The 115,343-nt window shown below is 36.6% G+C and carries 109 protein-coding genes and 3 riboswitches (2 of these 112 running past the window's edge); of the genes, 26 read left to right on the top strand and 83 right to left on the bottom strand.

From position 1 onward, the window contains the following. On the top strand, positions 1-759 hold the 3' portion of the coding sequence (locus tag D569_RS0111305; protein WP_051084517.1) for an ABC transporter permease. The gene continues 228 nt to the left of window position 1, outside the view; only the last 759 of its 987 coding nucleotides appear in the window; the start codon falls outside the window, past its left edge; it ends in the stop codon at positions 757-759. A 207-nt stretch (positions 760-966) separates the two neighbouring features. On the opposite strand, the gene D569_RS0111295 is transcribed toward D569_RS0111305, so the two are convergent. From D569_RS0111295 to D569_RS0111280, 4 genes are all read right to left on the bottom strand, one after another. Further along, positions 967-1,488, bottom strand: a complete 522-nt coding sequence (locus tag D569_RS0111295; protein ID WP_156822935.1) for a hypothetical protein — start codon at positions 1,486-1,488, stop codon at positions 967-969. Between the two features lie 56 nt (positions 1,489-1,544). Next, complete coding sequence (locus D569_RS0111290; RefSeq protein ID WP_342662686.1) at positions 1,545-1,841, bottom strand: immunoglobulin-like domain-containing protein; 297 nt, start codon at positions 1,839-1,841, stop codon at positions 1,545-1,547. Continuing rightward, positions 1,831-1,992, bottom strand: a complete 162-nt coding sequence (locus D569_RS24375) for a hypothetical protein (RefSeq protein WP_156822934.1) — start codon at positions 1,990-1,992, stop codon at positions 1,831-1,833. The genes D569_RS0111290 and D569_RS24375 overlap by 11 nt, the downstream gene beginning before the upstream one ends. Before the next feature lie 163 nt (positions 1,993-2,155). After that, positions 2,156-3,772 (bottom strand): RICIN domain-containing protein, encoded by a 1,617-nt coding sequence (locus D569_RS0111280; RefSeq protein ID WP_018932526.1) that lies wholly within the window; start codon positions 3,770-3,772, stop codon positions 2,156-2,158. A 377-nt stretch (positions 3,773-4,149) separates the two neighbouring features. Between D569_RS0111280 and D569_RS0111275 the strand changes: the two genes are divergently transcribed. Continuing rightward, a complete protein-coding gene (locus D569_RS0111275) occupies positions 4,150-5,031 on the top strand; it encodes a DMT family transporter (protein WP_018932525.1) in 882 nt (293 codons plus the stop codon). A gap of 26 nt (positions 5,032-5,057) precedes the next feature. Here the strand turns inward: D569_RS0111275 and D569_RS0111270 are convergent, their stop codons facing one another. Further along, positions 5,058-5,828: a TIGR01457 family HAD-type hydrolase gene (locus tag D569_RS0111270; RefSeq protein WP_018932524.1), complete on the bottom strand. Its 771-nt coding sequence runs from the start codon at positions 5,826-5,828 to the stop codon at positions 5,058-5,060. Positions 5,829-6,080: 252 nt separating this feature from the next. On the opposite strand from D569_RS0111270, the gene zwf reads away from it, so the two are divergent. From zwf to D569_RS0111250, 4 genes are all read left to right on the top strand, one after another. Next, positions 6,081-7,562 carry a glucose-6-phosphate dehydrogenase gene (zwf, locus tag D569_RS0111265; protein WP_018932523.1) on the top strand — a complete coding sequence of 494 codons (1,482 nt, stop codon included), beginning with the start codon at positions 6,081-6,083 and terminating at the stop codon, positions 7,560-7,562. A 68-nt stretch (positions 7,563-7,630) separates the two neighbouring features. Then, entirely contained in the window at positions 7,631-8,260 is a 630-nt protein-coding gene (locus D569_RS0111260; RefSeq protein WP_018932522.1) for a cyclase family protein, read from the top strand. Positions 8,261-8,555: 295 nt separating this feature from the next. Further along, on the top strand, positions 8,556-9,110 hold the full coding sequence (locus D569_RS0111255; protein WP_018932521.1) for a tyrosine-type recombinase/integrase: 555 nt from the start codon (positions 8,556-8,558) through the stop codon (positions 9,108-9,110). A 79-nt stretch (positions 9,111-9,189) separates the two neighbouring features. Continuing rightward, positions 9,190-10,653 carry a potassium/proton antiporter gene (locus D569_RS0111250; protein ID WP_018932520.1) on the top strand — a complete coding sequence of 488 codons (1,464 nt, stop codon included), beginning with the start codon at positions 9,190-9,192 and terminating at the stop codon, positions 10,651-10,653. Between the two features lie 732 nt (positions 10,654-11,385). On the opposite strand, the gene gndA is transcribed toward D569_RS0111250, so the two are convergent. Both gndA and D569_RS0111240 read right to left on the bottom strand, forming a co-directional pair. Next, a complete protein-coding gene (gene gndA, locus D569_RS0111245; protein ID WP_018932519.1) occupies positions 11,386-12,807 on the bottom strand; it encodes an NADP-dependent phosphogluconate dehydrogenase in 1,422 nt (473 codons plus the stop codon). Positions 12,808-12,977: 170 nt separating this feature from the next. After that, positions 12,978-13,709: a Cof-type HAD-IIB family hydrolase gene (locus D569_RS0111240; protein WP_018932518.1), complete on the bottom strand. Its 732-nt coding sequence runs from the start codon at positions 13,707-13,709 to the stop codon at positions 12,978-12,980. A 115-nt stretch (positions 13,710-13,824) separates the two neighbouring features. On the opposite strand from D569_RS0111240, the gene D569_RS0111235 reads away from it, so the two are divergent. The 6 genes from D569_RS0111235 to D569_RS0111210 all read left to right on the top strand — a co-directional run bounded on the left by D569_RS0111235 (position 13,825) and on the right by D569_RS0111210 (position 19,230). Next, entirely contained in the window at positions 13,825-14,097 is a 273-nt protein-coding gene (locus D569_RS0111235; RefSeq protein ID WP_018932517.1) for an ACT domain-containing protein, read from the top strand. A 13-nt stretch (positions 14,098-14,110) separates the two neighbouring features. After that, positions 14,111-15,472: a PFL family protein gene (locus D569_RS0111230; RefSeq protein WP_018932516.1), complete on the top strand. Its 1,362-nt coding sequence runs from the start codon at positions 14,111-14,113 to the stop codon at positions 15,470-15,472. 126 nt (positions 15,473-15,598) lie between these two features. Then, positions 15,599-16,267 carry an SIMPL domain-containing protein gene (locus tag D569_RS0111225; protein WP_026287301.1) on the top strand — a complete coding sequence of 223 codons (669 nt, stop codon included), beginning with the start codon at positions 15,599-15,601 and terminating at the stop codon, positions 16,265-16,267. Positions 16,268-16,424: 157 nt separating this feature from the next. Continuing rightward, positions 16,425-16,531: riboswitch (SAM riboswitch) on the top strand. 88 nt (positions 16,532-16,619) lie between these two features. Beyond that, positions 16,620-17,645, top strand: a complete 1,026-nt coding sequence (locus tag D569_RS0111220) for a methionine ABC transporter ATP-binding protein (RefSeq protein WP_018932514.1) — start codon at positions 16,620-16,622, stop codon at positions 17,643-17,645. Next, entirely contained in the window at positions 17,638-18,306 is a 669-nt protein-coding gene (locus D569_RS0111215) for a methionine ABC transporter permease (protein ID WP_018932513.1), read from the top strand. The genes D569_RS0111220 and D569_RS0111215 overlap by 8 nt, the downstream gene beginning before the upstream one ends. A 30-nt stretch (positions 18,307-18,336) precedes the next feature. Continuing rightward, complete coding sequence (locus tag D569_RS0111210; protein WP_018932512.1) at positions 18,337-19,230, top strand: MetQ/NlpA family ABC transporter substrate-binding protein; 894 nt, start codon at positions 18,337-18,339, stop codon at positions 19,228-19,230. 43 nt (positions 19,231-19,273) lie between these two features. Here D569_RS0111210 and D569_RS0111205 read toward each other — a convergent pair whose 3' ends face one another. Genes D569_RS0111205 through D569_RS24365 form a run of 3 tightly spaced genes read right to left on the bottom strand, consistent with a single transcriptional unit; the run spans position 19,274 to position 19,796 of the window. Continuing rightward, on the bottom strand, positions 19,274-19,483 hold the full coding sequence (locus tag D569_RS0111205; RefSeq protein WP_018932511.1) for a hypothetical protein: 210 nt from the start codon (positions 19,481-19,483) through the stop codon (positions 19,274-19,276). A gap of 24 nt (positions 19,484-19,507) precedes the next feature. Then, positions 19,508-19,663 carry a hypothetical protein gene (locus tag D569_RS24370; RefSeq protein ID WP_018932510.1) on the bottom strand — a complete coding sequence of 52 codons (156 nt, stop codon included), beginning with the start codon at positions 19,661-19,663 and terminating at the stop codon, positions 19,508-19,510. After that, a complete protein-coding gene (locus D569_RS24365) occupies positions 19,656-19,796 on the bottom strand; it encodes a hypothetical protein (RefSeq protein ID WP_018932509.1) in 141 nt (46 codons plus the stop codon). Before D569_RS24365 ends, D569_RS24370 begins: the two co-directional genes overlap by 8 nt. A 242-nt stretch (positions 19,797-20,038) precedes the next feature. On the opposite strand from D569_RS24365, the gene D569_RS0111185 reads away from it, so the two are divergent. Then, a complete protein-coding gene (locus D569_RS0111185; protein WP_018932508.1) occupies positions 20,039-20,413 on the top strand; it encodes an SLAP domain-containing protein in 375 nt (124 codons plus the stop codon). 10 nt (positions 20,414-20,423) lie between these two features. Here D569_RS0111185 and D569_RS0111180 read toward each other — a convergent pair whose 3' ends face one another. Further along, positions 20,424-22,019, bottom strand: coding sequence for an ABC transporter permease (locus D569_RS0111180; RefSeq protein ID WP_018932507.1), 1,596 nt, complete (start codon positions 22,017-22,019; stop codon positions 20,424-20,426). A gap of 4 nt (positions 22,020-22,023) precedes the next feature. Further along, positions 22,024-22,923: an ABC transporter ATP-binding protein gene (locus tag D569_RS0111175; protein WP_018932506.1), complete on the bottom strand. Its 900-nt coding sequence runs from the start codon at positions 22,921-22,923 to the stop codon at positions 22,024-22,026. Positions 22,924-23,067: 144 nt separating this feature from the next. Here D569_RS0111175 and D569_RS0111170 point away from each other — a divergent pair, with 144 nt between their 5' ends. Then, the gene (locus D569_RS0111170) at positions 23,068-23,652 is read left to right on the top strand and encodes a TetR/AcrR family transcriptional regulator (RefSeq protein ID WP_018932505.1); all 585 of its coding nucleotides are present in this window, start codon (positions 23,068-23,070) and stop codon (positions 23,650-23,652) included. A 24-nt stretch (positions 23,653-23,676) separates the two neighbouring features. Next, positions 23,677-26,121 (top strand): sensor domain-containing protein, encoded by a 2,445-nt coding sequence (locus D569_RS0111165; protein ID WP_018932504.1) that lies wholly within the window; start codon positions 23,677-23,679, stop codon positions 26,119-26,121. Between the two features lie 173 nt (positions 26,122-26,294). Here D569_RS0111165 and D569_RS0111160 read toward each other — a convergent pair whose 3' ends face one another. The 4 genes from D569_RS0111160 to D569_RS0111145 form a co-directional block, all read right to left on the bottom strand. After that, complete coding sequence (locus tag D569_RS0111160; RefSeq protein ID WP_018932503.1) at positions 26,295-27,149, bottom strand: aminoglycoside 6-adenylyltransferase; 855 nt, start codon at positions 27,147-27,149, stop codon at positions 26,295-26,297. 216 nt (positions 27,150-27,365) lie between these two features. After that, positions 27,366-28,031: a P-II family nitrogen regulator gene (locus D569_RS0111155; protein ID WP_018932502.1), complete on the bottom strand. Its 666-nt coding sequence runs from the start codon at positions 28,029-28,031 to the stop codon at positions 27,366-27,368. Continuing rightward, positions 28,031-29,512, bottom strand: a complete 1,482-nt coding sequence (locus D569_RS0111150) for a DUF1538 domain-containing protein (RefSeq protein ID WP_018932501.1) — start codon at positions 29,510-29,512, stop codon at positions 28,031-28,033. The genes D569_RS0111155 and D569_RS0111150 overlap by 1 nt, the downstream gene beginning before the upstream one ends. 262 nt (positions 29,513-29,774) lie before the next feature. Next, on the bottom strand, positions 29,775-30,602 hold the full coding sequence (locus tag D569_RS0111145; protein WP_018932500.1) for an ATP-grasp domain-containing protein: 828 nt from the start codon (positions 30,600-30,602) through the stop codon (positions 29,775-29,777). A gap of 157 nt (positions 30,603-30,759) precedes the next feature. Between D569_RS0111145 and D569_RS0111140 the strand changes: the two genes are divergently transcribed. Both D569_RS0111140 and D569_RS24360 read left to right on the top strand, forming a co-directional pair. Continuing rightward, a complete protein-coding gene (locus tag D569_RS0111140) occupies positions 30,760-31,839 on the top strand; it encodes a GerAB/ArcD/ProY family transporter (protein ID WP_018932499.1) in 1,080 nt (359 codons plus the stop codon). A gap of 52 nt (positions 31,840-31,891) precedes the next feature. Continuing rightward, a complete protein-coding gene (locus D569_RS24360; RefSeq protein ID WP_018932498.1) occupies positions 31,892-32,029 on the top strand; it encodes a hypothetical protein in 138 nt (45 codons plus the stop codon). Position 32,030: 1 nt separating this feature from the next. On the opposite strand, the gene D569_RS0111130 is transcribed toward D569_RS24360, so the two are convergent. The 5 genes from D569_RS0111130 to D569_RS0111110 all read right to left on the bottom strand — a co-directional run bounded on the left by D569_RS0111130 (position 32,031) and on the right by D569_RS0111110 (position 39,574). Further along, positions 32,031-33,197, bottom strand: coding sequence for a Ger(x)C family spore germination protein (locus D569_RS0111130; RefSeq protein ID WP_018932497.1), 1,167 nt, complete (start codon positions 33,195-33,197; stop codon positions 32,031-32,033). A 23-nt stretch (positions 33,198-33,220) separates the two neighbouring features. Continuing rightward, a complete protein-coding gene (locus D569_RS22810) occupies positions 33,221-34,732 on the bottom strand; it encodes a spore germination protein (protein WP_018932496.1) in 1,512 nt (503 codons plus the stop codon). Between the two features lie 99 nt (positions 34,733-34,831). Continuing rightward, a complete protein-coding gene (locus tag D569_RS0111120) occupies positions 34,832-35,713 on the bottom strand; it encodes an ATP-grasp domain-containing protein (RefSeq protein WP_018932495.1) in 882 nt (293 codons plus the stop codon). Positions 35,714-36,242: 529 nt separating this feature from the next. Beyond that, a complete protein-coding gene (locus D569_RS0111115) occupies positions 36,243-38,489 on the bottom strand; it encodes a YhgE/Pip domain-containing protein (RefSeq protein WP_018932494.1) in 2,247 nt (748 codons plus the stop codon). A 125-nt stretch (positions 38,490-38,614) separates the two neighbouring features. Next, entirely contained in the window at positions 38,615-39,574 is a 960-nt protein-coding gene (locus tag D569_RS0111110; protein WP_018932493.1) for a D-alanyl-D-alanine carboxypeptidase family protein, read from the bottom strand. 222 nt (positions 39,575-39,796) lie between these two features. Here D569_RS0111110 and D569_RS0111105 point away from each other — a divergent pair, with 222 nt between their 5' ends. Then, on the top strand, positions 39,797-42,823 hold the full coding sequence (locus D569_RS0111105; protein WP_018932492.1) for an efflux RND transporter permease subunit: 3,027 nt from the start codon (positions 39,797-39,799) through the stop codon (positions 42,821-42,823). A gap of 260 nt (positions 42,824-43,083) precedes the next feature. On the opposite strand, the gene fabI is transcribed toward D569_RS0111105, so the two are convergent. Next, positions 43,084-43,863 (bottom strand): enoyl-ACP reductase FabI, encoded by a 780-nt coding sequence (gene fabI / locus D569_RS0111100; protein ID WP_018932491.1) that lies wholly within the window; start codon positions 43,861-43,863, stop codon positions 43,084-43,086. A gap of 167 nt (positions 43,864-44,030) precedes the next feature. Here fabI and D569_RS0111095 point away from each other — a divergent pair, with 167 nt between their 5' ends. The 3 genes from D569_RS0111095 (at position 44,031) to D569_RS0111085 (ending at position 49,091) form a co-directional block, all read left to right on the top strand. Next, positions 44,031-44,264 carry a hypothetical protein gene (locus D569_RS0111095; RefSeq protein WP_156822932.1) on the top strand — a complete coding sequence of 78 codons (234 nt, stop codon included), beginning with the start codon at positions 44,031-44,033 and terminating at the stop codon, positions 44,262-44,264. Between the two features lie 101 nt (positions 44,265-44,365). Beyond that, a complete protein-coding gene (locus D569_RS0111090; protein ID WP_018932489.1) occupies positions 44,366-45,745 on the top strand; it encodes an alanine/glycine:cation symporter family protein in 1,380 nt (459 codons plus the stop codon). A 400-nt stretch (positions 45,746-46,145) separates the two neighbouring features. Beyond that, positions 46,146-49,091: a glycosyl hydrolase gene (locus D569_RS0111085; protein WP_033404882.1), complete on the top strand. Its 2,946-nt coding sequence runs from the start codon at positions 46,146-46,148 to the stop codon at positions 49,089-49,091. Between the two features lie 66 nt (positions 49,092-49,157). Here the strand turns inward: D569_RS0111085 and D569_RS0111080 are convergent, their stop codons facing one another. The 8 genes from D569_RS0111080 to D569_RS0111045 form a co-directional block, all read right to left on the bottom strand. Next, positions 49,158-50,192 (bottom strand): LacI family DNA-binding transcriptional regulator, encoded by a 1,035-nt coding sequence (locus D569_RS0111080; RefSeq protein WP_018932487.1) that lies wholly within the window; start codon positions 50,190-50,192, stop codon positions 49,158-49,160. A 79-nt stretch (positions 50,193-50,271) separates the two neighbouring features. Continuing rightward, on the bottom strand, positions 50,272-52,578 hold the full coding sequence (locus tag D569_RS0111075) for a polyprenyl synthetase family protein (RefSeq protein WP_018932486.1): 2,307 nt from the start codon (positions 52,576-52,578) through the stop codon (positions 50,272-50,274). Positions 52,579-52,651: 73 nt separating this feature from the next. Then, positions 52,652-54,163, bottom strand: coding sequence for a glycoside hydrolase family 43 protein (locus D569_RS0111070; protein ID WP_018932485.1), 1,512 nt, complete (start codon positions 54,161-54,163; stop codon positions 52,652-52,654). 188 nt (positions 54,164-54,351) lie between these two features. Next, positions 54,352-55,815: a protein adenylyltransferase SelO gene (locus D569_RS0111065; protein ID WP_018932484.1), complete on the bottom strand. Its 1,464-nt coding sequence runs from the start codon at positions 55,813-55,815 to the stop codon at positions 54,352-54,354. A 153-nt stretch (positions 55,816-55,968) separates the two neighbouring features. Then, entirely contained in the window at positions 55,969-56,634 is a 666-nt protein-coding gene (locus tag D569_RS0111060; protein WP_245548498.1) for a TetR/AcrR family transcriptional regulator, read from the bottom strand. 30 nt (positions 56,635-56,664) lie between these two features. Then, a complete protein-coding gene (locus tag D569_RS0111055; RefSeq protein ID WP_018932482.1) occupies positions 56,665-57,690 on the bottom strand; it encodes an ABC transporter permease in 1,026 nt (341 codons plus the stop codon). Beyond that, complete coding sequence (locus tag D569_RS0111050; protein WP_018932481.1) at positions 57,687-58,409, bottom strand: ABC transporter ATP-binding protein; 723 nt, start codon at positions 58,407-58,409, stop codon at positions 57,687-57,689. The genes D569_RS0111055 and D569_RS0111050 overlap by 4 nt, the downstream gene beginning before the upstream one ends. Before the next feature lie 110 nt (positions 58,410-58,519). Further along, complete coding sequence (locus D569_RS0111045; RefSeq protein WP_018932480.1) at positions 58,520-59,353, bottom strand: LysR family transcriptional regulator; 834 nt, start codon at positions 59,351-59,353, stop codon at positions 58,520-58,522. 117 nt (positions 59,354-59,470) lie between these two features. On the opposite strand from D569_RS0111045, the gene D569_RS0111040 reads away from it, so the two are divergent. After that, positions 59,471-60,049, top strand: a complete 579-nt coding sequence (locus D569_RS0111040) for an NAD(P)H oxidoreductase (protein WP_018932479.1) — start codon at positions 59,471-59,473, stop codon at positions 60,047-60,049. A 145-nt stretch (positions 60,050-60,194) separates the two neighbouring features. On the opposite strand, the gene D569_RS0111030 is transcribed toward D569_RS0111040, so the two are convergent. Further along, the gene (locus D569_RS0111030) at positions 60,195-60,728 is read right to left on the bottom strand and encodes a DUF4269 domain-containing protein (RefSeq protein ID WP_018932477.1); all 534 of its coding nucleotides are present in this window, start codon (positions 60,726-60,728) and stop codon (positions 60,195-60,197) included. A gap of 5 nt (positions 60,729-60,733) precedes the next feature. Further along, a complete protein-coding gene (locus D569_RS0111025) occupies positions 60,734-61,198 on the bottom strand; it encodes a GNAT family N-acetyltransferase (protein ID WP_018932476.1) in 465 nt (154 codons plus the stop codon). A gap of 118 nt (positions 61,199-61,316) precedes the next feature. Between D569_RS0111025 and D569_RS0111020 the strand changes: the two genes are divergently transcribed. Further along, on the top strand, positions 61,317-61,535 hold the full coding sequence (locus D569_RS0111020; RefSeq protein WP_018932475.1) for a hypothetical protein: 219 nt from the start codon (positions 61,317-61,319) through the stop codon (positions 61,533-61,535). Positions 61,536-61,574: 39 nt separating this feature from the next. On the opposite strand, the gene D569_RS0111015 is transcribed toward D569_RS0111020, so the two are convergent. From D569_RS0111015 to D569_RS0110960, 12 genes are all read right to left on the bottom strand, one after another. Continuing rightward, the gene (locus tag D569_RS0111015) at positions 61,575-62,237 is read right to left on the bottom strand and encodes a hypothetical protein (RefSeq protein WP_018932474.1); all 663 of its coding nucleotides are present in this window, start codon (positions 62,235-62,237) and stop codon (positions 61,575-61,577) included. A gap of 118 nt (positions 62,238-62,355) precedes the next feature. Next, the gene (locus D569_RS0111010; RefSeq protein WP_018932473.1) at positions 62,356-62,697 is read right to left on the bottom strand and encodes an ASCH domain-containing protein; all 342 of its coding nucleotides are present in this window, start codon (positions 62,695-62,697) and stop codon (positions 62,356-62,358) included. A 108-nt stretch (positions 62,698-62,805) separates the two neighbouring features. Then, positions 62,806-63,549 carry an ABC transporter permease gene (locus D569_RS0111005; RefSeq protein WP_018932472.1) on the bottom strand — a complete coding sequence of 248 codons (744 nt, stop codon included), beginning with the start codon at positions 63,547-63,549 and terminating at the stop codon, positions 62,806-62,808. A 13-nt stretch (positions 63,550-63,562) separates the two neighbouring features. After that, positions 63,563-64,477: an ABC transporter ATP-binding protein gene (locus tag D569_RS0111000; protein WP_018932471.1), complete on the bottom strand. Its 915-nt coding sequence runs from the start codon at positions 64,475-64,477 to the stop codon at positions 63,563-63,565. 27 nt (positions 64,478-64,504) lie between these two features. Next, positions 64,505-64,918, bottom strand: a complete 414-nt coding sequence (locus D569_RS0110995) for a DUF3021 domain-containing protein (protein ID WP_018932470.1) — start codon at positions 64,916-64,918, stop codon at positions 64,505-64,507. Further along, complete coding sequence (locus D569_RS0110990; RefSeq protein WP_018932469.1) at positions 64,915-65,370, bottom strand: LytTR family DNA-binding domain-containing protein; 456 nt, start codon at positions 65,368-65,370, stop codon at positions 64,915-64,917. The genes D569_RS0110995 and D569_RS0110990 overlap by 4 nt, the downstream gene beginning before the upstream one ends. A gap of 165 nt (positions 65,371-65,535) precedes the next feature. Beyond that, positions 65,536-66,030: an SRPBCC family protein gene (locus D569_RS0110985; RefSeq protein WP_018932468.1), complete on the bottom strand. Its 495-nt coding sequence runs from the start codon at positions 66,028-66,030 to the stop codon at positions 65,536-65,538. 744 nt (positions 66,031-66,774) lie between these two features. Next, positions 66,775-68,271, bottom strand: a complete 1,497-nt coding sequence (locus tag D569_RS0110980) for a sodium:solute symporter family protein (RefSeq protein WP_018932467.1) — start codon at positions 68,269-68,271, stop codon at positions 66,775-66,777. 102 nt (positions 68,272-68,373) lie between these two features. Next, positions 68,374-68,781, bottom strand: a complete 408-nt coding sequence (locus D569_RS0110975; RefSeq protein WP_018932466.1) for a Zn-ribbon domain-containing OB-fold protein — start codon at positions 68,779-68,781, stop codon at positions 68,374-68,376. Further along, positions 68,778-69,938 carry a thiolase family protein gene (locus D569_RS0110970; protein ID WP_018932465.1) on the bottom strand — a complete coding sequence of 387 codons (1,161 nt, stop codon included), beginning with the start codon at positions 69,936-69,938 and terminating at the stop codon, positions 68,778-68,780. The genes D569_RS0110975 and D569_RS0110970 overlap by 4 nt, the downstream gene beginning before the upstream one ends. Then, positions 69,938-71,869, bottom strand: coding sequence for an acetoacetate--CoA ligase (locus D569_RS0110965; RefSeq protein ID WP_018932464.1), 1,932 nt, complete (start codon positions 71,867-71,869; stop codon positions 69,938-69,940). The genes D569_RS0110970 and D569_RS0110965 overlap by 1 nt, the downstream gene beginning before the upstream one ends. Next, positions 71,866-73,032 carry an acetyl-CoA C-acyltransferase gene (locus D569_RS0110960; protein WP_018932463.1) on the bottom strand — a complete coding sequence of 389 codons (1,167 nt, stop codon included), beginning with the start codon at positions 73,030-73,032 and terminating at the stop codon, positions 71,866-71,868. Before D569_RS0110960 ends, D569_RS0110965 begins: the two co-directional genes overlap by 4 nt. Positions 73,033-73,340: 308 nt before the next feature. Continuing rightward, positions 73,341-73,446: riboswitch (SAM riboswitch) on the bottom strand. A gap of 81 nt (positions 73,447-73,527) precedes the next feature. Further along, a riboswitch (SAM riboswitch) is annotated at positions 73,528-73,642 on the bottom strand. A gap of 196 nt (positions 73,643-73,838) precedes the next feature. Between D569_RS0110960 and D569_RS0110955 the strand changes: the two genes are divergently transcribed. Beyond that, positions 73,839-74,444: an esterase/lipase family protein gene (locus D569_RS0110955; protein WP_018932462.1), complete on the top strand. Its 606-nt coding sequence runs from the start codon at positions 73,839-73,841 to the stop codon at positions 74,442-74,444. Between the two features lie 75 nt (positions 74,445-74,519). On the opposite strand, the gene D569_RS0110950 is transcribed toward D569_RS0110955, so the two are convergent. From D569_RS0110950 to D569_RS0110805, 26 genes are all read right to left on the bottom strand, one after another. After that, entirely contained in the window at positions 74,520-75,062 is a 543-nt protein-coding gene (locus tag D569_RS0110950; protein WP_018932461.1) for a GNAT family N-acetyltransferase, read from the bottom strand. Between the two features lie 116 nt (positions 75,063-75,178). Continuing rightward, the gene (locus D569_RS0110945) at positions 75,179-75,901 is read right to left on the bottom strand and encodes a pentapeptide repeat-containing protein (RefSeq protein WP_245548499.1); all 723 of its coding nucleotides are present in this window, start codon (positions 75,899-75,901) and stop codon (positions 75,179-75,181) included. Next, positions 75,898-76,248 (bottom strand): PadR family transcriptional regulator, encoded by a 351-nt coding sequence (locus D569_RS0110940; RefSeq protein WP_018932459.1) that lies wholly within the window; start codon positions 76,246-76,248, stop codon positions 75,898-75,900. Before D569_RS0110940 ends, D569_RS0110945 begins: the two co-directional genes overlap by 4 nt. Before the next feature lie 100 nt (positions 76,249-76,348). Beyond that, entirely contained in the window at positions 76,349-77,113 is a 765-nt protein-coding gene (locus D569_RS0110935; protein WP_018932458.1) for an ABC transporter permease, read from the bottom strand. Continuing rightward, positions 77,113-78,054, bottom strand: a complete 942-nt coding sequence (locus tag D569_RS0110930) for a daunorubicin resistance protein DrrA family ABC transporter ATP-binding protein (RefSeq protein WP_018932457.1) — start codon at positions 78,052-78,054, stop codon at positions 77,113-77,115. Before D569_RS0110930 ends, D569_RS0110935 begins: the two co-directional genes overlap by 1 nt. A gap of 578 nt (positions 78,055-78,632) precedes the next feature. Next, complete coding sequence (locus D569_RS0110925; protein ID WP_018932456.1) at positions 78,633-79,073, bottom strand: NUDIX hydrolase; 441 nt, start codon at positions 79,071-79,073, stop codon at positions 78,633-78,635. Positions 79,074-79,164: 91 nt separating this feature from the next. Beyond that, positions 79,165-79,722, bottom strand: coding sequence for a histidine phosphatase family protein (locus tag D569_RS0110920; protein ID WP_018932455.1), 558 nt, complete (start codon positions 79,720-79,722; stop codon positions 79,165-79,167). Between the two features lie 228 nt (positions 79,723-79,950). Continuing rightward, entirely contained in the window at positions 79,951-80,496 is a 546-nt protein-coding gene (locus D569_RS0110915; RefSeq protein WP_018932454.1) for a hypothetical protein, read from the bottom strand. Positions 80,497-80,501: 5 nt separating this feature from the next. After that, the gene (locus D569_RS0110910; protein WP_018932453.1) at positions 80,502-81,326 is read right to left on the bottom strand and encodes a hypothetical protein; all 825 of its coding nucleotides are present in this window, start codon (positions 81,324-81,326) and stop codon (positions 80,502-80,504) included. A 1,007-nt stretch (positions 81,327-82,333) separates the two neighbouring features. Further along, entirely contained in the window at positions 82,334-83,107 is a 774-nt protein-coding gene (locus D569_RS0110895) for a hypothetical protein (protein WP_018932450.1), read from the bottom strand. Between the two features lie 139 nt (positions 83,108-83,246). Further along, positions 83,247-84,020: a hypothetical protein gene (locus D569_RS0110890; RefSeq protein ID WP_018932449.1), complete on the bottom strand. Its 774-nt coding sequence runs from the start codon at positions 84,018-84,020 to the stop codon at positions 83,247-83,249. A gap of 172 nt (positions 84,021-84,192) precedes the next feature. Continuing rightward, positions 84,193-84,840, bottom strand: coding sequence for a DUF443 family protein (locus D569_RS0110885; RefSeq protein ID WP_018932448.1), 648 nt, complete (start codon positions 84,838-84,840; stop codon positions 84,193-84,195). Between the two features lie 170 nt (positions 84,841-85,010). Then, a complete protein-coding gene (locus D569_RS0110875; RefSeq protein WP_018932446.1) occupies positions 85,011-85,673 on the bottom strand; it encodes a hypothetical protein in 663 nt (220 codons plus the stop codon). A gap of 799 nt (positions 85,674-86,472) precedes the next feature. Next, a complete protein-coding gene (locus D569_RS0110865) occupies positions 86,473-86,781 on the bottom strand; it encodes a DUF4176 domain-containing protein (protein WP_018932444.1) in 309 nt (102 codons plus the stop codon). A gap of 45 nt (positions 86,782-86,826) precedes the next feature. Continuing rightward, positions 86,827-87,474: a DUF443 family protein gene (locus D569_RS0110860; RefSeq protein ID WP_018932443.1), complete on the bottom strand. Its 648-nt coding sequence runs from the start codon at positions 87,472-87,474 to the stop codon at positions 86,827-86,829. Positions 87,475-87,480: 6 nt separating this feature from the next. Continuing rightward, positions 87,481-89,040: a T7SS effector LXG polymorphic toxin gene (locus D569_RS0110855; RefSeq protein WP_018932442.1), complete on the bottom strand. Its 1,560-nt coding sequence runs from the start codon at positions 89,038-89,040 to the stop codon at positions 87,481-87,483. Between the two features lie 18 nt (positions 89,041-89,058). Continuing rightward, positions 89,059-89,358, bottom strand: a complete 300-nt coding sequence (locus tag D569_RS0110850; RefSeq protein ID WP_018932441.1) for a TIGR04197 family type VII secretion effector — start codon at positions 89,356-89,358, stop codon at positions 89,059-89,061. After that, entirely contained in the window at positions 89,359-89,778 is a 420-nt protein-coding gene (locus D569_RS0110845) for a YwqH-like family protein (RefSeq protein WP_018932440.1), read from the bottom strand. A gap of 13 nt (positions 89,779-89,791) precedes the next feature. Next, positions 89,792-94,237, bottom strand: coding sequence for a type VII secretion protein EssC (essC, locus tag D569_RS0110840; protein ID WP_018932439.1), 4,446 nt, complete (start codon positions 94,235-94,237; stop codon positions 89,792-89,794). 265 nt (positions 94,238-94,502) lie between these two features. Then, complete coding sequence (gene essB / locus D569_RS0110835; RefSeq protein ID WP_018932438.1) at positions 94,503-95,789, bottom strand: type VII secretion protein EssB; 1,287 nt, start codon at positions 95,787-95,789, stop codon at positions 94,503-94,505. 19 nt (positions 95,790-95,808) lie between these two features. Beyond that, positions 95,809-96,078 (bottom strand): EsaB/YukD family protein, encoded by a 270-nt coding sequence (locus D569_RS0110830; protein WP_018932437.1) that lies wholly within the window; start codon positions 96,076-96,078, stop codon positions 95,809-95,811. Positions 96,079-96,090: 12 nt separating this feature from the next. Further along, on the bottom strand, positions 96,091-96,576 hold the full coding sequence (gene essA / locus D569_RS0110825; RefSeq protein ID WP_018932436.1) for a type VII secretion protein EssA: 486 nt from the start codon (positions 96,574-96,576) through the stop codon (positions 96,091-96,093). Further along, a complete protein-coding gene (esaA, locus tag D569_RS0110820) occupies positions 96,566-100,153 on the bottom strand; it encodes a type VII secretion protein EsaA (protein WP_018932435.1) in 3,588 nt (1,195 codons plus the stop codon). Before esaA ends, essA begins: the two co-directional genes overlap by 11 nt. A 205-nt stretch (positions 100,154-100,358) precedes the next feature. Further along, on the bottom strand, positions 100,359-100,655 hold the full coding sequence (locus D569_RS0110815; protein ID WP_018932434.1) for a WXG100 family type VII secretion target: 297 nt from the start codon (positions 100,653-100,655) through the stop codon (positions 100,359-100,361). 609 nt (positions 100,656-101,264) lie between these two features. After that, on the bottom strand, positions 101,265-102,536 hold the full coding sequence (locus tag D569_RS0110810) for a hypothetical protein (RefSeq protein ID WP_018932433.1): 1,272 nt from the start codon (positions 102,534-102,536) through the stop codon (positions 101,265-101,267). Positions 102,537-102,540: 4 nt separating this feature from the next. Then, positions 102,541-103,128 carry a histidine phosphatase family protein gene (locus tag D569_RS0110805; protein WP_033404865.1) on the bottom strand — a complete coding sequence of 196 codons (588 nt, stop codon included), beginning with the start codon at positions 103,126-103,128 and terminating at the stop codon, positions 102,541-102,543. Positions 103,129-103,286: 158 nt separating this feature from the next. On the opposite strand from D569_RS0110805, the gene D569_RS0110800 reads away from it, so the two are divergent. Beyond that, positions 103,287-104,438, top strand: a complete 1,152-nt coding sequence (locus tag D569_RS0110800) for an AI-2E family transporter (protein WP_018932431.1) — start codon at positions 103,287-103,289, stop codon at positions 104,436-104,438. Positions 104,439-104,486: 48 nt separating this feature from the next. Here the strand turns inward: D569_RS0110800 and D569_RS0110795 are convergent, their stop codons facing one another. The 5 genes from D569_RS0110795 to D569_RS0110775 all read right to left on the bottom strand — a co-directional run bounded on the left by D569_RS0110795 (position 104,487) and on the right by D569_RS0110775 (position 106,709). Then, positions 104,487-105,044: an isochorismatase family protein gene (locus D569_RS0110795; RefSeq protein ID WP_018932430.1), complete on the bottom strand. Its 558-nt coding sequence runs from the start codon at positions 105,042-105,044 to the stop codon at positions 104,487-104,489. 12 nt (positions 105,045-105,056) lie between these two features. Further along, entirely contained in the window at positions 105,057-105,821 is a 765-nt protein-coding gene (locus tag D569_RS0110790) for a class I SAM-dependent methyltransferase (RefSeq protein WP_018932429.1), read from the bottom strand. A 24-nt stretch (positions 105,822-105,845) separates the two neighbouring features. Next, positions 105,846-106,058 carry a hypothetical protein gene (locus D569_RS0110785; RefSeq protein ID WP_018932428.1) on the bottom strand — a complete coding sequence of 71 codons (213 nt, stop codon included), beginning with the start codon at positions 106,056-106,058 and terminating at the stop codon, positions 105,846-105,848. Positions 106,059-106,136: 78 nt separating this feature from the next. Continuing rightward, positions 106,137-106,322 (bottom strand): hypothetical protein, encoded by a 186-nt coding sequence (locus tag D569_RS0110780; RefSeq protein WP_018932427.1) that lies wholly within the window; start codon positions 106,320-106,322, stop codon positions 106,137-106,139. Between the two features lie 33 nt (positions 106,323-106,355). Beyond that, on the bottom strand, positions 106,356-106,709 hold the full coding sequence (locus tag D569_RS0110775; RefSeq protein ID WP_425401987.1) for a hypothetical protein: 354 nt from the start codon (positions 106,707-106,709) through the stop codon (positions 106,356-106,358). Positions 106,710-106,853: 144 nt separating this feature from the next. On the opposite strand from D569_RS0110775, the gene D569_RS0110770 reads away from it, so the two are divergent. Then, positions 106,854-107,177: a MazG nucleotide pyrophosphohydrolase domain-containing protein gene (locus D569_RS0110770; protein WP_018932425.1), complete on the top strand. Its 324-nt coding sequence runs from the start codon at positions 106,854-106,856 to the stop codon at positions 107,175-107,177. A 105-nt stretch (positions 107,178-107,282) separates the two neighbouring features. Here the strand turns inward: D569_RS0110770 and D569_RS0110765 are convergent, their stop codons facing one another. From D569_RS0110765 to D569_RS0110730, 8 genes are all read right to left on the bottom strand, one after another. Next, positions 107,283-107,516 carry a hypothetical protein gene (locus tag D569_RS0110765; RefSeq protein WP_018932424.1) on the bottom strand — a complete coding sequence of 78 codons (234 nt, stop codon included), beginning with the start codon at positions 107,514-107,516 and terminating at the stop codon, positions 107,283-107,285. Positions 107,517-107,562: 46 nt separating this feature from the next. Continuing rightward, positions 107,563-108,093: a GNAT family N-acetyltransferase gene (locus D569_RS0110760; protein WP_018932423.1), complete on the bottom strand. Its 531-nt coding sequence runs from the start codon at positions 108,091-108,093 to the stop codon at positions 107,563-107,565. 97 nt (positions 108,094-108,190) lie between these two features. Next, positions 108,191-108,916 carry a DUF998 domain-containing protein gene (locus D569_RS0110755; RefSeq protein WP_018932422.1) on the bottom strand — a complete coding sequence of 242 codons (726 nt, stop codon included), beginning with the start codon at positions 108,914-108,916 and terminating at the stop codon, positions 108,191-108,193. 449 nt (positions 108,917-109,365) lie between these two features. Continuing rightward, complete coding sequence (locus tag D569_RS0110750; RefSeq protein WP_018932421.1) at positions 109,366-110,100, bottom strand: ATP-binding cassette domain-containing protein; 735 nt, start codon at positions 110,098-110,100, stop codon at positions 109,366-109,368. Further along, the gene (locus D569_RS22805) at positions 110,076-110,453 is read right to left on the bottom strand and encodes a nucleotidyltransferase family protein (RefSeq protein ID WP_018932420.1); all 378 of its coding nucleotides are present in this window, start codon (positions 110,451-110,453) and stop codon (positions 110,076-110,078) included. The genes D569_RS0110750 and D569_RS22805 overlap by 25 nt, the downstream gene beginning before the upstream one ends. A 132-nt stretch (positions 110,454-110,585) precedes the next feature. After that, positions 110,586-111,725, bottom strand: coding sequence for a mannitol-1-phosphate 5-dehydrogenase (locus D569_RS0110740; RefSeq protein ID WP_026287298.1), 1,140 nt, complete (start codon positions 111,723-111,725; stop codon positions 110,586-110,588). 5 nt (positions 111,726-111,730) lie between these two features. After that, positions 111,731-113,809, bottom strand: a complete 2,079-nt coding sequence (locus tag D569_RS0110735) for a BglG family transcription antiterminator (RefSeq protein ID WP_018932418.1) — start codon at positions 113,807-113,809, stop codon at positions 111,731-111,733. 87 nt (positions 113,810-113,896) lie between these two features. After that, on the bottom strand, positions 113,897-115,343 hold the 3' portion of the coding sequence (locus D569_RS0110730; protein WP_018932417.1) for a PTS mannitol transporter subunit IICBA. The gene runs 464 nt beyond the window's last position; 1,447 of the gene's 1,911 nt are visible here — the last part of the coding sequence; its start codon lies beyond the right edge, outside the window; it ends in the stop codon at positions 113,897-113,899.

The following is a 115,343-nucleotide window of genomic DNA, read 5'->3' as shown; positions in this document are numbered from 1 at the left end:
ATTTCTGATGGTACTTTACCATCTTTTATTACCTTTGTTTCGTTTTTAGGCCCACTTCTAGGAATTGCGCTTGGCTTTGATGCTATTAATTCTGAACGTAACAAAGGGACATTGAGTCGGCTTATGGCACAACCAATCCCGCGCGACTATGTACTAAACGCAAAGTTTACGGCAGCCTTATTGTTAAATACGGTACTTTTTGTTGCATTAGGGTTTATGGTAATGGCACTCGGGATCTTGATTCTTGGTATCCCTCCGACCGGTGAAGAATTTTTGCGGATTCTTTGCTTTCTCGTTTTATGTATTGCCTATATCGCCTTTTGGCTAAATCTGGGGATTCTTTTTTCTGTACGCTTTAAACAACCCGCAACTTCTGCCTTAGCAGCGATTGCTGTCTGGATTTTCTTTAACATTTTTTATCAGATGATTGTGGAATTGTTTTCAAAATCGATTTTGAATCCCGAAAACATTACAAGTACAGTTGATGCTATTAGTAGACAGGGGGTTGTCCTTAATCTAATGAGACTATCCCCAAACTACCTATTCACGGAATCGACGACAACACTTTTGTCACCATCTGTACGAAGCTTAGGACCATTAACCGTTGAACAAACGACTGGAGCGATTGCTGGTCCATTGCCATTAAGTCAAAGCTTAATGTTAATTTGGCCACAATTAACAGGTTTAATCGCAGCAACGTTAATCTGTTTTACGATTTCATATTTGTTATTTATGCGCCAAGAAATTCGATCAAAATAAAACAATGGATGGTTAAAACCAGTGAGCGATCATACTCACTGGTTTTTTATCGGGCATTTTTTTGAAGATATCGGGCGCTTTTTTGAAGATATCGGGCACTTTTCGTGTTATATCGGGCACTTTTTTTATTTTATCGGGCACTTTCACTAGATTCTTCTACTTTTATCTTTAATAATAAAACTAAATCACCTTGTTCTATCATTCTGTTTACTGCCTCTTCATCTTGTAGATCCATTGTGCGGAGTGTATTTCTATTAGTTTCTCATATCCGGCAAGTAGTTTGGTTTCTCCTAGTTCTAACTCTACTTCGCCATCACCAAAGGCATAATCCCATGTAGTACGAGATTTTTCTTCCTCCAATGTTATCGCTTGCTGTACGTTTGCTCCAGGTGAATAAAGATAAGCTATTGTATCTTCTGTTTCAGTATTTATCATTCCAAAACCAATATTACCTTCTTCCACTTTATTTGGACTGTCATAGTAGAATAATTCTATTAACGGTTTTTCGGCTGTTTCACCATCTTCATATTTTTCTACCCAAAGAGTTACACTTCTCTGATCTGCATCTGGTAAATAAAAGTTAAAATCGAAGATATTGCCTAAATTTAAATCAGTAAATGTCTTCTCATATTCCGAATCTGCATTCACCGAAATAGTAGGTACCTCAGATTGATCGTTAGCACAACTAGCACAAACTACAAATAATATAATAAACATCATCATTTTCAAACATTTAATAGTAACTCCTCCCACTACAAAGACGTAAATTCCATTATTTCTCTTAGTTATTCAATCTCAAATTCTGTTGCTAAAGTTATTTCCTCGCTAATTGGTTTTACTACTCGATATTTCCCGGAAGAAAGATTATGTTTTAATTGATTAGTGGAAATGTTTTGAGTATATGATTCATTTGGTTTTACCATAATACCAATCGTTTGAAATTCTGTATCATCTTTAAACGGAATTTGATACCAGGAGCCGTCTATATATCTTTCCATATAATATATAAGACCGAAATTTAAATTAGAGGCACTATTGTTCGTTATCTCTAATGTTATCTGGTCTACTTTTTTAGATTTTATCTAGTTTCAGTTCATAATTGCCTTGCTCAAGTATTTCACCATCATCAGACTTTGGCAACTCATCTGTTAAATCCTTGTTACAGCCAGCTAGTAAAATCAATACGAACGATAATATATAAACAAAACCTTGAAATTGTTTAACATTCATCATAAACTCCTTTCAGATAAGCTATTCCATCTATTATAACATCATATTTACTACTCTCTTAAACATCGAATGATTTGAACCTTACTTAACTTGCTTTTTCACAATTACCAAAATACACAAAATAGCTAACCACTTTTGAGTTAAGTGATTAGCTATTTTCCGCTTACTAGTTTACCTGTTCAATGTTCCATTGCTGATTAGCACCTTTATTATCACTCCACTGTACCACGTTCCCTCCATCTTCACTTGACTTTGCTTCTACTTCAAGTGTTTTCCCACTATTACGATTTATAAATCTTAAGTAGCCATCAGTATTTTGAATAATTGACCATTGTTGATTTATGCCATTTAAGTTCGACCACTGTACTATGTTTGCTCCGTTCGCAGTTGAGAAATCGTAGACGTCTATCGCCTTACCACTATTTTGATTTATAATATTGTAATATCCATCACCATTCCGGACAAATGACCAATTCTGGCACGAACAACCATTTGCAGTCCATTGTTGAATATTTGCTCCATCACTTGTACTTGCATTAGTCACTTCTAAAAGCTTTCCACTATTTCTATTTACTATTTGATAAAAAGAATTAGAATCAAAGGATACTGAATTAAATTCGCTATTTCCTGAAATCGTATTGTTACTTCCTGCCTCATTGCTTACTAACGCGCCATCTGTATCTATATTATTGTTAGTGATTTCGTTATAATTAGAATCACCTGTAAGGCGAATTCCTGGATTGCTGTATCCTGAATAAGTTGATATCAAATTATTTGAGATCGTATTATTACTTCCGGGAGCAAGTCGTATCATTGATTCAGGATTTAATGACGTGTTATTTTGGACAATCGTATTATTAGTAAAGGTATTGTCATTAGCCTGAATTAAAATACCATGAATTCTTGAATCAATAACTGTATTTCCTGTAATTGTATTATTGTTTGCACCTGTTAAAACAAAAATCCCTCTTGGATAACTTTGAATCACGTTATCTTCTACTATATTATATGCCCCACCATTAGGTATCCGAATCCCGCCATAGCTATCTTGCTGTTGTTGCGTATTGATTACTTGGTTGTTTCTAACAGTTGTATAAGTAGCACGAGATAAATTAATTCCACTTCCACCCGTTGAATTCGTGATTACGTTGTTAGTGATTTCTACATTAGTAAATTCACCAACCGGATAGTTTTCATCTCCGGTTGCGATCGAGTGACCACTTGTTTGGTCAAACACACTATTCGTAATAACGGAATCTCGCATTCTTCTTAATATGGCACCATTTGTAGCATCTTTAATTTCAATACCGTCTAATCTTAAATTACTAACTTCTGCATCAATGTTGATTCCACCTATTTGACTTAGTCCCTGCGAAGATCGATTCGCTCTATCAGCATCAAATGTTATATCTGAAACGCTTACATTTAAGTTAACGGAATTGGAATGTAAAATTGGATTTCCTACTACATAATTAGCACTGGTACCCATTTTTTTAATGATAGTTTGTCCTCTTCCATCACCAACTAAGTTAACTCCCTCATGGAAACGAAGTGCTTCATCTACATAATAGGTACCAGCTGGAATATAAACGGTCCCTTCTTCACCTTGGTCATAAAAATAGCGCATAGCGTCGTGAAGTGCTTCCGTTTGAGATGAATTCTCCCCTGGCGTTACACCAAAATCAGTTGCGTTTACAGTTTCTGCATGGACACTAGAGTTAACAAATCCAATTGCAAAAATGCTTAGTAACACAAAACAGCTTATCAGTTTATAAAATTTCAATTTTAAACGCTCCTTAATTAAGTTTTTTAATATGCCGCAAAGTTGTGGAAGTGCTTTAATTAGTTTCATTCAAGAAGTGGTAACAAACAATATGTCAGTAATAGTTTTTTAGAATTGTTTACAGCAGAATGGTTGAGTTAGTGTTTAAGATTAGCCAAAAGGGATAAATTCTTATCATTTCACCTACTTTCTATCAAGTATTATTTAGAACTTAGCACATGTCATTTTCTCCATCAATAGGACATTTTTGCCAAAAAAATACATTATTGCATATCTCTAACTAATGGTATCTATTGGCGATTTAAAAACGATATCAGCCACTTCCCCTTCCTTCTTCTATGAAAAAATGTTATGCTCCTTCTGTTGGAGGTGAAAACATGAAGGCTTATCTTCTTTTAATATTAGCAGCGATCTTTTATGCAGGGAACTTAATAGTTGGGAAGCCTGTTGCACAGGAAATACCTCCGATTACATTGTCTTTATTCCGCTATCTTATTGCATTGATAGTAATTTTTCCGTTTGGTTATCGGGAGTGGAAAAACAATAAGGATTTATGGAAAAAGGAATGGAAAGCGATTCTTGCTTTATCTGCTACAGGACTTGTATTATTTAATATTTTCGTATATTTAGCATTAAACTATACCACATCCATCAATGCTGGGATTGTCGAGGCAACCGCTCCTATTTTCACCTTAATTCTTACATTTTTATTGTTTAATGAACGTTTTTCACAAAAGCAATTGATTGGCGTCTTTATTTCCTTATTTGGTGTCTTCTTTGTGATCACCAAAGGTTCATTGGAAGTTATTATGAGTTTACAGTTTAATAGTGGAGATCTGATTATGATTCTAGCCATGATTACGTGGGCGTTTTATTCAATTTTTATCAAACAACATACTTGGAAATTCCCTACTTATGGTGCGCTACTTGTTATGACCGTGGTCGCTATTATCATGTTTATTCCATTAATGACACTCGAAATCGGACAAATCCAAACGATAAACTGGTCTTGGAAGGTTATCTCTGGCCTGCTTTATTTGGGGATATTCCCTTCACTTGTTGCACTGATTGCTTATAACAAAGGAATTGCAGCAATCGGACCATCGAGAGCATCTGTCTTTCTTAATCTCATCCCGGTCTTTACCATGATCGGTGCTGTAATCTTTTTAGGGGAGCAGCTCACATGGATTCAAGTGATTGGAGCGTTATTCGTTATCTTTGGTGTCCTGATCACAAATCGAGTGAAAGCAAAAAAATGAGCCGTCATCACTACGGCTCATTTTTTTTACTCATCAAACGTCCATTCTGCTAAGCTATCAATCGTAAATGTTGGCTGTTTTTCGATTGATTTAAGATCTTCTTTTGTAGTTACTCCAGTATGTACCAACAACGAATCTATCCCTGCATTAATCCCTGCCAAAATATCTGTCGCATAATTGTCTCCGACCATTAAGGTATCTTCTTTTGCAGTACCTAATACTTCAAGCGCCTGCTCAACAATAATCGATTCTGGTTTTCCGATAAATTTCGGCTCGATACCTGTAGTTACCGATAATACAGAAATCAAGGAACCAGCTCCAGGTAAAAATCCTCGTTCCGTCGGCAGTGCTACATCACCATTTGTCGCAACAAAACTTGCTCCTGCCCGAATATTGAGCGCCCCTTTTGCTAACTTCTCATAATTAATGGTTCGATCTAATCCCATTACAACAAATTCTGCACCTTCCTCAACGATTTCCAAGCCACATTCTTCTAGCGCCATATGTAGCCCTTCTTCACCAATTGGATAGACCTTCGCACCTGCTTTTCGTTCTTGTATGTAGCTTGCTGTTGCCATACTCGTTGTAAAAACGTGCTCCGTCGTACTCGGCACTCCCATATCGACTAATTTTTTTGAAACATCACTCGGATGTTTCGTTGAATTATTTGTTAAAAAAAGATATGGTAAACCTCTACGGTCTAGCTCCTTCACAAAATCAATCGCTTCGATTATTTTTTCGGTTCCTTTATAGACTGTCCCATCTAGATCGATTAAAAATCCTTTATATTTTTGCATGATATCCTCCTGAATTTTTTGAAAATTCCATGTATTTCATTTGTCATTTTCACAATACATGATAGTATATATTTATGACAATAAAGACTTAGCAGTTATTTGTATGTTATCATGTTAAATAATTTAACAGAAGTATTTAACATGATAAAATATTTAAGTATGCTGTTACTTTAGTGAATTACATAGTTAAGCATATCGTGACACATATGCGCTTAACTCGTAAATAAACAAGTAGAAAGGTAGTTAAAGTTCATGACAACGAATAACCCAAAAGCAGTAATTGTGATTTTTGGTGCAACAGGGGATCTAGCTAATAGAAAACTTTATCCTTCCATTTACAGACTTTACCGAAATGGAAAGTTATCCGATAACTTTGCCGTAATTGGCGTGGCAAGACGTCCATGGACAAATGACGTATTTCGTGACAAAGTAAAAGAATCAATCGATAATTTCGATGATCCTCATATTGACAAAGATGAATTCGCAAGTCACTTCCACTACAATCCATTTGATATCCAAGACCTTGAACACTATCAAGAATTGGAAGCATTAATTAAAGAATTAGATGCTAAGCATGAAACAGATGGTAATCGTCTATTCTATTTCTCTATGGCACCTAATTTCTTCGGAACACTTGCAGCTAACCTTAAATCAGAAGGTTTGACAACGACACAAGGATGGACTCGCCTTGTTATCGAAAAACCGTTTGGTCATGATTACCAATCAGCAAAAGAGCTAAATGACCAAATTCGCGAAGCATTTTCGGAGGATCAGATTTATCGTATTGACCATTACCTTGGGAAAGAAATGGTTCAAAATATCGAAGTTATCCGTTTTGCCAATGCTTTATTTGAACCATTATGGAATAACCAATATATTTCGAATATCCAAATTACCTCAAGTGAAGTTCTTGGTGTAGAAGAGCGCGGACGTTATTATGATGGTGCAGGTGCATTAAAAGATATGGTACAAAACCACATGTTGCAAATGCTTGCACTGATTGCAATGGATCCGCCAATTAAATTAACACCAGAAGAAATTCGCGGTGAAAAAGTAAAAGTATTACGTGCTTTACGTAAGTTAAATGAAAATGAAGTAGATGATTACTTTGTTCGCGGTCAATATGACAAAGGGATGGTAAATGGCGAGGAACTACCTGCATACCGAGAAGGTAACGGTGTAGATCCTGAGTCTAATACTGATACGTTTGTTGCGGCGAAATTAATGATCGATAACTTCCGCTGGGCAGGTGTTCCATTCTACATCCGCACCGGAAAACGGATGAAACGTAAATCAACGGAAATCGTAGTAGAATTTAAAGATTTACCAATGAACCTATACTATGATAAAGAACATGAAACCAAATCAAACCTTTTAGTGATTCATGTCCAGCCAGATGAAGGGATTACGTTACATGTGAATGCGAAGAAAGGCGACTATAATGCGTCTTCTACACCAATCACATTAAGCTATGATAATAACTCAGAAGATAAAATGAATACGCCGGAAGCATATGAGACGTTATTACATGACTGTATGCGCGGTGATTCTACTAACTTTACTCACTGGGATGAGGTTGCATTATCATGGCAGTTTGTTGATGTAATAGCAAACGCATGGTCGAAGAAAAAAGCTGATTTCCCTAACTATACATCAGGATCAAATGGTCCAGAAGAAGCAGATCTTTTATTAAATAAAGATGGTTTCGAATGGTGGGACGTTAAGTCTGAATAAAGATACAAGGCAATCAATCAATGTTACGTTGGTTGATTGCTTTTTCATATCAAAGAGGAGGATTTTAGATGAAATTTTATGATATCTCGATGGATATTTACCCTAACATGCAAGTCTGGGAGAATATAAAAGAGAATAAACCCGTTTTCGATAGACAAACAAATGGTCATGTTACCGCAACTACCGCTACACTTGGATTGCACACTGGCACCCATATCGACGCCCCATTACACATGATTAATAATGCCGATACCTTTGAAACAATCCAATTAGAGCGACTGGTACGAAAAGTGAAAGTGCTCGATTTGGAAAACGTAGAAGATGGTATTACTCGATCAGATTTGGAAGCGCATACGATAGAATCAGGCGATTTTCTGCTATGTAAAACGAAAAATTCTTATTATTCTAGTGAACATTTTGACTTTAACTTTATTTATTTAAAAGAAGATGGCGCAGATTACCTAGTGAAAAAAGGAATTGAAGGTATCGGTATTGATACATTAGGAATTGAGCGGAGCCAAGAAGGTAATCCTACTCATCGAAAATTGTTTCGTGATGACATCATTATAGTGGAAGGTTTGCGATTAAAAGATGTTAAGCCTGGGGAGTATTTTATGGTAGCAGCACCTTTAAAATTAGTCGGAACCGAAGCAGCACCAGCGAGAGTGTTGTTGTTTGATCAATGGCCAAGTTCTTAATTTTAGCTTGGAGATTCTTACAGACACTTTATGCAAATTTGATACATTTTTGTCCGTAAGAAGGATTCTTACGGACAATTCAATCTAATGTTACTTTTTTCTGTCCGTAAGATTTGTTTTTACGGACAATTTTATCTGGTTTTTTCTTTTTCTGTCCGTTAGATCCGTTCTTACGGACAGTTTTTCATAAATTCTCAATTAGTTGTCCGTAAGGTACTTATGGATGCAAATTATTTTATATGTTACATAACCCATGATATAATTTATATTAAGTAACTTAAATGGAGCGATGGTAATGGAATTTGTAATGCCTATAAAGGATGTAAATCATATTAGAAAAATAAAAGCCTATCTAAAAAAGCGCTCTTTTCGTGACTACCTGTTATTTGTATTTGAAATTAATACAGGTCTTCGTATCAACGAACTTTTAGCAATTAAAGTTGAACAAGTGTGGGATGGTGAAACACCAAGGGAATTTATCGAATCCACCAGTGATAAAACTTCCTCTATTTATTTAAACACAAAAATCCGTTCTGCTATAAAGCAATATATGCTCCAATCCACTCTATCTTCTGAAGACTACTTATTTATAACGAAAAATGGAACATCCCCTATTACACGTCAGCAGGCATACCGTATCATCAATAAGGCAGCACGAGAAATTGGCATTCATGATAAGATAGGCACCCATACATTACGAAAAACATTCGGTTATCACGCTTATAAAAAAGGAATAGCTATCTCACTCATAAGGGATATTTATGGTCATTCCTCTACATCAGAAACACTTCACTATATTGGAATAGACAAAAAAGAGTCAACAACGATTAAAGTAGATGTAAATTTATAAAATAAGACTATGATTACATTGCTGTTGTGTGTGGTCTTACAGACAATTACATTGTGATAAACGAAAAGGGGAAATGCCGATGATAGGTGACTTATTTACGACAGAATACTTTATTTTAACGATCGGATTATTGTTCATTATTGGCGTTATCACGACTAAATTCTCCAGTAGAATTGGCGTACCTGTGCTAATACTCTACATTGCTATAGGTATGCTATTTGGCAGTGATGGCCTTAACTTTATTTACTTTAGTGATTATAATCTTACCCAACTAATTGGGATGTTAGCACTTGTTATTATCCTATTTGAAGGTGGTCTCCAGACAGAATGGAAGAATATCCGCCCAGTAATTGGCCCCTCTATCTCATTAGCGACACTAGGTGTCCTAATTACTTCAGTAGTAGTTGCAATTGCTGCGAAATTTATTCTGGGTGTTACTTGGTTAGAAGGATTCTTGTTTGGTGCAATCGTTGGTTCTACTGATGCAGCAGCAGTTTTTGCTGTTCTGAAAGGTCAAAATATTAAGCAAAGAATTGGATCGACATTAGAAGCTGAGTCAGGGTCTAATGATCCGATGGCAATGATCCTAACTATATCTTTCATCGAATTGATCACGAATGAACAAGCATCTTACTTTTCTCTAATCGGTACGTTTTTTTGGCAAATGCTTGTTGGTGTTTTAATCGGTCTCCTAATGGGATTTATAGCTGTTTATTCCATCAATAAAATAAATCTAGATTCAAGTGGATTATACCCAGTATTTGGTCTGGCATTTGCATTATTAACATTTAGTCTCTCGGACCTTATGCAGGCTAGTGGTCTATTAGCTGTTTATGTACTAGCCGTGTATATTGGAAATGCAGAAATAGCTTATCGCCATTCGATTTTCCGTTTTAATGAAGGGATTGCATGGATTGCGCAAATTCTGATGTTTACGATATTAGGACTTCTTGTTTTTCCAAATGATTTATTTTCATTCGATATTATTTGGCAAGGACTAGTTATTTCCCTAATCTTAATTTTCTTGGCTCGTCCTATTGCTGTTTTTATCAGTACGATAAAGCAAAGTTATAGTTTCAAAGAAAAAATCTTTCTATCGTGGGCAGGTTTAAAGGGTGCGGTTCCTATCGTATTAGCCACCTTCCCGATGGTAGCAGAATTAGATAATGGACAGCTATTTTTTAATGTTGTATTCTTCGTTGTACTACTATCCGCTTTAATCCAAGGTTCAACGATTTCAGTTGTTGCTGATAAACTCGGATTATCAGGGCGCACTCGGGTGGAACCGATGCACAGCCTAGAACTCATTTCGATCGGAAAAGCAAATGCAGAAATGGTTGAGTATGAGGTGCGTGATCAAGTAAATTTGATAGGTGAACAATTAGTAAATATTGATTTTCCTAAAGATGCTTTAATAAGTGCAATTATAAGAAATAATGAATTGGTTACCCCAACTGGTGACACCATCATTAAAAAAGGTGATATTTTATTTATTTTAGTATCTAAAAAGAACAAGACACAATTGAAGAAATTATTAAGATAAGAAAAGCGCAGAGCGCCCGTCTAGAAACGTAGCGGATGGAACGAATCAACTGAGATAAAGGAATCACGGTGAGTTTACGAACCGATGATGACTTATCGTAGGGCAATTCGTGAAGTCGCCTAGTTTCTGGGCGCTCGGAGCTAGACATCTGCGCAAAATTTATACTTTCGTATCTTACAAGAAAAACTAGGAAAGCCCAAAGTAGTTATTTTGACATGAATAATAGGCGTAACAACCGCTCCGGCTGCCCCCTCCCTTTCCGTGGGGTTTGTCCTTCAGCTAACTTTTTTGAGCAAAATTCGCTCAAAAAAGTGGATCTTCAGGTCAAACGATTCCCACAGGAGTGGAAGGGGGCGGCCTACGCTATTATCAGGCTCTACAACGCTAGCATGAAGTAACACAGCTGCTTTTATACTCATGGATAGCGGTCCATTGTAAAAAAAGCAACCTATTACTTATCACAATAGTTGTTGCATCTCTTATAGCGGAGACTAATTACTTAGACTCCTGCGGGAATAGCGCGAGCCGAAAATCCACTTTGCAAAGTGTTTTTCTTTGCAAAGTTAGTTGAGGCCGTGCCCGCGCAAAGCTAAGTAATTAGTCGGAGCGTTTTCAACCACCAAAAAATATGTCAAAATAACTACTTCGTTAAACACGGTCATCGAGCTGATTATATACTTTCTTACCTTTTAAGAAAAACCTCTTGCTTTTAAGCAAGAGGTTTTCTCAATATTAATCTTCTAACCACTCTGTATGGAACACGCCTTCTTTGTCGTTACGTTGATACGTATGAGCACCAAAGTAGTCACGTTGTGCTTGTAGTAAGTTTGCTGGCAATGTTTCTGTACGGTAGCTGTCATAGTAAGCTAATGCACTTGCAAAGCCTGGTACTGGAATACCGCGTTCCATTGCGATAGAAAGTACTTTACGTAGTGATGTTTGATAGCTTTCCACGATCTCTTTGAAATACGGATCAAGTAGTAAGTTCGCAAGTCCTGGATCACGATCATATGCTTCTTTAATTTTTTGAAGGAATTGTGCACGAATGATACATCCACCACGGAAGATCATAGAGATGTCACCATAGCGCAAGTTCCAGTCATTTTCTTCAGAAGCTGCACGCATTTGCGCGAAACCTTGTGCATAAGAAACAATTTTACTCATATAAAGTGCTTTACGGATAGCTTCGATAAGCTCGTCTTTATCACCTTCATATGGCTTGTCCCCAGCAGATGGTCCTTGTAGTACTTTGCTTGCTGCTACACGCTCTTCTTTCATGGCAGAGATGAAACGTGCAAACACAGATTCCGTGATAACCGGTAAAGGTACACCTAAGTCTAGGGAGCTTTGGCTTGTCCATTTACCTGTACCTTTTTGACCTGCTGTATCAAGGATCACATCAACCATTGGTTTACCTGTTTCTTTATCTTTCTTCTTGAAGATATCTGTGGTAATTTCGATTAGGTAACTGTCTAATTCTCCTTTGTTCCATTCGCCAAATACTTCATGAAGCTCCTCTGCACTAAGTCCAAGTACGTGTTTCATAATGAAATATGCTTCACAGATTAACTGCATATCGCCATACTCGATACCGTTGTGTACCATTTTGACATAGTGACCAGCACCGTTTGGTCCGATGTATGTAACACAAGGGTCGCCGTTAACTTTTGCAGAAATTGCTTCAAAGATAGGCGCTACTTTATCATAAGCTTCTTTTTGTCCACCTGGCATAATAGAAGGTCCTTTAAGTGCTCCTTCTTCCCCACCAGATACACCAGTTCCGATGAAGTGGATACCAGATTCGTCTAATTCTGCGTTACGACGCATCGTATCTTTAAAGAATGTGTTACCACCGTCGATTAAGATATCTCCTTCATCTAGAAGTGGTTTTAAGGAAGCAATCGTTGCATCTGTTGCAGGACCAGCTTTGACCATCAACATGATTTTACGAGGTTTTTCTAATGACTCAACGAATTCCTCGATCGTTTCTGCTCCAACAAAATTTTTACCTTTTGCTTCATTATTTAAAAATTCTTCTGTTTTTTGATAAGTTCTATTAAATACTGCTACAGAGTATCCTCTGCTTTCCACGTTAAGCGCAAGGTTTTTACCCATAACAGCAAGACCTATCACACCAAATTGTTGTTTCGCCATTCTCTTATTCGCTCCTTTTTTTCACTATGTATTATTCCATTGTCTATTTTAGCACGAAATCGAATATTACTGTAGTGATCTGAAAAATTCACTCCATATAATAAGTTATTATATTGATACACCCTCTGCAAGTGTTAACTATTAATTTTCTGAAAATTTATACATTAGAGTTACAGTACCCATTTCTCAATAGCTCTTGCTACACCATCTTGATCGTTTGCTGTCGTTTCTGAGTCTGCCACTTTTTTAACTTCCTCTTGAGCATTTCCCATGGCAATTCCTAATCCTGCTTGTTCGATCATTTTTATATCATTCAAACTGTCACCCATCGCCATTACTTGGGACATATTAATGCCTAACCGCTCACATACGATTTCGATTGCTGCTGCTTTATTGACACCAACCGCATTCACTTCAATATTTGTCGGACTAGAATTACTCAACTCAATTTCTTCCCAGCTTTCAATGGTCTCCATGATCTTCCCTTTTGTTTCCGGATCTTTTGTATCAAATCCAAATTTTAACCACTCATGTGCTAAAATATCCTCTGGTACTTCACCACGCCATATTTGATCTGTTGAAGAAAGCCATGCCCATGTTTGATGTTCTTCTTTTAATGCTACAAGCTTCTCAATCACCCGTGCATCAAGCGTTTGACGAGCAATCAATTCTCCAGACATGGTCCAGATTTCACTGCCATTTACCGTGATCAAATAATGGATATCCAATTCTTTTGCAATATTAGAGCTTGTTTGATAATGTCTTCCTGTAGAAATAATCACTTCTACACCTTTTTCTCGTGCTTTTTTAATGGCTTCTTTATTCGTTTCCGAGACTCGATGGTCATTGCCTAACAATGTTCCGTCCATGTCTAGAGCAATCAGTTGTATATCCTTTTTCATATGTAAGCTCCTCTCATCATGCATTCCCTTTTATTTTATGCGATGCTGTATAATTTAGCAAAAAAGGATGCTTTGGGTATAATAAAGTATAACAATAAAAAATGAGGTGACATAAATGCAAAAACGAGCAGTTGTCAGTGTAGTTGGCAAAGATCAGGTAGGGATTATTGCCAAAGTAACCACTGTAATATCAGATAATAATATCAATATTTTAGATATTAGTCAGACGATTTTAGAAGGCTTTTTTACGATGATCATGTTAATTGAAATCAATGATCCCAGTAATCTTGAAACGTTACAGGAAAAATTCAAGCCTGTTGAACAAGCATTAGGTTTAAAAATAAATATTCAACTAGAAGATGTTTTTCAAGCAATGCATCGTGTCTAAAGGAGGGTAACAGATGCCAATAGCTTTTACCGAAATTCAAGAAACAATACGTATGGTAGAAATGGAACACCTTGATATTCGTACGGTAACAATGGGAATCAGCTTACGTGATTGTGCTGATCATGATTTTGAAAAAGTAAAACAAAAAGTGTACGAAAAGATCACTAGTTATGCGAAAGACTTACAAACAACTGCGAATCAAGTAGCAAAAGAATATGGTGTTCCGATTATTAATAAGCGAATCGCGATTTCCCCTGCTGCTGAATTGTTAGGGAACGCAACAAAAGAACAAGCCATTGAGCTTGCCGAAACGTTGGACAAAGCAGCACAAACTTTAGATGTAGACTTTATTGGTGGCTTTTCAGCACTCGTACATAAAGGCATTTCTAAAGGAGATCAAATACTACTTGATGCTTTACCCGAGGCACTAAGTAAAACGGAGCGCGTTTGTTCTTCAATCTCTGTTGCAACAACTAGAACAGGCATTAATATGGATGCCGTCGGCCAAATGGGACAGATCATTCACGACACAGCTAAATTCACGCAAGATAACAATAGTATCGGTTGCGCTAAACTAGTCGTCTTCTGTAATCCTGTTGAGGATAATCCATTTATGGCAGGAGCTTTTCATGGTGCTGGTGAAGGAGAAGCAGTCCTAAGCGTTGGGGTAAGTGGACCTGGTGTTGTCCTTCATGCCTTAAAACGTTACCCAGATGCTGATTTAGGTGAAGTCTCCGACGTGATTAAGAAGACAGCTTTTAAAATAACGAGAGCTGGCGAAATAATCGGACGTGTTGTCGCGGAACGCTTAAATGTTCCTTTTGGAATTATGGACCTTTCCTTAGCACCTACTAACGCAATGAATGATAGTGTTGCGGAAATTTTAGAAGAAATTGGATTGGAACGTGTCGGAACACACGGTACGATTGCAGCCTTAGCATTGATGAATGATGCTGTTAAAAAAGGTGGTGCAATGGCTAGTTCCTATGTTGGCGGGTTGAGTGGTGCTTTTATTCCAGTTAGTGAAGATAACGGCATGATCCGCGGAATTGAAGAAGGAGCACTAAACCTTTCCAAATTAGAGGCAATGACATGTGTCTGCTCAGTTGGATTAGATATGATCGCATTAGAAGGAAATGCCAGTCCCGAGACTTTATCCGCCATTATTGCAGATGAAGCGGCGATTGGTATGATTAATAAGAAAACGACCGCTGTACGGGTCATACCTGTAATCGGCAAAAAAGAAGGAGAAACCGTAGAGTTTGGTGGACTGCTTGGCCGCGCACCGATTATCGGTGTGAGCGAATTTTCTTCTGAAAAATTGATTCAACGAGGTGGCAGAATTCCTGCTCCATTACAATCATTGATCAATTAAAAGAGTCGGGATTTTTCCCGGTTCTTTTTTAATAAGCCAAAATCAAACAAATTAGTTCAAAAAAGCATGTATTCACCTTATACCGAATAAAGTAGAAGTAAAAATAAACAAGAAAAGGTGAAAACAATGTATTATGCTAATCCAAATATAAGGTCTCATTCACAAGTACGACAGACCGATAATTCGATACTAGTAACAGGGGATGGTACGGTGTCAGTTGAACCAAATCAAGCCGTAGTTACCCTTGGTGTTATAACAGAAGATTCTAATCTCCAAAAAGCACAACGCGAGAATGCTGAGTCTACCACCAACATTATTCAAGCACTGCTTCAAGAGAATATCCCCCGTCATCATATCAAGACTCATGATTACCGGATGGATATTCAGTATGACTATGATGAAGGCGTTCAAATTTTTAGAGGTTATCGTGTAACCAATTTGTTAGAGGTTATTATCGAACCAATTGACAAAGTTGGACACATTATTGATACAGCCGTTGATTACGGTGCAAATACTGTCCGCAACATACAATTAACGGTTGCAAATCAAGGTCGATATTACCAAGAAGCGCTCCAAAAAGCGGTGGAAAATACGCAGATAAAAGCTAGCATTATTGCGCAGGAGTTAGGCGTTAGCATTAGTTCTATTCCGTATTCTTTAAAAGAAATTTCCAGACGTGAAGAAAGTGAAAGCCGACCAGTAGTTTTAGGAGTTTCCACAGACAGTCCTACCACCCCTATCGAACCAGGTAGACTAGCGATAAAAGCTAAGGTGGAAGCTGAATTTCGATATTAGAACCATAATGCATGCACACTCGATGCTCTCCCTATCTATTTCTTGCACTCACAAACTATCCTTCTCTCCAATTTTCTGAATAGTTTTACTTTTTCAAAAAGAATTGACGATTTTCATCCATGATGATATTATATTGGTTATGAATTGTATATGAAAGCTCTTATCAAGAGTGGTGGAGGGAATGGCCCTATGAAACCCGGCAACCGTCAGTTTATACTGATAGGTGCTAATTCCATCAAAGCGTTATGCTTTGAAAGATAAGAGGACAACGAATTATTACCCTTTCTGTCCTCTTAGTGCAGAAAGGTTTTTTATTGTGTTTATGACGCAATAAACAAAGGAGAGTGAAAGAATGATTCAGATAAAAAACTTATCGAAACTTTACCAGACTAAGAAACAACAAGTTCAAGCTGTCGATAATGTTTCACTTAATATAGAACAAGGCGAAATCTTTGGTGTTATTGGTTATAGTGGTGCAGGTAAAAGTACCTTCGTCCGCTTAATCAATCGCTTAGAAGAGCCAACAGACGGTTCAGTTGTCATCCAAGATAAGGATATCACAAAAATGCCGGGGAATCAGTTGCGGAAAAAACGCCAAAAAATCGGCATGATATTCCAACATTTTAACCTATTATGGTCTCGTACTGTTTTGGAAAACATCGCTTTTCCATTGGAAATTGCCGGTGTTCCAAAAGAAAAACGAAAAGAAAAAGTACTGGAACTGATTAATCTTGTTGGGCTTTCTGGAAAGGAAAATGCCTATCCTTCCCAATTAAGTGGTGGTCAAAAGCAACGTGTTGGCATAGCACGAGCACTGGCGAATGACCCTGAAGTATTATTATGTGACGAAGCTACTTCAGCACTTGATCCGGAAACAACGGATGATATATTAGACTTGTTAGTTTCCATTAACAAAAAATTGGGTCTGACTATCATTTTGATTACACACGAAATGCATGTCATCCAGAAGATCTGTCATCGCGTTGCCGTGATGGAAAATGGAAAAGTGGTCGAGACAGGCGATGTATTGGATGTTTTTGTCAAACCACAATCCAAAACAACTAAACGATTTGTTCAGCAGCTTAATCCGCTTGAGCATGAAAGAGACAAGTTAGCGGAGTTTATCAATGACCGTGAGGATAGTGAAGTAGTTAAACTTCATTTTATTGGAAAAAGTGCTAAGCGGGCCCTTATTAGTGAGGTTGCTAAAACATTTGATGTAGAAATTAACATACTGCAAGGTTCCATTGCACCGACTCAAGAAGGTGCTTACGGTACTTTATTTATTGAAATAAACGGTGAAAAAGAACTCTTACAAAAAACAATTGAATTTATGGAAAACACCGGTGTGGAAGTTGAGGTGTTAAAGGATGCTTGAGGAACTATTTCCGAATGTAATAGCAGAAGATTTATGGATAGCTACATTAGAAACATTTTACATGACAAGTATTGCAATACTCGGTACTTTAATTTTTGGTATTTTACTAGGGTTATTACTATTTCTAACTGATTCAGGAAACTTATGGGAAAATCGTTTCGTTAATTTTATTACTGCAACAGTGGTAAACGTCTTTCGTGCCATTCCTTTTATCATATTGATTCTATTACTTTTCCCTTTTACCGACTTCTTAATTGGGACGATCAGAGGATGGAAAGCTGCGTTACCGGCTTTAATCGTTGGGGCAGCACCATTCTATGCCCGGTTAGTTGAAATTGGGTTAAAGGAAGTAGATAAAGGTGTTGTGGAAGCTTCTAAAGCAATGGGAGCTAGAATACACACGATTATTTTTAAAGTGTTATTACCTGAATCAATGCCAGCACTAATATCCGGTTTAACTGTTACGGCTATTGCCTTAATAGGTTATACAGCAATGGCTGGTGTTATTGGAGCAGGCGGACTTGGAAATTTAGCTTATTTACAAGGCTTCCAGCGACGAGATTTTGATGTCGTGTTAGCTTGTACGATTTTAATTATCATTATAGTATTCATTTTTCAATTCATTGGGGATTTACTATCCAAAGCGATAGATAAAAGATAAAAATAATAAAAAATGAAAGGATGATCTATTGTGAAAAAACTATTAACTTTATTATGCGCTACATTGCTTTTATTTGCTTTAGCTGCATGTGGAACAGCAAATGAGGAGGATGAAGCAGCAGACAATAATAATGCAGGAGAAACAGAAGGTACTGACGAAAACACAGAAGAAGGTACCGCAGAACAGGAATTAACAGAACTTGTTGTTGGAGCTAGCAGTGTACCACACGCTGAAATATTAGAAGAAGCAAAACCACTTCTAGAAGAACAAGGCATTGAACTTGAAGTTGAAGTTTATCAAGATTATGTATTCCCAAATGACGACTTAGAAAGTGGAACTCTTGATGCGAACTATTTCCAACACATTCCTTATTTAGAGTCTCAAATGGAGGAAAAGGGATTTGATTTCGTAAACATTGGTGGTATCCATATCGAACCAATGGGAATCTATTCTCAAAACATTGAAAGTATTGATGATATCGAAGATGGTACTGTAGTGATCATGAGTAACTCTGTTGCTGACCATGGTCGTGTGCTTTCACTTCTTGAAAGAGAAGGACTTATTACACTTGATGAAGATGTAAAAGCTGTTGACGCAACGGTTCAGGACGTAGTGGACAATCCATTAAACCTAGAATTTGATACAGATATTGACGCAGGTTTCCTTCCTGAATTCTATGAGCGTGAAGCTGATGCATTAGTAGCAATCAATACAAACTATGCAATCGAAGCTGATTTAGTACCGACTGATGATGCCTTAATCTTGGAAGGTTCTGAATCTCCATACGTGAACGTAATCGCAGCACGTGCTGAGGATGAGGATAACGAAACACTTCACACATTAGTAGAAGTATTGCGTTCCGAAGAAATTCAAACATTTATTGAAGAAGAATATGAAGGTGCAGTAGTACCTGTTAATGAATAAAGGTAAGGCTGGCGATAGAACATCGCCAGCCTTTTCTTATACCTTAAACTTGCTTATATGTTGTCTCTTGCATTTGTTCGAAGGATAGATTTAACTTAGTACCGCTCTCGCTAGATAGCTCTAATACTTCATTGGATGGCAGCTTTAGTGCTTTACCTTCTTCTGAAGATGCTGCAATTTTTCGATGAAGAGATTCAATAGACGATGAAATATCACTAGATGCGCTCGCCTGCTCTTCGTCGCCATTTGACATTTCCTCCATCGTTCTAGCAATTTGTTAAGAACCCAGATCCACTTCATCTGATGCTTGTGATAATTCCTTGGTTTTTCCATTTACTTCTATAGATTTCTCCTGGATATGGCGTACCATTGCTTTCAATTCATCGATCATACGGTTGGTACTTCTAACAATAAGTGTAGCAGTATCATCCAACTGAAAAATAGATGCTCCTTTCTTCTACTTGCTGAGCATTCTCTTCAAAAACTGCTATATATTCCTCTTGCCTTTCCTCCTCTAAAATAGCAATGATAAGAGCTTCTTGATAGAAATCTTTCTCTGCATTCATTAAATAAAACGTCGATTCATAAAGATCATCGTAAAGCTGTTGTTCTAATTGATCACTTACTGATAAAATAGTATTAATAAATAGGACACTATTGGGCTACAATGACTAGTACTGCTAAAATTACAATGGCATACAGTTTTGTCGATAGCTTCTGGTTTGCGAGCAATCTTTTCATTGCTGTAACCCCTCCTGTTTATTTATATCGACAAAAACTGACAAATATTGAAAGAGGAGCTGTAAAAATGCAGAAATTACACTTTGAAGATGCGTGGAACAGGACCATTAGTAATGAAGATCGTATAGATATTAAGAAGATTTTTGAGCAAACAAAAAAGGATGCTGAAGATGGCGTCACATTTGTTCCGGTCAGAACCGCAGTAAATCACCGCAATGACTTACTCGTTACAACATTAATTCATAACTTCCAACCAGAAGAAACGGACTTAACCAACATCAACATCCAACTCTTTCAAGACAACAAGCAAATAGCCAGCCAGCATATGGAGGAATCCAGACTCCGCTTGCCAGCTAAAACAAGTATGCCGTGGACATTTATCTTCCCTAAAATGGGAGATGAGGACAAGAATACTCCCTTTTCATTATACTTGGGGCATTAATCCTGTCCCACTACCCTATCTCATCTCGATTCCGATAGCCGAATTGACTAGCTATTAAAGCGACGAGGCCAATTACTAGTAAAACGACTAATGGTGTCCACGTAAATGCTTCTACCGGAATTTGTGGGATGTGGTTAAAACTCGAAATGTTTGCTAACCATTCTGGTATGTCTATCATCCCACCTAAGTATACAGTGAAGAACGAAAATACCAGATATGCCCACACTAATGATGTCCATTTTGGCAGAAACGCAAATAACAGATTGGCAAGCGCTAAGACAATCAGCATCGCAGGTACATAAGACATCCCTGCTTTCAAGATATTTTCCAAAGGAATCGGATCGTCCATTACCGCCGCTCCTGCTGCCCATAATCCATACAGTGCAATAAATAGTGAAACTGCACCAATTACTACTGATACACCTAGATAATAGCTTAGTAATTTATATCTTGAAATGCCTGTAGTTAATAGGTGGTCATTACGCTCCTTCTTCTCTTCCCCGCGTACTCTCAAAAAAGAAATGACCATTGGAATTGTCGCAAATATCGATAAAATCACCATTAACATCATCATAAATTGTTCTGTCATTGTATATTCCGAATTATCTCCTAGGAGTTGCTGGAACATTTCATTATCTGCAAAGAATGATTCCAAATCGCCTAAGACCGATCCATATGAAGCACCAAAAAAAAGCATTGCCACTAGCCAGGATATGATCTGCGTACGTTGTAAGCGTAATATGAGACCAAGTGGTGATAATAAGAGTTTGGAAGCCTCTTTTTTACCAGGCTTAGATGGCAGTAAACCTGCCCCTAGGTCTCTTCGGTTATGCAAGTAAAAAGCTAGCACCGTAAACACCAACGCAATCACAACCGATACGATAATTGGCCACCAAATGTTTTCCACGTAAACTTCTGTCCGTAAAATTAAGCCTAATGGTGATAGCAAACTTAACGCTTCACTACTGACATCGCCAATTGCACGGACAAAATAAGCTAAAAGCAATACAGCAATTGATAACCCTATTGCACCACGGGATGTTTCCGTTAGCTGCGTTATCACTGCCGTAATACCGGTAAACATGAGGCCCGTTACCGCTAAAACTGCTCCATACATGATCGAACCTTCTACATCAATACTTTCTACATTGATCAGAATCAAACCAATAGAAGTTATCAATCCAATAATCAAATTAACCAGTGCAACTACAATTAACGCACTGCTCAAACTTGATAACCGACCAACCGGCATCGAGCGAATTAATTCAAATTTCCCTTCTTCCTCTTGCTTCCGAGTTAACTTGGTTATCATTAATATACTCATAATTCCGAGTACAATAGCAGTAAACAATAGCATTTGATTCGCCATCATTGCTCCTGTCGTATAGTTGTCAATCCCATATACCGGTCCAACCATCGCAACCATTGCAGGGTTTTCAAGCGTTTGAGCCATTGTATCGCGTTCTTGTTCAGACCCGAAAAGGCTCACAAAAGCGCCCGCTACCACTACTGTAACCCCAACAATTGCCAATGCCCAAATGATACTGGAAAGCCAATTTTGGCGCGCATTAAATCTGAGCAAAAATTTCAATTGATGAAAAAGCATTCCGTCACCCCTTTTCCGCTACACTGTCTGTTTCGTAATGACGCATAAATAAATCCTCTAATGTTGGTGGTGTACTTTCAATTCGTTTGACACCTAATTCACCAACCTTCAGCATAACACTCGATAAGTTTTCAGGATCTACCTGGAATGAATATACGCCGTCTTCCTCTGTAAATTGATGAATGCCTGATTGCTCGCTTAAGGTTGCCGCAGATTTTTCTGTTTCAATGACAATGTTCGTTCTTGTTAAATGACGTAATTCATCCAACGTACCAGTTTCAATCATTTCTCCTTGTCTGATAATACCGACACGGTCACAAAGCTTTTCCACTTCGGATAAAATATGACTGGACAACAGGACACTTTTCCCTTCATACTTCACTTCTTCTACACATTGCTGAAAAATATTTTCCATTAAAGGATCCAGTCCTGAAGTCGGTTCATCTAAGATAAACAAATCTGCCTCAGATGCAAAAGCAGCAATTAATGCTACCTTTTGTCTGTTCCCTTTCGAATACGTCCCAGCTTTTTTACGCGGATCTAACTGAAATCGCTCTATTAATGCATCACGCTTCGTCTTATTAATTCCTCCACGTAATTTTAAAAAGGTATCAATAATTTCTCCTCCGGTTAAATTTTCCCAAAGGTGAACATCTCCCGGTACATAAACCACTTTACGATGAATTTCTACCGCATCTTTCCAGGCATCCATACCAAATATTTTCGCAGTTCCTGACGTTGCTTGAATAATTCCTAATAAGACACGAATCGTCGTCGATTTACCGGCACCATTCGGTCCGATAAAACCATAAACTTCCCCTTTCTTAACTTCTAAATCAATTCCATTAAGGGCAGTGAACTTACCAAATTTCTTTGTTACTCCTTTTACCTCAATCATGTTCATATCAAAACCTCCTAAGTTTTGAAATATATTAACTTATATATTTCATATTATAGAAGTTTATGACGAATATCAAGGATTTTTTGAAATGAATTTGTTGTCATATTTCATAATTTAACTTAAAATACTATATAAGAGGTGACAACAATGGATGGATTTAAAAAACGAACACAACGAAAAATGAGTAAAATCCTGGAAGCATCACTTCAACTATTTTCTGATTATGGAATTAAAAATGTTCCAATCGCCAAAATAGCAAGTGAAGCGAATGTCTCCCAGGTTACCATATATAATTATTTCGAAAGCAAAGAAAAACTGATTCATGAAACGATGGTTTATTTTGTCGAGAAGGAATATCAAAAATTTCAAGATATAATAAACAATGATATTGATTTCCCAGAAAAAATTGAACAGATTATCTTCAACAAAACGGATGATGCAGCAAAAATTAATGAAGAATTTTATAACTATTTGATGAATGATTTTACTAATGAAGGGTCATATATTGATATGGCATATCAGGAAAAAGCACTCCCTTTATTCAACAAGCTGATAGAGGAAGGGAAAAGCACAGGATATATTCATCAAGATATTTCAACAGAAGCGATTATGATCTATATTCATATGTTTAAAGATTATATGAAGAAAGACGATATCAGAGACTATATTTTACCTTTAACAGAAGATATCATTAAATTGTTCTTCTATGGTATGATGGGGAAAAGAAATTAACGTTTTCAGCAAGGAGGAGCTTCGATGACATCATCGTACCAGTCACCGTTCTCACATCAAGATATTTTAACTATTGTTCAACAAATGCCTGAACCTGTTGTCATTGCAGAAATGCTTGATGATGATAGCTTTGTTATAAGAGAAGCGAATCGAGCACTTATTACCCAATCAGGATACTCCAGGCAAGAATTATTGGAGATGACTCCACTTGATCTGATTGATAAAGAACTGTTACGTAAAGCATCATTTGATCATTCGGATTTACTACCATATAAGCCTTTATATATGGAATCAATATTGGCCACGAAAACAGGGACGAAAATCCCAGTATTAATAAAATTACTATTAATGAAACTCGATAGTGGCAAAAGATATACTATTGCATTATTTCACGATATTACGGAAAAGCGAAATACCGAAGTATTATTAGAAAAAACTCATCAACAGCTGGAGTCGCTATTTGATTACAATCCAGACTTGATTTTTATGTTAAATAAAAAAGGGAACGTCACTAACATCAACCCCGCCAGTGAACGTATTTTAAGATATACCAAAAAAGAAATTATATCCAATTTATATACTGATATTATTTATGAAGAAGACATGAAGCTTGCCCTTAACGCTTTTCAACAAGTAATTACGAATCAATCTGTACAAGTTGAGTTACGTGTTTATGATAAAGTTGGCAATATTTTAACGTTAAATATTACAGCAGTCCCTACCATTTATCAAGGCAAAGTTACTGGTGTAATAGGGGTAGCGAGAGATATTACTCCGGAAAAAAGAATATCCCATCAGCTACAAGAGAGTGAGCAACGCTACCGATCCTTATTTGAAAACAATATTGATTCCGTACTTACTTTAGATTTGCAAGGGCATTTTGTTTATATGAATAAAGCTACAGAAGATTTAATGGGGTACTCAGAACAAGAATTAGCAGGTACTTCTTTTTTACCACATATTGTACCAGAACTGCGAGAGTATACAAATAGGCAATACGCTAAAGTACATGAGGGAGAAGCTGTACAATATGAAACAATTCTACATAATAAACAAAAAGACCGTGTCTATATACATGTTACAGTCATACCAATTATTATAGACGGCGATTTAACAGGTGTTCATTGTTTAGCAAAAGATATCACAGAAAAAAAACATTTAGAAGACCAATTAAATTTTCTTGCTTATCACGATTATTTAACAACCTTGCCGAATCAGCATTTCTTTCATTATCAATTAAAAAACTTATTAGATAATCCAACAAACACAACTGACTTTGCTATCTTTTTCCTCGATTTAGATCGGTTTAAAACGATTAATGATTCTCTTGGTCATGAATATGGAGATATTCTTTTAAAAAAAGTTGCTGAACGCCTCCAGAATAGTATACCAGTTAATGGAGCTGTCTTCCGGTACGGTGGGGATGAATTTATTGTTTTATTAGAAAATATTACAATTAAAGAAACTAAACAAGCAGCAAATAGGATTTTGAAGGAGTTAACTCTTCCTTATCATCTAGATGGCATTGATATCGTTGCTTCACCTAGCATTGGGATCAGTATGTATCCAAATGATGCGACAGACGCAAAAACCTTAATTAAAAAAGCAGATAATGCCATGTACCATGCCAAACGGATTGGAAAAAGTAATTTTCAATTTTATCATGATTCCATGCTTAGTAAGATCCAAGGCAACGTTGAAATGGAGTCCTTGCTTAGAAAAGCGATTGCCCGAAAAGAATTTTTACTGGTGTATCAACCACAAATCGATACGACGACTAACAAAGTTTGCGGAGCAGAAGCATTAATAAGGTGGAAAAATAAAGAATTAGGGCTAATTTCTCCTGGAGAATTTATTCCATTAGCTGAGGATAGTGGATTAATTGTTCCTATCGGGGAATGGGTGATAAGAGAAGCTTGTCACCAAGTGAAACAGTGGCAGCAAGAAGATCGTATGCTCTTCCCGATATCAGTTAATTTATCCATTCGGCAATTTTATCAAACTGATTTAATTCCGGTTGTTCAGAACATCATTCAGGAAGTTGGTATAGAGCCAAAATATTTGGAGTTAGAAATAACGGAGTCAATGGCAATGGATGTTGACACTGCGTCATCGGTATTGCATGAATTAAAGAAAATAGGAGTTAAAATTGCCATTGATGATTTCGGTACCGGCTACAGTTCTTTAAGCTATTTGAAGAAATTTCCGATCGACCATTTAAAAATAGACCAGTCATTCATTCAGGATATCTCTGAAAATAGCGATGATGAGGATATCGTCTCTGCTATCATCATGCTGGCACACAATTTGAAAATGCGTACTATTGCAGAGGGAGTCGAGACAGAAGCCCACTTGAAATTCTTAAAGAAGCAACAGTGTGATGCACTGCAAGGATATTATTTCAGTAGACCTCTGGAACCACAAGCATTTGAAGAATGGCTTCGTGGATATGAGAAACATACAAAGTAATAGGGTGTTGTGCATTAGCGCGGACATCTTTTCCGTTATTTTTGAAAAAAGTGCCCATATACAGGTGTTGACGAACTCCTAATATAGGCATATTTCAGTCAGAATAACGTACTAAATGTCCGCGAAAAGTAAGAACACTTTTTTTAACATTCAAGCGTTTTTCTATTGTGATTTCAAGTGCTGTATTGCTGATGAAGATTATGAATATATGGTATAACTTTTTCAAACTGATCAGGATAATCGAATCCAAGGCGATTAGCTAATTGCTTTGCCTGTTGTCGAAATAATTCTTGCATTGAAAATAACGACTCCCAACATTTGTCCAACGAATTTATATGATAGCTTTCTTGTAGCGCTTTCAATATATCAGTATCTAGATAATGATGGAGGAATTTATTAGCAGCACCTAGATTCACTTTGAAATCATGCTCCGCACCAACGTTCCATGCTATGATTCGTAACAATTCCTCTCGTAATACTCTATCAAGATGAAAGCTCGCATAAAAAAATTCTCCTCGGCACAACCCTTTTGCTACATATGGAGATACCCACCAAAATTCATTACAGGAATCGGTGAAATGCTGTTCGGACGGTTTTCTCAGAAAATGACCGCTCTCATCTGGGACCGGACGGTTTGCTATTAGGTTATCTTTATCTAATAATATTTCGGTTAAGCTATCATTTTGCAGATAAAGATCTAACTCTTCTAAAGGAATAAGCATTAAATCGATTCTGTTTCCATCAGTAAATGGCATCAAAAAGCTAAACCAGTTACCTAAAGTAGCAGGAAATAATGCTGATTCTTCCGGTGTTTGTATAATCAGGCGCTCACCAAAATAATCGATCCACTCCCTGTTTTCCAGAAAAGAAGCCATGTCTGTTACTAGGTAAACGATGTCATAATCCTGGAATCGATCTTTTTTAATATTAGGATTAGTGCGGGACCCATTCATTCCTACTACACGAACTCTATCATCTGCTTTAGCAAAATCAATTACTAAATCCATCATTTCCTTTTCGTCACGCATTTATATTCTCCTTTTTATCAACACTTTCATAAGAATATCCGCTCATTCCTTATCACTAAATACTAAAGATTTACGATCCTCTAATAACCATTATGAAAATATATCAACTGCTTGACCACCACACTTCAGAGGTAAAGTGGGCGGCCTTCGCTACCATCATGCTCAAATACTTTGGTACCGCGGATTATATACTTCCCTACCTCATTAGAAGAGGATTTACTCATAAATTCCGTATGTTCTATTCACATCTTGTACGAAGATGATGCCATTACCAGGTTCTTTTATTTTCAGATCTTCACTAATTTTTTCACAAATGGCATCGGTATAATTTTCATCTGACAGTATCATTACGACTTCTTTTTCAGGTTCAATATCCATGGAGAACAACTTACTAGTTTCGTGGACACCCGATCCACGTGCATTAATAATGGTTCCACCTTTAGAGCCACCTTTTTGCGCTGCTTCAATAACCTCTTCCGCTTTTCCTTTATCAACTACAACCATAATATTCTGGTACATGATCTCTTCTTCACCTCTTTCGTCATCCTCGTCTATTTGACAGCTTCTTGTTCCCATCAAACTCGTTAAAGATGTAGTAAAAATGATCCCGTGGTTAGGCTTATCGAATCGAAACACTTTATTTAAATGTTCTAATGTTTTTTTACTTGTTTTGCGATTGGAGATCATCATCACAATCTCTTTGCGCATGTCTGTGATCGACAATAAGTTTAATAATTTATTACTGATCGTTCCTTTTCCAAGAAAAAGGGTTCCACCTTTCACACCGCACTTTTTAGCTTCTTTTAAAATTTTACTTCCTAAGCCGAATTTGACAATAACATGTATGATTTCAAAATGAGGTGTTTTCTTATTAGGCAACATTATTCCATGCCTCCTTTTCGCGACTTCATCTTAAAGATCAGCCCTAATAATTGTAGTGTAATAAGTGGTGTTAATGCTACCATTGCTATCATACCAAATCCATCAACAATAATATCTGCACCTTCTATCGCATCCGCTGCTCCATGGGTAAATGCCAGAATAAAAGTTGCGGTCATCGGTCCTGATGCAACACCACCAGAGTCAAATGCGATACCAACGAATAATTTCGGTGCCACATACATTAACGCAACAGCTATTAGGTATCCTGGTAATAGATAATGCCACAATTGTAATTCTGGAACTAAAATTCGCAGCATTGATAAGGCAACAGCAATTCCGACTCCGATTGCTAATGTAAAGAGGACCACTTTACGTTTAACATAACCACTTGTTACATCTTCAATCTGATTCGTTAATACATACACAGCAGGCTCTGCCAATATCGTAACGATCCCTAAGATTAAACCAATAATAACAATATACGCTTTATTGTCCAAGGAGGCAATACTATGTCCTAATTCGGTACCTAATTCCATAAATCCTGCATTTACTCCGACTAGAAAAAGGACCAATCCAATAAAAGTAAAGACAAGACCTGTGATAATTTTTCGGAAATTAGTTTTTGACAATTTAAATGATAGTTTTTGAAATACTAAAAATATCACGATGATTGGTGACAACGCGAGGATTACTTCTTGCGCAATATGACCAAATTCGTGAAGAAATGGTGCAAGTACAGAGCCTGAAACAGGATGATCTTGTTCCATTGTTCCTGTCAATTCCGCTTGGTTGGTAATAATACTCATCAACATGACTGCAATAATCGCACCGACAGATGCAATCGCAACAAGCCCGAAACTGTCTTTTTCCGATGCTTTACTATCCTTTTTCAATACAGAGATACCAATTGATAATGCCAGAATAAAAGGTACCGTCATCGCACCTGTTGTCGCACCAGATGCATCAAAGGAAATTGCTAAAAGTGGTGGTGAAGTAAAGATTGCTATTATAAAGACAATCCCATACAGCACCGTGAGAATTTTGAATAAAGGTATGTTGTGGACAATTCTTACGAGACCAAGCGAAAGCAAGACTGCAATACCAAGTGATACTACCACAACTAAGATAAATTTCCCGATTGCTCCTGCGGTTACCATTTCAACCTGTCCTGCTAAAATGTGAAGGTCTGGTTCCGCAATGGAAATGATAAATCCTAAACATAATCCGGCTATGATCACAATCCATAAGCGATTTGATTTCGCAATCGATTTTCCTAGGTGTTTACCAATTGGGGTGATTCCAAGATCAACACCTAATAAAAAGATTGATAAACCAATAATAATAAAGACTGCTCCAATTAAAAAGCGGATAATTAAGGTAACATCAAGTGAAGTCAGGGTAAAATTTAAAATCACGACAATAATGGTTATGGGAAGAACTGCTAGTACAACTTCAAGGAGTTTTGATAGTAAAATATTCAAACCAGATACATTCCTCTCTTCTTCAGATCGTTATTGTTCTCTATGATATGTAATTAAAATAGAACGGTAATATTGGGGAATAAAAGTAGTTAAAAATAGTATAGCATATGAAAATAAGTTCCCACAAAGCAGACACCTCCTGATTCCGTCTGCTTTGGTATCGGGCACTTTTGGGTGGATATCGGTCGGTTTCAGAGAGATATCGGGCACTTTCGGACATTTTTCGGGCGCTTTTCAATCGATATCGGGCAGTTTCGTTTACTTATCGGGCACTTTTCAAAATGTGTTCCAAATATAGTTTCGCAATATTTATATCTGTTAAACTCGTCAGTGTTCTGCTTCCGACTATATCTTCTATTTCATTGAATAAAAGTCTCCCTTGTTCATCAAAAACAAAATCAATCCCTATAAAGTCAGCTGGTAAAATAGAAATGATTTTATCCACCAATTGCTGTTCTGACGATGATAATGGATACAGTGTTGCATTTCCACCAAGTGTATAATTCGCACGAAAATCGCTATTTGATTCTCGAAGTACACTGCCAATCACTTTACCACCCATGACAAAAACGCGCAGATCTTTTCCAGGCGTTGCTAACGATTGGACAATGTATCTCTCACTCGTTAGTGGCGGTAAATCTGCTAACGAATCAAGCATATGTACTTGATTTCCGCTTCTTCCATTAACGGCTTTTACTATAATGGGAAAGCGGAATGTGTACTCCATTAATTCAGCTTTTTTTATAAAATATGTATCAACCATTGGAATTTGATAGCTAGCAAATAGTTGATGTGTTTGTGCTTTATCATTAGCAATAGTAGCCACTCTTGAATCGTTATAAACTCGAATACCTAGTAACTCGAATTGCTGAGAGAGGAGTGGATCGATTGCTCTCATCATTACAAAATCCGGGTAATCTCGTCCTTTCCAATCTATAAAAAGGCGACGATCCAGAATACCATATGTCAGCTCATGATAGATAACAAGCTCTAACTCTATTCCAAGCCCTTCTGCTTCTGTTTGTAGCCAATCAACAAAAGTCTTATTCTTCTCGGCGTCCTCTTTTCGATAAATCAGCCAGCCATTCATACGATTCCTTCTCCTTTGTTCCACTTTATTCTCAAGTATAGCATGTACCTTTATAGTCAGATACGTTATATTTTTCCGTTATTATGGCAAAAATGTTAAAGCTATACCCGTACGCACAAAAAGAAATACCATAATCTTTTCCTGGGAGTAATGAGACATGAGACAAATATCACATATTCAGCTTTTTGCCCTCATCGTAACATTTGAGATTGGAAGTACGACATTGTTTGCCCTAGGTGCTGGAGCTAAAAGGGATGCATGGATCGTGGTATTAGTGTCTTTTGTTCTCAGCTTTATTTTATTATGGGTATATACCGAAATACCGAAACATTACCCTAAACAAAATTTTTCCGAGATTTTAAACGACTGTCTTGGTGTCATACTAGCTAAACCGTTATTATTTCTGTACAGTATGTACTTCCTAGGTCAATCAACACATAATTTCTATGAATTTGGTGCCTTGATTCAAATGACGGCACTACCTAGAACACCACTTCTCGTTACTCTGTATTTATTCATCGTGGTGATGGTTTACATTTTACATAAAGGAATTGAAGTCCTTGGCCGCTCAATTGAAATATTTCTACCCTATCTTTTCTTTATCTTACTCGCTGCTTATTTTCTGAATATGATTTCCGGTGAGTTTGAGCTAACTAATTTATTACCCATTCTAGGCGAGGGATACCAACCAGTCCTTAAAGAAATCCCAAAAGTTGTTGGCTTCCCCTTTGGTGAGATGGTTGTCTTTCTCGTCATTTGGCATTATGTCAACAAGCAGCAAGGTATACGTAAAACAACGTATATTGCTGTTACGGTTTCGACGTTTTCATTATTAATAGCTAATATTGTCTTTATTGCTGTCTTAGGTGCTGAACTGACAGCAAGTTCAGAAATACCATTGCTCGAGACAATGCTCTCGGTTCATATTGCGATGATTTTCACCAATCTTGATATAATCGGTGTGTTTATTATGTTTATCGGCGGATTTTATAAAACTGCTATCCATTTTTACGGCTTTGCTTTAGCGTTTACTTGGTTAATGAATAAATCCAACGCTAAATGGGTTATTACTATTTTTGGTTTAGCGCTTCCGTTTCTTTCCATATTCAGATTTGAAAATCTAGATGATCAACGATGGAAAGGAATGGAGGGAGGAGTCTACAATATCCTGGTATATGCACTCCTCCCCTTAATCATATTGCTCATTATTAAAATAAAGCAGAAGACTAGTAAGTAAACAGAAGACTTCCATTCATCTTAGCTTAAGGATAGTTAAAAGGAGGATACCTATGATACCCATGCCAATAACTATGGAATTACTGAAAGCTGACCCTTTCTTAGGATTCTTATTATTCGGAGGGTTAGCTTATGCTGTCATCTTATTACTCGTACTTATTTATTACATATTTAAAGGGATCTTTCGCTAAATTATTCGTTAGGATGTAATGATCCATCAAGTAATCCGGTATTTAAAATTTCGATCTCCACCTTTATTTCATAGGGAACATTGGCAAATTCTTCACTCCAACTATCTTTTACGCTGTTCCAGACTTTTGGATACTTATTGCGTAGCGCTGCCCCAAACCCAAAAATATCTGCTTGAAATTCTTCCTGTGCTTTCGTAATAACCTGTTCTACCTTTTCTTTCACTTCTTTTTCTGCCGTTTTTTCAAGTTCTTCTGTTACTTGCGCAAGTTCTTTTCTTGTTTCGGTTTTTTGTAATTCCTGACGTTCGGCAACTTCCAATTGTTGTTTTATTTCAACTGTAAAGGAGATATCCGTTTGATTGGTTACTTCGGGCTTAATACTTGGCTTAATAGTAACTAAATTCAGTGTAATAAATTTATCCTCTTTATAAGGAAAAGTTAGTGCCCCCTCTTCACTATTTCTGTGAATGGCAGTAATCCAATTATACGCACTTGTTTCATCATTATTCATAAACCCAATCAGTTTGTCTTTTTTAAAAGCTGCCCCACCAGACAAATGCACATCAGGTTCTGCACTCTGTTCAGTCTGCTCAAAAGTTATAACACCTAATACGGGATTTTGTCCTTGCCTTAATGATTGCTTATAAAATTTCAATAAATTAAACGAAACAGCTTCATACTCTGCATTGTCAAATAAACCACTAAGAAAATCGGCAGGAACCTTTGAAATACTATTTTTTTGCTTCTCCAGAACGGAAGAAGCACTTGTCCCCTTTGTCACGCCTAGCCAAACATAACTTCTCACTACCTGTTCTCGTTGAAATGTTTCGAATATGGGTAGTAATCCTTCTCGGGCAACTTCTTCACTGACAATCACTACTTTGTTATGAGCATAGAAGCCTTTTCGATCTATTTTATGGTTTGTTTTCCTTAATAATTCAGACATCGACCTTCCTGTTACCGAGACAGTTAAAAACGGTTCGTCTTGAGAAGATACAAATGTACTCTCAGCTGATGGCCTTAAAAATTCTGAGGTAAGCTGATATTCTCCTGATTGTTCATCCATATCAATTGCCATTGCAGCCACAATTCCAACCTCTGTTAATTCTTCTACATCCCAACACCCACTTAACAAAATAACCATAAAAAAAGGTACTATTTTCTTCATAAGTTGTCACTCCTAGGATGTATTTAATATTTCTTGCGAAGAACGGATCTTGGCTTACTTTGTAAATTCTTCAATGGCAACCTGACAAATGTATCTCTCCATTCCTTCAGCACGACAGGGGCAAAAGGTGTAAGATAAGGAATACCAAACGATCTTAAGGAAGAAAGATGGGCAACGATGAAAAGCGTACCCAGCAGTAAACCGTAGAATCCGAAAGTTCCAGCTAACAACATCAGAAAAAATCGAACTAAAATGACAGCACTATTGATTGCAGTCACAACAAAACCGGTAATAGCTGTCAATGCTACTACAATAACCATTGGTGCCCCTACTAACCCGGCCTGTACTGCTGCTTCACCAATTACTAATGCCCCGACAATACTTACAGCTGAACCGATAGGTCGAGGCATGCGAACCCCTGCTTCACGAAGCAACTCAAAAATAACAGTCATGATTAAAGCTTCTAATAAAATTGGAAAAGGTACTCTTTCCTCAGCGGCAGCCATCGTTGTTAATAATAAAGCTGGCACCATTTCATGATGAAAAGTAGCAGCCGCTACAAATACTGCTGGAGTAGCAACAGTTAGAAATAAAGCGATCATTCGAAAAAAACGAATTAATGAAGTAAATTGAAACTTCGTATAATAGTCTTCCGGCACTTGCATCGATTCAATAAACAAATAAGGTACGGTTAATACAAATGGGGTCCCATCACACAATATTGCCACTCGACCTTCCAGTAACTTTGCAGCAACTTTGTCAGGTTTTTCACTATTACCTATCGTCTGAAAAATAGAATTAGGATGATCTTCAATATATTGTTCTAAATAACCAGATTCCAATACAACATCTGTCTCGATCGATTCAAGCCGTTTTCTTAGTTCGTCTACTGTCTCTTGCTTAGCTATACCATCTATGTAGCCAATCCGAACTGGAGTTTTCGTATTTCCGCCAATGATGAACTCTTCAAAAATTAAATGAGGATTATTTATCTTACGGCGGATTAAGGAAGTGTTCGTAGTAATGACCTCGTTAAAACCTTCTCTTGACCCTCGGACCGTTGATTCCGTGTCAGGTTCTTCTACCCCTCGCGATTCATAAGATTCCGTACTGATTAGTAATGCACTGTCAAACCCATCGATAAATATTGCGGTTTGTCCCCGAAGTATATTTTCGATAACATGATCAAGATTAGAAGTCTTATCTACAGAAGATGCTTTGATAATATTAGAATCCATATAGGAAACTAATGAATGATCGTTTATTTTCTCCTCCAATAAATCAATTCCTAACAACGGCTCTAAGACATTATCATGAATAAACTCTTCTCTAACGATACCTTCTGTATAACAAATAAACGCATGAGTATTCTTCTTATCCTTTAACTGCAAATCTCTGAATTGGATATCAACACTATTTTTAAAGATACTCTTTAATGTTGATCGATTATCCTCTAGCACCGTTTTCACTGTATGATTCGTTTGCTTAGGTTGTTGAGATTGATTACTCTTTCGGATTTTCCAATGTCTCCTCATTTTTTCTACCCCATCTCTTGTTGACATACATAGTTGTATTATTTGTAGAAAGATAGAATAGATACAAAAAACCGAGCAAAAATTTGCCCGGTTTAACACTCAGTCAATGCTCTCTTTAATAAAAGCCATCATATCATGTGTAATATCAACACCTGTGCAATCATAAATGTTTTTAAAATGGGCGTTGGAATTAATTTCACACAAGATCGGTTCATCATTTTCTCCAAAAAGGAGATCAACACCTGCAAAATCTGCACCAACTAATTGACTACAACGAACCGCTAACTCCCGCTCTCTTTCTGATGGCTGGTAACGAAACATTTTACCACCTGCAGTTACATTTGCACGAAAATCTTGCTCTGATTTTCTTAACATAGCTGCCACTACTTGGTCTCCAACAACATTTAAGCGCACATCTCGACCGTAGCTTGATGCAATGTATTCTTGATAAAGGTGTGGTTTATGCTGCAATTCTTTCACTTTTTGACGTAATTGCTGCTCATTTTCGATTAAATATACTTGTTCACCAAAGGATCCAAATGTTTCTTTAATGACCATAGGAAAGCCCAACGTTTCGATTACTTGGTCAAGGTGACTGTCGTCTTCTAACGAAACAAAAACCTTCGGTGCAATGATCGTCTTCGGCATTCGAATCCCATGATTCGCTAACTGTTGATAGGTTAATGCTTTATCATCGCATATTTCAATCGCTTTTGCTGAATTAAATAAACGTAATCCCTGTACTTCCAATTGCCTTGCCAAAAATAAATCCTTATCCCAGAAGAATACAAAGTCTGGATCAGTTTTTTCCGTTAATATTCTTGTTTCACCTTCTTCGATAGCAACGAGTAATTGATGATTAGCAATCACATCTATTGCAAAATCAAACGTCTCCGCTGTTTCTCGTAACCATTCGATTTGTTCGGCAAATTTCTTTCTGTATAGATTACCATTGTAAATAATCCAGCCTCTCTTACTCATTGCAAAACCTCCTAAGAAAAGCGCAGAGCGCCCGTTTAGAAACGTAGCGACTGGAACGCATCAACTGAGATAAAGGAATCACGGTGAGTTTACGAACCGATGATGACTTATCGTAGGGCGATTCGTGAAGTCGCCTAGTTTCTGGGCGTTCGGAGCTAGACATCTGCGCAAATTTTATACTTTCTTGTCTCACTAGGAAAAACCGGCAAACCCCGCCGGTCCTTTATTACTTTAGTAGTAATGATGACATATTTGAACAGCTTGACCACCGCTCCGGCTGCCCACTTCCATTTCCGTGGGGTTTGTCCTTCAGCTAACTTTTTCGAGCCAAAACCGCTCGAAAAAGTTAGCTGAAGGACAAACGATTCCCACAGGAGTGAAAGTGGGCGGCCTTCGCTTTATGCATGCGCTACAATCTTTGTCAGATCTGGCAACTTGGCTTATTACCCTAGTGAAGCGCAACAGATTTAGCATGGGGATATGCTAATAACGCGAGACTCCCTCAGCGCGCCCAGTGAGATTTACATGATTAATGGAACAAGCCGGTTTCTCTCGATTTCTTCATTAATTGATGTGTATACTTATTCAAGCGTGCTTTGAACAGAGCTCCAACGATCAATGCTACAAGTCCGAATGCCGATAGAACGATAACATCATGCTGGACTTTACTCCATACAATTCCTCCTACTGCCTCTCGCATCAAATTAATCGCATAGGTGAAAGGAAGATAAGGATTAATCGATTGGAAAAATCCTGGTAATAAGTCGACTGGGTAGGTTCCACCAGCACCAGCAATTTGTAAAACAAGAAATACGATAGCCAATGCTTTGCCAATGTCACCCAAAACCGATACTAAGGTATATACAATCAAAATAAATACAATGCTTGATAACAAGCCAAATAATATAAACCAAATTGGTTCCCTTATTTCTACACCAAGAAGATACATGTCACCTAATGTCACGATAATGGTTTGAAAGAACCCAATTGTGATAAAGGTGAATAATCTGCCAAAATAAATCTGTCTTCCTGTATAGGACTCTACATGATGAGGATCTGTTGCCAATAGTGAAATTAACAGCAACCCACCGACCCATATCGCTAAAACCGTGTAGAACGGCGTCATTCCCGTTCCATAATTATCAATGGGGAATAACTTATTTTGATTTAACATGACTGGTTCCTCAAAAAAGCTTCGTTCCGCGTCAGGATCATTTTGCAATAAATCAATAATTTCTTCTAAATCCGTATCCCCTTCGACACTTCGGATTTTATCTGCGAGTTCATTAATTTTGCTATGAATGTAAGGATATTCTGCTAACACACTTTCTAGCATCTCTTCTCCATCTGTTAAATTGGCTGCTGTTCTATTTAATATTTCTTGCGCTTCTGGTATTGTATCTTGAACTTCTGTTAAGATATTTCTCGCTGACTCTAACGTACTCTTAGCATGCTGAATTTCTTCTTTGATTCTTGGCTCAATTGTTTCTTGATACTCTGTAATAAAGGCATCCAATCGCTCATTTGTAAATTGTGCCGTTTCTTTTAAGTTCACCATCATTTCTGTTAGTGCTTCATTATGTTCTGCAATCATCTCATCAGCTTGGTTCAATTGCTCTTGTAGTTCTTGTAATGTTGCTTTCATCGCTGTCAGTTGATTTAGTGCCTCTTCTATCTGCTCTTGATTATTTTGCTGATTGTCTTCTTCATTTGTATCTCCTTCAGCTCCCTGATCGTCTTCTCCATTCTGATCTGGATTATCCGTTGTTTCTTGATCCTGATTTTGCTCTTGATCTTGCACTTGACGTAAAACTTCCTGGATAGATTCAATCGAAGTAATGGTACTATCTATTTGATCATTCCAACTGTTTATTTGTTGATTGATATCTGGCAACTCCTGTGAAGAGAGATCGACAGATTCTAAAAATTCATTAGTATCCTGCACTGCTTGCTGAATCGTTTCTAAGTCTTCGTTTACACGTGGAGCTATTTCATCTAAGCGCCCTTCTGCTTCATCTATAAATGCTAACGTCTCATTTACGGTTGAAAGTCCTTGATCGGTCGCCTCTTTCACTCTAGGAATAAGACTATTAGCATCATCGATCATACCCTCTGCATTTTCTGCATCTGCCAACGTTTCATCTAAGGTATTTTTAATTTCCGGCAGCTTTTCTTCGATTGTAAAAATATAGTCTTCAAATTTGATAATGTCTGGCAGTGAATTTTCCAATTCAATACCGATCTGGTTAAACATATCAAAGATAACGCCATTAACCGTTGAAATAAAGCTTGAGCTTATCTCTTCAACAATGACGGTAGCTCCTTTATCGGTTATTTTAGGAGCAATTGCGTTTATTTTTTCATTAACGAAATACTCTACCTCTGCTTTTTCTGGCTGGTCACTGATCACTGTAGCCAACTTCTCCGAAAAGTCTTCTGGAACCACAATGACAGCAAAGTAGTCTCCATATTCTAATTTGTCCATGGCCTCTTCTTCATCGACGAACTGCCAATCCATAGAGTCATTACTTTTTAGTGTTTCTACTAATTCTTTGCCGACATCGATGTCCTCCTCACGAACGGAGGCACCGGTATCGTTATTCACTACCCCGACTTTAATTTGATCAGTTTGACCATATGGATCCCATGATGCTTCAATATTCATCCAAGCATATAACGAGGGAAGGATCATCAGGCCGCCTATTAAAATTGCAGCAACCCAATTCGTGATCATATTCTTCATATCGGTTTTGTATAGATGTAAACTATTTTTCATATTTTCGCCTTCTTCTACTTAAAATCAACAAAACCAATTATACCCAACTAGATCTTCTGGAACAAATGTTAATTATTTTTTATAGTTTAGAGATATTTTACACTAATTCTGTAATGGGCTGGACATTATTCTATTTGTTCAAAGGCTTTTTCGTATAATCTTCCTGTTTCGATAAACCGTTCGATTTCTGAGGATGTTCCCATCACAACTGAGATAAGTCTTACACCGTTTCTCTCAACAGTTCCGGTAAAACAATAGCCAGCAAGATCGGTATATCCAGTCTTCAAGCCGTCTACCCCATCAAAAGCTATGTCTCCTTCCAGCATCCAATTCGTATTTTCATATTCCCGGTTATTTAAAAGATATGTAGGCTGATTACTAATCTCCAACAATTCCGGATATGTCGTAATCAAATGCTCCGCAAGTTTCGCTAAATCTTGTGCAGACATCATATTTGTATCATCTACACTCCCGACAGAATAATAATCGCCCAAATGCAAATTATCTAATCCAGTACTGTTTACAAACTGCGTTTCCTCCAGCTGTAATTCTTTGGCTCGCTGATTCATTTGCTGTACAAAAACTTCTTCACTTCCTGCTAGTTCTTCCGCTAATGCGATGGTTGCACCATTTGCAGAGTGAATTGCCATCGCCTGAAACAATTCTTCCACCGTATAATCACGTTCTTTCGATAAATCGACAGAAGCATAGCCTGGTTGGTGGGAGATAGTGTATGCATAATCACTTATTTCTACATCACGCCCCCATTTCAGTTCCCCACTCTCAATTGATTCTAAAACAAGTAATTCCGTCATCATCTTTGACATGCTTGCTGTAGGTAATGGTATATCACTATTTTTTTCATAAATAACATGTCCTGTATCGGCATTGATTAAAAGAACAGAACTTGCCTCTAAATCAATCTCGGCAATATTCCAAAATCTGTCTAATGGTCGATCAGGATATAGCAATTCTTTTTTTGCTTTTTCTGTCTGAGGAGCCTTGTTAAATGGTAATGTTGCTTGGTCTCCCGCTTGATAACAGCCACTTAACAACAATAACACCACGAGTAATAATCGTTTCATTGTTCATACCACCAAAACTTTTTCTTTCAGTATAGCATAAATCATATAAGCCTCTAGACTTAGAAAAGTTACGTCTCAAGAGCAATACCTAATTGGATAATTAAGGTATAAAATGAAATCGCTAGGTAGATATAGTTTGTCCACAACTTAGATAGTCAATTCAATGAAACTTTTATCAGGGGACTTAGCACTGTAAATAATATGCTCTAGGAGGAGATACCATTGAAGTGGTTAAGGTTTATTATCGAAAGGAAAATTCTTGTCAGTTTGCTTGTTGTGCTTATTTTAGTCTTAGGAATTCAATCAATTTTAAAGTTAGACAGGGAACTGCTGCCATCAGTCAATATGGATGGGGCATTTGTGGATATCATGGCAGGAGATATGTCTGCGCTTGATGTTGAGCAAACCATTACCAACCCCTTAGAGAATGAGATCAAAGGAATTGATGGAGTAGAAAATGTTGCTTCTACCTCTTATATAGGTAGAACTAATGTCAGTATTATGATTGAAACAGACCGAGGGGATGAGGTTTTTCAAGAGATAGAAAATACCATCCACACTGTAGCTTCTAGCAATGATAATATTCAAGATTATCAAGCAGGTCAATTTAGTACAGAGGGAGATTATGAATTTTACCTAGATTTATCTGGCGAAGATATGGTGGAGATGACAGATTTTGCTGAGAATACGTTGAAACCTCGATTAGAAAACCTTCGGGAAGTTAGAGATGTTGCATTAGAAGGAGGCTACAAGCAGGAAATCATTGTATCATTCGATCGAGATGAAATAATCGAGCAAGGACTTGACCTTCAGCAAATTATTACTACTATCCAAGAGGTAAACCGAGAAGCGGCTATTGGGCAATTTGAAGGAGAAGAGGATACTCCGTCCTTAAGATGGCACTCCGCATTAGATTCCACTTCCAGCATTGAGGATATACCCATTCAAGGCCAAAATGAAACGATTGTATTGAAAGATATCGCAGAGGTTTCCCTTCAACCGCAAGAAAGTAATTCTATCGTTTGGAAGAATGGTTCCAAGGATTTCATCATGATACAAATTGGTCGAGTTGCAGACGTAACTCAAATTGAAATGGCTCACGCTGTCCGTGATGAAATAAAAGAGATAAGAGAGGAAGGACTTATAAATGGATTTGAACTACATGAGGTTGTAGCTCAAGCTGATTATGTAGAAGATTCGCTTAACGGCGTAACGGCAAACATTCTTATTGGCGGGATTTTATCAATATTTATCCTATTTCTCTTCCTGCGTAATATCAGAGCTACTTTTATTATCGGCTTTGCAATTCCAACTTCTATTTTCCTTACCTTTGTTGCTATGTGGCTTTTTGATTATAGTTTTAACATGTTAACGTTAATTGGCTTAGGCTTAGGGATTGGGATGATGGTTGACTCCTCCATCGTTATTCTCGAATCGATCTATCGTAAGAAGGAACAGGGCTTGGAGAAATTGGAAGCAATATTAGAAGGAACAAAAGAAGTAGCAACTGCAGTCATCGCCTCGATGCTAACAACGATCGTTGTATTTGTACCAATTGGATTAATTAGTGGAGATATTGGAAGGTTTATGATCGTTTTATCTATGATAGTAGCCATCACCTTAGTGAGCTCTGCCCTTATCTCCTTTACCGTTATTCCAACTTTTGCTCATCGCTTTTTAAAAATCCGTAAAAGCCATGCGAAAACAAAGGATGGTTGGATTATCAATAGCTACACTAGATTCGCTCAATGGATTGTCAAGAAAAAACGTAATAGCTTCGCCATCATTAGCTTGTTTATCTTTATGTTGGCTGGTTCACTCTTTTTAGTCTCGAAAATACCAATGACAATTATGCCAGATGTGTATAACCGTTATGCTGAAATGATGATTGAATTAGAACCAGGTGTATCCATCTCTGAAAAGAATGAGGTTGTCCAAGAAATTAATCGAGAACTAGAAGCGATACAAGATGTAGAAGCGAACTATGCGATGGATGATGGCGGCTTACTGTTTAGTATTATTAATTTGACCAAAGGAGATGCCATTACTAAAGAGCAAAGCGAAGTTAACGAAGAAATCCTGAAATCGTTACGAGAATTGCAAGACACACAGCCGATTAAAAGTGTGCAAAGCGCATTCTCGGAAGGTGGTGGGCAACCAATCCAAGTGATGATAAAAGGAGATAAATTGGAAGAACTTGAATCCATTGCAACGGACTTCTCCAGTGAATTAGAAGAAATACCAGGGGTTGTCGGTGTTAGTCACTCTGGCGAACGTGGTTCCCTTGACGAAGTAATTGAATTGAAAGACGATGCTATCAGTGATAGTGGTCTTAGTTCCCTCTATGTTAAAAATTATATAGAGCAAGCATTTTTAGGTATGCCGATTGACGAAATCGTTGTGGAAGATAAAGAGATACCTGTTCAAGTAGAATGGGACGATGAAATAGATAAGAAAGATGCCTTATTGGCTATGGAAATACCAACTATCGAAGGCGATAAAGCATTATCTGAATTTATTCGTTTGAATACAACAGAAATTCCAAATCAGATCACACACGATGATGGAACACGGTATGTATCGGTATCTGCTGAATTAGAAGGAAGGGATTTAGGTTCTGTTAATCGCGACATCCAACAGTTAATTGCTGATTTTGAAACACCGGACAGCTATCAAATCGAAACTGCAGGTGACTTGGAACAACAGCAAGAATTAATGATGGAGATTCTCACCATTATCGGGATTGCCATTTTCCTTGTTTATCTCGTGATGGCTGTGCAATTTGATCATCTATTCCATCCAATTATTGTGATGTCCATTATTCCGATGACAATTGTTGGTGTGATTTTAGGTTTATTCTTCACTCAACGGGAATTAAGTGCATTATCAGCTATGGGGATCATCATGCTCATTGGTATTGTTCTCAATAATGCGATCCTGTTTATTGATCGAACAAAACAACTAAGAAAAGAAGGATATATCGTTACAGATGCACTTGTGGAAGCAGGAAGAAATCGAATCCGACCTATTTTTATGACTAGCTTTACAACCGCTGCCGGCATGCTACCATTAGCAATTACAACTGGAACGTCAAGTAACTATCAAGCACCAATGGCGACGGTTATCATTTCGGGATTACTGTTCGCAACGTTTATTACACTATTATTGATTCCTGCGATTTATCGATTGTTTAGCTCTAATAAGAAATTAAATAAAGAAGCTAAAAAAGAATCTTCTATCTCTGCTTAGGTTAATGTAAAAAGGGACATAGATCTTCTTGCTAGTGCTGCTCCCCCTAGAATTCGCATTTTGTTGTAGCTTCTGTTTTTTGGCAAGTGAGGTGAAAATTATGCAGATTCCAAGGGGAACTGCCACGCGTTCGAATATCTAGTAGTTAAAGTTTTCTTGTGTATTCGAGAGCTCTTCTCGAAGACACTTTCTACAATTAATAGCTTCTTTCCACATTTAAAAAGACAAACAAACCTTGAATGGTCTGTTTGTCTTTTAGATTAGCCTAAAATATTATAACCAGAGTCTACATAAACGATTTCTCCGGTAACACCTCTGGATAGGTGGCTCAGCATTGCTACTGACATGTCTCCCACTTCTTTTTGTGTCACATTTCGTTTTAAAGGCGATTCTGCTTCAATTTTGTGTAAAATCTCATTGAATGATGGAACACCTTTGGCAGCTAACGTTTTGATTGCACCAGCAGAGATAGCATTTACACGAATATTATGTTCTCCTAAGTCCATCGCTAAGTATTTAACAGTAGACTCCAATGCTGCTTTGGCAACACCCATCACATTATATCCTGGCACTACACGTTCTGCACCTAAGTAACTCATTGCCATAATCGATCCGCCTTCAGCCATTAAAGGCTGTGCTTCACGAGCTACTGCAATTAATGAATATGCACTAGTATCTTGTGCAAATGCATAGCCGTCACGAGATGTTTCAACAAAACGGTTTTTCAAATCTTCTCCATGTGCAAAAGCGATTGAGTGCACGACACCATGAATGGTACCGACTTGATCAGCAATTTTACTGAATGCTTCTTTGATACTATCATCATTGTTGACATCACAAGGTAGTACCAGCTTTGCATCTAGGTCTGACTTTTCCAGCAATTTTGTTAGTTTTGCTAAAGAACGCTCCTTACGATACGTGAAAATTAGGTTGGCACCTGCTTGATGCAAGGATTGCGCAACGCCCCATGCCAGACTTCTCTGATTTGCTACACCCATCACTACGACATTTTTTCCTTTTAATTTTAATAAATCTTCCATAACGTCCTCCTAATGATACTTGATTATGCGTTAACTGAGTTTCACTTAATATTTGGTGTTAGTACCTACTGCTAATTATCTTTACTATAACATATTTTTCCCGAAATAAAAATGATTCATATGTGTATAATACCGTTTAAAATAGATAAAGTTAAGGAAAAAGATAGGTGATGGATATGATTATAGGATTAGCGATTATCAGTATTATCATTGCGCTCATTTCGCTACTTTACACATTAAAGGTCGGTAAAACTGTAAATCAACAAAAAGGTGAACATGATACAGATACAAAAGCAACAGCGAAACACCCGATACTGTTCAATCCGATTTTCTTAACATATATTTTCGGTTTTGGAGGTTTAATTCTATTTATTTTTTATCTCACGTCTAAATATTATTAACGTTTTATGTTAAAAACTTTCCCTATACTATTGCATTCTCTCACTATTATTGGAATAATTTTAATAATAAGCTTTTCTTAAAATAATAGGAGGGATGTGTAATGGATTTTTTGTTGGATTGGTTAAGCACAATTAACGAAGAAGGTGCAGCGATACTTGGTGAGATTGGCGGATGGGTATGGGGACCTCCCCTACTTATTTTATTAGTCGGGACAGGTTTATATCTAACATTCCGACTGGTCTTTTTGCAGTTTAAGTTGTTACCTTATGCATTAAAACTAGCCTTCAGCAAAAAACAGGATAAATCATCCAAAGGGGATATTAGTCATTATCAGGCATTAACGACAGCGATGGCAGCAACCATCGGTACTGGTAATATCGCCGGTGTCGCTACAGCAGTTGTTGCAGGGGGACCTGGTGCTGTCTTTTGGATGTGGATTACTGCATTAGTCGGCATGGCTACCAAATATGCGGAGGCATTGTTAGCGGTGAGATTCCGTGTTGAAAACGAAAATGGCGAAATGTCCGGCGGTCCGATGTACTATTTGGAACGAGGACTAAAAAACAAACCAATTGGTAAATTTTTAGGTGTATTATTTGCGATTTTCGCTTCAATTGCGGCGTTCGGTATTGGGAACATGGTGCAGTCTAATACGGCAGCTTCATCATTAGAGGAATCTTTTTCTATTAGTCCATTTATTACTGGTATTGTCTTTACCGTTTTAGCTGCTTTAGTAATCATTGGCGGGATTAAAAGTATTGGTAAGGTGACTGCTTTCTTTGTTCCAGTGATGGGTGCATTTTATATTTTGGGTGGACTTATTCTTATTGTTTTGAACTTTGATTTAGTGCCTGGAGCGATCTCTTTTATTTTTGAAGATGCGTTTACTGGTAGTGCTGTTGGTGGTGGTATCCTTGGTACCGTCATCCGCTATGGAGTGGCACGTGGTGTATTCTCCAACGAAGCTGGTTTAGGTTCTGCACCAATTGCGGCAGCGGCAGCCCGAACTGATTACCCAGCAAGACAAGCGTTGGTTTCGATGACACAAGTTTTCTTTGATACGATCATTGTTTGTTCGATTACAGGTATTACCATTGTTATGGCAGGTCAATGGGACGCTGGGTTAGATGGATCAGCATTAACTAGTGCTTCCTTTGCTCAATTCCTAGGGACATCAGGGTCTTATATTGTAACATTTGGTATTTTATTCTTTACCTTCTCTACGATTCTTGGATGGTCTTATTACGGTGAAAAATCTATCCATTACTTGATGGGTGCTAAAGGTGTCAGAGTTTATCGTTATATTTTCATCGCCTTCGTCTTTATCGGCGCAGTTGTATCACTAGATGTAGTATTCAACTTCTCTGACGTAATGAACGGTTTAATGGCCTTTCCAAACTTGATTGGTCTACTTGCCTTATCTGGAATTGTCGTGGCAGAAACGAATAAGTTTTTGAAGGTTAAAAAAGAAGAAAAGTAATGCTATTTTCGGTGGACGGTTAGCCACATACCAGTATTATGATATGCATCAAGTTATAGGAGTTACTTTAGCTGCCGTAAAAAAGAATGGGAAGGTTCCGCCATCGTAATCTGAGATGGCCGGGACCTTTTTGGTTCCCTCATCAAAAATATCTTTTGGACTAGTTTTCCTTCTAAACTCCCTAACAACCGAAAGCGCTTTATTTAAATATATTTACCTATTTATTATATTTTTTTCATAAAAACCATTGACATAACGCATAATTTATTAAAAAATTACAATTAGAAAGCGATTACATTTATCTTTTCAGAAAGGAGGTTTTTCGGTTTTTATCGAAATCGCTTTCGTAAACAATCAGAGGAGGGGTTCTGTGAAATATATATTAAAAATTTGTTTTCTAATGGTCATAATAGTGCTTACTTTCCCTGTTGCCACGCTAGGATTTGAAGGTGAAGAGAAATTGGGATTAGGGTCTTATTCTAATCAATTACCTCCAGGAGCTACAGATGTACAGGAAACGATTTACCAAACTCCACAGGTAGACGAAAAGATGCCTACCAATGATTGGTGGAGTAATGTTGCTTGGGATCAATACTCTACCGCTCAGTATCCACATCCGTTAGCTGTTAAAAATCAAGAGGATGGTTTTAGAATTTATAACCCGAGTCACAGAATAACAGGTAATGATGCATGTGTTTGCGGATGGATTAATGACATCCATGACTTTACCGTTGGTCATTCTAATGTTAATACCTTCCCAGATACAAAAGTGGACAATTTTAATGACTGGTTTGTTTCTACACAATTTCAAGAAGGTAATAATACCATGGATGTAACTTACGGTCATGGTTCTCCATTTGTATTCTTTACTTTTACAGGAGGTAATCCGGAAATAGATTTTTATACCTCTCCTACCATTTGGTCCGGTGATGCAAACAGCCCCGTCCTTGGAATTACAATTGAAGGAAGTCATTATGGATTATTTGGCCCAAGTGGTAGTACATGGGATGGCATTGGTACTTCCACATTAACTAATCATTTAAATGATAAAGATTACTTCTCGATTGTTGCATTGCCAGATCAATCAGAAGCGACACTAGCTAAATTTCAAGAATATGCTTATTCTCATGTTACCGACACAAAAGTGGATTGGCATTACGATGAAACAACAAGCGAAGTAATTACGACTTATCAATACACAACCACCGCAAAAGAAGGTTCAAATAATAGTACCATCTTTGCGCTCTACCCACATCAATGGAAAAACACTTCACAAGAATTACTAGACTATACCTATAATTCTGTAAGAGGCCTCATGAAAACAGCAGAAGGTTCTCAATTTGAAACCAAAATGAAATTTACTGGGGTACTTCCATCATTACCTAATGAAGGGTCGTATGATTTAGAACAACTCTCCCAATTTATAGACGAAGCAGAAGAGGAAGACTATACAGATACTCCAGATACGTACTGGATAGGTAAACGATTAGGAAAACTAGCTACATTAGCTCCAATCGCTGAACAGGCTGGAGATTCTACTGCTGCAGATAATTTCCGAACTGAAATAAAAAGTCGGTTAGAGGATTGGTTTACAGCTAGTGATTCACAAGGGAATTTAAATACTTCCGAGCTATTTTACTATAATGATAATTGGGGAACTTTAATTGGTTATCCTGATAGCTTTGGAAGTGCTGAGGAATTAAATGATCACCATTTTCATTATGGATATTTCATTAAAGCTGCTGCAGAAATCGCCCGGGTTGATCGAAATTGGGCCGAAGATGATCAATGGGGACAAATGGTTAAATTATTAATTCGTGATATTGCAAATTGGGATAGAAATGATAATCAATTCCCTTTCCTGCGAAACTTTGATCCTTATGCTGGACACTCTTGGGCATCCGGTCATGCTAGATTTGATGACGGAAATAATAATGAATCCTCTTCCGAAGCGATGAATGCATGGGCAGGTTTAATTTTATGGGGAGAAGCTACTAATGATCAAACCATTAGAGATCTGGGTATTTATTTATATACAACTGAAATGAATGCCATTAATGAATATTGGTTTGATGTAGATGAAACTAATCACCATGAAGATTTCACTCGTTCTACAGCTAGTATGATATGGGGTGGAAAAACGGTTGGAGATGCTGTTTGGTGGACAGCTAACCCTGAAGAAGTCCATGGCATAAATTGGTTGCCCATTACAGGTGCTTCTCTTTATTTAACACACCATCCTGCTTATACAGAAAAAAATTACCAAGCTTTAATTAACGAGAATAATGGAACCGATTTTGATGTATGGGAAGATTTGATCTATATGTATAGAGCCATTTCTAATATTGAAGATGCCAAATCACTTTATGAATCGAATATCGACAATTTAACTCCTGAGGCCGGGAACTCGAAAGCCCATTTATATCATTGGATTTATAATCTTGATGTTTTAGGCAATGCCGATCCTTCTGTAACAGCTGATTATCCAATAAATGCGGTATTCAATAAGGATGGAAACAAAACCTACGTTGTCTATAACTTGACGAATGAACAAAAAACGGTTCATTTTTCAGATGGTTATACGTTAACAGCAGAACCTAATAGTTTTACAACCAGTACTAATGATGATGGGAACGAAGATGACGATAATGGAAGTGAAGATCCAAATCAAGTAATCCTTCCAGCCAAGATTGAAGCTGAAGATTATCAAGATATGTATGGTATCCAACATGAAACAACAACAGACATAGGTGGGGGAGAAAATATTGGTTATTTTGATGTTGGAGATTGGTTGGACTATACAATTGAAGTACCAGCCGAGGGCGATTACTATATCGATTATCGTGTTGCAAGTAATACATCCAATGGACAGTTCCAGCTCCTATTAAATGATGACACTATAGATACAATCGATGTTCCAAATACTGGCGGATGGCAATCTTGGACAACATTATCTTCGACTATACATTTACCAGAAGGTGTCCATCAATTAAGGTTATATGCAACAGGATTTGAGTTTAACATAAACTGGTTTGAAATATCTACCCTGCCTGCTGATGATGAAGAGGATGAAAACCACTCAACCGATGATTACACTGTCAACGTTCAACAAGATGATACCAATAATCAGCTATTTATTGCATTTACGCCAACTACAGAGGCAGAATATGTAGACATTCATTATGTAGTGAATGATTCTACTCAACAAAATTTCCGCATGACTAATAATGGTGGTAACTGGCAACAAACGATTAACAACTTTTCACAGGAAGACCATTTAGAATATTGGTTCACTTATGAAAAAGAAGGATTACAATATGATTCTCCTCATTATTTTATAGAATAACTATTATACATTTAAATAAACATCCCTGTATAGATCATACTATACAGGGATGTTTGTCTGTTATTTTTATTTAGAGAGACTTTTGGGCTCATTGTCGATAGCCATAGTAGAGTCTCTTTCCACTAAACTAACAGGTACTGTAATACTTAATGGTATCTTCTTCTTCTGGTCAATTTGTTTTAACAATAAATCTGCAGCCTGTATCCCTAGTAAATCTGTGTCCTGTCTAATCGTAGTTAACGTTGGTGTTGTATGTTTTGCCAATTCAATATCATCAAAGCCAACCACAGATATATCCTCTGGAACTTTTAAGCCGTGGTTTTGAATAGCCTTCATTGCTCCTAGCGCTATCATATCCCCCGCTGCAAAAACGGCTGTAGGTCTATCTTTAAGAATGAGCAGTTTTGTCATCGCCTCTAACCCTGCTTCAAACTCAAAATAACCGCCATTTACAATGAATTCTTCTGGTAAATCTAAGCCATGTTTTTTTACTGCTGCTTCAAATCCTTCACGTCGCTCTCTACCTGCAAAAGTTTTATCGTCTGCGGCGATGTGAGCTATTTTGCGATGCCCTAATGAATAAAGGTAATCCACTACTAGCTCACTTCCATAGCCATTATCACTATTCACTACACTTACATGTTTACTGCTTAAATCAATAAACACACTAGGCATATCATGTTCTAATAGTTCCTTTACCTCTTTGTTAAAATCTAATGGCGAAACAACAATTATACCATCGACTCCACGTTGTTTAAATCGTTCAATATAACTTCGTTTTTGATTTTCTACATTGCGAGAAACAAATAGTAAATCATAACCGAACTCCTCTACTCTCTTTCGAAAACTTTCAATTACGGCGCTAAAAAAAGGATGTTTCATCCCAATATCAAGATCCTCAATAAAAACTACCCCAATGGTCCAATACTTCTTTGTCATTAATGACCTCGCATTGGAGTTTGGATGATACCCAATCTCTTCGATGGTTTCCAATATTTTTTTCTTCGTTTTTTCACTAACATCTGGATAGTTATTTAATACTTTCGAAACAGTTGTTATTGAAAAACCTGCTTTTTTTGCTATATCGTATATAGTAGGCATAAATTCCACTCCTAACGTACATCCGCCCATCATATTACATTTCTAAACGAAAGAAATTAGGTAGGATAGTCGGCTGAGCTTACTTTCTTCGATTTACAATAAAATGCATTAACTGCTTTAAAAATGGGATGTCTTTTGGAAAAGCCTCCAAAGCTTCTACTGCACCACAATAGTGTTTCCACATTTCTTTCTTAGCTTGTTCCTCACCTAACACTGTGACGAAAGTAGAGCTATTATTTTGCCGGTCGATACCTGCTTGTTTTCCTAAAACAGCTGAGTCTCCTTCAAGATCTAACAAGTCGTCTTTAATCTGAAAGGCAATTCCCGCATGATGTGTAAATTGCTTGATCGCCTCTATTACTTCATCTTTTGCACCTGCAACGATGGCTGGCATCATCAACGCTGCTTCAAACCCGATCCCGGTCTTATATAAAGAGAGTTTCGTTAATTCCTCAATAGACAATTGCTTTCCTTTCGCTTCTAGGTCCATGAACTGTCCATTACACATGTCTTGTGTCATTTGTGTCGAATATGCTATCAAGTCTAAAATTTTGTCTGCATCATATTTTCGTAACCTCGTCTGTTCCTGTACCGCTTTTTGCGTCATCCATAAGGCGGTTAACTCTGCTACAGCACTACTATATTGCTCATGTACGGTTGGTCTTCCCCTACGGATTGGTGCATTATCCTGTGAAGGTAGATCATCGAAAATTAAAGAGGCGGTATGCATATATTCGATAGCTTTCAATAATGGAATAACATCCTTACCTGCCAAGCCAAACCCTTCTGTTGCCATCACCCAAGTCATGATAGGTCTTAATCGTTTGCCATCTCCTTGTAAACTGTAATTAGCAGCATCAATGATAGCATGTTGTTCTTTTGGTTCAATCGTTAAGAATTGATTGATGGCATGACGTGCACTTTCCAATGTTCGTTGAAATTTTACTTTCTCCTTATCCTGCTGATTGATTGTAGCTATCATTTTGTCACGGAGTAGTTTATCAAAGAAAGCAACATTCTTCGTTCGCTCTACCATCCTTTCCAAAAAGGAAATAAAAGATGGACTGATAGAAAATGTCTGCAACAATTCTCTGTATTGCTGCATGCCAAGACGTTTTCGTAATCGTTTCAGACCATTCGTCACTCGATCTAATATGATCTCTCGCGTTTTTTCATCCTTTTGATAGACATGATGAATTAAATAAGAGATGACTGACCAATACATGGCAAAAGGATTGATTAAATCAGGCCGTTTATCTCGGTATTTAAGAAAATACGTATATGGTGTCACACTACCCGATGCCATGTCTTGATCGATATCAGCTAGATCATCTGCCAACTGATTGTAAATACCGTAATAAAACATATGCTCTTCGACCTGATCATTCGCTGAAAAGGTTTGAAACGAACGCACAATCATTCGCGATGAGGAAGATTTCAACATAATCGGTATATACAATTCTTCATTCGTATAATCAGGATTATCTAACCGTTTATTGCGATCTATTTCTTGGGCATAAAAAAACAAATAAGCATGTTGATAAAAATTATCAAGGTTATCTGGTGGCTGATTGTTCTCCAAATATCGAAAGGCATTAGTTAATTCACGGTAAATTGGTGCAACAATCTCACGATTATCCCCATCCCATGCTGTAAAAGGGATAATCTCCCCTGTTCGTAACGTGTGTCGAATAAGAGAGGCAAACTGCCCCTGCTCTTGATTCGACAATATAGGTGCATCCAATAAGTCGTCAATAAATGGATAGGTTAGACCGTAACAATAGCCAATCCGGACTGCTTTATCCAAACGCTCGGCCCTGACTTGCTGAGATGTTTCCCCTTGTAATTCTTCTATTTCATGCATTAATACACCAGCTATTATTTTGATTAATTTCCGTTGTGCATGCACTTTATCCAATCCTTCTGGAATGAGTGATGACACATGCTTTAGTTTCTCAATCAGCCAGAAAAAGGTTGCTTCTAATGATTCCTTTTCAGCTAGTCGGTAAAGCTTCGCCAAGCTGAACCATTCTTGATTCGAATGATGCTGTAAAAATGTTCTCACATCCTCGGTTACAGCTGCGATTCTTTGTTGCACTTTGTCCGAGGAAATATCTCTCCCTAAATCACGTAAATAGATGTAGGAAATACTTCGATGCAAATAATCATTAAGCATTCCTTTTTTCGCTAGTTGTTGAAGGAATTGTTGGTCTTCTTTTATTGCTATATTGTCATAATTCCAAAAAGATGATTTTTTCTTTTCTTGATAGTCCTGCAAATCTTCTGTTAATGTTGCCGTAAACTGTGGGTCCTCTAACTGTTGCACTAAGTCTTGAAAATAGGTATGTGCTTTCTTTTCATTTTTTTGAAAGTGGTGATCTAGCATATATGTCCATTCCTTATCATATTAGTTATTTGTAGTATATCATTTTATGAAGGAAATGGATGAAACATGTCGGTTATTTTTCTTTTTTAGCATAGTGAAAATAATCGATATCTACATAACCACCAGTTCCCTTGGTAGCGTAGTTGAATATCCCCATTCGATATCCCATGAAATGGTCTAAAGTATATTTCATTTGAAGGGTCTTTCCGATTGGCTGCCAGTCTTGCCCGTCAGCAGAATAATGGAAGGTTGCTTCATCAACACTATTAGCAAAATTAAATATCATTTTTAAGTAGATTTGCTCGTTAGCAAACGTTTTTTCTTCCACTACTTTTTCCTGATCATTTCCATCGTTTATTGTCATCGCCACAGCATATTCACCATTTTCCTTTCGTTTGATGCCAACTGTACCGAAATTGTTCTGTAGCGCGATTAACCCTGCAAAATCTCCTATCTTCATGTTGGATGCATCAAGCAAAATAGTACCACTACATGCCGGTCCTTCTGTTCGTTGTGTCAATGTATTTGGTGCTGTTAAAACACTAGTTGTCAAATGTCCTGTTGTAAGTCGTAAATAACCCGGCCTTTCCGTAACTGACCAATAGCAAGGATCTGGATTGTGATTCCATTGCCAATTTAACGCTAATTCATTTTTTTCATATTCAAAATCATCACTAATTACTAATGGTTTAGGGTCATCAGCAGGAAGATTTATTTCAAGCTTTTCAGGTGCTTTCCCATCACTACCGATCATCGGCCAGCCCTGTTCCCACTCTACAGGCAGGATATATGGAATTCTCCCGACAGCATCATGATCTTGAAACAACATCGCGTACCATTCGTTATTTGGTGTATCAAATATCGCACCTTGAGCAATTCCTTTATTGCGATAGCCCATATCATCATCAAGAATAACCTTTCGCTCATACTCTCCCAATAATTCTGTGGAGCGATAGCAAACCTGCCTTCTCCGCTGATTACCATCGGACGGCCATTCGATAAAAAGTAAATAAAATTCACCGTTTAATTGATAGGCATGACATCCTTCACAACGTAGTCCGATATTTTCTTTCGGTGTTTCGAGTAATAAGCGATTGACTCCATCCGGTTTTACAGCTGTGAGATCAGCAGTTAATTCCGTAATACGAATGTCACCGCATCCATAAATGACAAAAACTCTGTCTTGATCAAACAGTAATGCTGGGTCATGATAAATACCATCAATCACCGATCGAGTCCATGGACCATTTTCGATATCTTTTGTTTGATAAATGTAGAATTGATTCATATCATTGCTTGAAAAACAAAGATAATATGTATCATTATGATAACGTAAACTTGTTGCCCATTGGCCTTGACCATAGATCCCTTTTTCATCTTTTAATTGATGTGCCCGATTAGCTTCTAAGCTATCATATACATAAGAGACAATCTCCCAATCTCTTAAGTTATGCGATTTCATAATTGGGCAACCTGGCATCGAATGCATACTTGTACTTACCATATAGAAAGTAGACTCTACTCTAATTACATCGACATCAGGTACATCTGACCAGAAGATTGGATTAGTTACTATAATACTCATTTAAATGCCCTCCCCCTAACTTAACATTTCAATTATCTGCCTAATACAAACTATTATTTCAAAAACAGATCGATTAATCAATTGCTGATTAACTAACTCATGTATTACCTTTATCTTCTCTTACGGTTTTTAGAATACTTTCGTTCATACAAAAAAGGACTGCCTTCGAATAGCAGCCCTAATTGTTATTAAGTTCCACAAAATGTCTGATATGGTTCATCTGGCTTTGGAGGCAATACAGCATATTCTTCCTGCTCTTCAGAGTATGCGTATGGATTTGACAATGCCTTCAATAATTTTTCCATTACACTGTAATCCTCTTCACTTACCGCTTTTTCCAAAGCTTCTTCAACCAGATAATTCCTCGGAATAATAGACGGATTATTTTCTTTCATTAATTGTCGTGCTTGATCAGTTGTTTCGTTCTGTCGTGCTAATCGAGCTTGCCATTTATCATACCATTTATCAAAGCCGTTTGCTTGGAAAAGTCTCACTGTTTTATCGAATTGATCTAATGTTAACGAACGAAAGGTGTTTGTAAAATCTGCCTGATGCTGTTCCATCAAATCTAACAAACGATGAATTAATGCTAGGTCTTCCTCTTCTTCGTCAAACAAGCCTAATTTCTTTCTCATTCCTGCAAGCCAATTTTTTTCATATAGATGCAAGTATTCCTTAATTGCATCCTGTGCTGCTTCAAGCGCTTTATTTTCATCGTCATCCAATAATATCAAGATCGCTTCGGCAAAACGAGATAAATCCCAACCGCCAATATCTGGCTGATTGCCGTAAGCATAACGACCACGAACATCTATGGAGCTAAATACTGTTCTTTTATCATACGTATCCATAAATGCACAAGGACCGTAATCAATCGTCTCTCCACTTATCGTCACATTATCGGTATTCATGACACCATGAATAAAACCTACTAATTGCCATTTTGCAATCAGTGCCGCTTGGTTCTTAATTACTTCTTTTAGAAAAGATAAATATTTATTATCATCGTTTTTTATTTCTGGGTAGTGACGGTCTATTGCGTAATCTGCGAGTTTTTGCAAGTCTTCCTTTTCTCCCCATTGTCTGGCATACTGAAATGTCCCGACACGAAGGTGGCTATTTGCTACTCTGGTTAAAATAGCCCCAGGAAATGCAACTTCACGTTCAACAGACTCTCCTGTCGTTACAACAGCTAAACTTCGGTTTGTCGGAATCTTCAAGCCGTACATTGCCTCACTAATTAAATATTCACGTAACATCGGACCTAATGCAGCCCGACCGTCACCTCCACGGGAATACGGTGTCTTTCCTGAACCTTTGAGTTGAATATCTACTCTTTGTCCATCAGGGGTGATATGTTCACCGAGTAAGACCGCTCTTCCATCACCAAGCATGGTAAAATGGCCAAACTGATGACCTGCATATGCTTGTGCAATCGGAAGTCCACCTTCAGGCAGTCGATTGCCAGAAAAAAGAGCAGCACTATCCTCCATACTCTCTGCATCTAAACCAAGCTCAGTTGCTAATTCACGATTAAACATTACGATTTCTGGGTCATCTACTGGCGTAGGTTGAACACGCGAATAAAAGATGCCAGGTAATCGTTGATAACTATTATCTAAATTCCAACCTTCATTTGTTGTTACCGTCATACTATCTCCTTTCATGAGACATCGACTATCTCATTCACTTAGGTCATTACATACCGGATTACCGGAGAATGCTACATCTAGCATAACACAAGTAGCTCTTGTATTAATATGAGTTGCATTCTCCTTTCTTATTCACGGCAATGAAATTGGAACTTATTTTAACCCTTTTATCCCATTTTGGATAAATTGAATCGTGTATTCTATCTCCCTTTCATCATCCCAATCATAATCAGGTACAATGATGAATCGAGCTAATAAATAACCTAAAATCGTACTTATCGTTAAACGGAAGATCGTTTCGGTTGGAATAGATTCAAATTGTTCTTTTGTTAATAAACGTTTCATGGCATTTCGATATTTCGGTGCAATCTTTTCCATGTATATTTGTTTAAAGGTATCTTGTATTTCGGAATGATAAAACATCTCTTGCAATAGTATTTTTAGTAATGCTGTATTTTTACGAAAAAATTCGTAACGATTATAAATCACTTTACGGAGAAACTGATCCATTTCTTCAAACTCTTCTCCTTCAAAAATTTCATTCAGAAATTGTTCTGCTAAAAATGGAACAGCAAAATTAGAAATAACTGGCAAAACAATCGAAATTAGTAATTCCTTTTTTGTTTTATAATGGCGGAAGATCGTCCCTTCTGCTACACCTGCTCGTTTCGCTATTTCACTGGTGGAAGCAGCAGCAAAGCCCTTTTCAGAAAATATTTCAATTGCGGCTTGCACTATTTGTGTCTGTTTTGGTGTTAATTCTTTATCAGATACATTTAATAATTCTTGTAGCAATTCTTTATCAAGCTGTCCCATCATTCTCACCTCTAGATTTTCTTTCTAATACAGTTATAACCTACGATGCTTCTTCAATGCAAAAATATTAAGCACAATAAAAATAGCAGCAAAACCGAAAACGATGACAATATCTTGCCAGACATCCCAAATGTTCTGTCCTTTGAGCATGATCGCCTGCATCGCATTCGCTCCATACGTGAGTGGCATTAATTTACTGAGAACCTGTAACCATTCGGCAAGTGACTCCAATGGAAACATCCCTGAAAAGAACACTTGTGGAATAATGACCAACGGAATAAACTGCATCATTTGAAATTCATTATTAGCAAAGGCAGATAATAATGTCGCCAAACTCAAAGCAGTAATTGCCAATAAGAAAGTTACTAGTAGAAGCTGCCAAAAATCTCCGGCCATATAAATATCCAGCACATAGACAGAATAGCTCGCGATGATTAGTGCCTGAAGGATAGTGAAGATCCCGAATCCGATTAAATAACCAAAAACTATTTCCCATCTTTTAATAGGTGTTGATAATAATTTTTCTAACGTACCCTGTGTCCGCTCTCGTAAAAAAGAAATACCACCTATGATGAAAACAAAGAAGAAAATGAAAAAGCCGATCAATACAGAGCCAACCTGATCAAAGAGGTTAAGTTGATCAGAACCGTAATAGTATTCAATGACAGGCTCTTGCTCTATTCCATTGTTCATCATCTGAATCGCTGCCTGAATCGTCTGTAAGGTAGCACTATTGGCAGTTGCGTCACTGCCCTCTAACAGAATATATAATGCATCGTTCTTGGTCGTTAAAAAGGCATCTATATTACTTTGCTGTAATGCTTGCTTAGCTTCTTCCTCTGACATTTCCTTGAGATTATGGACAGATTCTTCTTGTATTGATTCCTCTAACGGTGCAGGTAAATCATCAATAGCAATCTCTGGTTCGTATTCGTTACCATCGAGTACAAGCCAAATAAGCGTGATGACGAGTATAGGTGCAATGACCAATAGCGCTAATGATCGTTTATCACGTATAAACTGTTGAGCTATTCGTTTTACTACCGCCATGACATTCATTGTGCGCCACCTCCATATGCTAAAAATGCTGCTTCAATCGATTCTACACCTTGTTCCGCTTTTAACTTCTCAGGGGTATTACACGCAATAATCGATCCATCACGTAACATAGCGAGCCGATCACATTTATCAGCCTCATCCATTACATGCGTAGTGACAATAATCGTAATCCCACTTTCTTTTAGTTTGTGAAATTCGTCCCAAATTGATTGTCGCAGTAGCGGATCTATCCCTACTGTAGGTTCATCCAATATTAACAATCCGGGCGAATGCATCAGTGAAGCTGCCAACGACAGCCTCCTTTTCATGCCACCTGAGTAATGACGTACTTCTTTATTTAATTCTTTAGATAAGTTAACAATATTTGCAGCTTTGTTAATGACTTCTTCACGTTCTTTCTTTTTCAAACCATAAAGAGCAGCAAAAAAAGCTAAATTTTCTTTTGCGGATAGCTCCTGGTATAAAGCATCTGATTGAGACATATAACCAATCGATTTCATTAATTCAAGGGATGGCATCTTCTTCCCTTGTACCCAAACCGATCCCTTCGTGGCTTCAAGAATCCCTACAATAACCTTTACCAGAGTTGTTTTCCCTGCCCCAGAAGGACCTAACAAACCAAATATCTCTCCGCTATCTACTGATAAATTAATATCCTTCAATACCTTCTCTTTACCAAAAGAAAGAGCTATCTCGTTCATTTCAAGTATTTTGGACATACACGAACTCCTCCTAGTCTTGTAAAATGAGTGATTACTCACTTACATTTAAACATAAAAAATCGAAGCAGTAAAGTTCTAATTGTAAGAAATTAGAACCTTGCTACTCCCTAGCCATTTAATAAATGGAGGAAAGCTTTCATGTTCTTCGATAGCCACTTATCTTTATGAATCGCTGAATAAATTCCTAATGGACAGATACTTTTTATCTCTTCTAATTGGTCGTTATGAAGTTCGTCTTTCACCACGAAATATGGCAGCATCGACACACCGAGGCCACAGATTACTAATTTTTTGATGGCCTCCAGACTAGGTAATTCTATCTTAGAAATAGCCGTATCCGTTTTTTTGATATAATCTTCAATAATCGGTCGCCAACTACACTGGTATTCTGTTATCAGCATCCGCTCTTGCATTTCACTTTTATTTTTACCTTTAATTAAACGAAGGCTTTCCTCACTAATCAGATTAATGTGCAATGCACGTACTTGCCAATCTGGTAGTTCAACAAGGACAGCAATATCTATGTCTCCACTTTTTAACTGTGCCGTAATATTTTCATACTGAAGTGATTTTAAGACTAATTCAACTTTCGGGTATTTCTCCGTGAATTCCATTAATAGCTCCGGAAGCCAATGGACCATTAAAGATTCACTAGCACCAATGGTTAATCGACCTGATGGCTCCTCTCCTTCACTGACAACGGCTTTAGATTTTGCATAGAGGTCGATAATCTCCAGTGCATATGGATAAAAATCGTGACCTGCTTGCGTTAATATTGTCTTTCTGCCCATTCGATCAAATAAAGGCTTTTCTAGTTCTTCTTCTAATTCCTTGATATGTGCCGTTACAGAAGATTGAGCATAGCCTAGTTGGTCTGAAGCCTTTTTAAACCCTCCAGCATCAACGATTGTTTTAAATGTAATGAGATGTCTCAGTTCCACACTGTCCACCCTCTTTATATCATTTATACTGAATCATTTTATCGGAAATATCAATTTTACTGAACTATAAAACAACTATATAATGAAATAAAGAAAAGAACAAGAGGAGAGATTATTATGAAAGTGTTAACGATTGTAACCCACCCCCGTCAAGACTCATTAACCTTCACTGTTGCTAAACGTATGATGGCAGGATTGCAGGATGCTGGACATGAAGTAGATGTTCTTGATTTATACCGGAGTGATTTTGACCCTATTTTAAAAGAAGTGGATGAACCAGACTGGAGCACTGATCAACAGCAGTTTTCAGTAAGAGTACATCAGGAAATGGATAGATTGAAGCAATACGATGGATTAGCATTCGTTTTTCCACTTTGGTGGTGGAGCATGCCAGCATTGTTAAAAGGCTACATTGATAGAGTGTGGAATTACAGTTTTGCCTATGGACCAGCTAAATTACCCCATCAACATGTACTATGGTTAAGTCTTGCCGGAGCACCTATAGAAAGATTTACTAAAAGGAAATATGATCAAATGATCACACACTATTTTAATGTAGCATTAGCAGATTATTGTGGGATTGGAACTTCCAGATTCGAATTATTGTATGAAACAATTAAAGAAAAGCCTGAAAATATGGAACAGTGGCTGAAAAAGGCTTATGAACTAGGACTGAGATATGGAGAAACATCATGAGATGGGAGCTTATCACTGAAGCTCCTTTTGTTTATTGGCCACTTCTTGATGTTTTATGGCCACTTTTCGGGATTTATTGGTCACTTTTGGCAGTTTTATGGCCACTTTCGAGACTTTTATGGCCACTTTTATAATATTCTCCTTTTCATATCCATCCTTGTTCTCTGCCATATTTTAAAAGTTCTTCATATGGGTCTGATCCTGTTAAACCTATCATTTTGCAAAAAGCAGTTTCGGTTTTATAACCTTGTTCTTTGAGCAATATAACCTCATCTTTCAAATTGGGAGTTTCTTTCAATAACTTACTTTCTATAAGCATATGGAGATAGGCATTTTGTTGCTCTACAGGTTGTGGTTGACCGAACAATTCACACTCAAATCCTTTAAAGAAGAAATTTGCTTTAACCACCGGCAGATTTCTTATATTCGTTGTTTTTATTTTGAAACCATCTAAATGCTTGTATAAAGATTCGAGTGTTTGCTTAAACTCTGTGAGATTATACACTTCCATGATAATGTCCAAATCAGATTCTGCAATCGCAATATCTATTGGAATCGTACCGCAGAGAACAGGATGATATATCTTTAGGTCCTGCATTATCTCTAATTCTGTTAGGGTGTGATAAGCATGCTGTTGTATTTGAGTTCCTCTTTTTAAATAATCAAGTCTTCTACACATGATATTTATACCCGTCCCTCTAAATCCTGCGATAAACGTATCATATCGCGACATTGAATACCATTTTCATAGATCTTCTCTTGATAATGCTTGATAAAAAAATCCTTATCAATTCCCACCATTTGAAAGCCGCACTTTTGATATAATGCGAGCTGATTAATACTAGAATTGCCTGTGCCGACTTCTATTATCTTATATCCGTGCTTTTTCGCATTTTGGATAGCATCTGAAATTAATTTTTTACCTATTCCTTTTCCTTGGTGCTCTTCTGCAACAGCAATGTTAACCAGTTCAACTGTATGAGGTCTTGTTGGAAGCAGGACATAGGCACCTATTATTCTATTTTCTAACTCAGCAACATAGCATTCTCCTCGATCTAGATATGATTTAATGATAGAGGGAGAGGGATCTGCTAACAGTAATAATTCCATCGGTTTCGTTTCATCTAATCTTAATTTTCTTATTTTCATGACAATCACCATTTTTCGAGAATTATGTTTATTATAACAACTTTTCCAACAAAAGGTTAAGATCTGAAACGTTCATGTCCTCAACAACGTATGTGATAGAAAAAGGAGGAGATTGATCATGCGTACAGCTTATCAGAATGGTGATACGATTCAGGTAGTATTTCTGAATCAGAAGAACGAAGATATAGAAGAGGCGGTCTTGAACAATGCTCAGATAACAGCTTTATTTCAAGCAAATCAGGTTTGGATTGAACGATTTGAGAAAAACCTGAAAATAAAAAATTCCGTATGGTCTCTTAATCATAACAACATTGTTTTACGGGTTAATGTAGAGTAACTGTGAGTAGCGAAACACCTTAATCACAAGGGAAGTGGATTAGGTGTTTTCTTTTTTTGAAAAAGTAAGATTGGTTGCCACTAAACTGATCATCAGCAGTAGCTCCAAAGCATTTGTAAAGGCTGTACTTTCAACCTCAATTGGTAGAGCACTACCGATTCCCATTATAATTGCACCTGCAAGCATCCATTTCCATTTGGTAATACGGTAAAGAATAAACCCTGTAACAAGAAGAATTACACTGACACAAATAATCATTAAATGTGATCCTTCTATTTCTGTTTCAGGAACATAATGCAGAATACCGTATTCTGTAACAGGCTTTAGCTCGATTTTTGCTACCACTGTCATGATTTCGATTAGTATTAAAACACATGTGAAAGTAAGCGTAATCCTAATTGTTCTTATAGAATGAAATGGCTTTTCACCTAATTTTCGTAATACACCTAAACAAAACAGAATAAGTGTTGGCGTAACAATAGCATGTATCCAGTAGCGAAGCAGATGGAGTTTTTCCAAAAAGGGACCTGTTCCAATAAATTTCCCAAAGGCAATAATGGCATTGTCAACGATTAAACCTGCTATGACTAGGTACAGAAAGAAAGTAAGACTCCTTATATTTTTTCCACTTTTTTTAATGAAGCCTACTAGCAATAAAACAATATAAGACAGAGTGATAAGAATATATAAATAGAAATCCACTAAGGTTCGCTCCTAAACGTTTTTTTATAGTGTATGTTATTATTTTTTCTACATTCAAAGGAGCTAATAACCATATCGTATTCACTTAAAAAATAAAAAGACTCCAATTTGAAGTCTTTTATCCTTGGGCGCTGAATTCATGGACCCATACTTCCATTTCAGGAAGCCATGGCATGCCTGGGTGGATAGACAATATCGCTTCTTTATAAGCTGCTAAACTGTCATACCCTTCTCTGTTAGCATCTTCATCTGTCAATTCGCCAAGTTTTTGTTTATATACATTATCTATTCGAAATTTCTTATCTTTTAACTCCATTGTTTCACCGATATCTGCATAACGGCCATTACGTCTTGTTGCGGTCTTGATACCTTTTATTACTTTTTCCACATCTTCCGGTAATGTAACCAAACGGTCAATGCTGCAAGTTTTCGGTGGTAATGGCGTACTATTTTCTTTCATATATTCAACACCTTACCTTTCCTTTCTATTGTATCCTCTACAATAGCTTACCACAAATACTTTTTATATCTGGGTTTGGAAATATTACAAAATGTTGAACATTTGGCTTTAGCTTCTTGACTGCCTTAGAAAACGAGGATAGCTAAAGACAGATATTACACAGCCTATCATACCAAATCCTAACAAGATCAATAAGGATAACCATATATCCATCACATGACCACCATCCTGTAAAATAGACTGGAAACCTTCCAACGCCCAATATTGTGGTAGGAATTTCGCTATCAATTGCATCGAATTTGGCATGATTTCAAGCGGCATCCATAGTCCACCAAGCATTGCTCCTCCTAATGCAATCACTTGTGTTAGGGCAATCCCCATGTTTTCGGTATTGACTAGTAATGACATAGCCATTCCCCAGCTAGTAGCAAGAAATGCGAGGATAAGAGATATCAACATTAATGCAAGTGGATCACCTAGAGGTAAGTCATATACAAGTACTCCAAATAACATTAATACGATAATTTGAAGGATCACAATGATCAAAAATGGTAACCATTTTCCAACAAGAAAACGATTTAATGGTAAAGGTGTACTAGCAACTCGAGCAACCATTCCACTATCTCGATCTTTTATAAAGGTAATCACCATCGAAATCATAATAAAGAAAGTAAACATAATAATATAGCCCGGCACTATTTGTGTCACTAATTGCTCTGGTTCCATTTCATTCATACCAGAAAATATCGTAATAAAACCAACTATAAAAATAATTGGCAATATAAAAGTCCAGAACCAAATCCCTTTGTCTTGTAACTTCTTTTTTAATTCGACTATCGTAATTGCCCACATATACCATTCACTCCTATCCATTATCCCTTAATTGGGTACCTGTTAAATAAAAGAAAATATCTTCTAATCTTGCCTGGCTCAATTCCAATCGCTCCGGGTTAATTCCACTTTGCCGAAATTGTTCAATCATTTTTCCCATTGTCAAAAGCGGATCATCACAGTTCACGGTGAACCCAGTCTTCTTTTCGATGGTATCGCCATATAAAGATAATTCCTCTTTGCCAATTCCGTCAGCTGAAACAAAAATGGATGCACTGCGATGTTTATGCAGCACATGCTTCATAGTGCCATGTTCCACTAATTTTCCTTTGTCAATAAAGCCAACACTATTGCAGATCTGCTCCACTTCTTCCATATAGTGACTAGAATAAATAACGGTACTTCCCATTTCTTTTAATTGCTGTATAAGGGCGAAAATGGAATGTCTTGATTGTGGATCAATCCCTACGGTGGGTTCATCTAACACTACTAAAGAAGGTTCATGAAGGATGGCACAACCTATATTTAAGCGACGCTTCATACCTCCAGAGAACTCTGTTATTTTTTGATTTGCCTTATCACTAAGTCCAATTTGATCCAACACTGTCCGAATTCGTTTACGTAAATGTTCACCTGATAAACCATACAACCTGCCAAAATACATTAAATTATCCTTAGCCGTTAATAATTCCTCTAAGCAAATATCCTGAGGTACATATCCGATAAAGCTCTTAACCGCTTGCCGGTTCTGTTTCACAGACTTGTTAAAAACTTGAATATCCCCATCAAACTTTTGCAGAACTCCAACCAATATTTTCATAAAAGTTGATTTCCCTGCACCATTTGGACCAACTAAACCAAAGCAACTTCCTTCATCAATTTGAAACTGTATGTCATTCAATGCTTGAACAGAACCATAAGATTTACTAACACCTCGCACATCAATCATCTAGACATCTCCTCTGCAAAAATATTATCAATTACTTTCTCGATCTATTCGTTCATTCATGACTCTTTCCATGTTTTTATAGTAGAAATAGGCACTAATCCAAAAAACGGAATATAGTGTTAAAAATATTCCTAATCCTAAGATCATTGCTAACAGGTTAAAAGGAATCCACCCCGCCAAAATAGCTATTGGAAAAAACACGAGAATAGTCAAAGACAAATGAATTACTGTCTGTTTCAAAATACTCCATCTTTCTAGCTCAAATATAACAGAAGCTAAACTGTAATAAACACCGAGTGCCATGCTTGCAGACCAATGTTTCCATATTTCTTGTATCGTTGAATTAATGTCTAGCATCACTAGAAAGGAAAGTACTACAAAGGTTATCAGACTTCCTACCGCAACACCGAGTAATATTCTTTTAAGTCCTTCAACAATCATTTGTCTCCTCCTTCCATTATCTGTGTTTTTAAGTCGCTCACATATTTCCTACTCACATATTCCTTACTTCCTGACTTAAAGTAAACACACAATGTTCCGTTAAATGATAATTCAAAGCGATCGATTTGATTTATATTGCCAATAACAGATTTAGAAAAACGAATAAAACCAGTATTACTCAGCATTTTCTCCACTTCATATAATTTCATTTTCAACTCCATACATTCTCCCTTAATAGAGGCAAACACTTTTCGATCTCGAGCAAAAACAAAATCAATCTCCTCTGGATTTAGTACGATCGATCGCTCTTCCTGTACTGCTACAATCCGCTTCGGTTGCTTCTTTTTTAATAGTTGAACCAATTCTTCAATTTCTTTCGTCCACTCCTTCGCAGAAATCGTAATTTGACACTCATCATCATGTTTTGGATCAATATCGATTTTTACCTTCAATGGTTTCCCCCCTTTTTGTATTATGATGTACATCACTTCTTTTTTGGCAAATTATCTCATTAGAAGTATGTAAAAATACATAACATGTAATTTGGCATGCATAAGATGTTTTTTCGTAATATAAAAAACGACTGATGAATAGGTCAATCAGTCGTACAGTTGTTATTAAGGATAGCTAATCTCGCCTTTTTCCACTAATTGTTTAAGCCCTTCAAACATCATTTCCCAACCATCTTGTGAGCCATCATGATATTCTTTACATGCCTTGTCGATATCTACTTGAGTCCATCCTTCTTCATGGGGAACGACTATCTTCTGGACAAAGGTCATATTACATCCAGACGTTGTTGGTTCAAAGGAAACAGTTAAAACATCTACGGTATCACTAAACTGTGGCATTTCGAAAGTTTTTACAAGTTTATTCGGTTTATCTAAAACGCGGTACTCACCAATTGCTCGATAATCCTTGCCATCACGGTGATCAACAATTTCCCAGCTACCGCCTTCTTTGGCATTACTCTTAACCACTTTGTTAGTCATTTCCATTGTAAATAGCCATTTTTTCATTAATTCCGGTTCAATCCAAGCGGCGTATACTTTGTCTGCTTCCACATCAAAAGCTTTTGTCATTGTTAATGTTACCGTTGAATGATTGGTCATCTGTTTTCCCCACCTTTATCCATTAAATTTGAGCATGCTGTCAGGAGTTGATAGTAGATTCTTAAAAGTTGATAGTATTTTGTGCGAAGTTGATCGTAAATTCCAAAAGTTGATAGTGTTTCGCTCGAAGTTGATCGTAAACTTATGAATGCATTTCCATAATATCATATTTACATCATCCAATGGAAAGAACACAAGAAAAAACGAGAAAGCCCACCCGGTCCTGTCCAAAGTAGTTATTTTGACATGAATAATACCGCTACAGCTTGCCCACTTCGCTTTCCGTGGGGCGTGTCTTCAGCTAACTTTTGTAAAGAAAATTGCTTTACAAAAGTGGATCTTCAGATCACGCTGATCCCACAGGAGTCAAAGTGGACGCCTACGCTAGATAACGTTCTACATTGTTTTAACGTACGGACATTACGTCTTTTATTTCACATTGTATACAACCTCAAAAAGTTAGCTGTCACATACGTTGTAGAGCTGCTTTATAGCGGAGGCAGCCCGCTTCAACTCCTGTGGGAACTGTTTTACCTGAAGATCCACTTTTTCAAGCGGTTTTTGCTTGGAAAAGTTAGCTGAAGGTAAAACCCCACGGAAAGGGAAGCGGGCAGCCGGAGCGATGCTTTCCGTCTACACATCACTTCAAAATGACCACTTATGATATAATAACACTCACTTATTATATACTCCTTATAAATTTAAAAAGAGCTGACTTCAATGTCAGCTCTTCTCAACTATGTTTCAGCTTATTTTCTTTAATACTAATTCTTCATGTTCTTTCGTAGCTGTTAGCAGACCGATAACACCCATTACGACAAATGAAGCTAAGGAAGCAAAGAACATTGCTAAATAAATATTTTCAATGACATTAAATTGTGTAAAGACTACATATAACGATGCACCTGTGATGACTGCTGCAATCGCACCATAGTTTGTTGCTTTTTTCCAGAAGTAACCTAATGTTATAGGTGCTAATATTCCTGAAATGATCGCGGAAAAGCTGAATTGAATTAATATCGACAAGGAATCCGGACGATCTAAGGAAATATATAATGATAAGAGTCCTACTAAAACAAGCGATCCTTTTGCGACATTCACTGATTGTGCATCTAATTTCGCCTGGCTTATATTCTTCTTAAATACTGGCGCCAATACTTTGTAAAAATCATTTCCAATACTAGTTGTTACACCTAGGTATAAGCTATCTGTGCTGGAAAGGATTGCTGAAATAATCCCTACAATCATAATCGCAGCAATAATACTAGGGAACGATTCGATCACATACATTGGAATCGCTGAATCTGCACTATTTAATGTCGGGAAAAGCACCCGTGCAGCTAAACCACCCAGTACCATCAAAGTGGAAATGACAAACAACACAATTCCTGATGATAAGGTGAATGGTGCAAGCTCTTCCTCTGTTTCTATGGATAAAATTTTGTTCAACAAGTGTGGCATTAGGATAAAACTGAATAACAAAAATTGTACTGCCATAATTGCTAACACACTATTATAGGGACCATCAACGCCCACAAAAGTGGTTAAATTGGGATCTACTGCATGCAGTTGCTTCGTTAATTCCCCGAATACATTGATACCACCGCCGATTGTCCAAAAGAATGAAATAAAAATTAATATCGAAGCTACAGCCATAAATAGCCCTTGTATACCATCTGTAATCATCTGGGCGAAGGCTCCACCTAGACCAATATATAAAATCGTAATCGTTACCCCTATAATGATTCCCCAGAAATAAGGGATACCAATTACGGTTTCAAAAATGGTAGCAAGACCAACATTTTGACCAACAATGTAATATACATTAAATAATATCAAAAGAGAGACAATGACTTGTAACGTTTTTGAATTATAACGTCGTCCTAACCACTCAGGTACAGTAGAAACTCGCCCGAATTTCTTGCCATAACGCCAAAATGTTTTAGCAAAAATTAATAGACCAACCCATGAAACACCAAAACACCCTAATGTATACCATAGAACCGATGTACCATGTTGATAGGCTAATCCAGGAACTCCAATAAACAGATTCGCACTAGAATATGATGCAGCAAAACTTGCTCCTACAAGCCAAGGACTAACCTTCCCTCTCGCTGTCGCAAAGCCATTCATCGATTTACTGTGAGCACTTCCTTTTTTTCCAATCCATGTTACAAGACCAAAATAAGCAACTAATAATATAATAACAGTCCAAAGAAGTAAACTAGATTCCGTTAACATGCCCTAATACCACCTTTAATTATTTTTATAAAACTTGCTCCAGATCGTTAGTCCGATAATCCAAAACACGACAACTAAAATGAGATACGTATAAATCATCGTTTAATCCCCTTTCTTTTGAAAAAATGGTAATAGCCGTTCATTTAATTGCTGATAGGATATTTCTACAGGTAACTGATAACGTAATTCCTGTTCATTGATTAGCAAATGCGTAAGCAACGATGGTCCCTCGGCTAATTGGACCACCCCTACCGCATATGGTGTGCGTTCTTGCCAAGCAGGATGTCCAGCTCGATGGACAATACTCCAAGATTTTAACTTACCTTGCCCCGAGGCTTCTTTCCACGTTAGCTTAGCGCTAAAACAATTTGGACAATGGGCACGTGGATAGAAAACCCATTGCTTACACTCCTCACATTGTTGCAGATAAAATTGTTTTTCGTTAATCTTATCCCAAAAGGGCTTACTCACTGCTGTAATCGTTGGTTCCGGAAATGATATATTCGTCATTGCTCTCCTCCTAACACTAAAGCAGTTGTTTCACTTAATGTCGCTCCATTTCCTGTTACAAGTGCATGTTTAGCATCAGCAATTTGTCGGTCTCCACCTTCGCCACGTAATTGGATGACTGCTTCAATAATATGTGACATTCCTCCAGCTAGGTCGGCTTGGCCAAAGCCTAGTTGGCCACCATGTGTATTGAGAGGATAATCGCCATCATGACCAAAAGTATGATTTCGGACAAAATCACCGAACTCACCTTGCCTACATATCCCAATGCTTTCTAGCTGCACCGCTACAACACTTGTATAACAATCATAAAGTGATAACAAATCCAGATCTTCCCCGTTAATCTCTGCCTGTTGTAGGGCTTGGGGAATAGAATATGCAAAAGGTAACTGATCCATTGCCGGGGCTTGACTAACCGCACGATGGGTGATTTTTTCCCCTGCTCCTTTTAAATAGACCGGCTTTTTCTTTGCTTGCTTTGCTTTTTCCTCTGAAGTGACAATCACGGCTGCTCCACCCGCACATGGCATAACAATCTCTAACAGTCTTAATGGATCCGATATAATGGGAGATTGCAAAATATCATCTAACTCAACTGGCTTATCATAAAAAATTGCTTTCGGATTTTTTAGTGCATTTTTTCTAGACCAATACGCAATTCTCGCAAAGTCTTCTTGTTTGGATCCATATACTTCCATATGCTCTCTTTTTAACAATGCATAGGACGTATTTGCGCCTGAAGCACCAAACGGAACATCAAATTCACGAATGGGATTACGGTTCGGTGACCGTGGTACTTGTCCTTTTTCATTTTTATTAGCTAGTACACAAACGACTGTTTCACACATTCCTGCTTCAATCGCCGCAGCTGCACGCCAAATCATTCCCGCACCAGTTGCTCCGCCTAGATCAACAGTGTTAGACATAATCGGAGAAACACCTAAATATTCTGACACTGTTGCAGGTACGTGTTGTGGTGTTTCACCTACTTGTGGTCCTACTAACAATCCATCGATTTCATCTTTCGTGAGACCAGCATCTGCTAATGCAAGCTGAACTGATTCCGCTATTAAGCTTAAAGTTGTTTTTCCTTCAGAGTACCGTACTGGCTTTAGTTCGCCGATACCGATAATTGCACCTTTCGGTCGTTTCACCATTAGTAGCACTCCTTCTTTTTAATATCTGTTAATTCTTGTAGACATTCAGGATTACTAATAGAAGCTTTGTTTTTGACTTCATTACCAATTGCTTCTGTTTTTGCAGCACCTTCGACTTTCTTACCGTTGACTGTGTATGGTATATCATTCACCTGATAAATTCGTCTTGGAACATGGCGTGGTGATGCTTTTTCTCGTATTTGTTGTCGAATGTGCTTGGCAAGATCTTTTGTTAACTGATCAGTTACAACACATAGTACAATCTCTTCATCATTTTCACATGGTAAACCAAATACGATCGAATCTTTAATTTCTTCGATTTGTTCTACCACACTATAAATCTCTGCAGTCCCTATTCTCACACCACCAGGATTTAGCACAGTATCTGCACGACCATAGATGATAAACGATTGATCAATCGTTTGTTCAGCAAAATCTCCGTGTGTCCAAATACCTGGTCGTTCAGCAAAATAATTATGACGATATCGCTCATCACCCTTCTCACCATAAAACGTTAATGGCATGCTTGGGAAAGGCTGTGTACAGACTAGATCTCCCTTTTGACCATAGACAGGTGCATTGCGATCATCTAACACTTCCACCGCCATCCCTAATGCTTTACAACTAATCTCTCCGCGGAATACTGGATGAACTGGAGACCCCATGACAAAACATCCAATAATCTCTGTACCTCCTGAAATAGATGCTAAGTAAATGTCTTCTTTTATCGTTTCATATACCCAATCATATTGTTCAGCTACTAGTGGTGCACCACAGGAAAGAATACTCTTTAAGGAAGTTAATGGATACTGATCTTTCAACACAACATCTGCTTTCATTAATGAATCTAAATACTTGGGACTCGTACCAAAATGCGTCAGTCCGATTTCTTCCGCAATATCCCATAAATGTGTTGGATTGTCTGGAAGTACCGGAGCACCATCATATAACAAAACAGAAGCATTACTCGCCAAACCTGATACGAGCCATGGATACATCATCCATGCTGTGTTGGAATACCAGAACAGTACATCTTCTTCATGTACATCACAATGCAATTGGTGTTCTTTCACATGTTGTAATAACGTACCTCCTACAGAATGAACAATTGCCTTTGGCAGTCCTGTCGTACCAGATGTATAAAGGATATAAAGGGGATCACGGAATCCAATTCTTTCAAATTGCGGTTTCTCTGCATCGTTATCGAGTAAAGAAGACCAAGTGATTGAGTTAGGTAGTTCTCCTGCAATCGTTATAACGTGATTAATACTAGCAATCTGCCTGATTGTTTCTTCTACTTTATCCGAAATATCAAAAGGTTTTTGTTTATACTGATACGTTAGATTGGCGATTAGAACTTTCGGTTGCACTTGGCCAATTCGATCGATTATTCCTTTCGCACCAAAATCTGGTGAACAAGAGGTCCAAACTGCTCCAAGTGATGTTGCGGCAAGTAAAGCGACCAATCCTTCTATATTATTAGTAGTAATCCCCGCTACCCGATCTCCCTTTTTCACGCCCAATTGTTTTAATCCGTACTGTGCCTTTGCAACTTGTATACGTAAGTCATGATAAGTAATCTTAGCTGTTACACCTGTTTCATCTGCTTGATAGGCAGCAATTTGCTTATCTTTACCTTTTAGTAGATTCTCCGCAAAGTTTAATTGAGCATCAGGGAAAAAAACAGCATCAACCATTGACTCACCCTGGAGATAGAATCTTTCCCCTTTTTCGCCGATAATACCGGCATAATCCCAGACACCAGACCAGAAATCTCCAATATTCGTGATCGACCAACGATGTAATCTTTCATAAGGAAAAAGTGCCTGATTAACAAATTTCGCAAAAGCTTGAAGATGTGATTGTTCCATATCTTTTTCTGTAGGTTCCCATAATATCTGACTCTTCTTATCTATTGTTTGAGTATTCATTGTTTTCCCTCTTTCTTTGGTACTTCAATAAGAATGGCTATTCCTTGGCCACCACCGCCGCATAGAGAAGCGATTCCTTTACCACCACCACGTCGTTTCAATTCATGTGCTAATGTTAAAACTAAGCGGAAGCCAGTACCTCCAAGCGGGTGCCCAATTGCAATTGCTCCACCATTGACGTTTACTTTGTCATAACCAATATTTAACGCTTTACAGCTGGCGATCACAACACTAGCGAACGCCTCATTTATTTCAAAGAGTTCAATATCTTCTACTGTCAATTGCTGTTTATTCAATACTTTTTGAATGGCGTCTGCCGGCTTTGTTTGAAGACTAGCATCAGGTCCAGCCGTTTCCGCCCAGTCGATAATATGTGCAAGTGGTTCGGTTCCGATTTGTTCAGCTTGCTTTGCTGTTGTAACAATTCCAAGGCTTGCTCCATCTGTCATTTGCGAAGCATTACCTGCTGTTATTGTTCCACCTTTTGCAAATACCGGTTTCAAATTCGCTAATTTATCAACTGTTGTCTGGGGGCGTATACCTTCATCATTTGCTAACACACCATCGATTGGAAGAATTTCCTCCTGCAACAGACCTTGTTCAAAGGCACTAGCTGCTCTTCGTTGAGACAGAGCTGCAAATTGATCTTGCTCTTCACGGCTAATGTTGTATACACCATTATATTGTTCTGTTAATGCGCCCATCGATTGATCACTTAATGCACACCACAGCCCGTCATGGAGCAACGTATCAGTAATCGTCTGGTGACCTATACCTTTGATCGATCGAGTCGGGATAATATGTGGTGCATTAGACATTGAGTCAAAACCACCAACAATATAAAATGACCCTTCTTCTAATTGAGTACGACGCACCGCATCAATGACAGAGGCAACTCCTCCAAGACAGACATTATTTAAGGTGATCGCCGGTGTACTACTTTTAAGGCCAGCTTGATGTGCAACTTGCCTAGCAGGGTTTTGTCCTTGTCCAGCCTGGATAACTTGTGCTAACAATACCCCATCTATCTGAGGAATTGCAACATGTTTTTCCATTAAGTAATGCAACGTCTTGCTTGCTAACGTTACCGCATCAATTTCTGCAAGGGCACCGTTCCACTTTCCAAAAGGTGTCCTGATCCCATCTAAAATAACAATTGACATATAGGTGATTACTCCTTTTTATTTTAAATTAAGAAAAGCGCAGAGCGCCCGCTTAAAAACGTAGCGGCTGGAACTAATCAACTGAGATAAAGGAATCACGGTGAGTTTACGAACCGATGATGACTTTCACCTAAAGGCATAAGTGCGACTAAGCCTCTGGTTTCACCAATCGGCAAGTCTTCTTTATCGTAGGGCGATTCGTGAAGTCGCCTAGTTTTTGGGCGCTCGGAGCTAGACATCTGTGCAAATTTTATACTTTCCTTACAAATAAAAAAGTCCTCTTCGATAAAAAGAGGACTCTACTACTCTTCTTATCTCTCAGGAATACTCCTGTTGGAATTAGCACCTTTTAAGCAATCGCTTAATGGTTGCCGGGTTTCATTGGGCCAGTCCCTCCACCTCTCTTGATAAGCTTATAGATATAATGTTTGTGATTCTTATAATAAAAAAATCTCTCTATATTGAGATAGAGAGATGCATTACGTAACGATGAATCTCTTATCTCTTCTAAGTGAAAACACTCAGACGGAATTGGCACCTATATTAAGTAAAACACTTAATGGTTGCCGAGGCTTCTTTGGGCCAGTCCCTCCACCTCTCTTGATAAGACAAGATTAATGTTCAGTTTTTATATCCTAGTAATACACTGTACTTTACATGCTTTTGTTGGAATTGTCAATATATTTCGACAATTAAAAGAAAGTAATTACGTAAATATTCAATCGCTTTTAAAAATAGGAAATATTATACAAACAATATCAATCCTGTGGTAAAATAATCCATATAATATACTAAAGGAGGATTATATGAAATCTATCAAACTCTCGTTTATTGGCTTACTGTTACTTGTATTACTTTTTAGTGTTCCTACAAAAACAATGGCACAAGAAGAATCTGGCATTGACTTTGACAAGCCTGTTGTTCTCGTTCATGGTATAGGTGGGGCACCGTACAATTTCTATAGTATCGAACGAAAATTAAGAAGTATTGGGTACGACAGATCTGATTTGCATGCGATAAACTTCAGAGACAAAACAGGCAATAATTATCGAAATTCTCGTCAACTCAGAGATTATATTGATGATGTACTTAGTAATTATGATGTAGAGGAAGTAAATATTATTGCTCATAGTATGGGTGGTGCTAATACTTTACGTTATCTAACTCGCTTAGGTGGTGTGGATAAAGTCGATAAAGTCATTACACTTGGTGGTGCTAATCGCCTAGGGGCAACATCAGTTCCATCCGGAGTTGATTTCACTTCTATCTACAGCAGTTCAGATTCTATCGTATCTATCAGTATGTCAAGAATTAGTGGTGCTGATAATATTCATGTTTCAGGCGTATCACACCTTCGTCTTTTAACGAGTAGCAGAGTACAAGATCTCATTGTTGAAAGTTTAGGAAATTAATATTATTCACTATCTAGAAGTCGTTTGGTACTTTTCCACCAAACGACTTCTTGTATTCTATTATTTATTGCTATACTATTTGAACCATTCTTCCGCTAATGTTCCATAAACAACATGATCCGTATAGTGATCATATAACCACTCAACACTTCTAATGCGTCCTTCTTCCACAAATCCAAGTCGTTTAGGTATATCTCTACTTTTTTGATTATGGATGGCCGCTCTAATCTCTACCTTGTTAAGTTTTAGTTCCATAAAAGCATAGTCTGTTAGCGTTTTAGCAACCCTTGTCATGATCCCGTTTCCTTGATACTCAGCCCCTAGCCAATAACCGATATATGCAATTTTATTGGACCAATCAATACTATTAAAACCAGCAACCCCGACAATCTCCCCATGATATATAATGACTGTAGTAAGACTTTTATTGTCAGCAAAGCCTTTCAAACTGGATTGAATGAACTCCCTCGTATCCTCTACTTTTACTGTTGCATCAACCCAAGGTAGCCACTCTCGTAAATAGTTCCTTGAATTTTCGGTTAGATCAAATATCCTTTCTGCATCTCTTTGGTCAATTAGTTTCAGAGACAAATTCTCGTCTATTTTACATACAAACATGTCAATCCCCCCAATTGGTAAATTGAAAACATTTTACCAGAATGCGAGGATGAATGCTAGCATTATTTGTAAATCCCTCCCTACAAAAAAAGAGCCCGTATAGGCTCTAAAATGGATTAAATTATTGTAACATTCGTTAGATCTGCCTTCGTTCTATTCAATGTGGCATAGGTTACTTTATCCATTGTTGCTCCGTCGAAATTCGCTTTATGGCAATAGTATGCATATTTAAAAGATACATTTCTAAACACAGTATTTTTAAAGTTTGTGCCTTTAAGCCCGCTTTGGTAAAAACTAGTACCATTGAATGTATGATTCTCGAAATCAACACCAGATAAATTGGAATAACTTAAATCTGTTTCATCTAAAACAGTCTTTTTAAAACTTGTTTTTGATAAATCTGTCTTCGATAAATTGGCTCCCGTCAGATTAGCATGGTTAAAAATAACATTTCTAAGGTCACAAGAGGCAAACTTAGCTTTAGATAAATTAGCTCCTGTAAAATCTGAACCTCTTATATCACTTTTGCTAAACTCAGATCCTTGTAGATTAACATCTTTAAAATCAGAGGTTCTCAGGTCCATTTTCGTAAAATCCATTTTCTTTTGTTCTACCTGCTCCTCTTCTGTACCTTCTGAAAATTCTTCCACCATTTCACTAACATCACCAATCGAGTTAACCGTCATTTTAAAAGCGGTATCTTCGTCATATCCTTGTTCTATAAAGTCATTTAATTTTTCCTGTAAATTGTTGTTTAACTCTTCCTTCAACTCCCCAACAGAATGGGTATTTTCATATGGCAACAATATGCCGTCAACATATCTTTCTATTTTATTCACCAATTTTCATTTCCACCTTTCGCTAATAATTGATCTAAAATCCGTTTGGATGCTTCCCAGTTTCTTTTATTTTCGTAATAATTATTTTTTCCTTTTTCCGTAATCTTGTAATATTTACGTCTACCACCTTGGGTTTCATCTCCCCAATAGGATACGATACTGCCATCCTTCTCCAGACGCTTCAGACTTGAGTACATGGTTGCCTCTTTCAACTCATACTCTCCATCTGAATATTCTGCTATTAATTTCGTTATTTCATATCCATATTTATCTCCACTCATTAGTAAGTTCAAAATAATTGTATCTGCATGCCCTCTAAGTAAATCAGAGGAAGCTTTGTTTTTCATGAACGATACACCTCCTATATACCATCATACATTACTTTGAGCTTCATTGTATTGTTATAGCTGTTATAAATTTCCCCAAAGGAGGTATTACATAACGTGATTAGGATGTTTTTCTTTTAAAAATCTGAACAGAAGCTATATAGATGACAATCAACAATCCAAATAACCATAGTAACGAAATCCAAACATGGTTACCGACAGGTTCACTCAGCAACAGGCTTCGTATAGCTTCTAGAACGGATGTCATTGGTTGATTATCTGCAAATACGCGAATCCATTTCGGCATAGAATCCGTTGGAACAAAAGCCGAGCTGATAAAAATCAAAAGTAGTACCAAGTAACCATAAGACGCTGCACCTTCTACCGTCTTTGCCATTAAAGCTGAGAATACAGACATCCAGGAAATGACCAAGGTAAACAGAACGACTAATCCAATTACTGATAACCATTCACCTACATTCGCTCCCGGACGAAACCCCATTAAAAAAGCACTAGCAATAACCAAAGCGGTTGAAAGAGAATTAAATACGACCGATGTCCATACATAACCAGATAATAAAGAAGATTTAGCTATAGGCATGGAACGAAACCTGTCAATAATTCCTTTATGAATATCATCACTTAATCGAACAGAAGTATACGTACCTCCTGTAGCAATTGTCATCATAATAATGGCAGGAACTAAATAGTTCACATAATTTTCATAACCCGTTTCGATTGCTCCCCCAAATATATAGACAAAGACAAACATAATCATGATCGGCATCGCGATTGTGGTTATCATGGTATCCATACTTCTAAAGGAAAGTCGCATGCTTCGTCCGATCATCACTTTCATATCACTGAACTTATTCGTTATCTCCATTAGGCACCCTCCTTTTCACCAATAATAGTAAGAAATACATCCTCTAATGTCGGCTGCTTTTGTGTTAATTGCGATACCGAAATGCCTGCTTGTTCTAAACGATTTAACATATTTGTCATTTGCTTAATGCTTCCATCCGTAGTTATAACCAATTTTCGATTTTCTGGGTGAATAGTTGGATGAAAGTCATGCAATACATCAAATGCTGCTCTAACTTCTCTTTCTTGATTAAACCCTAATTCGATATGACCTTCTGGTAATAGTTTTTTTAGATCTTGTGATGTACCTTCCGCCACTATTTCTCCCTGATTCAGAATAGCAATGTAATCAGCAAGATGATCTGCTTCCTCTAAATATTGTGTTGTTAGAAATACGGTGGTCCCTGCTTCAGCTAATTCCTTAATCATTTGCCATAAGGATAACCTGCTTTGTGGATCCAATCCTGTGGTTGGTTCATCTAGAAAAATGACTGACGGATTTCCTAACAAACTCATCGCAAGGTCCAGTCGACGTCGCATGCCTCCTGAGTATGTGGAAACATGCTTATCAGCAGCATCAAGTAATTGAACTCTATCAAGTAACTTGTCAGCCTCTTTGTTTGCTTTCGGCAAATGACGAAGTTTTCCAATCATGCGGATGTTCTCCCTACCTGTTAATCCCTCATCTACCGCGGCATATTGACCTGTCAAACTGATCACTCCACGAACTTTTTCTGGCTCCTTCATTACATTAAATCCATTGATTACAGCAGAACCACTATTTGCATTAAGAAGCGTTGAAAGTATTTTAATTGTCGTTGTTTTTCCAGCACCATTGGAACCCAATAAAGCAAAAATACTTCCCTTCTCTACAGAAAAATTGATATTTTTTAATACTTTATGGCCTTTATACGACTTCTGAAGATTTCGAACTGCTATCACTTTCTCCTTCGTTTCAACCATAATGGCATTCTCCTTGTCTATTATTTTTGGATTGTATCTCTGTCATCCACAAATACAATATAAATCATATTACTATGATTGTCAATGTAATATTAAAATAATAATACTCTTTCCGTAATTAAACTATATTATCCAAGTATTAAATTATCTCGAACTCAAGATAAAAACCTAAATGTTATGACACAAAAACAAGCGCTATCGAGTATTTTTGACGAATTAGATAACAATGAGAAAAACGGAATGATGGAATAATTATAAAAATTTAGAAGTGTGACTTCCATCAGTGGGGATTTTGCTAATGATGAGTAGCGTGATAATTTTTTTCCATTTCATTAGGAAAACCGATGTCACCAGTTAATCTTTATGGAAGTAGGTGTTACTAAGAAGAACAATTAAGTTGGACCTTGGATAAAAGGAGGGGAAGCAGATATCCCGGGAAGCGGTGCACTTATCCAAGGAAGAGAACTACCTGGTGCTTGGATAAATCCCTTTCTCCCTGGGATAATTCATATGGAAGTAGCCATTTATATTTTCAGGTTATTAGGTGAACGTTATGATTTGTCGCTTTTTCTTCAAACTTAATTAGTCCACCCGTACAGATCAAATGGCTGACCATCTTGATAATTTTCAATTGCTTGTTGAACATAAGGAATGATATTTTCTGGCAGATTGTTGAGTGGATACCATGCTAACTCATCACATTTGTCAGGCTCGTTATTGATAATATCTCCTGTCCACTTCTTAGCTGTCAAAAAGAAATCAATCCGCTCCTCTTCTGCCCTACGATGCATAACTCCAACGATGTTCAAGTCTTTTTTGGATATAGTAATGCCAGCCTCTTCTAATGCTTCTCTTTGAGCAGCAGTAATCACATCTTCTCCTCCATCGACATGACCAGCTAAGACACTATAGTTGCCATCTTCATATCCTGTGTTATATCGTCTAAGTAACAGAATCTGATCATTTTTTAATAGAAAAATATGTACTGCAGCAATTACTTTGAATCTATCTTTTACCATGATTGATCACCTCTTCTTTAGAATACCATGAATCATTTGCAATTTCAGGAAATTTGGAGGTGGTTAACTAAATAGATTTTCACTTTTCTTTTTATAAGTAATACGTCGTACAATGCCAGTGTTTGCTATTTGTTTTTCTTTTACTTTTCCACCCCATCTTTAATAGTTCTTTTGCAATCAACATATTAAAAAAGCCATGCCCAATCAAGGCAACAGAATCATATGTTTCAGCATATTCTATTAATATTTGTGCAGCTTTTCGGGCTCGCTTTTTTGCATGAGTTATCGACTCACAACCTTTTGCATTTCCGAAAAACCACAAACACCTTAGTAAAAATGCCCAGATACTTGAGGGAAACTTTACCCCCCTAAGAGAGGAGCTAGGCAATTCTGTTTCACGAAAAATTCGATTGGGTACAAAGTCAAGGCTGGGATGCAATAGCTTTGCAGACTGAATCGACCTTGGTAAATCACTTGTCAAAATCAAATTGGCTGTCCGTACTTTCTTCAGTGTCTCCAAAGGATAGAAATCCTCTTTCAAAACTCCACTATTATCATAACTGCTCACCCAATCATTAAATTCTTCAGCCGTTAACCAACGATTAGTTGTGAATTCCGATTTGCCATGTCTAATTAATGAAATATCCATACACCTACTCCTCTTCACTGGCTACAGTGTCCACTCTATCAGCAACCCAGCATATGTTAAGCCTCCGCCAAAACCATATAATAGGACTTTATCGCTTTTCATAATCAACTCATCACTTGTATCAACGATCTTCTCTAAATCATGATTGGTTAATCTTAGTATCTGGCACTAATTCTATGCAAAAAAATACCATTTGGTTTTCAAATGGATTTTTAATGCCTCGTATTCTTAATCATTCTGGTCGGATAGTTGAGAGCTTTTCTTATACAAGGCAAATCTTTCTTTAGGAAGTCTTTGCATGAAAGCTATAAATAATATGAATGAAAATTGAGCAAAAGTTAATAAAACGAAAGAAGAAGTGACTAAAAATAAGAAAATTAATATTAGGAAGATTATCAAGGAAATAACCGCGATCCATATGTCTTGCTTAATCAATTTTCTTCCTCTCCGAATATAATCTTCTATCATGGTTTGAGTTAGATATATTTCTCTTATTTCTTTAGGTATCATTTTCTTATATACTAAACCCCCTAAAATAATACCTACTAAAATAACGGCAATTACTACTATTGTCTTTCCCATACTGGTAAATGTATAACTAATTTCTTGCAAGCTTCTCATAAATGCTAGAATTGCGAAAAAACTAATCCAGTAACCCGTTTGGTTCATATCACTATTATGATCAATTCTATACGTATAGTTGGTATGTATATCAACATAAATGGTATATTTGTGTGCCCTTTTATTTTCCGTGTAAATAGGAATTAAATTCATCCGAATCACTCCGAACCTGCCTTTGTTTTCTGTCTAAAATAAGAATCTAATTTCTCTTCGGGTATCATTTTTCCATTTTCGTCTTTTACTGGCTTTAATCTGCCGTTTAGTTCATAATTAAAGCTATCAAACCGGAACTTGTAATAAAGTATGACTAGTTGTTCTGGAAGGATAAATAACATTACCAAAAAAATTACTATGGAAAGTATTATCACAAACATTACATCATAATGACCTGTATTAAAGTTTCTAATTAGAAATTGTATAACAAAAGATATACTTATCCCTATTAGAATAACTACAGGCAAATAAGATGTTTTTTCAAATTTCCCACGCTGTTTATCTTTTTTAGAACCCTTCCGATAGAATCCGTTATTTAACAAAATAATAAAACGAACAAATGTTATTATAATTACGATTCCACCTATCAATAATGTCATATAAGTAAATTGTAAAAGAGAGTCCTCGTTTGACAATATAGTCCCTACTGCCATTAGAGAAATCAGATAAACTGAAACCCCAAATAAATTTTGAGATACCAACATACTTACAAAGTACTCAACCCTTTGTGAACGCAAATATATATATGGTATCGAATAAATCACAGATATTGTTGCTAATATTGATGATGCAATTAAATGAATCTTTACAATTAAATCTTTAGATGGGTAATTTGAGAACCCACCTACAAAAAACTCTAAAAATAGTAAAAAAGCTTGAAGAAATATTGACAATATTAAAATGGAGCCTAATGATTTAGGACTTTGCCTTTTTGATTCAAGAGGTCGTCTTAAAACTAAAAAGTACTCTTCATTTAAATTGTTTAACATACTAAAGACCACCCTCAATATTATCCCAATTAGAACTTAAAAGATTTCTATGCTATGGACGATTAAAAAATAGGCAAGAAAAATTTATTCTCCTTCACCTGATATTTTACTCCTCTATCTCTACTTCAGTGTGAATCATTTTCATTCGAATATTGTTGTATTCTTTCAAATGTAGCATAAAAATCCTTTGCTTCATCAGCTTGTCTTAATACTAATGCTTCTCTTAGATTAAATCACTCTTAAAACCCAATTTCCGTTACCTCTCTGAATTAAACAGGATTATTTATCCGGAGACAGTAGGTAAAATAAACAAATTTATTCTCGCCTTTAGATGAGAAAACTGAGAAAAAATGATATTGATATATCCCTTTAGTATGGAATTAAACCTTGTAATTAATGTACTCCACTTTCGAATTCATGCGCAATTATGTAGTTTCATATACTAGTAAGTGGTCAAATTGAACACTTCTTACTTAGCACCTCTTCTCGAAAATCAGTTATATAGGTTGAAGCTGCAAACAAATTATGAGCAACTAACAGAAATATTAAATATTGCATCTTTTGAGACTTTTTATAGACAACAGGGATGGAATAAACAATGGAAACAACACTTAAAACAACTGAAATTGATAAATGAGTCTTAATAATAGTATCAATACTCTGGAAAATTGAATAGCCTCCTATAAAGAACTCTAAAAGAAACATAACAGCTTGTAGAAATATAATAACCCAAAATATTTACCTAATTGTGAAGGCTTTTGCCTTTCAGATTCAAAATTCTTGCGCAACACTAAGAAGTCCCTTTCAGATAATTTTTTAAACATAAAACACACTCCTTTTTTTAAAGGAAATAGCCTTTCACTATATTTATTGCAGATATGGAAAATTAGCTTTTTTCATAAATCCATTAGCCGCAACATCAAAACCAATTAGCCATACCAAAATCTGAGCATAAATCTGATTTGATAAGTTATGACATCTTCTAATTTTAGTGGTTTTTACAACTATTAGCCCACCTTTTCACCTGATCCCATTGGATGAATATTTCCCTCTTTGTTGAAATTAAAGCTTTTGAATCTCTTTTTACAATACAGTATGACTAATTGTTCGGGTAATACGAAGATCATCCCATAAAACAGTAGCATACCAATTATACCAAACATTAGAAAATTAATTTCAATCCTACTGACATGACTAACAAAAAATTGAATAAAATAAAATATTCCTAATCCACCTATAACTGCATGTGGTAGGAACGATTTTGCTTCAAATTTTTGACGAGTTTGCCCTTTACTTCTACCTTTTCTATATTTTCCTTGTTTTAATAGCAAATTGAACCTTATACAAGTTACAATAAACACCAATAATCCAAGTATTAACGTTAAAATAGTAGCAAATATTAAAGAGGCTATAGTTGCATCAGTCCGTCCAATAGTGTGTAGTGTCCAAAAATAAGGAGTAATTCCAAAAATATTTTGTGAAACTACAATACTAACAAGATACTGAGAAACTTCCCTTTTTTTGTAAACAGAGGGAATAGCAAATATAGCTGATAGTATAATGATCGCAATAGTAAAAATGGAATGAATCAAAAAAATGGTTGTTTTATTTGGAAGTTGTGATTCGTACCCTAATACTATATGGGTTATAGAAACCATTAATACTTGAAGAAATATGCCTAATGTTATCATACCACCAAAATTATTTGGACTTTGCCTGCCAGATTCTAAAGCACCTCTTAAAACATAAAAATCCTCTTCTTTCAATTTATCTAAAAACACATTAAAAAACTCCTTGATATAGGACTAATCAACCTACTAGCTTATTGCAGCAAATTATTTGTCATCATATCATCCAATTTTATTTATTGTTTTTAAAACATTCACTCACATTTTAAAATATTAATGTTCTATATCATTCTTAACCCACCTTTTCGCCAGACCCCATTGGATAAATATTTCCCTCTTTGTTGAAATTAAAGCTTTTGAATCTCTTTTTACAATAGAGTATTACTAATTGTTCGGGAAGTACAAACATCATTCCATAGAACAATATGATACCAATTATTCCTATCATTAAAGAGTTCAATTCAATCCTACTAACATTACTAGTAATAAATTGAATAAAATAAACTATTCCCAAACCGCCTATAACTACATGAGGTAAGAACGACTTCGCCTCGAATTTTTGACGTGTTTGATCCCTACTAGTTCCCTTTCTATATTCTCCTTTTGTTAATAATAAATAAAATCTTACACTAGTAACAACAAATACCAATAAACCTAGTATCAATGTTAAAATCGAAGCTAAAATTAAAGACGTTATAGAAACATTAATACTTCCTAAAATGTGTATCGCGAAAAAGAATGGAGTAATTCCAGAAAGGTTCTGAGAGATTATAATACTAATGAGATACTGAAAAACTTCCATTTTCTTATAAACAGTTGGAATGGAAAATATCACGGATAATATAATTATCAGAATAGTAATGGTGGAATGAACCCGTAAAATAATATTTTTATAAGGGAATTGTGAGTCGTATCCTACTACAACATGCGCTAAAAAAACCATTAACGCTTGAAGAAAAATAGTCAAAGTAAACATACCACCAAAATTATTCGGACTTTGTCTACCAGATGCTAAAGCACCTCTTAATACATAAAAATCTTCTTCTTTTAATTTGTCTAAAAACACAATAAAAAACTCCTATCATGAGCTAAAGCAACATGCTAGTTTATTGCAACAACTTTCTAGGTATAGAAGCAAAGCAGTTGCTACAAAAGTAAATGCTTTTTAGCACAGAAGCGAACCAACATATATGTTATACTTTTCGTTATTGAAAAATTAATATAAAGAAGTTATATAATTAGCCAGTCATCTTAAATCTTACTTTTGTAATTCCATCTAGAACAGTTAAAGTATTAGATATTGATACAATTAATAAAGTAAGCGTTGCAATAAATAACATTATCATATTTCCTAACTGAATAAATGCCCAAAAACTTATTATGGAGAAAACTAAGCAAAATACATACGCTAAAAAACATTGAAAAACTTGTTTAAAAGAATTTGGTCTAATCCATACGAACTTCTTAGAATCCCTATCAGTTTTAATAAGTAATTCAAATTTTCTTTTATTTCTACTACTTAAGTAGATTCGTAATATAATTACAAACATTATTACAATTAAAGAAATAGTAAGGTTAATTCCTGGAGTACTTTGTATATTGAAAGCATCTGCTAATGGCCTAAGTAAATTAGCTATAATAATTGCTACCCCCGTAGTTAGAATAGTATTCGTATTATTATTCATAGGATCTTCTTTTGAAAATTTCAGTTTTTTATCGGTTGCTTGTTTATTAATTTTATAAATCTTATTAGGCGTTATCCATGTTAAAAAAGGAAAAAGTATTTTCCATATTGACTGGTTCATATCTAATATATATCTTTCTTCATTGATATCTAAAATTCTAAATCTAACATTATTATGTAAACGTTGTACTTCACACTTCATAACTTTTACCACCCCCAATTCATTGGATTTATTGCATCTACACCCTTACTAATTGACTCACCAGCCTTTTTGGCAAGATCTCCAATTGCTTCTCCGGGCCCTTCACATTTCATAAATTTTACCACGCTCAATTCATAGGGTTAATTGCTTCCAATCCTTCACCTAGTACCCTAATCCTCTAGCTCTACTTCAGTGTGATCTAACCTTATATCAATATTCTCTTCTGTTAAGTCCATAAATATCTCTTCATCTTCTGGATTAACATCTAATAAAAAAGGTACAGCACTATCTGTTTCAATTTTACCGAATTCTTCTTCATGTAAAGTCACAGGCTTATTTTCAAAGATGTAATTATCATTTTGCTTGCCCAATGTAAGTTGAAAATAAATACTTTGAATTGGTGCGTCTAATCGATTCACACCAAGGAAGAGTATTGAAATCCCACCATCTTCGTTATACACAAGATCACGCGGATATACACTAAAGTCATTAGGAAAACCCGCTTTAGGGTCTGCTTTAATAACTTCATTTAATTGACTATACATTTCATTGTTTTCAATGGTTATTCCTTGTTCTTCATCTACTTTTGTAACCTGTAATTTTAAGTCTGGAACTTCACTTGACTGTGATTTATCAGAAGACCCCACTGTTGCTTTACTTTCAGAATCATCTAATTCTTCCGTTACTTCTACTTCTTTTGCTGTTTTCGTACTAGATTCAACCGGTTCCTCCTCAGCCTCAGTATTTGTTTCATCTGTTACCATGTCCTCATCCAAGTTACTGCATCCTGCGATAAATGAAACAACCGCTATATATATAAATAGTTTTTTCAATTTATAATTTAACCTCCTGATCTTAAAATAGTTCTCAATTTTTGAATTATACTTTTTAGTCATTCTTATTACTAACTTTTATTGATGAGATTGAATCTTATCAATCTACAAAGTAATATAATATGATCTAGTCCCTATTTTCTTATCAGCGTTATATTCAGTCATTTTTATAAAATCCGTTACTTTCTAAATAATACTTCTTTGTCTTAGGAAAAACCTTTGTATATATAAGAGTAAATATCCAAGTAGTTAGTATTGTTGGTATTAAAATAATAAATCCAATGGGATCAAAAATAGAACCAATTAATATATAAATAACCGTAATATACATGATCGACATTATTAATAAATACATATATGCCGCATACATAAATGGGTAAATATTTACTTTAGAACTTAAATCTTTAGACTTCTTTATTAATTGCTTATTTTCTCTGATTTCTTGTATGCCTATTCTGAAAGGATATGTTAAAAATCTCTTCATAATTAATTATCACCAGACCGTTGTAACTTAATTCGATTGATAGGAATAGGGGGCTCAGAACTGAACAATTCTATAGTGGAATTCCTGAATTTGATAGTGATGGTATAATAATTGAAGAATCACGAAAATAATTGTTTGACAGCTTCTTCTCGCATTTTAGTTCACCTAATACTACCCCCACCTAAAAGAAGGCAAAGAAACAAGAACATCTGCTTCTTTGCCCTTCCTCCTATTCGCATAGTTCCAAATCATAGTTATCTAATTTTAAGTCAATATTCTCTTCCGTTAATTCCATAATTAAATATCTAATCATGTTTATACCTTATCAAGCGGTCCGTTTACTTTTCCCTCAACATAACTTTCCTTATTTTCTACTTTCCAATCGTTAAACAACTTCTGAAAACGTTCTTCTTCCTCATCTTGAAATCCTTCAAACACTACTTGATCTATATTCTCATGATTAAAATAAAAGACGTTGTCTGGAACTAACCCCTGCGGATATAAACATCCAGAATAATCAAACATTTGGTTTTCACCCTCTATTTCAATTATCGGGCCTCTATTTAAAACCATTAATTTACTTGTTCCTTCATTCAGATATACAATTGAACCTATTGGTAACATACTTATTCCTCCTATTTTCAATTTCTAGATATATTAATTTGCTTGTTATCTATATGATTTGAATTTCACTGTAGTTTGACCATTTATTACAGTTGTTCCATTAAGAATTGATAGGGTAAATAAGAAGAAAGTTGCCACAATTAACAACATCATATTTCCATCTGTGATAAATAATATAATATCAAAAAGAAAAACACATAATATTAACAAATATATAGACAAGACTTGTATAAAGTGTTTAAACGACTGCGGTTTGATCCAAATAGTTCTTTTATATAAAGAACCCGACTCGATCAAATTATAAAAATTTTTTTTATGTCTATTGCTTATAAATCTGCGTACTCCTACCACTAATAAGAGCATCAAAGTTGCTAAAACACTATTTACTAACATGGTACTTTGAATATTAAAATAATCTGTTAATGGTCTTAACATATATGCTAAAAATATCCCTATTCCTGTTCCTAGTATTCCAAGACTTGTATCGTTTGATTTATCTCTCTCTATGTGCTTCATCTTACTATTGATTTCTTCCCCATCCACTTTATAGATTGTATTTGGTACTATCCATGTTAGAAAAGGGAAAATCGTTTTCCAGATTGACTTGCCCATATCTAAGATATAGCTCTCTTCATCAATCTTTAATATTCGAAATCTTGGATTCTTATACACACGTTGCACTTCACACTTCATAAACAATCACCATGCCCAACTCATTGGATTTATTGCATCTAGCCCCTTACTAATGGCTTTTCCTGCATCTTTAGCAGAATCCAAAATCTCGTTACCGAATTCAGACAATTTTTGACCTGCAGCATCTAGGCCATCTTGAAGCCCCAAAACATTGTTGTCATAAGCATAATTAAAAGACCATGTTAAACCAATTCCTAAACCAACAGTCCAACCAATTGGATTTGTTGCTAATAATCCTGCTAGTCCTAAACCTGCTGCTCCACCTACTAAGCCAACTCCGACACTAGTTAAATTATGTGCTACTGCCTCTCCGATGGTTTTGTCCTTTTCAAATATGTCTTCATACATTCCAACTCCTGCACTAACTGCTATAAAACTCCTTCCCAAAGTTTTTCCTGCACCTAGTAAAAATTTACCAGAATCCGATAGGTGATTTGACGTTTTTGCTGCTGCATGCCCAACTTTCGTAACTACCCCACTCGTTTTACCAGAGATTGTACTAAATAATTCACCTATACTTTTAATATGGGTTGCTACCTTCCCGGCTTTTTTTGATATCATTTTTAATTCCTTTCCAATATGTTCCGCCGAATCAGCAGTAAAATTTACTATAAAGTCTAGACCAATTTTCCCTTTATTTTTATATAAATACTCGATAACATCTTTCGGCACTTCTTCATTAAGTTCTTCTTCACTTAATTTTTTAGTAGATTTACCCATCGTTGAGAATATATTATAGTAAGTATCTCTATCAATTTTTCCATTCTTTAAATCGGTGTAAGCACTATTTAAAATTTTTTGACTTGTTTCATCCATATCCTTTAATGCATCTTCTTTTGTCTGTTCAATCTCATACATAGACATATATCGAATAGACTCTAGATCTACTTCCCCTGAATTCGCAATACCTTCATTGTAACCTTTTAGCACTGCTAATCCTGAAGTTCTAGAGTCTCCTTTATAATCCGTAAACCGAGCACTTCCACTCACAGCTCCAGCATTATTCAGCGTAGTTTTGATTTCCTTTAATAACTCTTCTGTTTGCGAGTTGCTACTTCTTCCTGTCGTTGTAAACGAATCTAAATCTTCTTGTAAATTATCTCCTACATTAATGACAGAATGTTTGTCATTAATGATTGCAACGAAAGAAGGAGTGGTTGCACTACTAATATCTGAGATACTGCTAATAGTGCTACTTACTGAATCATGGTGTGTTTGTAAAGCTTCATAGTCCTCACTGACATCTTCCATTGTATCTCTAACATAATTACTTTCTATAATGGTGCTACTACTTTCATCTACTCTTGATTGGAAGGTCTCAATATGTTTGTTCAAATTCTCATATAAATCCGTAAAGACTCCATCAAATGTTGTTAAGACAGTAAGATGAAGGTCTCTAAAATATAATTTGGCTTGATCTGCAGTTTCCCCTGAAAAAGTAGTCATATTACAGATTTCTTCTATGTCTTGTTCCACTTTTGAAAGACTATCTTTTATATCTTCAGACTTTGATTTAAACTCATCCGAGAAGTCGATCACTTCTGACAGATCAACTTTATGTCCCATGTAATATCCCTCTCTTTCCTAACGTATTGGTTGTGGACCAACAATAGGATGATTTACTGAAGCTAATTCTTCATCTTTTTCCCTCATTTGTTCACCAGTTTGTTCTAACGTAGATACATCTGCTTCTAAAATATTCTTATACTGCTCCAACAATTCCATCGCTTCTATTACATTCTCTAAATCCTTCGTGAACGGTTCAATATTCGTTTTACTGAAAGAGTTAGTTGTTGTATTTGTTTCAATATCCGCTACTGCAGTTTTTAATTTCGCTACATTAGCACGAAATACGCTCATATTAATCGAGACTTCTTTAGACATTTAGCTCAACTCCCTTTGCGCTTGAGTTATTTGCCAATTTAAAGAATTAAGTGAGTATTGCAAACTATTGATACTAGATTGATAGGATGCCTTTTCTGCTTCATATCTCCTGATATCATCATGAATCGCCTCTTTGGCATCTTCTACTTTAGATACGTATGTTTTGACGCTATCCTTATAGCTATCATACTTGTCTTCAAACTTATCTTCTTCGTTACCGCGCCAGCTGTTCAAATCAATCGAAAGACTATTAATGGAACTCTTTACGGATTGTAAATCTGACAAGCTAGATGATATTTCGCTTAATGCTTGACGTAATCGGGCTATTTTATCCTCCGTACTAGATATTAAAGATCGATTGGATTGTATTTGGCTTTGTACAGAACTTTTTCTCCAACGTAAGTAACTTAACGAACTCATCAATTCCTCCTCCTTATCGCGGAACTTTTATTTTAATATGTTGATGATCTCTTGCGTAATAGGCTTCATACGCCGCAGGATAGGTTTCCTTGCGAATAAATGGCTGACTGAAGATATCTTGATCACCTAGACGCATGCTAACTAAACCTACATTCGATAATTTTCGAACCACTTTCGCTGGCTTTTCGAAGCTTGTGCTAATATAACTGGAATCTCCACAAACAATAAAATGTACATCTACCTTTGGACCTTGTTCAAATAAAACCGATAGATCCTCTTCTAACAGAAGACTTCTTTCAGCAAAGTCTTTTAAATCCCTAATCATAATCATCCATTTCACACCATTATGATCACCTTTGGTGCGAGTATTAATTTCTGTTAGAATATTTCGTTTTACAGCTGTGATGCCATCGTCATCAGAAATATAGGCATTCATCGTTGCTCCAATTTCTGATAAACCTTGGTCAATGGTGTCAATAAGCATTGTTTGATATGGTTCCCTCAGCAATGTCATACTCTTCGTGATCGCATTTGTCATTTTATCCAGACCATCTTTTCGATCACTGACAACGGTTAGGAAACCGTCTTTTTCCGGATCAAATCCTAGTGGTGCCACGTCTTCAAAGTCCAATCCAAGTGGTAACTGGCTTTGTTCCACCAGTTTCTTCGTTTTCTTTTTCTGCTTAAATGCTTCAAATTCAATTGCACCCTCAGGCATCATTGGAATTTCCTCTGGGAGCTCTCCATCCCAGAATGTTTCCATATCTTCTGCGATTTGTTTGATGCCCTCTATAATATCCAGAGCCTCTTCTCCTTCAGCAGGCAATACCGTTTGGAATAACGCAGGTTCATCCAGCTTTAGTATCCCCCGTCCAGGTATCTCTTCAATTTCTAGATCTGTTTTGCCGACAATGGTACGAACTTCGATTGGATCAATTAAATATAGTGACACTTGTCGCTTAATATTCGATAATATTGGCATACGCATGGCACTTTGACGTCCAGCACTAATCGCTAAGTGGATACCAATACTTGCCCCTTCACGAGCTATCTGAGTAATCAGCTTGTTAAACTCATCTCCAAAATCAGCATCTTTGACAGAGTCGAAGTTATCGATCATCAGGAATAAATTCGGGATCGTTTCGCCACTTGCCTTCTCATACATTTCCATATCTGCAACACCATAACTACTTAATTTTCTCTTACGTTCAGAAATAGTACTAGTAAGCAGGCGAATCCATTTTTCTACTTTTTCGGTTTCATCCAGCAATATTGTATCTGCGACATGTGGTAAGTCTTTCAGTGGTAATAAACCATTGGTACCAAAATCTAATAAGTATACATGCAAATGTTCTGGATTATGCTGCTGAACAAGATCCATCAACAAGCTTTGCAAAAAGGTAGACTTTCCGTATCCCGGACTGGAAAAGACGGCAATGTGCCCATCCTTGGTAAGGTTGACCGATAACGGTTTTTGTTGTTGTAATTCTGGCTGATCTAACATAGCAATTGTTGCTTCCAACTGTTTCTTAGGTTCATTCCATGCTTCCTTAAAGTCCACATCATGTAAGTCATTCGCATAGATTCGTTCAGGTAATGGCGGCAACCAAGGCCTTGGCAATGGTTCAATCTGCTGTGCTTCAGTGTAGTCATGGATATAGTCAATGACCGCATCCAATTCAGTTGGTACACTCTCCACTTCTTCCTTCTTATCCAAACCACTCAAATCTTCCGTTAGGATGTCGTATTGACCTAAATCATTAATCGCATAAATGGTTGTGTCTACATATTCATGATCCTCTTTATCGGCTACATAATCTGCTCCACTCCAGGCACTCTGGAATAACTCATAGATTTCATTGTTCCCAACCTGCAAATAAGCACGACCTGGCAAGGTAATTTCTGCTGCATCAGGTGTTTTTAATACTTCATTGGAATCACTAGCATTCTGTACTTTTAATGCCAGTTTAAATTTGGAGTTAGACCAGATTTGATCGTCGACTACACCACTAGGCTTTTGAGTCGCCAAAATCAAATGGATCCCTAGTGAACGGCCAATTCTGGCTGTAGAGACTAATTCTTTCATAAAATCTGGTTGTTCCGATTTTAATTCGGCAAACTCATCCGAAATTAAGAATAAATGCGGCATCGGCTCGCTTGCTTTTCCTTGCTTATATAATTTCTGATATTGATTAATATGGTTCACATCATGTTCGCCAAATAAACGCTGACGTTTTTGTAATTCTGCTTTGATAGAAGCTAACGCCCTCATAGCTTGTGTTCGATCAAGATTGGTAATAGTTCCAAGTAAATGTGGCATTTTCTTAAATAAATTAGCCATACCTCCACCTTTATAGTCAATCAAGAGGAAGGCAACTTCATAAGGATGAAAATTAACTGCAAGCGACAGAATATAGGATTGAATAATTTCGGACTTACCAGATCCAGTTGTACCTGCCACTAAACCATGTGGGCCATGTGCTTTCTCGTGCAGGTTAAGCTGGACAAGATCATTAATCCCTCTCAATCCTAATGGAACGGCCATTGTTTTATAGGTTTCGTTCATTACCCAACGCCCGCTAATGTTTAACTCTTCGACTTTTTCTACGCCATACATTTCAAGGAAGGTAACACTTTCTGGTATTGAATTTTTTAAACTTTGTAAATGATTCAATGGTGCCAAACCTCGCGAAACCTCTTCTTTGTTAAATCCTTCTGGAAAATGATCTGGCACAAAAATTTTATTAACCAATTCTTCTTCTTCTAACAAAATGTTGCCCGTCTTCATGTCGCGAATGTCGATAACGGTTTTGACATGTTCCGGAAGAGACTGCATAACATCTTGCACAAATACAAGAGATACCCCTAATTCACTCGGATCTTCATTAAAAAACTCCATGATGATATGATCCAAAATTAGCTTTTCATCGGTAATCAAAATAACGTAATGTGGTGTGAAAATGGTTTTTTCCTGAGAATTCGCCTTTTCTTCTAACACTTGCTTACGCTCTTTTAAGACTTGATACATGGAATGCAGTACTTGGTCTCTAGAACGTTCATGATAGATAAATCCTCGAACATTCAGATCCTGCAAGCTTGCATGTGGCAGCCAGCGCATCCAGTCCCATTGAGGCTTTTCATCTTCTGGAAAAATATTAATAAACTGTATATCATGATAACTATGAAACATGGAAAGCTGAATGACTAACAACTGCAATTGCTCCAACACAAGCTCACGCTGACCGATATAACCGACAGGCCCTTTTGTCAGCGATGTGACGACCGGTACTTGAGATAGTCCTTGAAATTGTGAGCGTAAGTCTCTTGCTGCATCTACTAGCTCATCTTTATCCTGGGTAAACTCTTCTTCGCGAAATTCAATTTCAAAGCTTGTATCGACATCACCTAACCCGGCACGAAAGTGAAGAAAATCATGATGATACATCGTTTTCTCATATATTCGGGCATTCACACCCAAAACTAATTTACGAATCTCCTCTACATCTGGATAATGATAGGTTAGAGCATGGCGTTGTTCCTCCGTTGCATGATAGAGTTCCTTTGTTTTCCGTTCCAGATATTCACGATAAGTCTTATTTCTGTGCTTCATATCTGCTTTATACTGTTTGACACTTTTAACATATGACGTGATGGAGAAAATGATAGTTGTCACCGTCATTGCTAGCATCACAACAATAAAGACTCCTCTTGGTTGAATAAGTGACACAATGATCAACGCTATGATCATCACAAGCGGTGGTACAATCGTTCGAGCTAGCTGTTCACTCGGTTTGTTCGGTTTACCTGAAGGCTTTGCGATGGTCTTCTTCTCTTCTGGTTCCCGATAAATAATCCGAGGAGAACGATGATAATCAGGATAGTCAGGGCTAAACTGCTCCTCCTTATCCGTAAGTGGGACAAGCTTAGATGTAACACGTCTTCCTGACGGTATCACTTCGATATCTTCCTGGCGAACAATCACGGTTACTCCATCAAAGAAAAGCTGATCACCCGGCTCGACGTAGTTGTTTCCATTGGTAAATGAAAAGTTATGAAATACTACTCCGCCATGTACTTCTAATCGAAAGCCTTCTTGCTCACGAAAAAGAAGCAGATCAGCCTCGACATTTTCGATTACCAGATCATCATATTCATTTTTACTTATCGAAATGTGCTGTTTTGCTGCAATATCAAACAAGTGTCGATTCACTCTATCCGTTAAATAAAAATGAATGTTGTCACCATTTGAAAGGGATAGCTGTCGTTGTTGCTCCAATCGCTGATCATCTACAAAGCAAGATTCACCATCCCACTTCACTGAGATTGATTGATCGAGCGTCAAGAAAGTCATCGTATCCGCCCAATCATTCCCCACTGTTATATCTTTTGGTGACCCTTCAGATAATCCAGTTTTATGAAGTTGCTCACCGTAATTTACCACAAGTGTTTTCTGTACCATCTGTTCCTTCCTCTCTTCACTAAACCACATGAATATTGCTTAACCGAGTAGCTCTTATAGACAGCTTTACTCTTTTGATTCATTTTCTGTCCGTAAGATCGATTCTTACAGACAATTTTTTACTCAAATTCCACGTTTTGTCCATTAGATTGGTTCTTATGGACACTTTTTCTCATTTTGTTCTTTTTTTGTCCATAAAATTAGCTGTTATGGACAATTTTTTGCTTATTGTCTTAAATCTGTCCGTTAGACTACGTATTATTATCTAAGACTCTTCTTCTTCCGTGTTTTCTAAAGGGGGATTTTCTTCTCTTATTGGTTGTTCACTTTCTTCTGTTTCCAAATCTTCCTCAGACCCTGTTCCATTATCAAATCGGTTTTCTTCATCTTCACATAAATTATATTCTTCACAATATTGTTGTAACTCATCTTCTAAGTTACTAACCGTTTCATCACGTTCTGCTCCGCTTAAATTGGGATCATTTTTCGCTTGTTCATACTGTTGGATCAATCCATACATGATCAATTGCGGATCATCTAAATATTTTGCTTTATCCATCGCTAATTCAAAATCGCCACGACCATTGTAAATCCAATATAGTAAATAATCTTGATCACTATTTAAACTGATATTTTTCATAATCACGTTTTTATCGTTTTCTGATAATTGTTCAGAAGAAACGTATGAATAAGCAAGAATATATTTGGTTGCCCTAGGCAGATCCTCGGCATCTTCGCCATTTAACGTCGTTATTACGTCACTGTAATTAGATGCTAAATATTCTTCATGCGCATCCAATAATTTATGTTGATATGGAAGACTTATTAAACTAATGTATATCAGTGGCACTGCTAATAAAACGGCAATGATAATAAAAGAAATGGCAAGTCGTTTAAATAACAAGAAACGTCTAGTAGGAACCAACTTCATTGTTTTTTCTGTTTTTTGTTGCTCCGCGCTAAAAGTTGTCTGTAAATAATCAATAAATTGCTCAAGATCCTCTTGTTGATGAACCTTTTTTTCAAATTCCGTGTCTTTTGCTTTTTCTAATCCTCCGTTGTATAACTGATCAAATGTATATTTATTGGAGAGTAGCGCAATGCTAAAACACTTTAATTGTTTCAGAAAGTCTTGTTCCTCCATTTCAAAAGGAGGAATAATATTTCGTACACCGCGATAAATCATATGAGGTTCAAGGTTATCGTCAAACAGCAGATTATCAGGATGTATAAAAAAGGTTAAACGAGACGACAGGTACTTGTTCAATCTGGCAAGGTTACAAAGCAGACGTAATTTTTCATGCCGATGAAGCCGCTGCAAATCTTTCCACTGCTTCTTTTTTGGATCAATAAAAAAGGAAAAAGTGAAAGCATCTCCTTCTTCTTTCACTTCTAAAGGGACAAATGATTCCTCTGGTGCCCCTGTTAACATTCGAATTTGCTGGGGATCTTTCACTCGTGTTTGTGATTTAGCTAAGCGCAGCTCCCATCTGTCATCACTAATAGTGAATGGGAGGGACAGGTTATTAAACTCAATCGTTTTTTCTCTCATTTTTAACTTGCTCCTTCTTCTATCTAGTAGCACCTTCACATAGTACAGTTATAATATCACCACTAGTCACGGGATAGTCGATTAACATATCGTCGTCAACTAGAACGAGACCTTTTGTTTTCACTTTAAAGGCAGACTTTGATTCCTTTAACTGGTCGATTTTTAACGTGTCAATGAGATCCATTAACAGTTGTTTCACTGTAATTTGAACGGGAATGCGTAAATCATAACTCCCCCCAACACCACATTCGCTAAAATCAATCGTTACATCAATATGACTATTCTTCATCCTGTACCACTCCTAGTCAGCTAATCTCTGAAACATTAGATACATGCCTCCGCCAATGAGACAAGCAAGACCTATAAATCCAGTCATTAGTAATGAAGAACTTTCATTGTCCACTTCTTCTTCCGTTGAACTTGCTGCTTCAGGTGCAACATAATCCTGAGTAAACAATGCTTGCTTCGTATCATCAATCATGGTATTCGCCTCTAATTCGGTAGCAAATAAATCTTGTTCTAATTTGTCTATTGAATCCTGCTTTTCTTCTTTAATGGTTGATATGACCTCTGTAGTCTCGTCTTTAAATAATTCTGGGAACCTCTTCTCTAATTCTGTCTCCCTTTTACTGCGTTCCTCTTTAGAGTCATTCTCCATGATCCGATCAATTTTCCAGTTGATTTTTCCTTTACTCTCATCGTTATCTTCTGCTGACGCAGACAAAGGCATCAGCAGAAGAAACAAACAACAAATTAAGATCATTTTGCTTATCGATTTAAGCAACATTCTCATCATCCTCTGTTACCTGACTAGATTTTCTCGTAACAACTAACAGATTGGCTAATACCGCAAGTAACGCGATCACAATTAGACCAAATACGATAAACCCGTAATCAGACGATCCTTGCACCACTCTGTTTAATAATCGTTCGACATATTGTAATGGAGACAAGTCACGCCAATCTCCTACTCCAGATAAACTGTTCGTTAAAGCATTTGTTAAGAATAGGTACATACTCAACACGCCAAGTAAAAGGAACATACCGATCATTTTCAGTTGTCGTAGTAAATAAGTTGCTGTGAGAACCATGGTAAACATAATTAAAATCAGTAACCCGGTCCAAAGAATTAACTTTCCGCCACTAATTTGAAGTAAATAAGCGGACACTAAACCTAATACTAGCCCTTCTAACACTCCGACAGAAGCGATGATACCAGTGATTAAACCATTTTGGCTTACGATAGATTTTTCCTCTTCAAATTGATTATCTGCCATTCGTTTTTGACTAATAGTTGAAATTCCATAGCCTGTAAACAAGGCAACTAGGAAACAGATCAAGACAAGGAAATAGGCTGTAAATGTATCGGCTCTTTCAACAATGACTCCTTCATTTCTGGTTTCTACCGGATTAGCCAAGAAATCATATAAGTCTTCATTTTGTCTATCGCCGATTCGACTGTTTGCCATCACATTGGTGAAGTTATCTACAAACTCCTGATCACTCATTAATTTATTTGTCATATTGGTAGCAAGTACTTCAGCCTCTTGAATTAGATCTGATCCACTCTGCTGAATCGTATCAGCCTGTTCATCGATTCGCTCAAATGTTTGATAAACGGTTTCTGCTTCATTGAGATTATTGGATGCTTGATCTGCCAGAGTTTGACTTTGACTAAATACCGGTTGGAACCCTTCACTAAGGGACATCACCATTTGCTGTTCTTGCTCGTTTGTATTTTGTATTTCTGACTGGCTGTCTATCAAACTTAGACTTTGTTCTCGCCATTCAGTGATATCCTCTAATGTAGCCTGTAGATTTTCATTTAAAATACGGGCTGCTTCTCTTGTATTCACAACGGTAGATGCTAATTCATCAGCTTGTGCTATCGTTGTATTAATATAACGACGGTAATCTTCCATTTGTTTTTCATAGTTCGCTAAAGGCTCTCTTATTTCTTCCGTTACATCAGCAATTACTTGATCTGCAATATAATCTGTCAGTAATTCTCCAACATCTTTATTAAACAGTGCAAATAATGATTGATCGGATGCCATCTCTGTTAAGCTTTCATCCTGATCCACACTAGCACAATCCTCAGAATCAGGGTCTACATCATTACAGGCCAAATCTAAGCCAAAGTATGCTTCATAAGATGATAATAATCTCTGATATGGTGCAATAGTATCTTCAACAGCACGGATTAAATCTTCTGTAGCATCATCAATCACTGGTGTTTTAACGGTATGACGAATATAATGATGATCTATTTCTACTATTTCAATTTCTTTCTGCTCTTCCTCGTTTTCATTAGGATTTTCTTCTTCATCATTATTTTCACCGTCTTCACCCGGTGTTTCTTCCTCTTCACCAGTTGAGCCATCATCTTCTATTGGATCTTCTTCACTTCCTTCTTCAGATCCATCATTCTCCCCTGGATTTTCTCCATCTTGATTGGATTCATCACTGTCTTCTCCAGTATTCTCATCTGATTGATCGTGCTCGTTTTCACCGTCATTTGAATCACTTGAATCTTCTTGATTATTATTGTTCTGATCATCATTACCTGTTCCATCATCCTGGTCAGTTGATGAATCTGTCTCAGTATCCTCGTCTGTTTCTCCCGTATCATCTACCGATTGAGCAACAGTATAACTAGCAACTATTTGAGTAGGTTCTTCCGTCGTAGGTTCTTCTTCTTCAGCTTCATCATCTTGTTCCAATTGTTCAGCATCTTCTTCATCAATTTGATATAACTCCCACTTCCATCGCTTCATGTCATATACATCTAACGGTTGATCCAGATAATCATCTTTTAATCGAAGTGTTAACGTTACCGTGAATTTTCCGTTCTGAAAGGTAGGTAATTCGATTTCCTCATTTTCCTGATAATTATAAATTGTATGGTCTTCCCCATCTGGAAGTTGGATTGATAGTCTGCTAATGGCAAAGCCTTCCGGAATATCGGTAACCTTAAATTCTCTCAGTGGCTTTTCCGACTCAGGTAATATGACGGTATCTTTCAGTTCTACACCATTTATATTTAAATCTTCTTTTAACGCTTGAATATGTTCCGGTAATATCAAATCACGATTAACCGGATAGACTTCGTTAAATTCATCATTATATTTCTTTGTTACTTTCATGACATTTTGTATTTCTTTAATCATTTCCGGGGAAAGATCACTTTCTTCTAATGCTTCCTCGTCCAGAGAAGGTAATTGCGCAATTTGATCTTCCACTCTATCTAGCAATCTATCTTGTTGTGAAGCTAACAATGCTGTCACTTGATCATTTCCATCAAACGCTTCGTCGATAAACGTCGCTAAGCGTTCTTTAACGTTACTATTTATCGCCACTATATCAAAGTTCTCTTGTTCTTCCTCAATTGTTTGTAATGCGGTATTCAAACGATTTTGTAATCCTCTAGTGTGAAATGCAAGATTTTCAAGAGGATCCTCTTGATTTTCATTATTTAGTTGAAATTGTGCATTAATGTAATCATTAGTATCTTGAAGGTTTTTAAGTTGGCTGTTGACATCGCCATTATCTAAACCATTCTGAAAGCCATTTAATTGTTCTGCAAAGTCATTGTGTATCGCACTATTGGATTGTTGTGTTTCTTCTACATCTTGAATATTAGATTGATAGTCTTCAAAGCTACCTAATTGTTCCACTAAGTTTTCTTCGTATGAATTCAATGTATTTTCAAAACCACCAAAAGAATCTTTCGAAACTTCTGTATTATCTTTTATCATGGTGAATTGGTTGGTATAACTGGATAATGGATTATGAACTGCATTATTATAGGTATAGGTTAGTTCTTCGTATTCTTCTACAAAATTCGCAACATTATCCTGAGCTTCCTGCAGGTTACCAATTACACTTGCAAAATAAACATCTATAATTCGACGGTTAAAATCGTTTAATATGTTACTTGCTGTTTCCTCTGCTTGAGCTCGAACAGCCTCACTGTCTGAAGCATTGATTTTATAATTTAATACCACTTGTTCCGGAGACTCTGAATCAATTGATAATGCTTTTTCGGTAAAATCTTTCGGAATCACAATCATCATGTCATATGTATTTCGTTCTAATCCACTCTCCGCGACACCGCGACTAACAACAAACCATTCATGGTTATTCTGGTTAATGCTTTGGACAAATGCATCACCAAAACCTAATTCCACTCCATCAAACGTTGCGCCATCATCTTCGTTGACAAGTGCAATCGACATTCTATCTTCTTGTATATCTACATCTTGAGAAGTGGTGTCACGATCTAACGATACATACGATAGACCTATTATTAATGTTAGAATCAGCACCAAAAAAATGGACAGCTGTAAGATTTTTTTCTTCATGTTTTGACATCTCCTACCTATTATTTCGATAATAAAGATACTTTACGTAAGCACCATACTATATTTTTAAAAACGTATATATGAAGGAAATAATGACATAAGGGGATATAATTAAAAAGGCAGTATGAGGAGCTACACGCTAGTAATTATCGTGTAGCTCATGACCTAAAATCATAAAACTAATTCCTTCAACAAATACACTTAGTTATCTAAGACCAAAATTTTGAGAAAGTGCTTCGTCTTGTTCCTGAACTGCCTGAGCTGTACTTTTCAATTGAGTTTGAATCTCTAATAAAAGTTGTGAAAAGTTTTCAACCTTTGGAACTAACTCAAGGAATTGTTCGTCAAAGCGTTCAAATGAACGACCTTCCCATTCTCCACGTAGTTGTTCTTGTAAATTTCTCAATTTACTTAATACTTCGTTGATTTGATCTGAACCTTGACCATATACTTCTGCTCGTGATTTTAGTTCCTCAGGCGTCATACGAATTTGTCCTGCCATTTTCTTCATCTCCCTTTTTAAAAAGATAGGTGAAAGCTAAGTACTTTCTGATTATTAGATTAGAAGATTCTAACATTTAAAGTCAACAGATAATCCCATAATATTACAAAAACAGAACAATATACCTAATCCATGATTAAGTCGACAAAACATTGATGTTTTTCACTAAAAAAACTGGCCTTTCTGACAAAATACAACATATTTTTATCTTTTTCGTTCCCTCCATTTTTACATTTTAAGGAAACTATTAAATCGAATGTTTTAGAATACTTTGAATTAAGGATTTTTTGATGGATATATTATCCTATTTAATTTTTTAGCTTTTCTCTTTTTGAATTTATGAATTGGAAGCAATTTATCTATGAATGGATATAAAGTGTCAGTGATCATTAACGTTAACTTTCCACACTACCTATATATATTTAGAAATTACTAGAAAGAAATGGGGCTAATAGTTCGAAAAAAAATTTACAGAGGTGGTCCATTTGAAATGTAATTTTCATCCGGGGTGAAAATGGAAATAGTGAATTATCCCTCCCCACGGTTTTAAGTATCCAGGCGAGGGAAGCATCATATTCCGAAGAAATATTAAGCTAAGATGGAGCAGTTTTATAACTCGTTTAATGTAACGACTTCACCGTTTATTGCATGAATTCCATATTGACAATCAAACGCCCCACATAAGAGGTATTGATTTTCTTTCCTATCATATACATAACATGGCTTCAATTGAAATTCCTTTTTTAATTTGTTATATGCATCTTCTTTGGTTACCCTTACTTCTCCGAACTTTTGAAAGGAATCAAACATTTCCTCGATATCCTGTGTGTCCATAAAATTGACGACTTGACTAGTTGTTGTATCGATAACAAGTAGCAACTTCGTTTGAAACACAAGGTTTGTTTGGCTTTCTAATTTCAGTAACGCATGAAGATAGCCATTTTTCCGCGAAAGTGTATGTAATCTCCATTTGCCAGTATCATCTGGGTATACTTTTCGTAAAAAATCAATGACAGCTTGTACAGATTCTTTCTCTTCTTCGGGACTGATTGGAACAGCATCAGGAGACGGCTCTTGTGCAAATGCTTGTTCTGTTGTAATTTCTTGATTCCAATCAATCTCTTTCCTTTCAAAAGGTTCGTCAAGTTGTGTTTGCCAATCCAGTATTTGATTCACATCTACGAAAGCCCCTCTGTCATCCATCCTTAGAAAAGGAATGATTGACCTGTTATCATTTGTAATATAAGACTCCTCAACCGCATAAACAGGAATTAAACATTCCTTTTCGAAGGAGGGAAAGTATACTAACTGCAACTGTTCTTTTGCGATTTCTTCCATTTTTTGCAATGAGAGTGTATACTTTTCTTCATTTACTAGTGCTTTTGAAGGGAAATTGCCATGAACAGTAAATGAAGTAAGTTGGCCTTTACTATCCCATTCAACATCTATGAAACCTCCGGGTGAGACAGCAATACCATCGGTACATTCTTCAAACAAAAGTCTATTTTCCTCTTCCTTTTTCAATTGAAAATGTTTGCCATATGTTAATCTTGTTTCTTTTTCGATCCAGTTTGTAATGATATTGGTGTCCAAATCGTCAAATGTTACACCATTGTCTGCATATGTTTTTCCTCCTACAAAAATGGCACTATTAAATTGTTGAGTATGTATATCCATTTCAATAGCAGCTGTGCCTTCTGGATTTAATTCATCATCCTCCTCTACAGTCACTTGATCTGGAAACCATTCCATGCTTAAGATATATTTCGTTTCATTAAAAATAGTAAGGCTTCGTTCGATACTATGTCGTTTTAAATAATAATTACCTAGGCCAAATTTCGTTTTTGTCAACTCTATTAATTCTTTGATTCTATCATCCATATGGTTAACCCTCCATCTCACTCCATATTCTCTCTACTTCTGTTAAACTATTATTATCATCAAAAGTTAGTCTATAGATGTCCGGTTTTGAGGTGCTTTTCCAAAAATCATATCCATAACGCTCAGCAAAATAGTTCATAATAATTGTCATGATGTTTCCATGTGTCCCTATCACTATATTCTTTCCTTTGTTTTCTTTAATCACTTGCAAAATAGTAGGAATTGCACGTCTTTGAGCCTGTTGGGTAGATTCTCCGCCTTCTAAGCAAAATGCTTTATTGTTAAAAGATTGCTCGATAGCCTTTAATAGTTCTTGTTCAGGAAGTCTATATTCTAATCCTTTAATTGGTCTTTCCTTTAATGTTTCGTACTCTTTAATGGTTAATGCTTTGTAAGTGGCAAGTTCTTGAACAGTTTGAATTGCCCTTGTATATGGACTTGAAACAATTGCTGCTATATCTATATCCTTTAGCAATGCCGTTACTTTCCTAGCAGCTATTTGTCCTTCTCGCGATAAACCGCGAACTCTCTCTTCCCCTAATTTGAAAGGAGATTCTGCGTGACGTACCATATATAAGACTGTTGTCAACATGTATCCTCCTCTCATTTGAAATAATACCATATAATTACTTTTCATTCATTTTAAAATTATTGGAAGTATACCTCTATGATGATAATATTTGGTATATAATTAATATTATAATGAAATAGGATAAAACTATATTACATAAATAAGGGAGATGCAGAATAATGGAGTCATCCGACCGATTTTTAAAGTTTCTTGGTGGTAAAAATATCTTTTATATTTTAATTTTCTTCATTCTAATTGGGATTACAATCTTCATTTATTCGAAGGTTTCTTTTATCTTTTACCCACTGAAGGTTATTTTTTCTACACTGGCACCACCAGTTATTTTAGCCTTTATTGCCTACTATCTATTGAACCCGATCGTAGATTTGTTAGAGCGGATTCGTATTCCGAGAATTTGGGGCATTATTATTCTGATTCTCGGTATTAGTGGAGCATTAACAGGGATTATTTTATTAACCGCACCTGCTATTGAAGCACAGGTAAAAGGTTTAGTAGAGAACTTTCCAAACTATTTAAGTCAACTTGGAGATAGCATGACGACATGGATTCAAAACTCTTTCTTAGGACCATATTATGATGATGGTTACAACTGGCTGATGGAAAGATTAGGAGAACTTCCAGAAATAATCGGAAATTATTTAACTACTGGGTTTCAAGGGATACAAAATATTGCAAATACCATAACCACTACTGTTGTATCCATTATAACCTTTCCATTCGTATTATTTTTCCTATTAAAAGATGGGAAGAAGTTCAAACAATTTAGTATAAAACTATTTCCACCTAAGTTTCGTGATGATATGAAGCAAATTTTATCTAATATGGATACCCAAGTAGGTTCCTATATCCAAGGTCAAATCATTGTTGCATCTGTGATTGGTATCTTGCTATTTATTGGCTATCTCATCATCGGCCTTGATTACGCATTTACGTTAGCAATTGTTGCAGCTGTTACGAGTGTTGTGCCTTATTTAGGTCCAACCATTGCCATCATTCCAGCCATTATTATTGCGATTGTCAGTTCACCATTTATGTTATTAAAGCTAGCTATTGTATGGATAGCGGTACAATTTCTAGAAGGTAATTTCGTATCACCTAATGTTATGGGAAGAACAATGAAGGTTCATCCATTAACTATTATTCTGGTTCTACTCATTGCCGGAAATTTATTCGGTATCCTCGGGGTGATTCTCGGAATTCCTGGCTATGCGATTGTGAAAGTTATCGTAACCTATCTGTTCCACAAATTCAAAAAACGATATAACAAATATTTTGGAGATGACCGTGGACATTATGAAATCGAAGAATGATCAAAGCATCTGTTTTCTTTGCATAGAAAGCAGGTGCTTTTCCCATTCTTAACGGTATCTATCATGAATTGGATTAAACAAATCTTCAGCACTATTCCTAACGATTGAAAAATTGTCTACGTTATAATGACCATGAAGTGTTTCATTATGATGCTGAATGATTTGTTGTGCAGTTAAATGTTTGGAGTCAGAAGTAGAGTGACCATCTCCAACTAGTGTTACGTCAAAGCGATTGATTGTTGCCGTTCTAACAGCTGTATCAATGCAATGCTCCGTCTTACACCCCATTATCACAAGATGTTCTACGTTGGCATGATGTAAATGTTCTTTTAATGGAGTACCATAAAATGAATTAGTAGCTTCTTTGTCAAATATCACTGCCGTGGTTGGCACGTTTATATCTTTGTGTATCTGAAACCCTGGACCTTCACCACTGGCAACATCTAAATCTCTTATAAAAACAATTGGGATTCTCTCATCTAACGCTTTTTGAATAACTGTATTAATATTTGTAATGATTCGTTCTTTATCAAACACACCTTGTTCTTCCGTACTTCCTTCCATTAAGTCTTGCTGAGCATCGATTACCAATAACGTTTGCTTCAATATTTCTCCTCCTTAGCTATTAGAAGTAATTAGTCGCAGTGCCCCATGAAAAAATGGCATATCCCTATGAAAACCAAATTTTTCATCCCATTTTCCTGATTCAAGATCATCTTTTAATCTTTTCACTAACTTGTGTTCCACATCGTTCAAAAGAAAACCCCAAGCAGATTGAGATTGACGTATTTCTTTTTGAAGAAAGGCTTCCGGTCTTCCATAAAAGGCCTCCTGAAATCCATCTTGACAATCGATCGGAATAGGAATTTTTTTTACGACTGATTCTCCTCCCAATATTTCTGTGATATCCTCTATTTTCGGATATCGCGCCTTTTCTACTTCAATCAATTCTGGAAAATAAAAAGCATTCCAGAAAACATCTAATGCATCAGGATCATAAGTCATGATAACAATTTGATCTTTCGTGACTCTACGAAGTTCTTTTAACCCTTTTTCAAGATCTGGCCAATGATGTATCGTAAGTGTAGCCATGGAAGCATCGAATGAATCTTCATCAAAAGGTAAGGAATCTGCAGTTCCAATAACTGCAGGCACTTTATTAGATTTCAGACGTTGTTGCCTCATTGAGCTGGATGGCTCCACTGCAACAACATAACGATCATTAGGTTCATAAGATCCACTACCAGCACCAACGTTAAGCACCGTTTGTGATGAACCAAGAGCTTCTGTAATATATTGGGCAATCCTTGCGTCTGTCTGTCTATAAGTGGAATATTGCTTACCGTGCCCATCATAATTAAAACTAGGGTTTTCTATATCCATGGTACTATCCCTCCTTTAATACAACTAATTAATAAACCGAATATGCTTTAATTGCGTTTTTATTCTATCTAGCTTTTTCTTCAATTTGTTTCTGTTGTTAGGGAGTAATTCAATGTTTGATTGGGAAGCAATAGTTTCTGCTACACGTTCAATCGACATATGATCAGTGTCAATCTTGTGCTGAAAAATATCGTTGGCTAAACCTTTCATACATCTATCTGTTGTTCCAATAATCAATTTGATCACCTTAATTTTTTGTAGTAATAGTGAAGATATTAAATTAATGAAGTCGCTAAAAAAGAGGTTATTTCATTATTAATTTTCATCTGCTCTTTTTTTACTAAAATAATTCCAAGTATAATAAACAATCCAGAATACAATTACAGAAAGTATCGCAAACGGCTTTAATTTTGGAGGTAAATAGATTGCAAGAATAATCGAAATTAGTAAAAACGGTGGCATAAGTATCCAGTAACGCTTGTTTTTGAAGTCTTTAAACATAATATTTCCTCCTTTAACTCCATAAAAACTCTTTTATACAACCAAGAAATAAATAGCTACTGAAATAAGCGCTGGTACTAGTGCCCCCTGGATTTTACTTTTCTTCCAGACATCTAACGTACAGGTAACACCACCCACAATCAAGATGACAATTCCAATATATTTGATGAAATGAATCCCAAAAAGATTTCCAACAGAAGTGAGAAAGTGGCCAATTAAAACAAAACCTACCGTAAAAATAGAATGGGGAGATGTAAAATCTTGCCTGGCAGAAGCCCTATCCTCGGAATCCATTCTTATATAAGCACTTATAACCATAATAGTCAGTGTTCCCCACATAATAAGGAACGTGATTAATGAATCATAATCTATTCCCAAATCTATCACATCCTGTCAACCTAATCTCTCGAAAAATCACTCTCCAATAATTGTAACTCATCAGAAAAGGTTTTAACACCTAAAATTCCATAATTTACTACATATACATTATTGTTTAAACTAGAGGGAGCGATGACAAAGGAGGTAAACAAATTGAATGTTAACGAATTTCAAGATTGGGTAAAGGAACATTATGATCAAAGGGGTTGGACAGATTTAGATATTTTCGTACGTATTGGTTTCTTAGCCGAAGAAACAGGAGAAGTCGCTAGAGCTATTAGAGCTTTAGAAATTGGCAGGGATAGGCCAGATGAATCGCCAGGAACCATGTCACAGCACAAGCAAGAATTAACAGAAGAACTTGGTGATGTTCTTGGTAATATCATCGTGATTGCCAACAAATACGAAATCCCACTCGAAACAATTTTTCAATCTCACCGCGATAAATTAGATAAACGTTTTAATTCAAATAAGTAATGATTCTGGCAAACTATTTATATGATACAGGGCTTTCTTTTTACTTTCCTAGACAAATATGAGCTGTTGAAGATTTCATCAGCTCATATTAAAGAAGGAGATTTCTTAATCTTCACTAAAGCTTGGTAACACACCAATAATCAAACCTAATAACATTATTAGTAATCCTATTATAGTCAGATGAAGTGAGAGGAAACCACCAAATATAGTTAGATGAATACTGAATAATTGTGTCTGAACAATAGTCGGTTCTATAAATTCAATATGCTTCAAAAATATCAAAGCGATGACAACTACGACTATTAAACTAAATAAAATAATTCCTACTATCTCTGGCATTATTACACTCCTAAAAAAGTCTATACTATTAAGCCCTAAGCGATTGTTACTTATGATATTCCATTAACCAACAATCTTGATACTCCCCTTCGTGCAGCTCATGATTTGGAAGTATTCTAACTTTTTTAAATCCGCAATTTTCATAACATTTTAATGCTCTTGAATTTGTAGTTTGGGGATCCATAACTATACGATCTGCATTTTTATATTTAATTAAATATTCAACCATGGAAGAAACAAGTAATGTACCAATACCTTTATTCCAAAATTTTTCTTCACCTATAAATTGATCCATGCCATAAATATTCTCATCAACATATCTATATTCTTCCTTCGTTTTATCGTCTAGTAGATAGAATTGGATATATCCTATATCTCTGTCTTCATATTCTACTATACACTTAACTGTTTCATCTTTAGGATCATAAAAATCTTTTTTAACTTTTTCTAAATCAAAGGGATTGTCTCTTCCCTCGTAAAACTCAAGAACTGACGGTTTGGAAAGCCATTTTGCTAATTGGTAGCTATCTTCTTTTTCTATTTTCCGAACTTTTAACTTTTTATTTTGAAATAACACTTATACTTCTCCCCCCGAATCAAGTTACTTCACTGAAATTAGTATTAGCCTTCAATTGAATTTGAATGTCTTCAACTCGATATTCGTATTGCTTCACTTACCTTCCACTCCTTTCAAAGTTTAAATTTCTCCAAAGAACAACCGCTGTAATTACCATCCAGAAATAGACCGCACCATAAAGTATTCTCTGCAAAAGCCCACCTGGAAGACTGATGAATGGAGGTTGATAAAATAGAAATATTAGTGAACATGTGGTAACTACGGTACAAATACAAGTAAAGATGGCTAATGAGGGTTTTACGTTTCGAATAGCAATACTTATTAGTACTAATGCAGGAATTTGAACAATCATACCTGGCATGGAACCAAGCGTATGCCAAAGAAAATTTATATCAGCAGGAATAATACCGGAAATGTTATAGCTAAGTCCAAAGATTACCAATAATACGGTAGCTATGCTTGTCTTCTTATTATCTGGCCAAAATTGATGTAAAGCTATAGCGCCAACAAATATCACAATGCCTGTAACCGCAATTGTCCAATTCATTAACAAATGGTATGGCGAACAAATTTCATACGGTGCGAGTGGATAGGTATTCGTTCCACATGATGTAACACCTAAATCACTCATCGGTTGATCGAGAGAATGATATGGTGCAGTAGTTGCTTGAATAACGATATACTCAAATATGAAATACAAACTTAATGATATCCAACTGACAAAACCAATTCTAGCAATGATCCTGCGTTGATTCCGTAATAGCAAAACTATAAGAAACGAGATAATGGTTAATGCAGCCATCAAAATGTAAGATGTATACATTACATGCCTCCCAAATATATTCTTAAAATTATTTTAGCATATAATTCCAGTTAATTTTCATTAAAATAAAAGGATTGCCACGCTCGGCAATCCTTTTATTAATAATACCTAAACCAAACAAACCACTTATACTCTTTATTTTTCGCTAAAAAATTTGACCTTCTAAAGCACTGGCACTTAACCCTTCCCATTTAGGAAAGTACAACCTGACTAACCATGATTTATCCGCAACTGATTATATCCCCCGGCTTCCTTGGATTTCGCCAATTAACCAAAGGAGGGAAACGAGCTCTTTCGAAGGATAATTAACTCTCTTCCTTGAATATCATCAATTATCAATGGAAGAGAAATACTTTTCCAGGGAGTAAGGTGAGCCCTTCCGGGGATAATTGCCTCCCTTCCCTGGATATCATCGTTTATCCAAGGAATTGAATTTTAATGCTCTTTTTTTAATAATGCTTCTCTAATTTCTCCAAAAGCTTCTCCCATTCATGTTCGAGTTCTTCTTTTTCTTGATGCAATTGTTGCAATTTCTCCAAATCGTCCGTTTCCAGCAGTTTCTTTTCTATCGTTATAATGCTTTCCTCTAAAGTTTCTATGTCTTTCTCTAAATGGTTATTTTCCACACGCTGATTAGTTGATGTTGAATCTTTCTGTAAGGATGATTTCTTCTTTTTTTCAGTACATCTCTGGACTTCTTTCCCTCTAAATTCAACCATTTTCTGCTTTGCCCAATTATAATCTCCTTCAAAGCAGTAGAGAGTCTGGGCTTCAATCCAATATATTTTAGTAAATAGCTTATTAAGGAAATAACGATCATGGGAAACTGCTAAAATAGTACCTTGAAATCCTTCCAGTGCTTCTTCCAACACTTCTCTCGAGTCAATATCTAAATGATTCGTCGGTTCATCGAGAATAAGCAGATTAATATCTTGATACATCATCTGTGCTAACCTTAAACGCATTCTTTCTCCTCCGCTAAGCTGAGCAACTTTTTTAAATACATCATACCCATAAAACATAAACCTTGCTAAAATCTGTCTAGCTTCTCCTTCAGCCACTTTCACCACATCTCTAAACGTCTCGATAACTGTTTCGTCCTTGACATCAAAAAATATATTCTGAGAAAGGTAACCGATTTTAACATTGCTGCCAACTCTCACTTCTCCTTGGTCCGGTTCCATTCCTTTGCTTCATTCTTAATAGAAGTTATTATTCCTTTATCTATAATAACTTCTCCTTCCACTACCATTCTTGGAAATGATGGTCTTGCACTTTCACAGTCACTTGCCAAAAAATCTTTATAGGAAGTAAGGTTATGAACAAAAATTTCGATATTCCAACCCAAATCAATGATAGACTCCCTATAAGCTGCTTGAATATTACAATCAAATATGACGATATCTAAATTAGTTGTTTTAGTTGCTTCTCCTCGAATCACACTTCCTGCTAAAAGTGCGCCCTGACAATTTCTAAAACGATTTTGTATGAACTTACCTGCCGCTTCTCTTGGTGATAACCTGTTATATCCTTCCATGTCCATCACCCCTTTTCGAGACTTCAATTCAAGTTTACATTCAGAATATACTAATTCAACGTAAATGCGCAACGCCTTGTATAAAAAAAGTCCAGCTACTTTTTGTACGTAACTGAACCATTTTTTCCTTATTTATTTTAACAAATCATATTGTTTCACAACTTCTTGCGTAATTTCACTATCTTCTGCAAGATTACTCACATCCTGCAACACTTTGGCAATTCCGCTTTCTTCGATCATCGCTTGAAGTTTTACTGCTTCTTCATCCTCTTGATGATCAAATAATAGCGCCGCAGCAATGGCTTTTGCTAAGTTTATAAACGGCAAGCCTGCTTTTTGTGCTTCTGTTGCAGGGCGAACCAAACGATCTTCTGGTCCAAGTTTTCGGATTGGAGCACGGCCTACTCTTGTTACACCATCATTTAAATATCGATTTTTGAATCTCTCAACAATTTTGCGAATATAGTTAAAGTGCTCTTCTCCATCTAAACCATATTGCTTCACTAAGTAATCACCAGTCTCTTTTAACGTTGCTTCCACTTGTTTCTCGATTGCTTCATCTGCTAAGGTTTTATCAATCGTTGACTTGCCATTTAAGTAGCCAAGATAGGCAATGACTGCATGTCCTGTATTAACCGTAAATAGCTTTCGCTCAATAAAAGGAGCAAGCTCATCAACAATCGTCATTCCTTCAACTGTTGGAATATTTTCTTTTGTTTCGACAACCCATTCGTAATATGGCTCCACTAATACATCAAGTGATTCATTATCTTCTTGTATTGGTACAATACGGTCAACTGCAGAATTAAAGAACTGCACTCGTCCTGCTAATCTTTCTTTTGTATCTTCATCAAGATTGTCTAAAATATGTTGCTTCAAAATATCTGTTGCACCGATCTGATTTTCACAAGCAATTACATATAGCTTTTCTTCTGTTTGGTACACTCGTTCAGAAATACCACGTGCAATTAACGGTGCAATTCTTGGCAAAATGTTAGGGCCGATAGCAGTAGTCAAATAAGTTGCGTTTGTAATTATCTCGATCACTTCATTTTCCTGGGTCATATTGTTGAGGCCAGATACATGGTTAATCGTAGTTGTTTCTTGTTTATCTGTTGCTAACTTTACTTGATAACTCTTTTGTTCATTTAATTGATTGATGATTTTATCGGCAATATCAACAAAAGTTACATGATATCCTGACTCAGAAAATAATGCTCCGATAAAACCTCTACCGATGTTTCCTGCACCAAAATGAACTGCTTGTTTCATGATGATCATTCCTTTATCCATTTATTTTGAAGGTAATCTGAAAATAACTCCTCTAGCTTACCTTTAATCATTGCTTCACTTGATGACGAAAAAATCATCAATGCTGCATCATTCTCAATCAAACTAGTACTGATGAGACTTAATATTTCTTGTTCTTTTAAACTTAGATTTTCGGGAGATAACATTAATAGTACATTTTTTAACTGTACTTCCTTGCCATCCATACCTTTAATTACACAAGGATGTTCTAAATGACAAACTTGAAAAATAAGCTGTTGAACACTGTTATCACGGCAGTGAAACAATCCCATATTCGTACCTGGAATTCCTAGACCGCCCACTTTCTCCCTTTCCTCTAGCTTCTCAAAAACTTTAGTAGCATCTGTAATTAATCCTTCTTGTTCTAATTCTGCTGTCATCTCTTTTAACACTTGCTGATAATCGGTGTTAACCTTCCAATATATGCGTAAATTATTCAAGATGGATTCGATACTGGTTTGAACATCTTTCATCTCCTGTAAAACATCTTGCAAGCTTGAAGGTGCTTGTAACTTTCCTTTACCTTTGTCCTTCACATATTCATTCTTACTGGTTAGTTGTTGAATATTATTCTGCAGGAAGCTGCGAATCATTTCGATGTCTTCATCACTTAATAACGGTGATACTAAGATATAGTGAACATCATCAAACGGAAGTCGGACAGTGGAAATAACAAGATCAAACTTATCTAAATTCGACATTTCCATTTCTTTCATGGATTTGATCTCGACAGAATTGATTTCCGTAAATTCTTTTTGGATCCGACTTGCTAGCATCTTGGAGGTACCTATTCCGGTTGGACAAACAATAACAGCATGTATCACTGTCTTCTCTTCATTCATTAATAATGCCGAGCCAAAATGCAGAACGATAAAAGCAATTTCATCATCTGGGAAGCTGATGTCAGGAAATTCTTTCTCCAAACTATTCCGAACAGCCATAAATAACACGGGATATTTCTTATTTATTTGCTCTGTTAAAGGATTAAACAATCCCATCTGATGCTTTAACCGAAAAATCGAAGGCTCCATATGGGCTAGCAAGCCCTGAAATAATGAAAAATCTCGAGATAAATCAACATGTAATTGGCTTGAAACATCTTGAATAATATTCTTGATAATCTGCCCGAGCATAATACTGTCATAATCTACCGTCTCAGAATCTTGCAATTTGGACCCTTTTAAAATAACCGCTAAATAATGAACATCTTTCTTTGTTAATGGGATCGATAATTCGGATTTTAAATCGTCACATAACTGACTAATTAGCTCAAATGCTCTTGTCGATTGTTCATCATCTAGTTCTGTTGCTTCCTCCAACACAAAATCATGCTCTACCCGTTGCAACGTTATTGCTATGTGTACGATAAGCCCTAAGTAATCATTATCTGCTAATCTTGTCTGCCCTCTGTCAAACAAATGATGTACCATCTCATCAATTACGACAAGGTAATCCGGAGAAAAGTAACTGAGTACAGAATCGTCTAATTGATTATTCCTTTGTAATAGATACAAACTTGCTAAAAGCTCTTCATGGAAATGAAACAAAAAATAAGTTGCTAATGCTTTACGCATATTCGCTTCACTACCAGCTATACTTACACCGACACCTCTTTTTCGTGTCAATTCAATCGAAAAATTCGCTAACCAATCTGTCAGATCATCCAAATAAGAAGCAAGCGTTGTAACACTTACTCCTAGCTGTTTTGCCAACACTTGCGCCTTAAAAAACGATCCTTCATGTAATAATGTAATGAGTAGTTGCAGCTTTTTTTCTTCTGGTGTTTCATCTGTTGGATGTACATGGTACAACTGCTGCATTAGCTTAAAAATATTCTCATTTTTTCCATCAATCATCAGACCATCATTGGTTGTACGCTTCAATTGTAACTCAAAGGACTTCAAAATGTTTTCAACAGCCTTCAAATCACGCTGTACTGTTCTAACACTTACATGAAGATAGCTTGCAAGTGAATGTGGTGTGTGCTTACCAGACGTCTTCATTACTAAATCAATGATTGATTTTTCTCTTGACGTTATAAACATGCTACCCACTCGTTTCTTTTATTAAATTCTCAGGTAATATACAGAATAGAAAGACAGTAACATACCATCTTTCTACTCTTTTTTGGATCATTTACTATTGATAATGTCTAATAATTCTTTCGTTGTTTGCGCTTGTACCATCTGTTCAATATTTTCCTCATCTGAACAAACCACAGCGATACCAGAAAGAATATCTAAGTGCGTACCATCTTTTCCTGCGATACCAAAAATTAGTTTTGCTTCTTGACCATCAAAATCAACACCATTAGGTACTTGAAGAACAGTAAATCCTGAACGTAATACCGCTTTTTTCGCTTCTTCTGTACCATGTGGAATTGCCACATTATTTCCCATGTAAGTTGAAGTCACATTTTCACGATCGATCATTGCATCAACATAACTTTCTTCTACATAACCGTTTTTAACTAACACTTCACCTGCAAAACGAATAGCCTCTTCCTTCGTAGCAAATTCCTGATTAAGGAAGATATTCTCTTCGCGCAACAAGTCGTCATCATCGTGATCATGATTTGCAGCCGTTACATCTGCTTCTGTTTCTTCAACCATTTCAGCTTGTTCTTCAGAGACACCATTTTGCAGACTGTCAATTAACTTGTCATATTCCGGACTTGATAAGAAGTTATCAACTGAAATGTGATAAGCATTAGGTAATTTATCTTTCGCACGTGGAGTTAATTCTTCTTGTGTAATAACTATCTGTGCATCATTTGGTAAATTACTAATAGCTGTATTGGTGACAGAAACGTCTAAATCTGCAGCTTTCACTTTTTTACGTAATAAGGAAGCTCCCATTGCACTTGAACCCATTCCGGCATCACAAGCAAAAACAATTTTGTTTACACTTTCCGGAAGCGTTCCTGGATTAGATTGCAGTGCTCCAGCAACAGAACTTTTTCTTCCTTTCATTTCTTGCATTTTTTGTGTAGCTTCTTCAATATCTTCGTCTTCTTGTTTACTTGATTTTAACACAAATCCAGAAACAACGAATGAAACAATCGTAGCTACGATTACAGCAGCAAAGTTGGCGAAATAAACACTTCCTTTACCAGGTGTAACTGCAGCAATCGCAAATATACTACCTGGTGATGCAGGAGCTGATAAACCTCCACCTAATAGTACTAAGGTGAAAATTCCACTCATACCACCTAGAATAACAGCAATTAACAGCAGCGGGCGCATTAATACATATGGGAAGTAGATTTCATGAATACCCCCGAAGAAATGAATGATTCCTGCTCCCGGAGCTGATTGCTTTGCAGTACCTTTTCCAAACAGCATAAATGCTAATAAAACTCCAAGACCTGGTCCAGGGTTTGCTTCTAATAAGAAAAGAATAGACTCACCTGTACTTCTAGCCTGTTCCAGTCCAATTGGAGAAAGAATCCCATGATTGATTGCATTATTTAGGAATAAAATTTTGGCAGGTTCGATAAAAATACTTGTTAATGGTAATAATCCTGCACTAATTAACCAATCCACACCTGCAACTAGTAGTTGAGTAAATCCATTTACA

It is taken from the genome of Gracilibacillus lacisalsi DSM 19029, from assembly GCF_000377765.1.
Taxonomy (GTDB): Bacteria; Bacillota; Bacilli; order Bacillales; family Amphibacillaceae; genus Gracilibacillus; species Gracilibacillus lacisalsi.
Note: the sequence above shows the minus strand (reverse complement) of the source record. Positions and strands in the feature narration are given on the sequence as shown.

Excerpts from the sequence above, each read along its gene's own strand:
- D569_RS0111070 (WP_018932485.1), bottom strand. The coding sequence starts at position 54,163 with ATGAGTATTATAGTAACTAATCCAATCTTCTGGTCAGATGTACCTGAT.
- D569_RS0111130 (WP_018932497.1), bottom strand. The coding sequence starts at position 33,197 with ATGAAGAAAATAGTACCTTTTTTTATGGTTATTTTGTTAAGTGGGTGT.
- D569_RS0111235 (WP_018932517.1), top strand. The coding sequence starts at position 13,825 with ATGCAAAAACGAGCAGTTGTCAGTGTAGTTGGCAAAGATCAGGTAGGG.
- D569_RS0110790 (WP_018932429.1), bottom strand. The coding sequence starts at position 105,821 with ATGGATATAGAAAACCCTAGTTTTAATTATGATGGGCACGGTAAGCAA.
- D569_RS0110965 (WP_018932464.1), bottom strand. The coding sequence starts at position 71,869 with ATGAATACTCAAACAATAGATAAGAAGAGTCAGATATTATGGGAACCT.
- D569_RS0111055 (WP_018932482.1), bottom strand. The coding sequence starts at position 57,690 with ATGAATGTCATGGCGGTAGTAAAACGAATAGCTCAACAGTTTATACGT.
- D569_RS0111225 (WP_026287301.1), top strand. The coding sequence starts at position 15,599 with ATGTATTATGCTAATCCAAATATAAGGTCTCATTCACAAGTACGACAG.
- essC (WP_018932439.1), bottom strand. The coding sequence starts at position 94,237 with ATGGTACAGAAAACACTTGTGGTAAATTACGGTGAGCAACTTCATAAA.
- D569_RS24365 (WP_018932509.1), bottom strand. The coding sequence starts at position 19,796 with ATGAATGCAGAGAAAGATTTCTATCAAGAAGCTCTTATCATTGCTATT.
- D569_RS0111140 (WP_018932499.1), top strand. The coding sequence starts at position 30,760 with ATGAGACAAATATCACATATTCAGCTTTTTGCCCTCATCGTAACATTT.
- essB (WP_018932438.1), bottom strand. The coding sequence starts at position 95,789 with ATGAGAGAAAAAACGATTGAGTTTAATAACCTGTCCCTCCCATTCACT.
- D569_RS0111255 (WP_018932521.1), top strand. The coding sequence starts at position 8,556 with ATGGAATTTGTAATGCCTATAAAGGATGTAAATCATATTAGAAAAATA.
- D569_RS0111000 (WP_018932471.1), bottom strand. The coding sequence starts at position 64,477 with ATGATTGATGTGCGAGGTGTTAGTAAATCTTATGGTTCTGTTCAAGCA.
- D569_RS0111180 (WP_018932507.1), bottom strand. The coding sequence starts at position 22,019 with ATGCTTTTTCATCAATTGAAATTTTTGCTCAGATTTAATGCGCGCCAA.
- D569_RS0110885 (WP_018932448.1), bottom strand. The coding sequence starts at position 84,840 with ATGAAGTGTGAAGTACAACGTTTACATAATAATGTTAGATTTAGAATT.
- D569_RS0111155 (WP_018932502.1), bottom strand. The coding sequence starts at position 28,031 with ATGTTGCCTAATAAGAAAACACCTCATTTTGAAATCATACATGTTATT.
- D569_RS0110765 (WP_018932424.1), bottom strand. The coding sequence starts at position 107,516 with ATGCCAGAGATAGTAGGAATTATTTTATTTAGTTTAATAGTCGTAGTT.
- D569_RS0110950 (WP_018932461.1), bottom strand. The coding sequence starts at position 75,062 with ATGTTTGTATGTAAAATAGACGAGAATTTGTCTCTGAAACTAATTGAC.
- D569_RS0111080 (WP_018932487.1), bottom strand. The coding sequence starts at position 50,192 with ATGCCTACTATATACGATATAGCAAAAAAAGCAGGTTTTTCAATAACA.
- D569_RS0110980 (WP_018932467.1), bottom strand. The coding sequence starts at position 68,271 with ATGTTAACGGAATCTAGTTTACTTCTTTGGACTGTTATTATATTATTA.
- D569_RS0110830 (WP_018932437.1), bottom strand. The coding sequence starts at position 96,078 with ATGAAGAATAGTCATATTGATGTAACGATTGATTTTAGCGAATGTGGT.
- D569_RS0111260 (WP_018932522.1), top strand. The coding sequence starts at position 7,631 with ATGAAATTTTATGATATCTCGATGGATATTTACCCTAACATGCAAGTC.
- gndA (WP_018932519.1), bottom strand. The coding sequence starts at position 12,807 with ATGGCGAAACAACAATTTGGTGTGATAGGTCTTGCTGTTATGGGTAAA.
- D569_RS0111250 (WP_018932520.1), top strand. The coding sequence starts at position 9,190 with ATGATAGGTGACTTATTTACGACAGAATACTTTATTTTAACGATCGGA.
- D569_RS0111120 (WP_018932495.1), bottom strand. The coding sequence starts at position 35,713 with ATGAGTAAGAGAGGCTGGATTATTTACAATGGTAATCTATACAGAAAG.
- D569_RS0111085 (WP_033404882.1), top strand. The coding sequence starts at position 46,146 with ATGGTCATAATAGTGCTTACTTTCCCTGTTGCCACGCTAGGATTTGAA.
- zwf (WP_018932523.1), top strand. The coding sequence starts at position 6,081 with ATGACAACGAATAACCCAAAAGCAGTAATTGTGATTTTTGGTGCAACA.
- D569_RS0110970 (WP_018932465.1), bottom strand. The coding sequence starts at position 69,938 with ATGGTGAAACGACCGAAAGGTGCAATTATCGGTATCGGCGAACTAAAG.
- D569_RS22810 (WP_018932496.1), bottom strand. The coding sequence starts at position 34,732 with ATGAGGAGACATTGGAAAATCCGAAAGAGTAATCAATCTCAACAACCT.
- D569_RS0111030 (WP_018932477.1), bottom strand. The coding sequence starts at position 60,728 with ATGTGTAGAAGACTTGATTATTTAAAAAGAGGAACTCAAATACAACAG.
- D569_RS0110925 (WP_018932456.1), bottom strand. The coding sequence starts at position 79,073 with ATGGTAAAAGATAGATTCAAAGTAATTGCTGCAGTACATATTTTTCTA.
- D569_RS22805 (WP_018932420.1), bottom strand. The coding sequence starts at position 110,453 with ATGGAAGGATATAACAGGTTATCACCAAGAGAAGCGGCAGGTAAGTTC.
- D569_RS0111220 (WP_018932514.1), top strand. The coding sequence starts at position 16,620 with ATGATTCAGATAAAAAACTTATCGAAACTTTACCAGACTAAGAAACAA.
- D569_RS0111275 (WP_018932525.1), top strand. The coding sequence starts at position 4,150 with ATGAAGGCTTATCTTCTTTTAATATTAGCAGCGATCTTTTATGCAGGG.
- D569_RS0111075 (WP_018932486.1), bottom strand. The coding sequence starts at position 52,578 with ATGCTAGATCACCACTTTCAAAAAAATGAAAAGAAAGCACATACCTAT.
- D569_RS0110915 (WP_018932454.1), bottom strand. The coding sequence starts at position 80,496 with ATGAATTTAATTCCTATTTACACGGAAAATAAAAGGGCACACAAATAT.
- essA (WP_018932436.1), bottom strand. The coding sequence starts at position 96,576 with ATGTTGCTTAAATCGATAAGCAAAATGATCTTAATTTGTTGTTTGTTT.
- D569_RS0111205 (WP_018932511.1), bottom strand. The coding sequence starts at position 19,483 with ATGTCAAATGGCGACGAAGAGCAGGCGAGCGCATCTAGTGATATTTCA.
- D569_RS0110850 (WP_018932441.1), bottom strand. The coding sequence starts at position 89,358 with ATGTCTAAAGAAGTCTCGATTAATATGAGCGTATTTCGTGCTAATGTA.
- D569_RS0111050 (WP_018932481.1), bottom strand. The coding sequence starts at position 58,409 with ATGTCCAAAATACTTGAAATGAACGAGATAGCTCTTTCTTTTGGTAAA.
- D569_RS0110740 (WP_026287298.1), bottom strand. The coding sequence starts at position 111,725 with ATGAAACAAGCAGTTCATTTTGGTGCAGGAAACATCGGTAGAGGTTTT.
- D569_RS0111240 (WP_018932518.1), bottom strand. The coding sequence starts at position 13,709 with ATGAAAAAGGATATACAACTGATTGCTCTAGACATGGACGGAACATTG.
- D569_RS0111110 (WP_018932493.1), bottom strand. The coding sequence starts at position 39,574 with ATGAAACGATTATTACTCGTGGTGTTATTGTTGTTAAGTGGCTGTTAT.
- D569_RS0110815 (WP_018932434.1), bottom strand. The coding sequence starts at position 100,655 with ATGGCAGGACAAATTCGTATGACGCCTGAGGAACTAAAATCACGAGCA.
- D569_RS0110985 (WP_018932468.1), bottom strand. The coding sequence starts at position 66,030 with ATGACCAATCATTCAACGGTAACATTAACAATGACAAAAGCTTTTGAT.
- D569_RS0111175 (WP_018932506.1), bottom strand. The coding sequence starts at position 22,923 with ATGAACATGATTGAGGTAAAAGGAGTAACAAAGAAATTTGGTAAGTTC.
- fabI (WP_018932491.1), bottom strand. The coding sequence starts at position 43,863 with ATGGAAGATTTATTAAAATTAAAAGGAAAAAATGTCGTAGTGATGGGT.
- D569_RS24360 (WP_018932498.1), top strand. The coding sequence starts at position 31,892 with ATGATACCCATGCCAATAACTATGGAATTACTGAAAGCTGACCCTTTC.
- esaA (WP_018932435.1), bottom strand. The coding sequence starts at position 100,153 with ATGAAGAAAAAAATCTTACAGCTGTCCATTTTTTTGGTGCTGATTCTA.
- D569_RS0111040 (WP_018932479.1), top strand. The coding sequence starts at position 59,471 with ATGAAAGTGTTAACGATTGTAACCCACCCCCGTCAAGACTCATTAACC.
- D569_RS0110960 (WP_018932463.1), bottom strand. The coding sequence starts at position 73,032 with ATGTCAATTGTTATTTTAGATGGGATCAGGACACCTTTTGGAAAGTGG.
- D569_RS0111115 (WP_018932494.1), bottom strand. The coding sequence starts at position 38,489 with ATGAAAAATAGTTTACATCTATACAAAACCGATATGAAGAATATGATC.
- D569_RS0110995 (WP_018932470.1), bottom strand. The coding sequence starts at position 64,918 with ATGATTGTTGAAGGACTTAAAAGAATATTACTCGGTGTTGCGGTAGGA.
- D569_RS0110755 (WP_018932422.1), bottom strand. The coding sequence starts at position 108,916 with ATGTATACATCTTACATTTTGATGGCTGCATTAACCATTATCTCGTTT.
- D569_RS0110910 (WP_018932453.1), bottom strand. The coding sequence starts at position 81,326 with ATGTTAAACAATTTAAATGAAGAGTACTTTTTAGTTTTAAGACGACCT.
- D569_RS0110930 (WP_018932457.1), bottom strand. The coding sequence starts at position 78,054 with ATGGTTGAAACGAAGGAGAAAGTGATAGCAGTTCGAAATCTTCAGAAG.
- D569_RS0111010 (WP_018932473.1), bottom strand. The coding sequence starts at position 62,697 with ATGAAAGAAAATAGTACGCCATTACCACCGAAAACTTGCAGCATTGAC.
- D569_RS0111165 (WP_018932504.1), top strand. The coding sequence starts at position 23,677 with ATGACATCATCGTACCAGTCACCGTTCTCACATCAAGATATTTTAACT.
- D569_RS0111230 (WP_018932516.1), top strand. The coding sequence starts at position 14,111 with ATGCCAATAGCTTTTACCGAAATTCAAGAAACAATACGTATGGTAGAA.
- D569_RS0110780 (WP_018932427.1), bottom strand. The coding sequence starts at position 106,322 with ATGTTTAAAGACTTCAAAAACAAGCGTTACTGGATACTTATGCCACCG.
- D569_RS0110920 (WP_018932455.1), bottom strand. The coding sequence starts at position 79,722 with ATGGATATTTCATTAATTAGACATGGCAAATCGGAATTCACAACTAAT.
- D569_RS0111145 (WP_018932500.1), bottom strand. The coding sequence starts at position 30,602 with ATGAATGGCTGGCTGATTTATCGAAAAGAGGACGCCGAGAAGAATAAG.
- D569_RS0110955 (WP_018932462.1), top strand. The coding sequence starts at position 73,839 with ATGAAATCTATCAAACTCTCGTTTATTGGCTTACTGTTACTTGTATTA.
- D569_RS0110735 (WP_018932418.1), bottom strand. The coding sequence starts at position 113,809 with ATGTTTATAACGTCAAGAGAAAAATCAATCATTGATTTAGTAATGAAG.
- D569_RS24375 (WP_156822934.1), bottom strand. The coding sequence starts at position 1,992 with ATGATGAATGTTAAACAATTTCAAGGTTTTGTTTATATATTATCGTTC.
- D569_RS0110750 (WP_018932421.1), bottom strand. The coding sequence starts at position 110,100 with ATGGAACCGGACCAAGGAGAAGTGAGAGTTGGCAGCAATGTTAAAATC.
- D569_RS0110975 (WP_018932466.1), bottom strand. The coding sequence starts at position 68,781 with ATGACGAATATATCATTTCCGGAACCAACGATTACAGCAGTGAGTAAG.
- D569_RS0110940 (WP_018932459.1), bottom strand. The coding sequence starts at position 76,248 with ATGAAAAACAAAGCTTCCTCTGATTTACTTAGAGGGCATGCAGATACA.
- D569_RS0111060 (WP_245548498.1), bottom strand. The coding sequence starts at position 56,634 with ATGATGGGACAGCTTGATAAAGAATTGCTACAAGAATTATTAAATGTA.
- D569_RS0111215 (WP_018932513.1), top strand. The coding sequence starts at position 17,638 with ATGCTTGAGGAACTATTTCCGAATGTAATAGCAGAAGATTTATGGATA.
- D569_RS0110800 (WP_018932431.1), top strand. The coding sequence starts at position 103,287 with ATGGAGTCATCCGACCGATTTTTAAAGTTTCTTGGTGGTAAAAATATC.
- D569_RS0111065 (WP_018932484.1), bottom strand. The coding sequence starts at position 55,815 with ATGACGGTAACAACAAATGAAGGTTGGAATTTAGATAATAGTTATCAA.
- D569_RS0110845 (WP_018932440.1), bottom strand. The coding sequence starts at position 89,778 with ATGAGTTCGTTAAGTTACTTACGTTGGAGAAAAAGTTCTGTACAAAGC.
- D569_RS0111025 (WP_018932476.1), bottom strand. The coding sequence starts at position 61,198 with ATGAAAATAAGAAAATTAAGATTAGATGAAACGAAACCGATGGAATTA.
- D569_RS0111185 (WP_018932508.1), top strand. The coding sequence starts at position 20,039 with ATGCAGAAATTACACTTTGAAGATGCGTGGAACAGGACCATTAGTAAT.
- D569_RS0110810 (WP_018932433.1), bottom strand. The coding sequence starts at position 102,536 with ATGGATGATAGAATCAAAGAATTAATAGAGTTGACAAAAACGAAATTT.
- D569_RS0110865 (WP_018932444.1), bottom strand. The coding sequence starts at position 86,781 with ATGTTACCAATAGGTTCAATTGTATATCTGAATGAAGGAACAAGTAAA.
- D569_RS0110935 (WP_018932458.1), bottom strand. The coding sequence starts at position 77,113 with ATGGAGATAACGAATAAGTTCAGTGATATGAAAGTGATGATCGGACGA.
- D569_RS0111170 (WP_018932505.1), top strand. The coding sequence starts at position 23,068 with ATGGATGGATTTAAAAAACGAACACAACGAAAAATGAGTAAAATCCTG.
- D569_RS0111160 (WP_018932503.1), bottom strand. The coding sequence starts at position 27,149 with ATGCGTGACGAAAAGGAAATGATGGATTTAGTAATTGATTTTGCTAAA.
- D569_RS0111270 (WP_018932524.1), bottom strand. The coding sequence starts at position 5,828 with ATGCAAAAATATAAAGGATTTTTAATCGATCTAGATGGGACAGTCTAT.
- D569_RS0110855 (WP_018932442.1), bottom strand. The coding sequence starts at position 89,040 with ATGGGACATAAAGTTGATCTGTCAGAAGTGATCGACTTCTCGGATGAG.
- D569_RS0111005 (WP_018932472.1), bottom strand. The coding sequence starts at position 63,549 with ATGTGGGCAATTACGATAGTCGAATTAAAAAAGAAGTTACAAGACAAA.
- D569_RS0110860 (WP_018932443.1), bottom strand. The coding sequence starts at position 87,474 with ATGAAGTGTGAAGTGCAACGTGTGTATAAGAATCCAAGATTTCGAATA.
- D569_RS0111090 (WP_018932489.1), top strand. The coding sequence starts at position 44,366 with ATGGATTTTTTGTTGGATTGGTTAAGCACAATTAACGAAGAAGGTGCA.
- D569_RS0111020 (WP_018932475.1), top strand. The coding sequence starts at position 61,317 with ATGCGTACAGCTTATCAGAATGGTGATACGATTCAGGTAGTATTTCTG.
- D569_RS0110805 (WP_033404865.1), bottom strand. The coding sequence starts at position 103,128 with ATGTTGACAACAGTCTTATATATGGTACGTCACGCAGAATCTCCTTTC.